General features: G+C 66.1%; 96 protein-coding genes and 1 riboswitch (1 of these 97 cut by a window edge). Of the genes, 45 read left to right on the forward strand and 51 right to left on the reverse strand.

The genetic code is table 11. The annotated features are described in order from the left end of the window. From AC4ELH_RS19530 to lipP1, 5 genes are all read left to right on the forward strand, one after another. Positions 1 to 463, forward strand: partial view of an acyl-CoA dehydrogenase family protein gene (locus AC4ELH_RS19530; protein ID WP_498886067.1) — the 3' end only. Its footprint begins 719 nt before the window's first position; only the last 463 of its 1,182 coding nucleotides appear in the window; its start codon lies beyond the left edge, outside the window; it ends in the stop codon at positions 461 to 463. Positions 464 to 476: 13 nt separating this feature from the next. Continuing rightward, entirely contained in the window at positions 477 to 1,385 is a 909-nt protein-coding gene (gene bphC, locus AC4ELH_RS19535) for a biphenyl-2,3-diol 1,2-dioxygenase (RefSeq protein ID WP_064878290.1), read from the forward strand. Then, positions 1,382 to 2,848, forward strand: a complete 1,467-nt coding sequence (locus tag AC4ELH_RS19540; protein WP_498886070.1) for an FAD-dependent oxidoreductase — start codon at positions 1,382 to 1,384, stop codon at positions 2,846 to 2,848. The genes bphC and AC4ELH_RS19540 overlap by 4 nt, the downstream gene beginning before the upstream one ends. Before the next feature lie 194 nt (positions 2,849 to 3,042). Then, positions 3,043 to 3,912 (forward strand): IclR family transcriptional regulator, encoded by an 870-nt coding sequence (locus tag AC4ELH_RS19545; protein WP_498886229.1) that lies wholly within the window; start codon positions 3,043 to 3,045, stop codon positions 3,910 to 3,912. Continuing rightward, positions 3,909 to 4,832, forward strand: coding sequence for a LipP1 family hormone-sensitive lipase (gene lipP1 / locus AC4ELH_RS19550; protein ID WP_448444007.1), 924 nt, complete (start codon positions 3,909 to 3,911; stop codon positions 4,830 to 4,832). Before AC4ELH_RS19545 ends, lipP1 begins: the two co-directional genes overlap by 4 nt. Here lipP1 and AC4ELH_RS19555 read toward each other — a convergent pair. Further along, positions 4,809 to 6,014: an NADH:flavin oxidoreductase gene (locus AC4ELH_RS19555; RefSeq protein WP_448444009.1), complete on the reverse strand. Its 1,206-nt coding sequence runs from the start codon at positions 6,012 to 6,014 to the stop codon at positions 4,809 to 4,811. The two genes, lipP1 and AC4ELH_RS19555, sit on opposite strands and share 24 nt — an antisense overlap. A gap of 100 nt (positions 6,015 to 6,114) precedes the next feature. On the opposite strand from AC4ELH_RS19555, the gene AC4ELH_RS19560 reads away from it, so the two are divergent. Beyond that, complete coding sequence (locus AC4ELH_RS19560; protein WP_448444011.1) at positions 6,115 to 7,095, forward strand: Dabb family protein; 981 nt, start codon at positions 6,115 to 6,117, stop codon at positions 7,093 to 7,095. Between the two features lie 9 nt (positions 7,096 to 7,104). Here AC4ELH_RS19560 and AC4ELH_RS19565 read toward each other — a convergent pair whose 3' ends face one another. Genes AC4ELH_RS19565 through AC4ELH_RS19575 form a run of 3 tightly spaced genes read right to left on the reverse strand, consistent with a single transcriptional unit; the run spans position 7,105 to position 11,221 of the window. After that, positions 7,105 to 8,367, reverse strand: a complete 1,263-nt coding sequence (locus AC4ELH_RS19565; protein WP_448444013.1) for an HNH endonuclease signature motif containing protein — start codon at positions 8,365 to 8,367, stop codon at positions 7,105 to 7,107. A 44-nt stretch (positions 8,368 to 8,411) separates the two neighbouring features. Continuing rightward, positions 8,412 to 9,299: an SDR family NAD(P)-dependent oxidoreductase gene (locus tag AC4ELH_RS19570; protein ID WP_473241973.1), complete on the reverse strand. Its 888-nt coding sequence runs from the start codon at positions 9,297 to 9,299 to the stop codon at positions 8,412 to 8,414. Beyond that, the gene (locus AC4ELH_RS19575; RefSeq protein ID WP_498886073.1) at positions 9,296 to 11,221 is read right to left on the reverse strand and encodes a flavin-containing monooxygenase; all 1,926 of its coding nucleotides are present in this window, start codon (positions 11,219 to 11,221) and stop codon (positions 9,296 to 9,298) included. Before AC4ELH_RS19575 ends, AC4ELH_RS19570 begins: the two co-directional genes overlap by 4 nt. Positions 11,222 to 11,324: 103 nt before the next feature. Here AC4ELH_RS19575 and AC4ELH_RS19580 point away from each other — a divergent pair, with 103 nt between their 5' ends. From AC4ELH_RS19580 to AC4ELH_RS19620, 9 genes are all read left to right on the forward strand, one after another. Next, positions 11,325 to 12,911 (forward strand): acyl-CoA synthetase, encoded by a 1,587-nt coding sequence (locus tag AC4ELH_RS19580; protein WP_498886075.1) that lies wholly within the window; start codon positions 11,325 to 11,327, stop codon positions 12,909 to 12,911. An 11-nt stretch (positions 12,912 to 12,922) separates the two neighbouring features. After that, positions 12,923 to 14,029 (forward strand): zinc-binding dehydrogenase, encoded by a 1,107-nt coding sequence (locus AC4ELH_RS19585; protein WP_498886076.1) that lies wholly within the window; start codon positions 12,923 to 12,925, stop codon positions 14,027 to 14,029. A 12-nt stretch (positions 14,030 to 14,041) separates the two neighbouring features. Then, the gene (locus AC4ELH_RS19590) at positions 14,042 to 15,472 is read left to right on the forward strand and encodes an aldehyde dehydrogenase family protein (protein ID WP_498886077.1); all 1,431 of its coding nucleotides are present in this window, start codon (positions 14,042 to 14,044) and stop codon (positions 15,470 to 15,472) included. Further along, complete coding sequence (locus AC4ELH_RS19595; RefSeq protein ID WP_498886079.1) at positions 15,469 to 16,245, forward strand: crotonase/enoyl-CoA hydratase family protein; 777 nt, start codon at positions 15,469 to 15,471, stop codon at positions 16,243 to 16,245. The genes AC4ELH_RS19590 and AC4ELH_RS19595 overlap by 4 nt, the downstream gene beginning before the upstream one ends. Beyond that, on the forward strand, positions 16,230 to 17,345 hold the full coding sequence (locus AC4ELH_RS19600; protein WP_498886081.1) for an acyl-CoA dehydrogenase family protein: 1,116 nt from the start codon (positions 16,230 to 16,232) through the stop codon (positions 17,343 to 17,345). The genes AC4ELH_RS19595 and AC4ELH_RS19600 overlap by 16 nt, the downstream gene beginning before the upstream one ends. Next, complete coding sequence (locus AC4ELH_RS19605; protein ID WP_498886083.1) at positions 17,342 to 18,403, forward strand: acyl-CoA dehydrogenase family protein; 1,062 nt, start codon at positions 17,342 to 17,344, stop codon at positions 18,401 to 18,403. Before AC4ELH_RS19600 ends, AC4ELH_RS19605 begins: the two co-directional genes overlap by 4 nt. Before the next feature lie 68 nt (positions 18,404 to 18,471). After that, positions 18,472 to 18,957: a polyketide cyclase gene (locus AC4ELH_RS19610; RefSeq protein ID WP_463794733.1), complete on the forward strand. Its 486-nt coding sequence runs from the start codon at positions 18,472 to 18,474 to the stop codon at positions 18,955 to 18,957. Beyond that, on the forward strand, positions 18,954 to 19,817 hold the full coding sequence (locus AC4ELH_RS19615; RefSeq protein ID WP_498886084.1) for an SDR family oxidoreductase: 864 nt from the start codon (positions 18,954 to 18,956) through the stop codon (positions 19,815 to 19,817). The genes AC4ELH_RS19610 and AC4ELH_RS19615 overlap by 4 nt, the downstream gene beginning before the upstream one ends. 1 nt (position 19,818) lies before the next feature. Continuing rightward, positions 19,819 to 20,757 (forward strand): alpha/beta hydrolase, encoded by a 939-nt coding sequence (locus tag AC4ELH_RS19620; RefSeq protein WP_498886086.1) that lies wholly within the window; start codon positions 19,819 to 19,821, stop codon positions 20,755 to 20,757. Positions 20,758 to 20,788: 31 nt separating this feature from the next. Here the strand turns inward: AC4ELH_RS19620 and AC4ELH_RS19625 are convergent, their stop codons facing one another. The 5 genes from AC4ELH_RS19625 to AC4ELH_RS19645 all read right to left on the reverse strand — a co-directional run bounded on the left by AC4ELH_RS19625 (position 20,789) and on the right by AC4ELH_RS19645 (position 26,307). After that, positions 20,789 to 21,937 (reverse strand): cytochrome P450, encoded by a 1,149-nt coding sequence (locus AC4ELH_RS19625; RefSeq protein ID WP_498886088.1) that lies wholly within the window; start codon positions 21,935 to 21,937, stop codon positions 20,789 to 20,791. Between the two features lie 64 nt (positions 21,938 to 22,001). Beyond that, positions 22,002 to 23,012: a zinc-dependent alcohol dehydrogenase gene (locus AC4ELH_RS19630; RefSeq protein ID WP_498886090.1), complete on the reverse strand. Its 1,011-nt coding sequence runs from the start codon at positions 23,010 to 23,012 to the stop codon at positions 22,002 to 22,004. 51 nt (positions 23,013 to 23,063) lie between these two features. Then, positions 23,064 to 23,813, reverse strand: a complete 750-nt coding sequence (locus AC4ELH_RS19635) for an SDR family NAD(P)-dependent oxidoreductase (RefSeq protein ID WP_448444040.1) — start codon at positions 23,811 to 23,813, stop codon at positions 23,064 to 23,066. Next, positions 23,810 to 25,060: an MBL fold metallo-hydrolase gene (locus tag AC4ELH_RS19640; RefSeq protein WP_498886092.1), complete on the reverse strand. Its 1,251-nt coding sequence runs from the start codon at positions 25,058 to 25,060 to the stop codon at positions 23,810 to 23,812. The genes AC4ELH_RS19635 and AC4ELH_RS19640 overlap by 4 nt, the downstream gene beginning before the upstream one ends. Further along, positions 25,060 to 26,307 carry a sulfotransferase family protein gene (locus AC4ELH_RS19645; RefSeq protein WP_448444044.1) on the reverse strand — a complete coding sequence of 416 codons (1,248 nt, stop codon included), beginning with the start codon at positions 26,305 to 26,307 and terminating at the stop codon, positions 25,060 to 25,062. The genes AC4ELH_RS19640 and AC4ELH_RS19645 overlap by 1 nt, the downstream gene beginning before the upstream one ends. Before the next feature lie 58 nt (positions 26,308 to 26,365). On the opposite strand from AC4ELH_RS19645, the gene AC4ELH_RS19650 reads away from it, so the two are divergent. From AC4ELH_RS19650 to AC4ELH_RS19660, 3 genes are read left to right on the forward strand one after another with little or no spacing between them, the layout of a single operon-like run. Further along, complete coding sequence (locus AC4ELH_RS19650) at positions 26,366 to 27,292, forward strand: helix-turn-helix domain-containing protein (protein ID WP_448444046.1); 927 nt, start codon at positions 26,366 to 26,368, stop codon at positions 27,290 to 27,292. A 9-nt stretch (positions 27,293 to 27,301) separates the two neighbouring features. Next, positions 27,302 to 27,688, forward strand: coding sequence for a nuclear transport factor 2 family protein (locus tag AC4ELH_RS19655; RefSeq protein WP_448444048.1), 387 nt, complete (start codon positions 27,302 to 27,304; stop codon positions 27,686 to 27,688). Beyond that, on the forward strand, positions 27,685 to 28,674 hold the full coding sequence (locus AC4ELH_RS19660; protein WP_448444050.1) for an LLM class flavin-dependent oxidoreductase: 990 nt from the start codon (positions 27,685 to 27,687) through the stop codon (positions 28,672 to 28,674). Before AC4ELH_RS19655 ends, AC4ELH_RS19660 begins: the two co-directional genes overlap by 4 nt. A 17-nt stretch (positions 28,675 to 28,691) precedes the next feature. On the opposite strand, the gene AC4ELH_RS19665 is transcribed toward AC4ELH_RS19660, so the two are convergent. Continuing rightward, complete coding sequence (locus AC4ELH_RS19665; protein WP_498886095.1) at positions 28,692 to 29,336, reverse strand: TetR-like C-terminal domain-containing protein; 645 nt, start codon at positions 29,334 to 29,336, stop codon at positions 28,692 to 28,694. A 43-nt stretch (positions 29,337 to 29,379) separates the two neighbouring features. Between AC4ELH_RS19665 and AC4ELH_RS19670 the strand changes: the two genes are divergently transcribed. The 3 genes from AC4ELH_RS19670 to AC4ELH_RS19680 are packed head-to-tail and all read left to right on the forward strand — an operon-like array spanning position 29,380 to position 33,863. Next, positions 29,380 to 30,507 carry an Rv3169 family protein gene (locus tag AC4ELH_RS19670; RefSeq protein ID WP_498886096.1) on the forward strand — a complete coding sequence of 376 codons (1,128 nt, stop codon included), beginning with the start codon at positions 29,380 to 29,382 and terminating at the stop codon, positions 30,505 to 30,507. After that, positions 30,504 to 31,481, forward strand: a complete 978-nt coding sequence (locus AC4ELH_RS19675; RefSeq protein WP_448444056.1) for a TIGR03617 family F420-dependent LLM class oxidoreductase — start codon at positions 30,504 to 30,506, stop codon at positions 31,479 to 31,481. Before AC4ELH_RS19670 ends, AC4ELH_RS19675 begins: the two co-directional genes overlap by 4 nt. 3 nt (positions 31,482 to 31,484) lie before the next feature. Beyond that, positions 31,485 to 33,863 carry a PEP/pyruvate-binding domain-containing protein gene (locus AC4ELH_RS19680; RefSeq protein ID WP_498886099.1) on the forward strand — a complete coding sequence of 793 codons (2,379 nt, stop codon included), beginning with the start codon at positions 31,485 to 31,487 and terminating at the stop codon, positions 33,861 to 33,863. Here the strand turns inward: AC4ELH_RS19680 and AC4ELH_RS19685 are convergent. The 5 genes from AC4ELH_RS19685 to AC4ELH_RS19705 all read right to left on the reverse strand — a co-directional run bounded on the left by AC4ELH_RS19685 (position 33,856) and on the right by AC4ELH_RS19705 (position 37,707). After that, on the reverse strand, positions 33,856 to 34,728 hold the full coding sequence (locus AC4ELH_RS19685; RefSeq protein WP_448444060.1) for a phytanoyl-CoA dioxygenase family protein: 873 nt from the start codon (positions 34,726 to 34,728) through the stop codon (positions 33,856 to 33,858). The two genes, AC4ELH_RS19680 and AC4ELH_RS19685, sit on opposite strands and share 8 nt — an antisense overlap. Positions 34,729 to 34,771: 43 nt before the next feature. Continuing rightward, positions 34,772 to 35,701: an LLM class flavin-dependent oxidoreductase gene (locus tag AC4ELH_RS19690; RefSeq protein WP_448444062.1), complete on the reverse strand. Its 930-nt coding sequence runs from the start codon at positions 35,699 to 35,701 to the stop codon at positions 34,772 to 34,774. Next, a complete protein-coding gene (locus AC4ELH_RS19695) occupies positions 35,698 to 36,573 on the reverse strand; it encodes a phytanoyl-CoA dioxygenase family protein (RefSeq protein ID WP_498886102.1) in 876 nt (291 codons plus the stop codon). Before AC4ELH_RS19695 ends, AC4ELH_RS19690 begins: the two co-directional genes overlap by 4 nt. A 101-nt stretch (positions 36,574 to 36,674) precedes the next feature. Then, entirely contained in the window at positions 36,675 to 37,187 is a 513-nt protein-coding gene (locus AC4ELH_RS19700) for a TetR/AcrR family transcriptional regulator (protein WP_498886103.1), read from the reverse strand. Between the two features lie 124 nt (positions 37,188 to 37,311). Continuing rightward, a complete protein-coding gene (locus AC4ELH_RS19705; RefSeq protein ID WP_448444068.1) occupies positions 37,312 to 37,707 on the reverse strand; it encodes a VOC family protein in 396 nt (131 codons plus the stop codon). A 203-nt stretch (positions 37,708 to 37,910) separates the two neighbouring features. Here AC4ELH_RS19705 and AC4ELH_RS19710 point away from each other — a divergent pair, with 203 nt between their 5' ends. The 4 genes from AC4ELH_RS19710 to AC4ELH_RS19725 all read left to right on the forward strand — a co-directional run bounded on the left by AC4ELH_RS19710 (position 37,911) and on the right by AC4ELH_RS19725 (position 40,999). Continuing rightward, on the forward strand, positions 37,911 to 38,528 hold the full coding sequence (locus AC4ELH_RS19710) for a TetR/AcrR family transcriptional regulator C-terminal ligand-binding domain-containing protein (protein WP_448444070.1): 618 nt from the start codon (positions 37,911 to 37,913) through the stop codon (positions 38,526 to 38,528). 131 nt (positions 38,529 to 38,659) lie between these two features. Then, positions 38,660 to 39,736 carry a hypothetical protein gene (locus AC4ELH_RS19715; RefSeq protein WP_448444072.1) on the forward strand — a complete coding sequence of 359 codons (1,077 nt, stop codon included), beginning with the start codon at positions 38,660 to 38,662 and terminating at the stop codon, positions 39,734 to 39,736. A 17-nt stretch (positions 39,737 to 39,753) separates the two neighbouring features. After that, on the forward strand, positions 39,754 to 40,536 hold the full coding sequence (locus AC4ELH_RS19720) for an SDR family NAD(P)-dependent oxidoreductase (protein ID WP_498886106.1): 783 nt from the start codon (positions 39,754 to 39,756) through the stop codon (positions 40,534 to 40,536). Positions 40,537 to 40,555: 19 nt separating this feature from the next. After that, positions 40,556 to 40,999: a nuclear transport factor 2 family protein gene (locus tag AC4ELH_RS19725; RefSeq protein ID WP_498886108.1), complete on the forward strand. Its 444-nt coding sequence runs from the start codon at positions 40,556 to 40,558 to the stop codon at positions 40,997 to 40,999. Between the two features lie 28 nt (positions 41,000 to 41,027). Here the strand turns inward: AC4ELH_RS19725 and AC4ELH_RS19730 are convergent, their stop codons facing one another. Further along, entirely contained in the window at positions 41,028 to 41,642 is a 615-nt protein-coding gene (locus AC4ELH_RS19730) for a TetR/AcrR family transcriptional regulator (RefSeq protein WP_448444078.1), read from the reverse strand. Between the two features lie 199 nt (positions 41,643 to 41,841). Between AC4ELH_RS19730 and AC4ELH_RS19735 the strand changes: the two genes are divergently transcribed. Both AC4ELH_RS19735 and AC4ELH_RS19740 read left to right on the forward strand, forming a co-directional pair. Next, the gene (locus AC4ELH_RS19735) at positions 41,842 to 42,771 is read left to right on the forward strand and encodes a hypothetical protein (protein ID WP_448444080.1); all 930 of its coding nucleotides are present in this window, start codon (positions 41,842 to 41,844) and stop codon (positions 42,769 to 42,771) included. Between the two features lie 147 nt (positions 42,772 to 42,918). Further along, positions 42,919 to 43,542, forward strand: a complete 624-nt coding sequence (locus tag AC4ELH_RS19740; RefSeq protein ID WP_498886111.1) for a TetR/AcrR family transcriptional regulator — start codon at positions 42,919 to 42,921, stop codon at positions 43,540 to 43,542. Between the two features lie 17 nt (positions 43,543 to 43,559). Here AC4ELH_RS19740 and AC4ELH_RS19745 read toward each other — a convergent pair whose 3' ends face one another. Both AC4ELH_RS19745 and AC4ELH_RS19750 read right to left on the reverse strand, forming a co-directional pair. Then, positions 43,560 to 43,838: a ferredoxin gene (locus AC4ELH_RS19745; protein ID WP_498886113.1), complete on the reverse strand. Its 279-nt coding sequence runs from the start codon at positions 43,836 to 43,838 to the stop codon at positions 43,560 to 43,562. Positions 43,839 to 43,840: 2 nt separating this feature from the next. Continuing rightward, positions 43,841 to 44,986 (reverse strand): 3-ketosteroid-9-alpha-monooxygenase, oxygenase component, encoded by a 1,146-nt coding sequence (locus AC4ELH_RS19750; RefSeq protein WP_498886115.1) that lies wholly within the window; start codon positions 44,984 to 44,986, stop codon positions 43,841 to 43,843. A 102-nt stretch (positions 44,987 to 45,088) separates the two neighbouring features. Here AC4ELH_RS19750 and AC4ELH_RS19755 point away from each other — a divergent pair, with 102 nt between their 5' ends. Beyond that, positions 45,089 to 46,792 carry a 3-ketosteroid-delta-1-dehydrogenase gene (locus AC4ELH_RS19755; protein WP_498886117.1) on the forward strand — a complete coding sequence of 568 codons (1,704 nt, stop codon included), beginning with the start codon at positions 45,089 to 45,091 and terminating at the stop codon, positions 46,790 to 46,792. Between the two features lie 27 nt (positions 46,793 to 46,819). Here AC4ELH_RS19755 and AC4ELH_RS19760 read toward each other — a convergent pair whose 3' ends face one another. Further along, positions 46,820 to 47,485 (reverse strand): PadR family transcriptional regulator, encoded by a 666-nt coding sequence (locus AC4ELH_RS19760; protein WP_064878240.1) that lies wholly within the window; start codon positions 47,483 to 47,485, stop codon positions 46,820 to 46,822. 125 nt (positions 47,486 to 47,610) lie between these two features. On the opposite strand from AC4ELH_RS19760, the gene AC4ELH_RS19765 reads away from it, so the two are divergent. Genes AC4ELH_RS19765 through AC4ELH_RS19775 form a run of 3 tightly spaced genes read left to right on the forward strand, consistent with a single transcriptional unit; the run spans position 47,611 to position 50,011 of the window. Continuing rightward, the gene (locus AC4ELH_RS19765; RefSeq protein WP_448444089.1) at positions 47,611 to 48,147 is read left to right on the forward strand and encodes a flavin reductase family protein; all 537 of its coding nucleotides are present in this window, start codon (positions 47,611 to 47,613) and stop codon (positions 48,145 to 48,147) included. Next, positions 48,116 to 48,754 carry a PaaI family thioesterase gene (locus AC4ELH_RS19770; RefSeq protein ID WP_498886120.1) on the forward strand — a complete coding sequence of 213 codons (639 nt, stop codon included), beginning with the start codon at positions 48,116 to 48,118 and terminating at the stop codon, positions 48,752 to 48,754. The genes AC4ELH_RS19765 and AC4ELH_RS19770 overlap by 32 nt, the downstream gene beginning before the upstream one ends. A 24-nt stretch (positions 48,755 to 48,778) precedes the next feature. Next, positions 48,779 to 50,011: an APC family permease gene (locus AC4ELH_RS19775; RefSeq protein ID WP_448444093.1), complete on the forward strand. Its 1,233-nt coding sequence runs from the start codon at positions 48,779 to 48,781 to the stop codon at positions 50,009 to 50,011. Between the two features lie 33 nt (positions 50,012 to 50,044). Here AC4ELH_RS19775 and AC4ELH_RS19780 read toward each other — a convergent pair whose 3' ends face one another. Further along, on the reverse strand, positions 50,045 to 50,224 hold the full coding sequence (locus AC4ELH_RS19780) for a hypothetical protein (protein ID WP_498886122.1): 180 nt from the start codon (positions 50,222 to 50,224) through the stop codon (positions 50,045 to 50,047). A gap of 18 nt (positions 50,225 to 50,242) precedes the next feature. Here AC4ELH_RS19780 and AC4ELH_RS19785 point away from each other — a divergent pair, with 18 nt between their 5' ends. Next, positions 50,243 to 51,517, forward strand: coding sequence for a uracil-xanthine permease family protein (locus AC4ELH_RS19785; protein WP_498886124.1), 1,275 nt, complete (start codon positions 50,243 to 50,245; stop codon positions 51,515 to 51,517). On the opposite strand, the gene AC4ELH_RS19790 is transcribed toward AC4ELH_RS19785, so the two are convergent. From AC4ELH_RS19790 to AC4ELH_RS19810, 5 genes are all read right to left on the reverse strand, one after another. After that, positions 51,498 to 52,514: an NAD(P)/FAD-dependent oxidoreductase gene (locus AC4ELH_RS19790; RefSeq protein ID WP_498886126.1), complete on the reverse strand. Its 1,017-nt coding sequence runs from the start codon at positions 52,512 to 52,514 to the stop codon at positions 51,498 to 51,500. The two genes, AC4ELH_RS19785 and AC4ELH_RS19790, sit on opposite strands and share 20 nt — an antisense overlap. Next, positions 52,511 to 53,020 carry an isoprenylcysteine carboxyl methyltransferase family protein gene (locus AC4ELH_RS19795; protein WP_498886128.1) on the reverse strand — a complete coding sequence of 170 codons (510 nt, stop codon included), beginning with the start codon at positions 53,018 to 53,020 and terminating at the stop codon, positions 52,511 to 52,513. The genes AC4ELH_RS19790 and AC4ELH_RS19795 overlap by 4 nt, the downstream gene beginning before the upstream one ends. Continuing rightward, complete coding sequence (locus AC4ELH_RS19800) at positions 53,020 to 54,087, reverse strand: type III polyketide synthase (protein ID WP_236734614.1); 1,068 nt, start codon at positions 54,085 to 54,087, stop codon at positions 53,020 to 53,022. Before AC4ELH_RS19800 ends, AC4ELH_RS19795 begins: the two co-directional genes overlap by 1 nt. An 84-nt stretch (positions 54,088 to 54,171) precedes the next feature. Then, positions 54,172 to 55,608: a M28 family metallopeptidase gene (locus AC4ELH_RS19805; RefSeq protein WP_064878227.1), complete on the reverse strand. Its 1,437-nt coding sequence runs from the start codon at positions 55,606 to 55,608 to the stop codon at positions 54,172 to 54,174. After that, positions 55,605 to 57,110, reverse strand: coding sequence for a M28 family metallopeptidase (locus AC4ELH_RS19810; RefSeq protein ID WP_498886131.1), 1,506 nt, complete (start codon positions 57,108 to 57,110; stop codon positions 55,605 to 55,607). Before AC4ELH_RS19810 ends, AC4ELH_RS19805 begins: the two co-directional genes overlap by 4 nt. Positions 57,111 to 57,449: 339 nt before the next feature. Between AC4ELH_RS19810 and AC4ELH_RS19815 the strand changes: the two genes are divergently transcribed. Then, positions 57,450 to 58,163 carry a slipin family protein gene (locus tag AC4ELH_RS19815; protein ID WP_498886133.1) on the forward strand — a complete coding sequence of 238 codons (714 nt, stop codon included), beginning with the start codon at positions 57,450 to 57,452 and terminating at the stop codon, positions 58,161 to 58,163. 7 nt (positions 58,164 to 58,170) lie between these two features. On the opposite strand, the gene AC4ELH_RS19820 is transcribed toward AC4ELH_RS19815, so the two are convergent. From AC4ELH_RS19820 to thiO, 8 genes are all read right to left on the reverse strand, one after another. Further along, entirely contained in the window at positions 58,171 to 58,929 is a 759-nt protein-coding gene (locus AC4ELH_RS19820; RefSeq protein WP_064961037.1) for an ABC transporter permease, read from the reverse strand. Further along, positions 58,926 to 59,870 (reverse strand): ABC transporter ATP-binding protein, encoded by a 945-nt coding sequence (locus tag AC4ELH_RS19825; RefSeq protein ID WP_064878313.1) that lies wholly within the window; start codon positions 59,868 to 59,870, stop codon positions 58,926 to 58,928. Before AC4ELH_RS19825 ends, AC4ELH_RS19820 begins: the two co-directional genes overlap by 4 nt. Positions 59,871 to 59,917: 47 nt before the next feature. Next, positions 59,918 to 60,208, reverse strand: a complete 291-nt coding sequence (locus AC4ELH_RS19830) for a WXG100 family type VII secretion target (RefSeq protein WP_064936845.1) — start codon at positions 60,206 to 60,208, stop codon at positions 59,918 to 59,920. A gap of 16 nt (positions 60,209 to 60,224) precedes the next feature. Continuing rightward, positions 60,225 to 60,524 carry a type VII secretion target gene (locus tag AC4ELH_RS19835; protein WP_064936858.1) on the reverse strand — a complete coding sequence of 100 codons (300 nt, stop codon included), beginning with the start codon at positions 60,522 to 60,524 and terminating at the stop codon, positions 60,225 to 60,227. A 97-nt stretch (positions 60,525 to 60,621) separates the two neighbouring features. After that, complete coding sequence (locus AC4ELH_RS19840; protein WP_448444109.1) at positions 60,622 to 61,392, reverse strand: SGNH/GDSL hydrolase family protein; 771 nt, start codon at positions 61,390 to 61,392, stop codon at positions 60,622 to 60,624. A gap of 80 nt (positions 61,393 to 61,472) precedes the next feature. Beyond that, positions 61,473 to 62,231: a thiazole synthase gene (locus AC4ELH_RS19845; protein ID WP_448444111.1), complete on the reverse strand. Its 759-nt coding sequence runs from the start codon at positions 62,229 to 62,231 to the stop codon at positions 61,473 to 61,475. After that, entirely contained in the window at positions 62,224 to 62,424 is a 201-nt protein-coding gene (gene thiS / locus AC4ELH_RS19850) for a sulfur carrier protein ThiS (RefSeq protein WP_055110632.1), read from the reverse strand. The genes AC4ELH_RS19845 and thiS overlap by 8 nt, the downstream gene beginning before the upstream one ends. Then, a complete protein-coding gene (gene thiO / locus AC4ELH_RS19855) occupies positions 62,421 to 63,437 on the reverse strand; it encodes a glycine oxidase ThiO (protein ID WP_448444114.1) in 1,017 nt (338 codons plus the stop codon). The genes thiS and thiO overlap by 4 nt, the downstream gene beginning before the upstream one ends. Continuing rightward, positions 63,428 to 63,542: riboswitch (TPP riboswitch) on the reverse strand. (Overlaps the previous gene by 10 nt.) Before the next feature lie 39 nt (positions 63,543 to 63,581). Between thiO and thiE the strand changes: the two genes are divergently transcribed. Beyond that, positions 63,582 to 64,253, forward strand: coding sequence for a thiamine phosphate synthase (gene thiE, locus AC4ELH_RS19860; protein ID WP_463794685.1), 672 nt, complete (start codon positions 63,582 to 63,584; stop codon positions 64,251 to 64,253). Here the strand turns inward: thiE and AC4ELH_RS19865 are convergent. Next, positions 64,237 to 64,743 (reverse strand): NUDIX hydrolase, encoded by a 507-nt coding sequence (locus AC4ELH_RS19865; RefSeq protein ID WP_448444118.1) that lies wholly within the window; start codon positions 64,741 to 64,743, stop codon positions 64,237 to 64,239. The two genes, thiE and AC4ELH_RS19865, sit on opposite strands and share 17 nt — an antisense overlap. Before the next feature lie 132 nt (positions 64,744 to 64,875). On the opposite strand from AC4ELH_RS19865, the gene glnX reads away from it, so the two are divergent. From glnX to AC4ELH_RS19880, 3 genes are all read left to right on the forward strand, one after another. Then, a complete protein-coding gene (glnX, locus tag AC4ELH_RS19870; RefSeq protein WP_064878210.1) occupies positions 64,876 to 66,195 on the forward strand; it encodes a protein kinase G-activating protein GlnX in 1,320 nt (439 codons plus the stop codon). 65 nt (positions 66,196 to 66,260) lie between these two features. Next, positions 66,261 to 67,229: a glutamate ABC transporter substrate-binding protein gene (locus AC4ELH_RS19875; protein ID WP_082963648.1), complete on the forward strand. Its 969-nt coding sequence runs from the start codon at positions 66,261 to 66,263 to the stop codon at positions 67,227 to 67,229. Continuing rightward, a complete protein-coding gene (locus tag AC4ELH_RS19880; protein WP_448444121.1) occupies positions 67,229 to 69,505 on the forward strand; it encodes a serine/threonine-protein kinase PknG in 2,277 nt (758 codons plus the stop codon). Before AC4ELH_RS19875 ends, AC4ELH_RS19880 begins: the two co-directional genes overlap by 1 nt. Before the next feature lies 1 nt (position 69,506). Here the strand turns inward: AC4ELH_RS19880 and AC4ELH_RS19885 are convergent, their stop codons facing one another. Genes AC4ELH_RS19885 through AC4ELH_RS19900 form a run of 4 tightly spaced genes read right to left on the reverse strand, consistent with a single transcriptional unit; the run spans position 69,507 to position 75,656 of the window. Next, entirely contained in the window at positions 69,507 to 70,637 is a 1,131-nt protein-coding gene (locus AC4ELH_RS19885) for an acetate kinase (protein ID WP_448444123.1), read from the reverse strand. Beyond that, complete coding sequence (gene pta, locus AC4ELH_RS19890) at positions 70,634 to 72,712, reverse strand: phosphate acetyltransferase (RefSeq protein ID WP_064887834.1); 2,079 nt, start codon at positions 72,710 to 72,712, stop codon at positions 70,634 to 70,636. The genes AC4ELH_RS19885 and pta overlap by 4 nt, the downstream gene beginning before the upstream one ends. A gap of 51 nt (positions 72,713 to 72,763) precedes the next feature. Continuing rightward, a complete protein-coding gene (locus AC4ELH_RS19895; protein WP_498886140.1) occupies positions 72,764 to 74,083 on the reverse strand; it encodes an aspartate aminotransferase family protein in 1,320 nt (439 codons plus the stop codon). A 16-nt stretch (positions 74,084 to 74,099) separates the two neighbouring features. Beyond that, positions 74,100 to 75,656 (reverse strand): APC family permease, encoded by a 1,557-nt coding sequence (locus AC4ELH_RS19900; RefSeq protein ID WP_064887840.1) that lies wholly within the window; start codon positions 75,654 to 75,656, stop codon positions 74,100 to 74,102. Positions 75,657 to 75,868: 212 nt separating this feature from the next. Between AC4ELH_RS19900 and AC4ELH_RS19905 the strand changes: the two genes are divergently transcribed. Further along, positions 75,869 to 76,630: a GntR family transcriptional regulator gene (locus AC4ELH_RS19905; protein WP_498886142.1), complete on the forward strand. Its 762-nt coding sequence runs from the start codon at positions 75,869 to 75,871 to the stop codon at positions 76,628 to 76,630. Between the two features lie 2 nt (positions 76,631 to 76,632). Here AC4ELH_RS19905 and AC4ELH_RS19910 read toward each other — a convergent pair whose 3' ends face one another. After that, positions 76,633 to 77,595, reverse strand: coding sequence for an endonuclease/exonuclease/phosphatase family protein (locus AC4ELH_RS19910; protein ID WP_064887844.1), 963 nt, complete (start codon positions 77,593 to 77,595; stop codon positions 76,633 to 76,635). Between the two features lies 1 nt (position 77,596). Then, positions 77,597 to 78,607: a glucose-6-phosphate dehydrogenase (coenzyme-F420) gene (gene fgd, locus AC4ELH_RS19915; protein ID WP_448444134.1), complete on the reverse strand. Its 1,011-nt coding sequence runs from the start codon at positions 78,605 to 78,607 to the stop codon at positions 77,597 to 77,599. A 35-nt stretch (positions 78,608 to 78,642) separates the two neighbouring features. Here fgd and AC4ELH_RS19920 point away from each other — a divergent pair, with 35 nt between their 5' ends. After that, a complete protein-coding gene (locus AC4ELH_RS19920) occupies positions 78,643 to 79,383 on the forward strand; it encodes an MBL fold metallo-hydrolase (protein ID WP_498886144.1) in 741 nt (246 codons plus the stop codon). Here AC4ELH_RS19920 and AC4ELH_RS19925 read toward each other — a convergent pair. The 4 genes from AC4ELH_RS19925 to AC4ELH_RS19940 form a co-directional block, all read right to left on the reverse strand. Further along, positions 79,380 to 79,682: a hypothetical protein gene (locus AC4ELH_RS19925; protein WP_064961028.1), complete on the reverse strand. Its 303-nt coding sequence runs from the start codon at positions 79,680 to 79,682 to the stop codon at positions 79,380 to 79,382. The two genes, AC4ELH_RS19920 and AC4ELH_RS19925, sit on opposite strands and share 4 nt — an antisense overlap. A gap of 18 nt (positions 79,683 to 79,700) precedes the next feature. Beyond that, positions 79,701 to 80,801: an LLM class flavin-dependent oxidoreductase gene (locus tag AC4ELH_RS19930; RefSeq protein ID WP_064961027.1), complete on the reverse strand. Its 1,101-nt coding sequence runs from the start codon at positions 80,799 to 80,801 to the stop codon at positions 79,701 to 79,703. Continuing rightward, entirely contained in the window at positions 80,798 to 81,301 is a 504-nt protein-coding gene (locus AC4ELH_RS19935) for a GNAT family N-acetyltransferase (RefSeq protein ID WP_498886147.1), read from the reverse strand. Before AC4ELH_RS19935 ends, AC4ELH_RS19930 begins: the two co-directional genes overlap by 4 nt. 87 nt (positions 81,302 to 81,388) lie before the next feature. Then, positions 81,389 to 82,468, reverse strand: a complete 1,080-nt coding sequence (locus AC4ELH_RS19940; RefSeq protein ID WP_498886231.1) for a class I SAM-dependent methyltransferase — start codon at positions 82,466 to 82,468, stop codon at positions 81,389 to 81,391. A 73-nt stretch (positions 82,469 to 82,541) separates the two neighbouring features. On the opposite strand from AC4ELH_RS19940, the gene AC4ELH_RS19945 reads away from it, so the two are divergent. Beyond that, complete coding sequence (locus tag AC4ELH_RS19945; protein ID WP_498886150.1) at positions 82,542 to 83,405, forward strand: SDR family oxidoreductase; 864 nt, start codon at positions 82,542 to 82,544, stop codon at positions 83,403 to 83,405. Here the strand turns inward: AC4ELH_RS19945 and AC4ELH_RS19950 are convergent. From AC4ELH_RS19950 to AC4ELH_RS19975, 6 genes are read right to left on the reverse strand one after another with little or no spacing between them, the layout of a single operon-like run. Continuing rightward, positions 83,402 to 83,815 (reverse strand): hypothetical protein, encoded by a 414-nt coding sequence (locus AC4ELH_RS19950; protein WP_463794672.1) that lies wholly within the window; start codon positions 83,813 to 83,815, stop codon positions 83,402 to 83,404. The genes AC4ELH_RS19945 and AC4ELH_RS19950 overlap by 4 nt on opposite strands. Positions 83,816 to 83,826: 11 nt before the next feature. Next, positions 83,827 to 85,041 carry an O-succinylhomoserine sulfhydrylase gene (locus AC4ELH_RS19955; RefSeq protein ID WP_448444146.1) on the reverse strand — a complete coding sequence of 405 codons (1,215 nt, stop codon included), beginning with the start codon at positions 85,039 to 85,041 and terminating at the stop codon, positions 83,827 to 83,829. 20 nt (positions 85,042 to 85,061) lie between these two features. After that, positions 85,062 to 85,475 (reverse strand): rhodanese-like domain-containing protein, encoded by a 414-nt coding sequence (locus AC4ELH_RS19960; protein WP_064887864.1) that lies wholly within the window; start codon positions 85,473 to 85,475, stop codon positions 85,062 to 85,064. Next, a complete protein-coding gene (locus tag AC4ELH_RS19965) occupies positions 85,472 to 85,927 on the reverse strand; it encodes an Rv0361 family membrane protein (RefSeq protein WP_064887866.1) in 456 nt (151 codons plus the stop codon). Before AC4ELH_RS19965 ends, AC4ELH_RS19960 begins: the two co-directional genes overlap by 4 nt. A gap of 7 nt (positions 85,928 to 85,934) precedes the next feature. Next, complete coding sequence (purT, locus tag AC4ELH_RS19970) at positions 85,935 to 87,218, reverse strand: formate-dependent phosphoribosylglycinamide formyltransferase (protein ID WP_064887883.1); 1,284 nt, start codon at positions 87,216 to 87,218, stop codon at positions 85,935 to 85,937. A gap of 24 nt (positions 87,219 to 87,242) precedes the next feature. Further along, positions 87,243 to 87,545: a UBP-type zinc finger domain-containing protein gene (locus AC4ELH_RS19975; RefSeq protein WP_082941935.1), complete on the reverse strand. Its 303-nt coding sequence runs from the start codon at positions 87,543 to 87,545 to the stop codon at positions 87,243 to 87,245. Between the two features lie 42 nt (positions 87,546 to 87,587). Here AC4ELH_RS19975 and AC4ELH_RS19980 point away from each other — a divergent pair, with 42 nt between their 5' ends. Genes AC4ELH_RS19980 through AC4ELH_RS20000 form a run of 5 tightly spaced genes read left to right on the forward strand, consistent with a single transcriptional unit; the run spans position 87,588 to position 93,411 of the window. Then, complete coding sequence (locus tag AC4ELH_RS19980) at positions 87,588 to 89,180, forward strand: Na+/H+ antiporter (protein WP_064887869.1); 1,593 nt, start codon at positions 87,588 to 87,590, stop codon at positions 89,178 to 89,180. 4 nt (positions 89,181 to 89,184) lie between these two features. Then, the gene (locus AC4ELH_RS19985) at positions 89,185 to 91,179 is read left to right on the forward strand and encodes an MMPL family transporter (RefSeq protein WP_498886233.1); all 1,995 of its coding nucleotides are present in this window, start codon (positions 89,185 to 89,187) and stop codon (positions 91,177 to 91,179) included. A gap of 10 nt (positions 91,180 to 91,189) precedes the next feature. Then, entirely contained in the window at positions 91,190 to 91,996 is an 807-nt protein-coding gene (locus AC4ELH_RS19990) for an alpha/beta fold hydrolase (RefSeq protein WP_498886154.1), read from the forward strand. Positions 91,997 to 92,005: 9 nt separating this feature from the next. Then, on the forward strand, positions 92,006 to 93,211 hold the full coding sequence (locus tag AC4ELH_RS19995) for a cytochrome P450 (protein ID WP_498886156.1): 1,206 nt from the start codon (positions 92,006 to 92,008) through the stop codon (positions 93,209 to 93,211). Between the two features lie 5 nt (positions 93,212 to 93,216). Further along, positions 93,217 to 93,411: a ferredoxin gene (locus tag AC4ELH_RS20000; protein WP_064961021.1), complete on the forward strand. Its 195-nt coding sequence runs from the start codon at positions 93,217 to 93,219 to the stop codon at positions 93,409 to 93,411. 11 nt (positions 93,412 to 93,422) lie between these two features. On the opposite strand, the gene AC4ELH_RS20005 is transcribed toward AC4ELH_RS20000, so the two are convergent. After that, positions 93,423 to 94,913, reverse strand: a complete 1,491-nt coding sequence (locus AC4ELH_RS20005; RefSeq protein WP_498886159.1) for an HNH endonuclease signature motif containing protein — start codon at positions 94,911 to 94,913, stop codon at positions 93,423 to 93,425. Positions 94,914 to 94,982 lie beyond the last annotated feature (69 nt).

Below are 94,982 nucleotides of genomic sequence, written 5' to 3' on the forward strand. Positions count from 1 at the left end.
CTCGGCGACCATCGGCATCGCCGAGGGCGCGCTGGCCGCTGCACTCGATTACCAGCGCGAGCGGGTCAACTCCAGTGGTGTGGCGATCAAGGACGATCCCTACGTCATGTACGCGATCGGCGAGGCGGCCGCGGACATCAACGCGGCTCGGCAGGAACTGCTGGCCAACGCCGACCGCATCTACGACATCGTCGACTCAGGTAAAGAGGTCTCCTTCGAAGACCGGGCCGCGGGCCGGCGCACCCAGGTTCGGGCGGTGTGGCGCGCGGTGTCGGCGGTCGACGAGATCTTCGCCCGCTGCGGCGGCAATGCCGCGCGGATGGATAAACCGCTGCAACGGTATTGGCGTGATGTGCATGTCGGCCAGGCCCACGCGATTCACGTTCCGAGCACGGTCTATCACGCGTCGGCCCTGAGTTCGTTGGGCGTGGACCCGCAGGGTCCCCTGCGAGCGATGATCTGAGAGGACAGCACATATGGGACTGATCAAGAGCCTCGGCTACGTCACCGTCGCCGCCTCCGATATCGAGCGCTGGCGGCACTTCGCCTTCAACGTGCTCGGCTTCGCCACCGGTGCCGGACCCGACGAGTCCGCGTTGTACCTGCGGATGGATGAGCGCGCCGCCCGCATCATCGTCGTGCCCAGAGACGTCGACAAGATCCTCACCGTCGGGTGGGAGGTGCGCGACCACGCCGATCTGGAGCGGGTGAAGGCAGCGCTCGATGCCGCCGGTGTGCCGTTCAAGCAGCTCTCACTCGAAGAGACAGATGCCCGGCGGGTCGAGGAGGCCATTGCGTTCGAGGATCCCGCCGGCACGGCGCTGGAGGTTTTTCACGGCCCGGTCCTCGACCACTCCCCGGTGATCACGCCGTTCGGCGCGAAGTTCGTCACCGGCGATCAGGGGCTCGGGCATGTGGTGTTGCCCGCGCTCGATGTCAACGGCTTGTTCGAGTTCTACACCGAGGTACTGGGTTTCAGGTCTCGTGGAGCGTTCCGCGTTCCGGTGCCGCCGGAGTTCGGACCGGTGCGAGTCCGATTCATGGGCGTCAACGAGCGCCATCACAGCCTGGCGATCTGTCCCGCGCAGACGCTGCGCGATCCGGGGCTGATCCACCTCATGGTCGAGGTCGACACCCTCGATGCCGTGGGCCAGGCTCTCGACCGGGTCAATGCCGAAGGTTTCCAGCTGTCGTCGACACTGGGTCGGCACACCAACGACAAGATGGTGTCGTTCTACGTGCGCGCTCCGGGCGACTGGGACATCGAATTCGGCACCGAGGGCATGCGGGTCGACGAAACCTACTACACGGCAGAGGAAATCACCGCCGACAGCTACTGGGGACACCAGTGGGTCACCGATCTACCGAAGGCCATGCAACCGTGACGCTCACCGACGACATCCTGCCGATCCCGGTCAACGCGGTCATCGAGTGGGCCGACGAGGCCGACGTGGTGATCGCCGGTTATGGCGTGGCCGGCGCCGCCGCAGCGGTCGAGGCGGCACGCGCGGGCGCGGACGTACTGGTACTCGAACGCACTGGCTCATGGGGCGGAGCCGCCTCGATGGCAGGTGGCTTCATCTACCTCGGCGGTGGGACCGAGATCCAAAAGGCCTGCGGGTTCGAAGATTCCGTCGACAACATGGCAGCATTCCTCAACGCGGCGATGGGGCCCGGCGCTGATGCCGCGCGCATCGCGGATTACTGCGAGGGCAGCGTCGCGCACTTCGACTGGCTCGTGGGCTGCGGGGTGCCGTTCAAAGCAGAGTTCTTCGGCGAGCCCGGTTGGGAGCCCATGGGCGACCAGGGGCTCATGTACAGCGGTGGGGAGAACTCGTATCCGTTCAACACCGTCGCAACGCCGGCCCCGCGCGGGCACGTCCCGCAGATGCAGAACAAGAAGCAGGGCGAGTCGAGCGCAGGTTTCATGCTGATGAAGGGCCTCGTCGACACTGCGACCGCAGTCGGGGCACGGTCGCTGTATGACGTGCGGGTGCAGTCGCTGATCGTCGAGTCCGACGGCCGCGTCGTCGGCATTCGGACCCGGCGCTACGGCACTGTGATGGACATCCGGGCACGGCGTGGAGTTGTGCTGGCCACCGGCAGTTTCGCCTACAACGACGCCATGGTCGCCAGGTATGCCCCGCGCATCGCCGGGCGCCCGGCCGCCTCGATTGAGCAGCACGACGGGCAGGCCATCCGGATGGCTCAGGCGCTCGGTGCCGATCTGGCGCACATGGACGCCACCGAGGTCGCCCTGTTCATCGATCCCCAGCAGTTGGTGCGCGGGATTCTGGTGAACGAACGTGGTCAGCGTTATGTCGCCGAGGACACCTATCCCGGTCGCGCCGGCCAGTTGACGCTGTATCACCAGAACAACACGGCCTATCTGATCATCGACGGCGATGCCCAGGAGGAGGCGATGGCCTCGCTCACTCCCCAGCTGATGATGCGGCCGCCGACTTGGGTGGCCGACACCGTCGCCGACCTGGAGGCTGAGATCGGGCTACCACCGAACTCGCTGCAAGCCACTGTGGATGCCTACAACGAGGGCGCGTCGCGCGGCGAGGATCCGCTGCTGCACAAGAAGCCGCAGTGGCTCAAGCCGATCAAGTCCCCGGTGGGCGCCATCGACCTCCGCGAGAGCACCGGCGGTTTCACCCTCGGTGGGCTGCACACCACCCTCGACGCCGAGGTGCTGCACGTCAGTGGCGACCCCATTCCCGGTCTGTTCGCTGCCGGGCGTTGCACCGCAGGTCTGGCCGCCTGGGGATATGCCAGCGGTGTGTCACTGGGCGACGGGAGTTTCTACGGTCGGCGCGCCGGCCGGGCCGCGGCAGAGGCATAGCCGCTGGTCATTGCCGCTTCTACAACTTGATATCGCCTTACCCCCGCCGCATCGCGGCGGGGGTTTTGGCATGACCCCGCTCGCATTCAGTCGTTCATGTGACAGCACCCACATCGATATGCTACAAACAGTCATATGACTAATAGTCATATGCCGTCCAGGCATGCGGCTCGATATGGGAGGTCCTCATGACAATGGCCGTCGAGAAGACATTGGCTGCTGAGAAGACATTGGCTGCCGAGAAGCCGGGTGAGACGCCCAGTGCTGTCATCGACCGGGTTTCCCTGGTTCTCGATGCCTTCGAGGGATCTGCCCGACTGACGTTGGCCGAGATCGTGCGCCGGACCGGCCTGCCACGATCGTCGGCCCACCGACTCCTCGAGCGCCTGGTTCACCTTCGTTGGCTCCGCCGTGATGGCCGCGACTATGAGTTGGGCATGCGACTCGTCGAACTGGGATCGCTGGCGCTGCACCAGGACCGCATCCACCGTGCCGCGATTCCATTGCTGCGCGATCTGCACCGGGCCACCGGACTGGTCGTCCACCTGGCGGTACTCGACGGATCCGACGTCGTATACCTGGAGAAGATCGGCGGTCAGATGGTGGCAGCCATTCCGACCCGTATCGGGGGGCGACAGCCCGCGCACTGTACGGCGGTGGGCAAGGCCATCCTGGCCGACAATTCATCGGTCGAGGTCAATCTGGCCTCGCGGTTGACGCGGTTTTCGATCAGCACGGATCGGCAACTGGAGGCCGAGTTGGCAAAGGTCCGCGCCCACGGCGTCGCATTCGAGCGGGAGGAATCGCTCACCGGATTCGGTTGTGTGGCAGCACCGATCGGTCCGGCCGGCGCCGCCGTCGCGGCGGTGTCGGTGTGTGGTCCGATGAGCCGGATGGCATTCGATCAGCGGCTGGCTGCTCCGGTGCGGATGACGGCCATGGGTATCTGGCGCAATGCCGAAGATGGGCCTCATCGAGTGGTCCCCACCTTGCAACCTGTCCGGCCGCTCCGCGTAGGTGGCCCCGTCGGGCCGCGGACCTCTGCCACGCTGGTCCCGGCATGACGCTCGATCCACAGATCGCGGAATTGATCGAGACACTGGATTCAGGCTTCCCGCCGGTACACACGATGACCGGCGCGCAGGCCCGCGCCGCGATCCGCAGCCGGTTCGTCGCCAACCCCCAGCCCGAGCATGTGGCTTCCGTTACCGACCACCAGGTACCTGTCGACAACGGTCGTATCGATGTGAGGGTCTACCGTCCCGAGGCCTCCGAACCGCTGCCCCTGCTGGTGTACGCGCATGGCGGCGGGTTCGTGTTCTGCGATCTCGACAGCCACGACGGGCTGTGCCGCAACCTTGCCAATCTCATTCCAGCTGTGGTGGTTTCGGTCGCCTACCGGCTGGCCCCCGAGCACCGCTGGCCGACCGCCGCCGAGGACCTCTACGCGGCCACCCGATGGGCAGTCGATCATGCAGCCGATTTCGGCACCGACCCGTCACGCGTCGTTGTGGGCGGCGACAGCGCCGGAGGCAACCTCGCCGCGGTGACCACCCTGATGGCCCGCGACCGTGGTGGGCCGGACCTGGCGGCACAACTCCTGCTGTACCCGGTGATCGCCGCAGATTTCGATACCGACTCCTACCGGCTGTTTGGCCAGGGCTTCTACAACCCGCGCCCGGCACTGCAGTGGTACTGGGATCAGTATGTTCCCCAGGTCGCCGATCGACGCCATCCGTACGCCTCACCGCTGGCCGGTGACCTCAGTGGTCTACCGCCGGCCGTCGTGGTTCTCGCCGGCCATGATCCCCTTCGGGACGAAGGCATCGCCTATGCCAACGCGTTGGAGGAGGCCGGGGTGCCAGTGACCCGGCGCCCCTTCGACGGGGGCATCCACGGTTTCATGACGATGCCGATGCTCGACATCGCCCACCGGGCCCGGCGAGAGGCCGGCCGGGCGCTAAGTGATCTGCTCGACCCCTAGCACCGCGCCGTAGCGTTGGTCAGGGTCGAGCACACAATGGGTGCGGCTGAACACCGTCACCATGCACTTGTTGTTGTGGTTGCAGCGGCTGCGTGAGTCGGGATCGGCGATCATCGTGTTGACCCGGTCCGGTTCACGCAGCAACGCCCGGCCCATGGCAAAGAAATCGAAACCTTCCCGCATGCCTGTCTCAAGGTGTTCGCGATCGTTGATGCCGCCCAGCAGAATCAGTTTGGTGTTGCGCATGAGCGGCACGAACTGCCGGGCGGCCTCCAACATGTAGAGGTCTCGATACGGATAGACACCCATCGTCTGCTTGCCCACCAGGCGGACCGCCGGCCGCAATGCCGGCGGCATCACCTTCGCGAACTCCTTGACCGGGACGTCGCCTCGGAACAGGTACATCGGCTTGTACACCGACGAACCCTGGGTCAGTTCGATCGCGTCGAGGGTGGCATCGGTGTCGAGAAGTTGCGCTGTCCGCAACGCCTCGTCGATCCAGATGCTGCCCGGGAGCCCGTCGTCCATGTCGAGTTTGGCGATCACCGCGATCCGATCACCGACCACCTCGCGTACCCGCGCCGCAATCTCGCGCACGAACCGCGATCGGTTGTCGATGTCACCCCCGTACTCGTCCTTACGCCGATTGATCAGCGGACTCAGAAACGAGCTGGGTAGATAGAGATGCCCGAAATGCAGTTCGACGGCATCGAATCCGGCGTCGACAGCCACCTGCGCGGCTTCGCCGAACTGGTCGATCACCTGAGCGATCTCGGCGCGGGTGATCTCACGGCAATAGGCGAAAGAGGTCGGGTTGATGAATCTACTCGGCGCCACGGCGGTGACACCGGTCAGCTTTTTCTGCGCCACCACCCCGGCATGGCCCAGCTGCGCCGAAATAGCCGCCCCCGCACCGTGGACCGCGTCGGCGAGCCGGCGCAGTCCCGGCAGAGCCTTGCTGTCCATGACGATCTGGCCGGGTGCGCTCGCACCCTGGGGAGACACGCAGCAGTAAGCCACGGTGGTCATTCCGACGCCGCCCTCGGCGAAGCTGCGATGGAATTCGATGAGGTCGTCGGTGACCAGCCCATTGGGTGAGCGTCCTTCCGACGTGGCGGCCTTGATCACTCGGTTGCGCAGCGTCACGGGCCCGAGCTGGGCCGGGCTGAACGGATCGGTCATCGCCACACCATCGCGCCGACACACCCTGTCGTCAACGGTGGTTTCCCGATGGCCGGGAACGCTGTGCCGCCGTCAAGGCGGTCGATCGTAATCTCGGTTCATGGCTGAGGTTTTCGTCGTCGATCGGGTAGTCACCAGGCCGGGCTGCGCCCAGAAGTTCATCGACGCCTACTTGGCCGGGTATGCCCCGGGTGCCCGCGATCGCGGCATGACGCTGCGCGACGTCGTGGTCAGCCCGCCCGTCTGGTTTGAAGACCGATCCAACGTGGTCACCGCTACCTGGACGCTGCCCAGCCCCCAGGCCTGGTGGCAGATGACCTGGCAGGGCCGGCCCGACCCTGCCGTTGCGCGGTGGTGGGACAGCATCACCGATCTGGTGGTGGAACGCAGCCGCGAAGTGGCATCCGCTGCCGATGCCATCACCGATGTCTCACCCGCCCTGCCCGTCACATCAGCCGGCGCTGCCACACTCGGGGTCACCCGCTTGCTCGACGTCGACGAGTCCGACCGCGACCGCATCCTGGGCGCCCTACGCGATGCAGCCGAACACAGCGGAGCGTCGAGAGCGTTGGTAGAGCCGACCCTGCCGGGTTCACGCAATGGTGGCGATATCCTGGTCCATCTCCGGTTTGCAAACGAAGATGACTGGCAGAAGAGCGATTTCGACGATTCACTGGCGGACCCGGCGATCACGCGCGTGAATGGAGTGACCTACCAGGGAGCACCGCTCCGCCGCGGCAGTGGCACCGTGTACCGCGCACTCCTACTGCGTGTACCCGCGGAGGTGGATGCCGAGACCGTCGCGGCTTTTGAGAGCGAACTGTTGATGATGCCGCGATATGTGCCGACCATCGCCGCATGGCAACTCAGCCGGGTCGAGCAGGCCATCGGCACCAGCGAATGGACCCACGTCTTCGAACAGGAATTCACCGACGTGGACGGCTTGATGGGCCCCTACCTCATGCATCCGATCCACTGGGCGGTGGTCGACCGCTGGTTCGATCCCGAGACCACCGACATCATCGTCCGTGATCGCGTCTGCCACAGCTTCTGCGAACTACCCAGCCCCGTGCTCTCCTGAGCCACTTGCCTAGTTCAGGGTGGGTGGCGGTTGCGGTTGGAAAGGTTGGTACCACCACCAGTCTGCGCGTTCCCCGGTCGGTCCGCGGTAGGGCGGGACGTCGGGTGGCCGCGAAGTTGGCGGGCGGGCCAGTGATCCGCCGCGCAGTGTGCGGCCGCGGTCATCGGTCACGACGAGCTTGTGAGCGGTACCGCTGATGGTGATGCCACCCCGGTGATGCAGGCGGTGATGATAAGGGCACACCAGCACCAGGTTGTCGAGCTCGGTGGGGCCGCCGTCTTCCCAGTGCCGGACGTGATGGGCATGTAATCCGCGGGTGGCCCCACAGCCGGGGACGACGCAGCAGCGATCGCGGTGCTCCAAAGCCCGACGCAGGCGTCGACTGATTGTCCGCGTCGTACGGCCCACGCCTATCGGCTGGCCATGGTGTTCTAACCACACCTCGCATGTTGCATCGCAGAGCAGGTATTGGCGCTCCTCATCGGTCAGCAGCGGACCCAGATGCAGTGAGGCGACTGGCTTGTCGGCATTCACATGCACGATGACGTTGGTGTGCTGCCCGTGCGGGCGGCGGGCCACGTCGGAGTCCCAGCCGGCCTCGACCAGGCTCATGAACGCGTCGACATTGTTCGGGAACGGCGGGGCCTGAACCGAGGTCGCCTCACCGGTGTCCTCGTCGATGTCGTGGTCATGTTTCCAGTCGGCGACCAGCGCATCACGGTGCGATGCATGGGCGGCGTCGAACTTCGCCGCCTCTACTCGTGGTAACACGATCTTGTAGGTGGTGTACCCGTCACCCTCGATTCGGGTAAACGACCGCTGCGGTTCGGGTTTCGGCTCGGGTTCGGGACGCGGTTCGAGCTTGACCGCGGTACGCAGTTGGCTGACCGTCGCGCTGGCCGCGAGTTCGGCGTAGTGCGTATCGGATCCGTCGGCGGCTTTCTCGGCGATGACCCCGACCTGATCCAGCGACAACCGGCCCTCGCGCATCCCTTGCGCGCAGCGGGGGAACTCCTCGAGCCGACGTGCGACGGCGACGATAGTCTCGGCGTTGCGCGGGGTCACCCCAGTTTTCCAGGCCACCACTGCCGGAATCGAGCGGGCGCCGGTGGCGCCGCACAGCTCGTCCCGTTCCAGTTCGGCGACAATCTCCACCAAGCGCGCATCGATCGCGTTGCGCTGACCGCACAGCTCGGCCACCTCGTCGAACAACGCCTCGAGGCGCTCACCGGGCGGCACCCGGACGTCGGAAGAGGTTGCTGCCGAGGACATGACACCATCATCGCACCGACCACCGACAAGAAATGAGGACCGACCTACACCCCCGCAGGCAGGATGTTCGGATTCGCTACCGCAGGTGGCTGCAGCGGAGGCAATACCGTGTTTCCGTCCAGCGAGTGCACCGGAAGTTGTTGCGACCACGGGTAGTGCAGGCTGAACGCCACCAGACCGGTCCGCTCCGCGGCGGGCAGGTGACACATCGCCAGTACCGTTTCGGCCAGGTATTCGACCGGTTCGGTCGGAAAGCTGTCCGGAATAAGCGACGCCGCACCAGGCGTACGCACGGCCGTCGACGGTCCGACGCAGTTCACTGCGATGTCGGCATCCAGCAGTTCGGCGGCCACCCCCTGGGTGAACCGATGCAGTGCGGCCTTGCAGGACGCATAGATCACGTCGCCCGCCGTCTTGTTATAGTCCCGGTACGGCCGCACCGGGGCCACCCCGGTCACCGAACCGATGTTGACGATCCACCCGGCACCCTGGGTACGCATGTGCGGCACAGCGGCTTTCGTCAACGCGAACGGTGTCTTCAGATAATGCTCCACGGTGCGGTCGAAGGTCTCGACCGGCATGTCCTCGATGACCGAATAATCGGCATAGCCCGCGTTGTTGACCAGGATGTCGAGCCTTCCGGTGCGCTCGACCACGGCCTGGATCAGGCCGTCGCGGGCAGCGCTGTCTTCGAGATCGGCAGCCAGGCCGAAAGCCGACCCGCCGGCCTGTTCGATGAGCGCCACGGTTTCCTCGATCGTTCCCGGGATCGCCTCGGTGACACCAGCCCGTGTCGACGGTGTCGGAATGTGGGAGCGCGCGGTCACTGCCACGGTCGCCCCTTCCGCCGCCAACCTCTGAGCGATGGCACGCCCGATGCCGCGACTACTGCCGGTCACCAACGCAGTTCTGCCGGAAAGTATCTGACTCATCGGAGGACGAAATCCTCTTCGATCGGCGCTCGGTGTTGCTGCCAGATATCCACCAGCCGGAACGGTGTGGCCACCACAACCCGGCCCGAACCCGATCGGTAGTAGGTGTGAGCGTTGGGCGTATGGCACCAGACCGTGCGCTGCATCGCCTCGTCTATCCCGGCGACGTACTCGTCGTATGCACGTTGGGTGACCTCCATCGTCGACGCCCCGCGCAAGGCCATCAGTTGCAGGCACTCCACGATGTAGTGCGCCAGCACTTCCATCGAGAAATTGGCGCCTGCACCATGGCCCGGGCTGTAGTTCGGCGCCGAGGTGATGAACAGATTCGGGAACCCCGCGACGGTACCTCCTCGATAGGCACGCGGGCTGTCGCCCCATTCCTCGACGAGAGTCTTGCCGTCGCGGCCGCGAATATCGATGGTGGACAGGAAATCTAGGTGGTAACCGGTGGCGTAGATGATGACGTCGAGGTCGATCTGACGGCCGTCGGCGGTGACGATGCCGCTTTCGTTGACCTGAGCGGGTTCACTGGCTTCGACGTCGACGTGGTCGCGGGTCAACGCGGCGTAGTAGCCCCCTGGGTCACGGATGATCCGCTTGCCGTACGGAGCGAAATCCGGCGTCACCTTACGCGCCAATTCGGTTCCGGCCCCGAACATCCGGTCGATGTACTCCTGACACATCTTGAGCAGCACATCGTTGGCCGGTGAGATCGACAGGTGCGTCTCGGACCACTCGGAGTCCCGCAGAATCACCGGATAGTTGTTGTCCGCCGTTCCCCAGTACGACTTGAGACGGTGCCACATCGCGTAGTAGGGCAGCGTCTTGCCCAGAAAGCGACGATGTTCGGGAACCTCGTCGGACAGGCGCCGGCGAGGGGCGACCCAGTGCGGCTGCCGCTGGAACACCGTCAGGTGTTCGACCTCCTCGACGCAGGCGTCGACGATCTGCACGGCTGTGCAACCGGCGCCGATGATGGCCACCTTCTTGCCTGCCAGCTCCAGCGAAGGGTCCCACTGCGCGGAGTGAATGCTGGTGCCGGCGAAGGTGTCTCGTCGCTCGATGTCGGGGAATCGCGGTCGGTTGAGATAGCCGGCCGCGGTGACGACGATAGTCGCGTAGTCGATGCTCCGGGTTCCGTCAGCGCGACGGGAGTGGATCTCCCACTGCTGACGCTGCTCGTCCCACCACAGTGCCTCCACCTCAGTGCCGAAGCGGATGTGGCGACGCAGATCGTGCTTGTCGGCCAACGAGACCAGGTAGGCCTGATATTCCGCGCCCTGCGGATAGTAATTCGACCAGTCCGGGTTCACCTCGCGTGACAGCGAGTAGTACGCCGAAGGCGTATCTACCCCGATGCCGGGATACCTTGTGGTCAGCCAGGTACCGCCCACCTCATCGTTGCGGTCGAAGATCTCGAAATGCACGCCCTCTTCGGCAGCGGCCAGCGCGACCGCGATACCGGCGATGCCGGCACCGATGATCGCCACCGTGGTGGACGAGGGAATCGGCGTGGTGCGCGGCAGCGTCGGGTGCGACGGCCGGAAACCGCCTTGTTCGAGCAGTAGGTCGACGTGCTCGTCGTCGACGGGACCGCCCAGCGCAACCGGGAGCAGACGAACGAAGAACTCGCGATCGTCTACCGGCGGCGCGCCAACGGGACGCGGCCGGCCGAGCGCGGCGACGATTTCGTCGGCCAGCAGCGCGGCGGTCTGGGTATCGGTTGTCCCGGCCCGCTCGGGCGGATCGGGAACGTGATCGATCTTGGATGCGTACCGATCGATGACCGCCGGATCACCCGTCATCTGCGCCAGCACCGCGACCAGGACACCAGGGTCCGCCTCCAGGAGATGGGCGCGCAGGACGTCAGAGTCTGGGGCGCGATCCGCGAGTGACGAGGATTCAGTGGTAGCGGTCATGGTTTCGAGTATCGAAGGGTCGACGCCCCCGCCGCGCCCTCCCTGTCTACTGAGCGGGAGACGAACCACCGCAGCCGCAGGCGGCCTGCCTACTCTGCCGACCATGCATTCCGACGACCTTGCCGCCGTCATCGCCCGGGCCCGTAGCCACAGCCTCGCAGATATCCCCCGCCGGTCGGCGCGTAAACAACCTGAGAAGACAGCCATCATCGACGGCGACGTCGCCCTGAGTTTTGCCGAGTTCGATCACCTGGTGGATCGCGCCGCCGCCGCATTGCACGAGAACGGGTTACTCCCCGGCGACCGACTCGCATTGCTGTCGCGCAACTGCTGGCAGTACGCGGTGCTGGCCTTCGCCACCGCCCGCGCCGGCGTGGTGCTGGTTCCGATCAATTTCATGCTGATGCCGGAGGAGATCTCGTACATCCTCGGCCACAGCCGGGCCGCCGGATTCATCGTCGAGGCCGACCTGATCCCGGTGGCCGAACAGGCCATGGCCGTGGGGACAGCAGTTCGCACGAAGGCAGCACTCGTCGCCTCCGGCCAGTCAGGTCCGGGCGACTGGCCTGATTTCGCCGAATGGCTCACCACCACCGCGAACGTTCCCGATTGCCGAATCGACGACGATCAGCTGCTGCGGGTCATGTACACCAGCGGCACCGAATCCCGACCCAAGGGCGTGATGCACAGTAGCCGCAGCTTGATGTGGCAGTACATCAGCACCATCGTGGCCGGCTCGATGTCCGGCGACGACGTCGAGATCCACTCCCTGCCTCTGTATCACTGCGCGCAGTTGGACAACTTCCTGGCTACCGACATCTACCTGGGTGCCACCAGCATCATCCTGCCTCGGCCGGATCCGGAGCTGGTACTGCGGACGATCGAGCGCCACGGCGTCACCAATTACTTTGCGCCACCGACGGTGTGGATCAGCATGCTGCGCTGTCCCGTGTTCGACGAGGTCGACCTGTCCAGCCTACGAAAGGGGTACTACGGCGCCTCACCGATGCCTACCGAGATCCTGCACGAGATGCGCAGGCGTCTACCCAATCTGCGTCTGTGGAACTTCTACGGCCAGACCGAGATGGCCCCACTGGCCTCAGCCCTGGGGCCAGCCGAGCAGGACGCCCACGCGGGGGCGGCCGGCCGGCCTGTCGTCAACGTCGAAACCGTGATCCTCGATGACAGCGACGCGCCGGTCACGCCCGGCACTGTCGGCGAAATCGCTCACCGCAGCCCGCATCTGATGCTGGGCTACCTCGACGACGAAGATAAGACAGCCCAGGCCTTCGCCGGCGGCTGGTTCCATTCCGGCGACCTGGGCTACTACGACGAGCACGGCCTGCTACACGTCGTCGACCGCAAGAAGGACATGATCAAAACCGGCGGCGAGAATGTCGCCAGCCGCGAGGTCGAAGAGATTCTCTACCGGCACAACGGCATCGAAGAGGTCGCGGTATTCGGCGTGGCACACCCGGTCTGGGTCGAAGCGGTCGTCGCGGCGGTGGTGACTCGTGTCGGCACCACCCTGACCGAAGAAGACATCCTGCGGCACTGCCGCGAGCATCTGGCCGGTTTCAAGACTCCCAAACAGGTGTTCTTCGTCGATTCTCTGCCGAAGAACCCCAGCGGCAAACTGCTCAAACGTGATCTGCGGCAGCGTTTCGGTCTCGAATTCACAAGCAACTGAAGGGATACACGATGTACAAGGGACGGATCGCGCGATTCGACGAGCCCGGCAAGCCATTCCAGATCGAAACCGTCACCCTGCCTGACGTCGGACCCGGGGAAATTCTGGTCCGGGTCCTGCGGACGAACATCTGCGGTTCAGATGTACATGCCTGGCATGGCACCTTCGCCACGCGCGGCTTGGGTGGACAGCTACCGACCGTGTTGGGTCACGAGATGGTGGGCGCCATCGAGGTGCTGGGTGACGGAGTAACCGCCGACTCCAATGGCAAATCCCTGGCCGAAGGCACGCGAGTGGTGTTCCCGTACTTCTACTGCTGCCACCAGTGCCGCAACTGTCTGGCGGGGCGCCGTAACGCCTGCCTGAACCTGAAAATGGCGATGTTGGGCCGCGCCGACGAACCGCCATACTTTGTCGGCGGATACGGCGACTACTACCTTTTGCCCGCCGGCGCAGTCGTTTACACGGTGCCCGACACCCTGAGCGACGACATCGCCGCGGGCGCGAACTGTGCGCTGTCACAGGTCATGTACGGACTTGAACGCGTCGACCTGCAGCTCGGTGAGCACGTCGTGGTTCAGGGAGCCGGCGCACTCGGTCTCTACGCGGTGGCCGTGGCCAAAGCACGCGGGGCAGCCAACGTCATCGCCATCGACGGAGTGCCCGAAAGATTGGAACTGGCAACGGCATTCGGAGCCGACTCGGTGATCGACCTCAACGAGGTCGCCACGCCCAAGGACCGCGCCAAAGCAGTACGCAAGTTGACCGACGGCCAGGGCGCCGACGTGGTGGTCGAGGTTGTCGGACATCCGTCGGCCATCGACGAAGGTCTCCAGATGCTCGCCCAGTTCGGCCGTTACGTGGAGATCGGCAACATCAACATCGGCAAGACGTTCGAATTCGACCCGTCACGGTTCGTCTTCACCAACAAGACCATGGTCGGGGTCTCCCTGTACGACCCGGCAGTCCTGTCCCGCGCATTGACCTTCCTGGACAGTCACCAGCATCAACTGCCGTTCGATCGGCTCGCCGCGGCGTCGTATTCACTCGATGACATCAACGAAGCGTTCAGCGCAGCTGACGGCAAGCGCGACGTCCGCGCCAGCATCGCACCATAAACCCAGGTAAGGATGACAGTGCCCACTTTCGAACACGACAGACTGTTTATCGACGGCAGCTGGATCACCCCCTCGGGGGACGGGTTCATCGACGTTGTCGACCCGGCGACCGAAGAAGTGATCGGCCACGTGCCCAACGGCGACGCCGCCGACGTCGACACCGCGGTGGCCGCGGCCCGTCAGGCGTTCGACCCGCTCATCACCGTTGACGAACGCCGGGACCGGGTGCAGCGGGTCATCGCTGCGATGGAGAAACGCCTAACCGACATCGCCGAACTCATCACCGCCGAGATGGGTGCCCCCATACGCATCGCGCAGACGGTGCAGACGCAGGTACCGCTGGCGGTGGCCAACGGCTTCGCCGATGTGCTGGAGACCTTCGAATTCGAAGAGCGCATCGGAAACTCGCTGGTCCTGAGGGAGCCCTACGGCGTCGTCGGGGCCATCACGCCGTGGAACTACCCGCTCTACCAGGTGGTCGCCAAGGTGCTGCCCGCCATCGCCGCGGGCTGTCCCGTCGTGCTCAAACCCAGTAACGAGGCCCCGCTTTCGGTGTTCGCCTTCGTCGGAGCCTGCGAAGAGGCCGGCCTGCCACCGGGGACCATCAACCTCGTCTCAGGCCCCGGTCGGGTGATCGGCGAACGCCTCGCCTCACATCCCGACGTCGACTTCGTCTCGTTCACCGGGTCCACCGGTGTGGGCGCACGCGTTGGAGAGCTGGCCGGCCAGTCGATCAAGAAGGTTGCCCTCGAGCTCGGCGGCAAGTCGGCCAACGTCATCCTCGACGGCGCTGATCTGGCGACCGCGGTCAAGGTCGGGGTGGGCAATGCCTTCCTCAACGGCGGTCAGACCTGCATGGCCTGGACCAGGATGCTGGTGCCGCAGAGTCGATATGGCGAGGCGCTGGACCTGATCGAATCCACAGTCGCCCGCTACACGGTGGGTGATCCGCGCGACCCGGCGACCCGGATCGGACCGTCGGCGTCGCGGTCGCAGTTCGACTCAGTGCGTGGCTTCATCGAGCGCGCCCAGCGCGACGGTGCTCGGCTCCTGATCGGTGGCGCAGAGCCGATCCGCGATGTCGGGTATTTCGTGGCACCAACGGTTTTCGCCGATGTGGATCCCGACTCCGAACTCGGTCAGGAAGAAGTGTTCGGCCCCGTGCTGGCCGTGACGCCCTTCACCGATACCGACGATGCACTGCGCATAGCCAATTGCACCCCCTATGGCCTGTCGGGCGCGGTCTGGGCCGCCACCGACGACGACGCCATCGCCTTCGCCCGTCAGGTGCAGACCGGCCAGCTCGACATCAACGGCGGCGCCTACAACCCCACCGCCCCGTTCGGCGGGTACAAGAAGTCCGGGATCGGCCGTGAACTGGGCCGATTTGGCTTCGAGGAGTACCTCCAGACCAAATCCCTTCAGCTCAAGGAGCGTGCGTGACCTCACCGCTTGACGTCCACACCGACGGACCGGTGCAAATCTGGACGATCACCCTGCCCGACGTCGGCAATGCCATCACCGGCAAGGACGTCATCGCCGCATTCGAGGACAATGTCGATGCGGTCAACGCCGACAACACCGTGGGTGCGGTCATCCTCACAGGTGCGGGCAAGATCTTCTCCGCAGGAGGCAACGTCAAGGAGATGGCCGATCGTCAGGGCATGTTCGGTCTCGATGCCATCGACCAGCGCCGGGCCTACATCGATGGGATCCAACGGATCCCACGCGCCCTGGGTCGGCTCGAAGTCCCGCTCATCGCTGCGGTCAACGGCGCCGCCATCGGTGCCGGTTGCGATCTGGCGATGATGTGCGACATCAGGATCGCCTCCGAGCGCGCGTCCTTCGCCGAGAGCTTCGTGCAGCTGGGCCTCATCCCGGGCGACGGTGGCACATGGTTCCTGCCGCGCGCCATCGGCTACGCCCGTGCCGCCGAGCTGACCTTTACCGGCGAACGGATCGACGCCGCAACGGCGTTGGAATGGGGACTCGTCAGCCGAGTGGTACCCCACGAAGACCTCCTGACTGAAGCGCGGGCACTGGCAGACCGGATCGCGGTCAACCCGCCGCACGCGCTGCGGATGGCCAAGCGCCTGTTGCAGGAATCGATCACCGGCTCCCTGGAATCGACGCTCTCCATGGCGGCGGCAATGCAGCCGCTGGCCCACCACGACGCCGAGCACCAACGGCGCATCGCGAAGTGGCGGACATCGTGACCGGCGCACACCTGGACGAGTTACGCCGGGAAGTCCGTGGCTTCCTGGCCGACCAGTTGGCCGCCGGCGCGTTCACGCCGTCGATCGATTCGTGGTTGTGCGGATGGGACGAAAGTTTCACCGCGTCCCTGGCGAAGCAGGGCTGGCTGGGCATGACGGTTCCCGTCCATTACGGCGGTCACGGCCGCTCGTTTCAGGAACGGTTCGTCGTGACCGAAGAACTGCTGGCTGCCGGGGCACCGGTGGCCGCACACTGGATCGCCGACCGCCAGATCGTGCCGTCGCTGCTGAAGTACGGGACCGAAGAGCAGAAGTCAGAGTTCCTACCTCGCATCGTGCGTGGTGAGTGTTTCTTCGGAATCGGGATGAGCGAACCGGATTCCGGCTCGGATCTGGCCAGCGTCCGCACCCGTGCGGTACGGGTCGATGGCGGGTGGTCGATCACCGGTACCAAGGTGTGGACCTCGGGGGCGCACCGCGCTCATGCCTTCATCGTGCTGGCCCGCACCGAACCGGTCGATCCGTCGCACCGGCATGCCGGGTTGAGCCAGTTCATCGTCGACCTGCGCGCCCCGGGCGTGCAGGTCCGCCCGATCATCTCGATGAACGGCGCGCATCACTTCAACGAGGTCGTGCTCGACGAGGTGTTCGTTCCCGATGCCATGGTCTTCGGCGAGATCGGCCACGGCTGGACCCAGGTCACCTCAGAACTGAGCTTCGAGCGCAGCGGGCCGGAACGATTCCTGTCGACCTTCCCGCTGCTGGCCTTCGCGCTCGAAAACACGTCAGATGATGCCGAATTGGGCCGTCTGGTCGCGCGCGTCGCCGGACTGCATCACATGTCAACCGCAGTGGCCGGCGCCCTGGAGCGCGGTGAGAATCCCGATGTCCCGGCAGCGGTCGTCAAGGTCCTCGGCACCACGGTCGAAGGCGACATCGCCGACTACGCAGACCGGCAGACCGGAGATGACGCCGCCACGGACGCCGAGTGGGCGCACCTGGTCGCCACAGCAGTGGACCAGCGCCCCGGCTTCACGTTACGCGGCGGAACCAACGAAGTACTGCGCGGTGTCATCGCGCGGGGATTGGGTATGCGATGAGCACCACCGAACTCGCCCTGGGCACGCTGACCGCGGTGGACCCCGACCTGGCGGCCATGATGGACGGTGTCTTCTCCGATTACCGCCAGACCGCGCCCACCGGGCGCCCGGGCGAACGCATCGAGTACGACCGCGCACTGTGGCAGCGGCTCGACTCCCTCGGTCTGGTCCGGCTGACCGGCGCCGAGGAATCCGGTGGCAGCGGCGCAGGTTGGCTCGAGGCAGCTGAGTTGCTCAGCGCCGCAGTCCGTCACGGTGTCCGCATCCCACTGGCCGAACACGACTTGCTGGCCTGTTGGCTGTTGGAGACCCTCGGCCGACCCGTAGATGACGCCGTGCGAACGGTGTATGTGGCGCCACGCAGCGGCGAATCCACCACACCTGTGCCGTGGGCCGCTGAGGCAGAACGGATCGTCGTGCTCTGGCCGGCCGGCGACGAGTACCGGCTCACCGAACTCGGCACGGCAGACCTGTCGATCACCCCGGGTACCAACCTGATCGGCGAACCGCGCGACACGATCACCGTCGGCACCACGTCAATGACCGGACACCCAGTCTCCACCGGACTGGTGGACGAGCTCGGCCGCAGATCGGCGATGGTACGGGCGATTCAGGTGTGCGCGGCGCTCGATCGTGCGGTGGCGCTGTCCATCGAGCACGTGGCGTCCCGGGTGCAGTTCGGACGCCCGCTGGCGAAGTTCCAGGCGGTTCAGAACCTGATCTCGGATGCGGCAGCGGAGTCGGCGCTGGCGCGGGCCGCCACCGAGGCTGCGCTGCACACTGCCGTCGGGACGGGCTGGCAGTCAGCTCAACTGGATTTCCAGATCGCGACCGCGCGATCGTGCGCCGGGCATGCCGCCTCGGTCGTGACCCGCAACGCGCACCAGGTGCACGGTGCGATCGGCACGACGCACGAGCATCGACTGCACGAGTTCACCCGCGCCGCCCTGGCCTGGCGCTCGGAATTTGGCTCTGTGCGCTTCTGGGACGATCAAGTTGCGGCGGCGGCCGTTGCGGCAGGCGGACAACAGCTCTGGGCGTTGATTGCCGGCACTTAGCTGTTTGACGTTCCGCTGACCGGTCACCGGTGCTGTTACCGGCGCCACATCCCAGGTTGACTGCAGGCATGAGCAACGAGATCACCCTGTCTGACGTCCAGGAATTCATCTCCGGCTTCTGGTTCCACTACGACCAGGGCCACTTCGAAGAATTGGGCCCCCGCATCGGGGACGAGATGGAGTACCTGAGCCGTTCCGACTCGGGGGCGTGCCCGTTCGAGGACCTGCTCGCCGCCGAGTTGCACGGCAAGGCCGAAACTTTGGCCTGGCTCATCGAGCACCGCAACGTGAATCCGTACCCGTGCCGCCATCACATCACCAACGTGTACCGCACGGGAACCGACGGCGAGGTCACCAATGTCCGGTTCTATCTGTTCGTCAACCAGATCACCAACAATGTTCCGTTCGCGGTGTCCAGTGGCGTCGTCGATGCCGGCATCCGGCGGTCGGAAGACGGTCTGGTCTTCACCTCGCTGAACGTCGTTCTCGACGCCGAGGACTCGGTGCCGCTCGCCGAGCACACCGCCAAGGCCGCGGCTGCGCAATCCGCGTGAGCGCCCGAGGAATCTTCGGTGGCGGCGTCGCCGTCATCACGGGAGCCGGCGCCGGAATCGGCGCCGGTCTGGCCCGGTATGCCAGCCAGTTGGGTATGACGGTGGTGTTGGTCGACGTCAACGCCGAGGCCATCGCGGGCCTCCGCGAAGAAATCGACGCCGCAGGCGGATCGGCGACCGACGTGGTCTGCGATGTGCGGGATGCGGACGCGGTGCAGGCGCTGGCCGATGACGTCTATCGCGACCTCGGGCCGGTACGCCTGTTGGTGAACAACGCCGGTATCGAACAGTTCGGGTATCTGTGGGACACCCCGGTCGACAACTGGCAACGCGTCGTCGACGTCAACATCAGCGGAGTGTTCCACGGCGTCAAGGCATTCCTGCCGAAGATGATGGCCACCGACGCACCTGCCTGGGTATGGAACCTGTCCTCGATCGGTGGTGTGGCCGTCGTCCCGTTGCAGGCGCCCTACATCATGAGCAAGCATGCCGTTCTGGCCCTGACCGAATGCCTGCACCTGGAAGTGCAATCCGCCGGCCATGACCACCATATGCACGTGCAGGCGGTGCTACCAGGCGCCGTGGTGTCCGACATCTTCGAATCGGCTGGCGGCGTCCAATCCGGCGATGCCGCTGCGGCCGAAGGACAACGCGCCGCCATGCTCGACATCAAGGCCGAGGCGATGGATCCGCTGGCCGCAGCCGAGGTGGTGTTCGAGCAGGCCGCCGAAGGCCGATTCTATCTGCTCACCCAACCCGATTACGTCGGCTCGGCGATGGCCGAGCGGGCGCGGGTCCTGAGCAACCAGGAGGCTCCCCGCCTACGGACCGAGCGCCGTTTCGACCCGGCACAGAGCTGAAATGACCTATCCACCACTGGATCCCGATGCCGCCGCCCGAGTGGCGTCGTTCGGCGAGATCGCTCCCATGCGAGCCCGCGGCCTGCAGGCCGTGCGGGCCGGCCTCGAATCGGCACCGCTACCCGAGATGCCGGCCATGGCGGGCATCGAAGACCTGACGGCCACGGGCCCGGGCGGTCCGATACCGCTACGCCTCTATCGGCCCAGCCCCGCGCCCGGACTACCGGTGCTGGTGTACCTGCACGGCGGCGGGCTGGTGATGGGCTCGAACCATTCGTTCGAGCCGCTCGCCCGCGAACTGGCGAAGGCCAGCGGCGCTGCTGTCGCGGCTGTCGACTACCGGCTGGCGCCGGAATCGCCGCCACCAGCGCAATTCGACGACGCCTACGCGGCCATCGAATGGGTTGCCGCTCATGCCGACGAACTGAACCTCGACGCCGGCCGACTGGCGGTTGTCGGCGACAGCGCCGGCGGATCGCTGGCTGCCGCAGTGGCTTTGGCCGCCCGCGACCACGGCGGTCCACGAATCTTCGCCCAGGTGTTGCTGTACCCCGGCCTGGATCGCGACATGGGTGCGGCATCCATCACCTCGATGCCTGACGCCCCACTGCTTCGGCATGAAGACATCGTCTACATGCACGAACTGGTCGATCGTGGCGGCTCACCGCGCGACGCGTATCAGGTCCCGGCGTATGCGACCGACCTTCGTGGCCTGCCGCCGGCGATCGTCGTGACCGGCGAGTGCGACCCGATCCGCGATTGGGGTGAGCGCTACGCCGGGCGCCTGCGCGATGCCGGCGTACAGACCACCGTCACGCGTTATCCCGGTATGTACCACGGCTTCCTGATGCGCTCCGACGCCACCGCGCGCGGGCGGTTGGCACTGGCCGAAGTAGGTGCCTTGCTGCAGGCCAAGTTCGCGCACCCACTTCGGTTTTGAGGGGTGACCCCGTCTGACCCCTCTCTGACTGTCAGCGGCCGCCCAGTCGTAGTGGCACCGAGTCATACGCGCGCGCCCAACTGGAGGTGATCCGTTCAGGGTCACCGGCCAGTTCACACTCGGGGAATCGGGCAAACCACTCGGTAAGAGCGAGGCGGGCCTCCATGCGGGCCAGTCCCGATCCCATACAGAAATGAACGCCGTGACCGAATGCAGCATGGCGCTGAGCACGCCGGGTCACATCGAAACGATCCGGTTCGGAGAACTCACGTTCATCGCGGTTGGCCGCGCCCCACACCAACATCACCCGTGAATCTGCCGGGATGTGGACCCCATGTAACTCAACGTCGCGGGTGGCAGTTCGGGGTAACGTCTGGGTGGGCGATTCGAAGCGCAACATCTCCTCGACTGCTGTTGGCCAATGCGACTCGTCATTCAACAGCAGATCCCGCTGCTCGGGATGGCGCAGCAGCAGGACGGCGCCGGAGCCGATCAGGCTGGCCGTCGTGTCATTGCCGCCCAGGACCAGTAACAGGCAGAAACCCAGCAGTTCCTCATCGCTCAGCCGCTGTCCGTCGATCTCAGCGTTGATGAGATCGGTCATCATGTCGTCTCGCGGACGGTGGCGGCGTTCGTCGAGAAGCTCTGCGAACGTGGTGTATATCCCCACTGCGGCTTCCAGCGCCTTGTTCGTGTCGGTCGTGTCGATGAACGCCTCTGTCCAGGTACGCACCGGGCCGATATGCTGCTCGTCGAGGCCGATCATTCCGCCGACCACTACACTCGGAATAACTGCGGCATAGTCATGCTGGAACTCGCAGGTGCCGTTCGCGGCGATTGTGTCGATGAGGCTCCGGATGTAGTTCCGGATATCGTCTTCCATACCGGCTACCCGTCGTGCGGTGAAGACCCGTGAAACCAGCTTGCGTAGTGCGGTCTGCCGCGGCGGGTCCATGTAGATCAGTTGTGGAAGCAGGTCATTTGCCTCTGCAACGCGACTGGAGAACGTTTCGTGATCGGCCGCGGCGGCCCACACATCCGCAAACCGGGTGAGTGCGTAGAACCCGCTGCCGGGGTCGTGGTAGACGGGGTACTTGTCTCGCATGGTGCGGTACACATTCCAGAGCTCGTTTTGAAACTCCGGCGTCGATGGATCGTAAAGGATCTGAGTATTCGGCATGTGTTACAACTTCTTTCATCCTCTGAGGGGAATGCCGTGAGATCTTGCGACGGGATTCCGACACTCAGTTGAAGGTGACAACGATCTTGTCGGCGGCGCCCGGAGTGGCAGCCAGGCCCAGCGCCTGGTCGACATCGTCGAATCCGAACGTGTGGCTGACGAGCACCGCGTACTTCTCCCAGTCCGCGACGATGTCGCGGGTGACCTCGAAGATCTCGGTCGGGTACCCCATCGAACCGACAATGGTTATCTCGTTGCTCATAACATTGATCAGGTCCACTGTTACCGGTTCCTTGTGTACCGCAACCACTCCCAGCTTGGAGCCACGCTTTGCCAGTGCCAAGGCGCTGTCGATCACGGCCGGAACACCCGCGGCGTCGAGGTACACATCGGTGGCGGCCTTACCCGGCCACACCGAGTCACCAGAACCATGAAGCTCGGTCAGCCTGGCCGCAAGATCGTCCTCAGCGGAGTTGACAACCGCGTCGGCACCGACTTTGAGGGCCTTCTCCAGACGGGCGGGGAGCACGTCGACCACGACGACATGGCCCACCCCGCGGGATTTCAACGCGATCGTCGCACCCAGCCCGATGGGGCCGGCACCGAAGACCACGACCTTGTCAGCCGGACCAGGCGCAACTTGGTTTACCGCATGCCGGGCGACGGCCATGGGTTCGTTGAGTGCAGCGACCTCGAACGGCACGTAGTCCGGGATGACTTCCAGGTTCTTGCCCCGGACGGCGTCGTGCACAAGCAGCAACTCTGCGAGAGCACCACGGGCGCCGCCATTTCCGATGATGTCGTCAGGCGACGCCATCGGATCGACAACGACGTGGTCACCGACCGCGAGGTCGGTCACCTCTCTGCCGACCGCGACGATCTCGCCCGCAGGCTCATGTCCCAGCGGCATGGCGCCCTGATGCGGTGGCAGTCCGCCGATCGAGATGTAGAACGCGTCGGTTCCACAGATCCCGCAGGCCCGTACCTTCACCAAGACGTCCCGAGGACCGACAGTCGGGTCCGGTCGTTCGACCACATCGGTGTGGCCTGGGCCGTCAACGATCGAAATCTTCATGTGCACTCCTGGTTTGGTGGTCAGTTGACGAATGGTCGAGGCTGCGCGCAGCTACTGCACGCTGTAGCCGCCGTCTACGACGAAGGCAGAACCCGTGCAGTACGACGCACTGCGCGTGCACAGAAACAAGATGACATCGGCGATCTCAACAGGAATTCCGAAGCGGCCCAGGGGAATGTGGTCGACCTGTGCCTGCTTCACCTCGGGGACAAAGTCCATCGGGGCGGTCATCGGTGTCTCGATCACCCCGGGCGCCACCGCGTTGACCCGGATTCCGTCCGGCGCCCACTGTGCTGCCAGGTTGCGGGTCAGTGACAGGACACCCGCCTTGGCCGCGCCATAACCGGGCACCATTGCCACGGCACGAATCGCCGCCATCGACGCCATCATCACCACGCTGGCACCGCCGGCAGCCGTTGAGCACTTGAGGGCGCCGCGCAGCGCTGTCGTCAGCCGAAACGGGGCCAGGAGATTGACGTTTACAGAGGCCTCGAAGCCCGTGGCCGTCGACTCGTCCAGGCCACCCGGGAAGTTGGCGCCGGCGTTGTTGACGAGGATGTCCAGAGTCGAGAATTCGGCTGCGAGCTCACCGGTTCCGTCCACATCCGTCACGTCGAGCTGCCGATAGGACAGGCCGTCGAGTTCTACCGAATAGTGGGAGGGATCGGGTTTGGTACCCGTGACGGTCACCGCTGCGCCGGCGTCGCGCAACCGCAGCGCCGTGACATGCCCGATCCCGCTCGTGCCACCGGTGATCAGCGCGGTGGCCCCGGTGAAGTCGAAGGTCAGGTCGTTCGTCATGACAGCTCCTTGATTCTTTCTCGCAACCAGGCGGATTCCCAGAAGTTGGTGCTCTCTTCGAGCAGGAGTTCGTGTGCGCCGCGCAGAACGCCGATTGCCCCGGCGTGGTCGTCCTGCACCGCGGTGACCATCTCGGCGAGCCGTATCGAGTTGACCGGGTCACCGTCCTCCAGCAGCGCCCTGGCCCGGTCAGCCAGCGCGTCGGCGCCGGCGAGTTCCACCAGATGTGCTGACACCGGTTCCACGGCATCGGGATAGAGCTCGGCGGTGGATTGGTGGTGGAACCAGCCGGCGTAGTTCTCCCAGATTGCGCGGACGTTCCAGCTCACCTTGCCGTAGCCCTGTCCGACTTCGAGCTCGGGCGGCAACTGCACTTCGCGCATCAGGGTGCGGACGTCCTTGCCCTGGTTCATGCCGGCCACGGTCTCGTCGTGGATGAAGGCCACAGCGTCACGAAGCCTGCCCAATTCCCAGTCGATCCGTTCCCGGCCTGTGATAGGGCCGAAGTGACCGGTCAGCAGAACCTCGGCTCCGAGTGCCCGGACACGCTCGATCGAATCGATGACCGTCAGCGCGTCGCGATAGCGGTCGCCGCGCAAGGTCACCAGGTTCGGAATATGACCGAAGAGCGCCCCGAAGACGTTGCCGCACAGGCACACCTTTTCGTCGGGCAGCCACACCACCAGGCTGTCCGTTGTCTCTCCGCCGGGAGTGGCGAGCAGTTCCAGGCGCCGATCGCCCAGCGTCAACTCGAGTCGGTCCTCGACGGTGATCGTCGGGGTGGGCACGCCTTGAGGAGGCGGTGGACCGCCGAAGCGCTCCGTCGAGTAGGCAATGGCAGACATCACCTTCTCGACCCACGCGAACGACGAGTTCGCGGCCCGGAAGGGTGCCAGCAGTTCGTTGTCCCGTCGCCACGTCACCCAGTCGGCATGCGCGATGACGTCCGTGCCTGGGTCGCTCAGTACGTCGATTCCGCCCACGTGGTCCACGTGCCCCTGGGTCAGGATGACGTAGCGGATCGGCGTCGAATCGACCGCGTCGTAATTCGACCGGTGCACTTGCGCTTCGAAGCCCATGCCGGTGTTGACGACGATCCGGCCCTCACTGGTCGGGATGAGGAAGGAGTTCGACAGTCCCGGAGACCACCAGACGCCGGGGACAACCTCCTGGGCTGCAGGAGCATTCGCACCGACAATCGAGTCGGCCCCTGGGCGGCTGCGGTAGATCGGCTCGAGATCGCTCATCATTGTTCCTTCCTGACGTCGAAACGCTCGAAGTAGAAGTCGAATCGGGAACGGATGTCCTCGGGTGAGCGGCCGAAGTGGCGTTCGAGTTCGTAGCGCATTCGGCCATGCTTTCCGCGCGGATTGCCGGCGAGATACGCACCGAATGCCGCCTTGGCCTCACCGGTCATGTCGGTGCCGTTGTGTCCATAGAGTTTTTCGAGGATGGTCAGCTCCTTTCCGTTGAGGTCGTGAAAGGCGATGTCGAGGCTCTGGTTCGCGGGGATGAGGTCGCGGTCGCGCACACAGGCGCGCAGCAGCGTCTCGACCCGGTCGGTCCAGTAGTCGACCAGAGACTCGGGATCCACGTCGTGGCGGCGGATGCGATCGCCGTAGGCCAGCATGGTCACCGCCGACTGGATGACCGCGACGGGATCTCGGTGGGTGAAGGCCACAGTGGCATCGGAAAAGGTGTTGATCAACGGGCCCAACTGCTCACAGTGTTGTGGCGACTTCAGCACCCAGGTGCGTGGTCCACGCAGGAAGGTCAGTGCCTTGAGGATTGTGCGCAGGTACGCGTAATGCTCGTTCTGATCCAAGCCGTAATAGAAGTCCCGCCACGAGGGGACCCGCGCGTGCCACTCCAGGACGTAGCTGGCGAAGTCCAGGTCCAACAGCTCGACTTCTTCTTCGATGGCCGCGGGAAACCGGTCGTGCATCGCCTGGAGCAAGGGGACCATGACCTGCGCCCCTTCGTGTTCCGCGGCGCAGCGGGCAAATCGAGGATCCGTCCCATCGACGCCGGGCCCTTCCCCCCTCAGCGGGAAAGGTTCCTGAGACTCCCAGTAGGGCAGCGCTCGCCGGCGGTGGTCCGCGGCGATGAGATTGACCAGGTGGGTCGTCCCCGAACGAGGAAGCCCCACGACGATGATGGGACGCTCGATCTCGATGTCGTGGATCTCGGGATGCCGGCGCAGCAGATCCGTCAGCAGCAGGCGCTGAGTCAGCAAGCGAACCATTCTTTGCCGCAGGTTGATTCGATTGAGGTTCGTGTTTCCTCCGTCTGCGTCGATCGCCGCCGCATACATGTCGAGGCGGGGCCGGAAGTCATCGGACCCGAAGTCGCTGACGCCCGCCCGCTCGATCGCCTCATCGATCAAGGCGCCGGGGGAAAGGTCAACGGATAGATCGACGACCTGCTCCAGAACTGCTTGCTGCGTTGCCGTCAGACGCGGCGAGACCAGATCGTCGACTGTGGTTTCCAGCATGGCCGATACGCCTCCATGTTGATCGATGTCGAATATTCGATATATGCTTTCCGAATATATGAACGGAAAGTTAGGCCCGTCTGCGCCCACGGGTCAAGACCTGTCACCCCCGACCACCCGGGTCGTGGACATCGTCGAGTTGCTGCTGCAGCGACCCACCGACCCGCTCACGTTGGCCGAAATATGCCGTGAGCTGGACGTGAGCCGGTCGACCGGCCACGCGATCATGCACACGTTGTGTGCTCGTCAGTGGGTGTCACGTGACCCACTGAGCGGGAGGTTCTCCTTGGGACCCACGCTGTCAGGACTCGGCGGACCCGACAACGTGGCGTCCCGTTCACTGCGTGAACCACTTCAGCGCCTGTGCGTCTCGCTCGGCATGCCGATGTGCATCTCCGCACTCGACGACCGCACCATCGTCGTCGTCGAGTCCGCTGCTGCGCCCGGCACCCGTATACCCGTGCCCGCCGGTGTGCGGCTTCCCTTCGTCGCCCCCTTCGGCCGCGAATTCGTCGCCTGGGCACCGGCGTCCGCACGCGCGGACTGGATCGCTGCAGCAGGCTCGGTCAACCCGGCCTTTCGCCGGCGAATCAGTCAGGTGCTAGAAGAGATTCGAGTCCGGGGCTACGGCATCGAGCGTCTAAGCGATCCGCTCCTGCAAGTGTTCACGGCGCTGAAGGCACTCGACAGCGGCTCACCGCCCGGGCCGTTGTCCACGCGTCTGGCCGCCGCCGTGGCCGATCTGACCGTGGTCGATCAGCTACCGACTGACGAACCGGATGCGACACCTCTTGCAACCATCTCAGCTCCGATCTTCGACGCCACCGACACGGTCGTCATGACCGTCTCGGCGCAGCCGTACCGGACGCTCAGCCGCCAGGAGCTCGAAGCGGTCGGCGCCGGCGTGGTCGAGTTCGCCCGCGAGGTCGAGACATTGTGCCGCTCAACGGAACATGAGTCTCCGGTACCCGTCATCCGCTCCTAACGTTCACCCATGACCGAAACCCCTGACCTGACCGCAACCATCACCGAGACGGTGCACCGGTACCTGCACCTGATAGCAACGGGCAGCGCCGATCAGATCCTCGAGCTCTTCGCCGACGGAGCCAGCGTCGAAGATCCGGTGGGCACAACACCCCGCGTGGGATCGACCGAGATCCGAGAGTTCTTTTCGGCTCTGGGCGCCCTTGAACGGACGACCACGCTTCAGTCGCTGCGCGTCTGCAGGCAAGAGGCCGCGTTTCAGTTTCGGATTGCCTTCGATGCCGGCGACGGACCGTTGCAACTCGAGCCGATCGACACCATGACCTTCGACGCCGACGGCAAGATCACCTCGGTCAGGTCTTTCTTCGCCGCATCGGACATCCAGGCAGCAGGATGACCGTACCGATTCTTCGTTTCAACTTCGCCTCACCCGGAGGTGATCCCACCTCTAGACGCGAGATCATCTCGGCGGCAATGGAACTGGCAGAGTGGGGCGACCAACGCGGCGTCGCTGCCGTCAGCATCGATGAACACCACGTCACTGGGCACGGCTGGAGCAGCAACCCGGTCATGGCGGCGGCTCTGTTCCTGCAGCGCACCCAGAACCTCTTCCTCAGCATCGACTGCGCACTGGGACCGCTCTGGAACCCTGTACGGCTGGCCGAAGACATCGCATTCGTCGACACCGTGAGCGGTGGAAGATTGCTCACCACCGTCGGACTGGGATATCGCGAAGTCGAATACGATGCGCTGGGTGCGGATTTCAGCCAACGTGCGCCGTTGATGGACCACCTGCTGCACACCATGTTGGCAGCGTGGTCCGGCAGCTCGATCGTGGAAGGCGATCCGACTGCGTGCCTGGCAACTGCCACGTGGACCAAGCCACATCCACCGCTCTATGTCGGCGGCGGGGTACGTGCAACCGCGCGCCGCGCCGTGCGGTTCGGGCTCGGGCTCAGCTTGCCGGCATATCAGCCAGACCTGGCTCGGTACTACGGGGAACTATGTGCGGAGGCTGATGTCGAGCCGCTGCTGATCATGCCCGCGGCCGTCAATCGCGGCATGGTTTACCTTTGCGAGGATCCGGACAAGGCCTGGCAGGAGTTCGGTGACCACATCCTGTGGGAGGCCGTGACCTACGGTGCGTGGTCGCGTGACAGGGCACTGTCATCGATGCACCTGCCCGGCGTTCAGAGCCTCGAGGAAGTGCGAGCTTCGGGCAGGTACCGCTTCCTGACACCGGACGAACTGGTTGCCGAAGTCCGCGATTGCCCTGATTACGGGGCGCTCGTCCTGCACCCCCTCGTCGGGGGTATGCCGATCGACGAAGCGTGGAAGTCGGTACAGCTGCTGACCGACGAAGTCCTGCCGCGATTGGACTGACGTTCGCTTCGCTACGCCTACCGAGAAGCCGAACCCCGCGACATCGAGGTCCAACCGTAGCTGATCAGGTTGGTCAGGTCGTCCACCCACGCCGCGTCCAGCGGGGCGTCATGCCGCACGATGATGCGGAAGATCGCGCTGCCGACAACGACTTCGGCGAGTAGCGGGAGTTCGCCTTCGTTGGTGGGCAAGTCGTCGCTGGGCAGTCCGGTCGTCTGGTCGAGTCTGGTGCGGAAGGTCGCGAGACTGCCGGCGAATCGAGAGATCATTCGGCTGTGCACATCCGGATCGGCGACAGTATCGGCGATCAACGCCGGTAGTGCGACCCGGACCTCGCGGCGGTCGAACATGGTGCGTGTCGCCTCAACCAGCGCCCTGATGTCCCCCGTGGCGTCCCCAGAAGCACTCGGCATGGCCATGGCCTCGTCCGGCAGTATCGCTTCGTGAACAAGCTGCGCCTTGCCCGACCAGCGCCGGTAGATGGCAGCGGTCGTGGTACCTGCGCGAGTCGCGATCGCAGACAACGACAGTGCCGAGTAGCCCGTCTCGAGCAGTAGATCGCGAGTCGCTTGGATGATCGCGGCATCGATCTTGGTGTCGCGCGGCCGACCAGCGGACGACCGGACTGCACCCTTGTCATCGCCGGGTCGATCTGTTCTCATAATTACAATATAACTCGCATCGTATCGATATTGGGAGTGCCGCGTGTTTCTGAGTCCGCTCGACGAGTACCCGATCCATCAGGCGCCGGTGCCCATCAGCGCCCCGGCCACCTCGGATCGCAACTTCTACGATCGCTCGTACTTCAATGTGCTCGATCGCGACGGACGTTTCATGGCGCTGACCGGGATCGGCTACTACCCCCGACTCGGCGTCAAGGACGCATACGTCGTCATCCGGCGAGGAGGCACCCAGACCGCCGTCCGCTTCAGCGACGCGATTGACGGCGACCGCCTCCATCAGAACGTCAACGGATACCGGCTCGACGTCGTCGAACCCCTGCAGGAACTACACCTGACGGTGACGAAAACCGAGGGTCTCGAGGTTGACCTCCGCTGGCGTGGCCTTTTCCCGGCCGCTCTGGAACACCCGCATCAGATGCACTCCGAGCGACGAGTGACGTTGCAGGCATGCCGTTTTGCACAACTCGGCACGTGGGACGGTTGGATCGACGTCGACGGCGACCGCCTGAATGTCGACTCGACCAAAACGGTGGGCAGCCGCGACAGGTCGTGGGGAATCCGACCCATCGGTGAGCCGGAGCCGTCGGGCCGACCGGACACCGCATTCGGCGGAATGTGGTGGCTCTATCTTCCGCTGGCATTCGACGACTATCAGATCTTCCTGATCATCCAGGAGGACCCGGATGGGCATCGCAGCCTGTACGACTGCACCCGGCGGTGGCCGGACGGCAGGGTCGAACAGCTCGACGGGGTGCGCGCGACCATCCACTACACGCCAGGCACCCGAATCCCCCACGGCGCGCACATCGAGATGATGACGCGGTCGGGAGATCGACTGCAACTCGACGTCGAGTCGAAGCTGTTCGCGCCCATCGCCTTCGGGTCCGGGTACGGCGGGGATTCGTCCTGGGCGCACGGGACGTGGAAGGGCGGGCCCTTCACCGAACGCGTCTCCTACGACATGACCGATCCCGACGTCCTCGCGCGCGCCCCCTTCAGCCTGATCGACCACGTCGGTCGGGCTGTCTTCACCGACGCGGACGGCAGCACGCACGTAGGCGCGGGACTGTTCGAACACGCCGTCATCGGCCCGCACCACCCGTCGGGGCTCCACGACTGGACCGATGTCGTGGCCGGGGCAGCACAGTGAAGGTTATGACAGCCCTGTTCGGTCCGACCGATGCGGCCGAACGGGCAGGACTCCTGCGGGAGGCCGGGGCCTCCGGCGTCTTCACCTTCGAAGGCCCGCGAGAGGTCTTCACCCCGCTGGTGCTGGCATCGGCGGGCAAGGGCCTCGATCTGATGACCAATGTGGCGATTGCGTTGCCCCGCAACCCGATCCAGCTGGCCCATCAGGCGAACGACCTCCAGGAGATCTCCGAGGGGCGTTTCATCCTCGGCCTCGGCACCCAGATTCGCGCGCAGATCGAGAAACGCTACGGCACCGAGTTCGACCACCCGGTGGCACGGATCAAGGAGATGGTCGGCGCGCTGCGCGCGATCTTCGCCGCCTGGAACGACGGCGAGCGACTCGACTTCCGCGGTGACTTCTTCCACCACACCCTGATGACACCGACGTTCAACCCCGGGCCGAACCCGTTCGGGCCGCCGCCGATCTATCTTGGAGCGCTGGGCCCGCGAATGACCCGGGCCACAGCCGAAGTGGCCGACGGCCTGCTCGTGATGCCGTTCGGATCGAAGCGCTTCCTGCACGAGAAGACCATGCCGGCCGTTCTGGAGGGGTTGACCGCCGCGGGCCGAGACACCGGCGACTTCGCGGTGGTACCGGAGATCATCGTGTCGGTGGGTGAGGATCACACGTCGACGCGGATGCTGCTGGCCTTCTACGGCTCCACACCCGCCTACCGGCCGGTGCTGGATGCGCACGGCTGGGGTGACCTGCAACCCGAGCTGAACGCCATGTCCAAGCAGGGGCGGTGGCAGGAGATGGCCACGTTGATCGATGACGAGGTGCTGCACACGATCGCCGCCTGCGGCACACCGTCCGAGGTGGCCGCGCACATCCGGGACCGCGTGGACGGCGTCTCGGACCGGATCTGTCTCTATCAACCCGGGCCCATCGCCGTGGAGGCGCTGGCCGAGATCATCGACGCGTTGGGCTGAGGAATGCACACCACAACAATTGAGTTCGACGACATCGTCGACGACCGGTTCGGCGGCAAGGCACTCGGGTTGGCCGAGCTGACACGTCTCGGACTATCCGTCCCAACGGGTTTCGTCATCGCCCAGGCTGCCCTGCATACCCTTCCGGATACTGTGACAGACCGGTTCAGCCGGATGCAGGACACAGGTGCGTCACCGGTGGCCGTCAGGTCCTCGGCCACCGGAGAGGACGGCGCCCAGCAGTCGTTCGCCGGGCAGTACGACACCGTGCTCGGCGTCGATTCGATCGAGGACTTCGTCGCGGCTGTCCGCCGGTGCGTTGCCTCCGTCGGGTCCGAACGAGCCTCGTCCTACGCCGGCCAAGACGCTGCGACGATGCACGTGGTCGTTCAACAGATGGTCGATGCCCGGGCGGCGGGAGTGGTCTTCACCGCGGACCCGGCGACCGGCCGTCGGGATCTCATGGTCATCGATGCCATCGCCGGCCTTGGCGAAGCGCTCGTCGACGGATCCGCCGTCTCTGACCATTTGGTGCTGACGTCAGACGGCACCCAGGTGGTGCGCGAGGTCGGAGAGGAGCCCGTCCTGTCCGACGAGGATGTCGCCGACATTCGCGCCGGTGCGTTGCGAGCGGCGCAGCACTGGGGCAGGCCAATGGATCTGGAGTGGGCGATCGACCAGGCCGGGCAGCTGCGCTGGCTTCAGGCACGGCCGATCACCACGCTGCCGGGGGACCTCAACGAGATGGACACCCCGGTGGCAGGCCCCACGCACGTCTACACACGATGCAATATCGGCGAGATGATGCCGGGGGCGTTCTGTCCGCTCACCGCATCGGTGTCCGGACATGCGATCGACTACGCGATGCAGATGACCCAGGTGGTGGCACGGGCGCAGGAACGCTACGACAGGCAATGGCTCCAAGTGGGTTACTTCTACGGACACATGTTCTTGAACATGACCGAGGGGACGGCACTGAGTTCGGGGATTCTCGGAAACTCGTTGGAGCAGTTCTCGATGTCGATCTGCGGGCGGGTCATCGACGAACTGGAGGCAAAACCACCAAAGCCGTTTGTCTCCAAGCTGATCAACACGGTTCGGCTCACGTCCCATGCGCTGTCCGCCGGGCCGGCGATCCGGCGGCTCGGTGATCAGATCGCCGGGTTTCCCATCCCCACCAGTCGCGACGCCAAAACGGTTCTCCAGCAGCTGGAGTCCGGTGTCGACCTGTACTGTCACGTCACGCTGGTCCACGTTCGATCCTCCTCCCGCGCTGCGGTGGGCGCGAACGTGCTGGAGAGCTATCTGGTGCGTAGTGCCGTCAAGAGCGGACGCGACGAGAACGAGGGTCAGGCCGAGGCCGTCCGGCTCATGGCGGGTGCCAGCGACGTCGAGAGTGCCGTGATGGTCGACGAACTGCACGCGGTGGTACGAGAGATCGCCGCCGACGACGTGACCGCGGAGCGGTTTCTCTCCGAGGCGCCGTCGGACGCTCTGACCCGACTACGGAACGGCGAGAGCCGCGGTGGTGCGGCGGTGCGGCAGTTCCTGATTCGACACGGTCACCGTGGATACCGCGAGCTGTGCATGCGAGACCCCGCGTGGGCCGAGGACGCTGAGGGGCTCGGCTCGATGATGCAGGTCATGGTGCAGGCTGCGCGTGATTCCGTCGGCGAGAGACCAATTCGCAAACGCGTGGAAACTCCGGGGTCGCGGACGGTCAGGCTGCTTGCGCGTCTGGCCCGGGGCGGTGCCCGCGGACGGGAGGAGACCAAGTCGAAGATGGCGCTGATGGCGCATCGACTCAAGCTCGGTTACCGCCACCTGGGTGAGGTGCTGGCCGACTCCGGGCGCCTTCCCGATGCCGATCTGGTCTTCTTCTTCGATCGCGCGGAGCTGCCCCTGGTGGTGGGCGACGGTGACATCGCAGACCTCGTGCAGCGTGCGCAGCAGCGCCGTGATGCGCTGGCCTTCCAGCAGTCCCTGGAGTTCGAGGACGTCTCGGTCGGACGGCCCGCACCCATCCTGGCCCGACCAGCCGGTGCCGTCACCGACGACCAGATCCCGGGACGGCCGGCAAGCCGCGGGATCGTGGAAGGCACTGTACGCGTGGCGAAATCGATCCAGGATGCACGCGAAGTGCAGCGTGGGGAGATCCTCGTTGCACCCGTCACCGACGTGGGCTGGACACCGTACTTCACCGTGATCGCGGCACTGGTCACCGACATCGGCAGCTCCGTATCACATGGCGCGGTCATCGCACGGGAGTATGGACTGCCATGCGTCGTCAACACCCTGGTGGCCACACAGGTGCTCAAAACCGGCGATCGCGTCAAGGTGGACGGCGACCGAGGCCTGATCACTCGACTCGCGTCTAGTTGAGCGGCCAACGTCCGAGAACTGCCTCGGGAAGGCTCGAAGCAGGTCTCTCCATCTTGGGATCCGTGCAGAATCCGAGAGCGAAGTTGCCCATCGTGTAACCCAGCAAGTCGGTGAGGTCGGGATCAAGGTCTTTCGCGATATCGGGCGGGCACGACAGGAACTGGTTCTCCTCTTGGCGCAGCCAAGCCAGTGAATACGTGACGTTCATGCCGATCCGCATCCCCCTCGACCGGTTCTCACCACCACCGTGAATGACCGATCCTGTGTAGAGGACGACCGATCCGCGAGACATCTCGGCCTGCACACATTCACCCGGCTCTGCGGCACGCTGCGCTTCCGAACCGTCGAATTCCCATCGATGGCTGCCGGGAACGACAGCGGTGGCACCGTTCTCGGCCGTGAAGTCGTTCAGAGCCCAGATCGCGTTGAACTGTGGCTCGATCGATCGCGGCAGACCTCCGCTGCCTTCGAAACCGGTTCCCCGCCCACCCCAAACGAACCGATCCCGGTGCAACGGCTGCGCCGGCTGGCCAGGAAGGATGGTGATGAGCTGCGTCAAGTTGAGTTGAATCCGCTCACAGTACGGCCCGAGCACTGCATTGGCCGCACTCAGCACGAGCGGGTGCATGACGACTGGACGGGATGCGGGGCACAGCGCAACCAGGCCCCCGGTGCGTTTCGTCTTAAGTCCGGCCCACTCGTCGCCGCTGGGCTCGGTCAGCTCGATCAGTGGCTTCACGTCGGCGTCGAGGCGCGCCAGTTCCTCCGATGAGAGGACGTCACGCACGATGCAGGCGCCATCCCGCTCGATCGCCGCGACGATATCTTCGACGGCGCAGTCAGGCCTCAAGGTTTCTAGATTCACTGAAATTCTCGCTTCTCGAAGGTATTCCGACCGTGCGGTCGGGCTAAATGCCGAGCACTTCTCGCGCTCGGTCGATCTCTTGGGGGTCGGCCGTCGTCGGGATGAGCCTGAGCTCGTCGAGACCTGCATCGCGCGCGGCATTCACCGCAGTGAGCAGGCCCTCAGCTCCGCAGTTCAACGTCCCGGCGGTCGGGGCTGTCAAGAACGAATCGGTTCCTTCGTCGCCGACGTCTCTGCCCCAGAAGTCCATGACGTGCTCTCTGAGCTGTTCTTGCGGATCCTTGCCGAGTGCGAACCAGATCGGAGCGGAGAAGTGTGGGCGTTCCGTTCTGCCCTCGGCTCGCCATGCCTGCTCCACACGCTCCCGCTGCGCGGCCAACTCCTCGGGGTCGAAGTGAAGTGAATGTGCCGGGTCGCTGACCCCGTCCGCCCACTTCGCCGCTCGTGCAAGCGCTTTCGGTCCGTACGCACCCGCGACCAGTGGAATACCGTAGTCCTGCGCAGGCACCGGCCCTACCGGATGGTGCCCTGGCACGGGAGGCTCTTGGGCCCAAACCCGGCGCATCGCCGCCACAGCCTCGTCCATGCGTTGACGCTTGCGGTGCAGCGGGCTACCGACTGCGAGGTAATCCTCATCCCACGCGCCGATCCCGACCCCGACAGTCAGACGTCCGCCCGACAGTACGTCGATGGTCGCCAGGTCCTTGGCGAACAGCACCGGCTCCCGCACCGGGAGCGCGACGACGTCGGTCCACAACCTCACCCGTTCCGTCATCGCTGCCGCAGCGGCGAGCTGCGGAACGACCGACCAACTGACCGGAGAAAGCACGCGATCCCACGTGGCGAGGCCGTCCCACGGCCCCTCGTCAATCTTGCGGTACCACGCCAGCTCCGTCTCACGTCCATGAGGAAAGTGGGTCGGCAGGCCCATTCCGATACGTAGACCGGGGACCGCCGTCGGTGCGGTGCTCAACGGTCCTCGCCGAAGAGCACCTTGTAGGGGTCGATCATGTCAAGGCGGTGCGAACAAATCCCCGCATCCACCCCGTACGGAAAATAGCCCGTGAAGCCACACAGCTCACGCATGCGCTTCGGAAGAACCCGCGCTCGTTCCAGGGATACCGCCAGGGTCTGGGCCTCCTCCGGCTTCATCCAGCCATGCGAGCAGGTCAGGGACATGCCGCGGCGGTAGTAGTCGGTGGTGCGGTTGGCGCCGCCACCGTGAATCAGCTTGCCCGTGAAGAAGAAAGCGCTACCGGCTTCCATCACCACCGGGATCGTGTCCCGGTCGACGTCGAGCGCAAACGGGTCGAGCTCGCAGTCGGGGCGGTGACTGCCGAGGACCACCCGGGTGGCGCCCGACTCCTCCGTGAAGTCCGTGAGCGCGAACATACAACTCGCCATGATGTCGTGCGGCCCACCAGCCAACTCCGGCCAGGTGAGGTCATCTCGGTGGAGAGTCTGGGCAGGCTCGCCCGGGCCGATCTCGATGACCTGCCCGGCACTGTACTGGTGGTCCGTCCCCCAGGTCAGAACCGAAGCGACCCACCCCTGGTACCGGTCATCGAGTATCGCCTCGACGACAGCGTCACTCTTCGCCACGAGACCCTCGAGCCGTTTTGTGTTCGGCATGAAGCCACCGCCCGGCATAGCACCGAAGTCCCGGACCGGATCCATCCCCACCAGGTAGGGGTCCACGTCCGCATTGATCCGTGCCAGCAAGTCCGCTGAAAGCACGTCCTTGACGATCACCCCGCCATCGCGGTCGGTGATCTCCTTGATCTGGGCCGCGGTGGCCGATGCCGGCAACGTCGTCAGCGTGGACAACTCGCTGGAAGCACTCATAGAGATCCCTTTCTTCGAGGATTTGGCGACCGAGATGGAAGGGGCGCCCGTCGGGGGCGAACGTATCACCGGCGTTCCGTTTAATTCAACACTTTGTTGCTTTAGTGTCCACTCAGCGGGAGGTTGGGGACAGTGGCCCGCAAGACCAGCGAGATCAACGACTCCAATCGCTGCGGCGATGTCTCCATACCGCCCAGCAATGCCATTGCGATAAAGGGCGTCATCATGAGGGTCAAGACGCCATATGGATCAACATCGGGGCGGACCTCGCCTCGCGCCACGGCGCGCTCGACCATCGCGAACCATTGCGGCAGCGACCTCCGCCACGCGTCCATGATGAGTTCGTTGAAGTCTGGGTGTTTCCCCGTGGCCACCGCCACCATGATTGCCCGTTCGACAGGCTCTCCCACCAGTTCAGAGACCTCGGTCATGACCCAGCGGACATCACCCTCCCAGGAGCCCATGTCCGGAGGCGCCATGCGGTAGTCCCAATGGAAGGCCACGGCATCGGTGAGCAAGTCTGTCGAGGTGGGCCACCACCGGTAAACCGTGCCGCGGTTCACTCCCGACCGCTCGGCAACCTGGGATACAGAAAGCTCGACAGCCCCTTCCACCAGCAGATCAAGACACGCGCACAGAACAGATTCACGGACCCGCTGACTCCGCCCGCCCGGTCGGATGCGCCCACGGGAAGGCCCCCTGGGCCGAACATCGCTCGTAGCCACCTGCGACTCAGCCCTACAGCAGTTGCAGCACTTCGAGGACGTTTCCCTCTACGTCCGTGGCAAAGGCCGCCCTCGCGCCGTGCTCGGGGATCTCGGTGATTCCCTGCGCGACCTGCCCGCCCGCGGCGGCGACACGCGCGCAGAAGGCCTCCAGATCGGAAGTCATGAAGCCCAGAAGAACGTCAGCGCTCTGCGGCGCAGGCGCGCCGTGGAACTTCACCAAGACAAACATCGGCCCGCCATCGGCGGCGGGCGCAAACATGATCTCGGAGCCGCTACGGCCGTTCATCGTCGCCTCGGCCCGCCCGAGTTCGACCATCCCGCAGACCTCGCGATAGAAGTCCGCGCAACGCTCAAGATCGGCGACGACGAGCTTGGTGTGACTGAAGTGCGCCTTGTCGATTTCCATTCGTTCTTCCTTGTCTTCGATAGCCGGAGGCGGCCATTATAGCAACATATTGTTGCTTTAATGCGAGCGCGGGACCAGCGATTTGACGACATCGCGGGCCCGCGCCATGCTCCATAGACCGAGGACAACGGCATTACTAGGCTGGTTTTGCCGACGCGCGCCAGGCGCCCGGCAGAGTCTGAGGATCTACGAGGTCGAGGAAAATGGGCACGCCAACGCGTCGCAACGCGACGGATTCGGCTGGCAAGTCACGGGTTCGGCCCGGCGGACGTAGCGAGCGGGTCCGTGAATCGGTGATGCGTGCATGTCTGGATCTGCTGACCGAGGGGAAGGTCGAGCTGCCGATCGCCGAGGTTGCCGAACGCTCAGGGGTGAACCGCGGCACCGTATACCGATGGTGGCCCACCTCTACAGAGCTGCTGAACGATGCCCTCGCATTCCATGCCCGTCACCGCACGGATGCCCCGGACACCGGTGCGTGGGAGAGCGATGTTCGTGCGCTTATCACCCAACTCGCCTCGCTCGCAGCCGATCCCGTCGAACGCGGGCTCATGGCCACGATGATTTCCGATCGATACCCGTCCCTGAACGACGCGATGATGGGCTGGTACCGGAATGATCTCCCCCATTGGTTCGCGATGATCGGACGCGCTATCGGCCGAGGCGAGGTGGACCCCGGCGTGGATCCGGCCATCGTGCTTCAGATGATGTTGGCACCGGCGGTGTCCATCTCCCTCTTCGAGGGTCGAGCTCTTACGCACGAGGAGATCGACTCCCTCGTGGCACTGGTCTGCCGCGCAACGGCACCTGCGCGCAGCTGAGCAAACGACCGCTACGTCCCTGGTGGCGTCTTGAATTCGTGTCCCGATCAGCGGTCACCTCCACGTTCGACATTTCGCAGTGCCTCCAGACTCGAGCGAGCGAGACCGCTGAAAGCCTTTAGGAGACAAGAATGCTGACCGACGAACGGCGCCTTGAGCTGTCCGACATCCTGCGTCCCGCCGCCCCACCGCGCGAGCTCACCGACATCTACACCGAAGACCAGAAGCGCAGACTGCTCGACGTCGCCCACACCCAAGGCCCATGGAAGCTGATCATCGCCCAGCACTTCGCCTCGGCCGACGAGTTGATGGCCACCATGAGCGGCGCCTTCCCCGAGGGTTTCACCCCGTCACTGGACCTGTTCCTCACCCCGACGTTCCGCGGTTACCTGGCCAGCTACGGCGCCGTTCTGTACCCCGAGCTGCACGACTGCTTCTACAACGCCGGCTTCATCGAGGAGGCCAAGGGTTACTGGAACGCCGAGTACGCCAAGCCGGAAATGATGCTGTTCAACATCAACGGACCGTGCGCCAACCGCGATCCCGGGCACCTGGACTCCCCCAGCTTCCGCGGGGTGCGCCACGAGAACGCCCCCACCTGGTTGTGCAGCGTGATGGGCAAGTCCGGCCTGTTCACCGACTACCTGATCAAGATGGCTCAGGTGATCACCTGGTTCTCCCTCGACGAAGGTTCGGGCTTCACCTACTGGCCCGAGGGTCCGCTCAAGCCGCCGGCCCGGGTACTGCCGCCGATCAACAACCGCGGCGTCGTCGTGCAGAACGAGATGATGGTGCACCGCGGAGAAGCCAACGGCCCATTGGAGCAACAGGTTCCGGCCGGCCTGGCGTTCGACACCGTGTTCACCGGCGACCCGGCAGACCGCGACCAGTGGCTGCTGAAGAACGGCGAAGATGTCATTGCCCGCCACCACACCGACGAGCTGAGGTTCCTCGTCCACTGGTCTGCCGAGGTGTTCTCCGACTACGAAGAACTCAAGAAGAACATGGACGGTTCGGACGACATCACGATCGAACGCGCCATCGGGATGATGGTCGACGATCTCAAGGTCAAGGGCATCAAGCTCGACGTACCCGGCGAGCCGTTGCATGACCCGGCGTTCATCGGAGCGCTCAACGCCGCCTACGACCTCGGTGGCCCCAGCAGCTACCCGGAAGAGGCTCCGATCTCCGCCTTTCAACTCTCCTGATGTCGAAGGGACATCCGATGGACCGTTTCTCAGATCGTCGTGTCATCGTCACCGGCGCGGGGTCGGGCATCGGCGCGGCCACGGTGGCCCGCCTGCTCGACGAAGGTGCGACGGTCGTCGCCTACGACATCTCCGCCGACGGCCTGGCCAAGACCACAGCAGCCGCCGAAGCTGCCGGCACCGCCAAGCGGCTCACCACGACCGTCCTCGACATCTCCCGCGAGGCGGACGTCATCGCCGCGGTGTCGGCGGCGGTGGCCGAGCTGGGCGGACTTGAGGTCCTGGTCAATGTGGCTGCGATGCAGACCTGTTCGCACACACACGAAACCACTCTGGAGGAGTGGAACCGCACCTTGGCGGTCAACCTCACCGGCACCTTCCTGATGACACGTCAGGCGCTCCCGGCGCTGCTGGAATCGGGACGGGGTGTCGTCGTGAACTTCACGTCCACCGCTGCGACGTTCGCGCACCCCTACATGGCGGCGTATGCAGCCAGTAAGGGCGGCATCCTCAGCTTCACCCACTCACTGGCACTGGAGTACTCGAAGCAGGGTCTGCGCGCGGTCAACATCCAGCCGGGTGGGGTGTCAACGGCCCTGGCCAACAGCACGCTGGACAAGATGCCGGAGGGATACGACCTGGGCCTCTGGGCCAAGCAGACCCCGCTGTTGCACGGCACCGAAAGCGAAATCCTCGGGGATCCAGGCGCAGTAGCATCGGTCATCGCCATGGTCGCCTCTGATGACGGTGCGTTCATCACCGGCACTGAGATTCGCGTCGACGGCGGCGCGCACGCCTGAGCAGTGGGAGGAATTTGGCATGGATTCAGTCGCCCTGAGGGTGCTGCGCGATGAGCGAGACGTCGAACGGGCGCTGAATCTGTTCGCCCGCGCCATGGACAACCGGGACTGGGCGGCGATGGCCGCGATCCTGGCCGACGATGTCGAAGGAGATTTCGGCACCGGACGCCTGGTGGGCGTTGCCGCGATTGTCGACATGATTCGCGGATTCCTCGACAATTGTGGCCCCACCCAACATCTGTTGGGAAACATCATCATCGATGTCGTCGACGACACCGCCACGAGCAAGGCCTACATCCGCGACGTTCACCTGAATGCGGCCGGCGACCCGTCGACCCGCTTCTACACGCTGGGCGACTACCACGACACCTGGCGGCGGGACAGCGATGGTCGTTGGCGTATCACCGAGCGCATCAAGGCCAACCGTGTGCATGTGGGTCCGCTGGAAATCTTTGGTGGCTAACCGATTTCCCCTCCGCATCAGCCGCGAGTCAGCCCTGTTTGGAGAGAATCGACAGGGCCTCGACAACCATCTGCATGCCAACCTGCAACGCGGCTCGGAGTCCGGCGAAGTCACCGTCCGCGACCCAGCGCACATATGCGTGTCTACACACCTGAATTGCCAACTGTGCTGGCAATTCTCGCGTGTTCGGATTATTGCCCAGGTCGAACCGGGCCGCCAAGAACTCGGTAATCGGGCCAATGAGGTCCTGCCCCCAGTCCAACCAGCGCAGCCGGTACTGGGGGTCGTTGATCACCAACGCCATGAAGGTGCGGTCAAACTCGACCGTTCCCCGTTTGGGGACTTCGGTGCTGAACGCCTCGACCAGCGCCTCGACAACATCGCCGTGCGGTTCAGCATGCGCAAGCATCTCGACACTCAGTGTTCCGAACCGGCGAAACAACGGCAGGACCACATCCTCCTTCACCGGAAAGTGCCGGTGAAATGTGCGCGGCGCAATGCCGGCAGCGGTACAGATCCGGTCCACAGTGACCGAGGTCGAATCTTCCGCGAGGAAGAGATCGCGTGCGGCCAGCGCGATGTCGAATCGAAGCTCTTCGGCGCGGCGCTCACTCAGTGTCGCCGGCTTACTGGCCTTCTCCATCTGCGATTCCTCCCTTCTGAACAGCGCATTCGATCATATCGGCGGTGAGCGCATGCCAGGCCTCACATCTCGACGCACCTCCCGGTGACCGGGAATCGACCGGCGCCCCTTGGACGTCCGCCATTAACTTCGCATTGTCAGATTCTGCCACATCGGCAGAATCTGCCACCGAATCGTGGCAGCCACCTAGGAGGAATCCATGACAACCGAAACCGACGAATACACCGCTGAGGGCGAGGAACTCAACTACGACGACTACACCCACGACTTCATGGGCAAGGTCGGAAACATCCAGGACTTCTCGCGCGACTTTCTTCTCGGCCTGGCCCGAGTGTTCGAAGATGTCTTGAACTTTGTCCCCCACGCCCACGTCAAGATCTATTCAGAGAAGGTCGGCATCAACGCCGCCATGGACGTTGCCGCCGACGTTTCCAGGGCAGGAATGCGACAGGTAATGCCAATGGGACGCTTCATCGCGCCTCCGGGATGGGACTGGAAGAACGCGCAGTACCAGGCCATCCCGTTCGATGTTCAGACCGAGGACCTGACGAAGCCGGCGTTGATCCGGTTGATCAAGACCTACTGGGACCAATACCTCAAGGGCCACAACTACTTCATCGACCAGTGGACGAAGATCATCCCAGAGGAGGAGGTCTGGCTCGGGTTACCTGACATGTACCAGCTCATCATCGACTACCAGTACCCGAAGCTTGCGAAGGTCTTCAAGATCGAGCCTGTGCACGTCGTCGACTTCCTCAAGCTGGCGGTACTGAGCATCGACGGAACCTTGGGCTACGGCGGCGAGTACATCGTCTACAACCCCGACCACGTCGTCCTGAACATGCGTCGGTGCGAGGTGCTCCAGAAATACACCGATGAGGGCCTCTACCCACCGGCGCGGGCATGGATGAACTGCACTTTCGAGCAACGCATCTCAGCTCCGTTCTTCCCAGGCTGCAAGCTCGCCATCAACCTGCCGCCCAAGGACTTCAAGTTCGCCGACGGCGAGCCCTTCTGTGTCTGGACCTACACCCGAGGAGACGAGAACCACGCGGCCGCAGCTGCCGCGCCAGACCCCCGCGCCAGCGCGATGAAGAAGATTCCGATCATGCCGGTGTCGTCTACGTAGGAACCCTGCGGCGCCCCAGTCGCCGTGCAATGCCTCGTCGACTGGGGCACTGTGCAACCCAACACAGGTAATGCAGTCCGATTTCGACTGCCCGGTCAGCGAGAGCACGGGTGCTCAAACAGCTGAGGCGAACCTAGTGTTGTCATCGTGAGGTCATCTGAGTTGAATGTGGAGACGACGTGCCTGATGACTCCCGAATCATACTCGGGGACAACAGAACTCACTGCGCGTCAGATGGCCCGTCGCGAGCGGATCGTCAATGCCGCGACGTCACTGGCTCTCCAGGGCTACGACGCATGCCAGATCCGTACAGTCGCCGCGACGGCGGGCATGTCGGCCAGCACTGTGTACCAATACTTCCCGTCGAAGGACGACCTGCTGCTCGCATGTTTTTACGAATGGCTGTGGGATTTCGAAACTGAGTATCGTTGCGGCACCAGCGACACGGATCCGTTTCGGCGTCTGCTGCAGGTCTCCCTGGCACTCACCGGCAGGCTCTGCTCGTCACCACAATTTGCCGAAGCCATGATTCGCCCGTACCTCTATGCCGACGGCGCTGCTGCGACCCAGGCCGACCTGGTGCGACGGCAGACCGTTCGGATCTTTGTTCGTGCCGTCGGAGGCGAAAATTCGGCAACGAGAGAGATCGGCGCTGCCGAAATCCTCTCCGACGTCTGGATGTCCAACGTCGCAGCATTCGCTCAGCAGCGCATCGCGGTGGCGGAACTGTCAGAACGGATCGCCCGTACCGTCGGCCTCCTGAAGGGGTAGCCGACGGTCTCCTGGCTTCACGACGTCTCGTCGACGACCCGCAACGCTCCCGAACTCACTGCGTCGACGATGGAAACACCCAACGCCGAGCAGGCGAGGAACAACCCGTTCCCACTGTTGCCGACCAATTGTGCCGCTGTGCAACGCTCCTCGCAGCGGGCCAGGGCATTACCGGTCCACTGAACGCTGGTCTGGTTCCAGCTGCTCTTGCGCACCTCGACGCCGGCGCCACAGCGCGCGCAGGTCACCGGCGTCATCGGCGCGTCGTCGAGACGATTGTCCGGGCGGACAGCCATCTTCACCCCACGGACCCGGAGGTAGCGGCGCGGGCAGCGAGATTGGCTTCGACTTCCCTCATCCAAGCCTCATACGGCCGGGTGGTGTCCAGCTCGAATTCGAAGCGGTCCACCATGTCCGGCGCGACGTCCGCCGCATCGACATAGAACTGCTCATACCAGCGCCGCAGCTGGTACACCGGCCCGTCCTCTTCCACGAGCAGCGGATTGTCGATCCGGGTCTTGTTGCGCCAGATCTCGACGTCCTGCTCAAATCCCATCTTGACGAAGTCGCCGAGTGCGATGGCGGTCTCCATGGCGAGTTCCTCCGGCATGGCAGCATTCTTTTCCACCACGATGCCGTACTGCAGCACAAAAGAATTGGCGTCGATCGGGTAGTGGCAGTTGATCAAGACCGTGCGCTGGTCGAACTCCTGGTAGTGATAGGTCAGATCATCGATCATGAACGACGGGCCATGGTAGGCGGCCAGCGAGGTGGTGCCGAGCAGCTTGGACCCCTCGGGATCGCCGATATCCGGCCGGCCCGCACTCTTCATGTACTGAGTCGCGACTTGGCCTTCGAAAATGTTCTTGAAATGCGTGGGAAGCGAACCGTGGATGTAGAAGAAATGCGCCATGTCGACGACGTTGTCGATGATCTCGCGGCAGTTTGTGTTGACGACCGTCGTGTACCAGTGCCATTCGGTCCACCCATCGCTGGTGGCCCCCTCGATGCGCGGAATAGTCACATCCGCCGGCGGCGGCTTGCGCTCGGGGTCATTCCAGACGAACAGCATGCCGTCCTGCTCCATCGTGGGCCAGGCCGCGGTTCTCGCCAATCGGGGGGTGCGCTTGCTGTAGGGCACCATCTTGCAGCGGCCGTCGCCGCCCCAGCGCCAATCGTGGAACGGGCAAGCGATCTCGTTGCCCTTCACCGTCCCCTGCGAGAGGTCCCCGCCCATATGCCGGCAGTACCCGTCGAGCGCGTTGATGGCGCCGTCCTCCCCCCGGAACACCACCAGCTTCTGCCCGAAGGCGTTGATCTGGTGAGGCTTTCCATCACCGAATTCGCGGACCAGCCCCAGGCAGTGCCAGCCGCGGGCGAATCTGGTGGGTACCGAACCGGCCTCGATCAACCGAATTTCGTCGGTATCTGCGTGCGTCGTCATGGCCCCATTGAACTGCGATGACGCACCGGCGGGAAGGTCAGTGTTCCGCTCAACAGGAGACCAGAATCAACTTTGCCGGTTGTCGCCCTATCGTCTTCGGTCGTGACCGCCACCACCCACAAGACCATTCCCGCCGGGCTGCCCGTTGCCGCCACCGACGTAGACCTTCTCGTCGTCGGATCCGGTACCGGCCTCGCCGCCGCCCTGGCAGCCCGCGAGCAGGGGTTGTCCGTTCTCGTCGTCGAGAAGTCGTCCTACGTCGGCGGCTCGACGGCCCGATCCGGTGGTGCGCTCTGGTTGCCGTCGAGCCCGGTGATCGAGGACTGCGGCGGCAACGACCCCGCGTCTCGGGCACACACGTACCTGGAATCGGTCGTCGGGGATTCCGCGCCACAGGAGCGTTCCGCCGCATACCTCGACAACCTGCCGGCAACGGTCGAAATGTTGCGCCGAACCACGCCCATGAAGCTGTTCTGGGCCAAGGAGTACTCCGACTATCACCCCGAGGCACCCGGTGGATCGGCGGCGGGGCGCACTTGTGAATGTCGCCCGTTCAACACGGCTGTGCTCGGCGAATACCTGGCCGACCTGCGGCCCGGTGTCATGGAAGTCAAGATTCCGATGCCGACCACAGGTGCCGACTACCGCTGGCTGAACCTGATGAGCCGGGTGCCACGAAAAGGGCTGCCCACCATCGCCAAACGACTTGCCCAGGGCATCGGCGGGCTCGCGCTCGGCAGGCGCTACGCCGCCGGCGGCCAGGCGCTGGCCGCGGGCCTGTTCGCCGGAGCAATTCGTGCCGGCATCCCGATCTGGCTCGACACCTCACTGACCGAGCTGGTCACCGACGGAGGCCGAGTCACCGGCGCCGTCGTCGAGCATGGCGACAAGACGTTCACCGTCACCGCGCGGCGCGGTGTCGTGCTCGCGGCCGGCGGCTTCGATCACCACATGGACATGCGCCACAAGTTCCAATCCGAGTCTCTGGGAAGCAATCTCAGCCTGGGTGCAGAATCCAACACCGGCGACGCCATCCGATTGGGCCAGGATGTCGGTGCCGACATCACTTTGATGGATCAATCCTGGTGGTTTCCCGCCGTCGCCCCACTGCCGGGCGCCGCCCCAGCGGTGATGCTCGCCGAACGATCGCTGCCCGGATCGTTCATCGTCGACCAGGACGGTCATCGGTTCGCCAACGAATCGGCCGACTACATGAGCTTCGGGCAACGCGTCCTGGAGCTCGAAAAAGCCGGTACGCCGGTCGAAGACATGTGGATCGTCTTCGACCAGCAGTACCGCAACAGCTACGTCTTTGCCGCCGAACTGTTTCCACGCATGCCGATCCCACAGACCTGGTACGACGCCGGAATCGCGGTCAAGGCAGACAATTTCACCGAGCTGGCAGCCAAGATGCGGGTGCCGCAGGACAGCTTCTCGGCCACCGTCAGGCGATTCAACGAGAACTCGTTCGCCGGTGAGGATCCCGACTTCGAACGCGGCCGCAGCGCCTACGACCGTTACTACGGCGACCCCACGGTCACACCGAACCCCAACCTGCGCCCGCTGGTCAAAGGCCCGTTCTACGCGGTAAAGATGGTGCTGAGCGACCTGGGTACGTGCGGCGGTCTGCGAGCCGACGCCCACGCCCACGTGCTTCGCGAGGACGGCACCGTCATCGACGGGCTCTACGCGATCGGCAACACCGCCGCCAACGCATTCGGCCACACCTATCCCGGTGCCGGGGCGACCATCGCGCAGGGATTGGTCTACGGCTACATCGCCGCACTCGACGCTGCCGGAAGATAACCGGCCCGAAATACCGAAGGACGGAGTTCAGTCGGCGTCTTCGGCGTCGGCTTTCCGTTCGATCTCATACCAGTAGGCGGGATCTGGCCACGGTATCTTCGCGCCTTCACCGACTTTCGGGAATTTGGCTTCGGCTTCGTCGAGATCTTTGATCAGCTGCAGGGTGAGTTCCCGCTCGGACGCGTAGTAGCGATCCGCCCAATCCAACGCGATCTTGGCATATGCCCACGCTGGGTCGGCTCCGGACCAACGGGCCTCCTTGGCGGCATCTCGTTGCATCCCATCCACGTAGGCAAGATGCTCCTGCAGCATCTGCTTCAGCGTGGCGGGGTCACTCAGGTGACCCATCGTCACCCGCATGAGCGCCGGGTGCTTCAACGACGGCGGATCCGGCGGTGTCTTCCTGGCCCACTGCGTGACGGCATCCAGACCGGATTCGGTGATCTTGTAGAGCCGGCGGTTTCGCGTGCCGGTCCCGTCCACCCGCGAGGTCAGGTAACCCATCTTTTCCAGCTTCTTCAGATCGGAGTAGATCTGGCTGTAAGCCGGACTGCCGTAGTAATAGCGCATGCTCCAGTGGAGCCATTTGCGGATGTCGTAGCCGGAGAGTTCTTGCTCATACGACAGCAACCCGAGCAGCGCCCAGCTGGTGGCGGCGAGCGCCGGCTTGGCTGCCTGCTCGGATTCTTCCATGGTGCAAGGGTAACAATCGAGGTCACGACACTTGTCCGTCCGAACCGCTGACCGGGAGACACCGTTGCCCGCGGTCCATGTCTCGACGAATCTGGTTGATGACAACAGATCAGGGAGACGCAGCGATGGGATTCGATAGCACTGCGACACTGGGCAGCCCACCCCAACGACCAGGTCCCCAGGACATGCGGGCGGTGCTCGGCCACTTCTGCACCGGCATCGCTGTCATCACCGGTCAGGACGGGCAGCGACCACTGGGTTTCACCTGTCAATCGGTGACATCAGTGTCGCTGGAGCCGCCCTATGTGTCGTTCTGCCCGTCGCGATCCTCCTCGACGTGGCCGCTGATCCGAGCTTCCGGCCGGATGTGTATCAACATCCTGGCCGACCATCAGCAAGCGGTATGCGCCCAGTTCGCACGTAGCAGCGCGGACAAGTTCGCCGGAGTCCGATGGAGCCCGGCCAACAATGGCGCCCCGCGCCTGCACGGCGCATTGGCCACCATCGAAGCCGACCTCGAGTACGAGCACGGCGCGGGCGACCACACCATCGTCGTCGCCCACGTCACCTCGTTGAGCGCCCACGACGGCCAGCCATTGTTGTTCTACCGCGGCGATTACGGTGGCCTCGATGACCGGCGACTCGATTCCGCGACGGAGTGAGGGATTGTCCATACACAGCGAAACCGATGTCCCAGAAGCGCTTTACGCGTCCATCACCGATTCCGTCCGCCGACTCGTCGATGCGACCATCCGAAGTGAAGCCGATCTCGACACCCTCCTGTCCGCCAAAGCGAAGATCGATGCGGCAGCAGGCGAACTCAGCCAGTCGCTGATCCCTGGTTCGTTCGGCGTCCAACAGGCAGTCGGCGGCCAGTCACTGGCGTGGGGGAACGCCGTCATCGGGCTCCGCAATGCCTTGGCTCCACCGTTGGTGGTCCACCATGAACCCGACGGCCGAGTGTGGGCGGAGGCGACGCTCGGCGCAGCCTACGAAGGGCCCGCCGGCCACGTGCACGGTGGGATCTGCGCGCTGCTGCTCGACCACGTCCTCGGCGCAACCGCGCACCAGCCGGGGCGGCCTGCGGTGACCGGCACACTCACCCTCCGCTACGAAGCCGGGACCCGGCTCGGACCTGTTCGCGCCGAGGCGCACATCGACCGGGTAGAGGGAGTCAAGACTTTTGCCGTCGGCCACCTCGCCACCTCGGACGGCATCACGGTCCGCGCTGAAGGTGTCTTCTTTCATCCACGCCGACCTGCCGGATAGCAGTCACGGCACTACTATCGCGGGGTGACCACGCCCGGCGGGCTGCAGCGCAGGCTCGGGACCACCGACGCTGTCGTGATCGGCCTGGGCTCCATGGTGGGTGCGGGCATTTTCGCCGCCCTGGCCCCGGCAGCAGCCGCGGCCGGCAGCGGACTGCTCATCGGCCTCGCCGTCGCCGCCGTCGTCGCCTACTGCAACGCGACGTCCTCGGCGAGGTTGGCCGCGCTCTACCCGCAGTCCGGCGGCACCTACGTCTACGGGCGCGAACGACTCGGCGAGTTCTGGGGTTACACGGCCGGGTGGAGTTTCATCGTCGGCAAGACCGCGTCGTGTGCGGCGATGGCTTTGACGGTCGGGCTCTACGTCTGGCCCCAATGGGCACATGCCGTGGCGGTGGCCGCCGTCGTGGCGTTGACGGTCGTGAACTACACCGGTATCCAGAAGTCGGCCTTGCTCACCCGGATCATCGTCGCGTGCGTGCTGGCGGTCCTGGCCGCGGTCGTGGTGATCATCGCGGGTTCCGGCAGCACCGACCTCTCCCGACTGGATATTGGTGACGATGTCGGCGCCCGCGGTGTACTCCAAGCCGCGGGCCTGTTGTTCTTCGCATTCGCCGGTTACGCCCGGATCGCCACGCTGGGTGAAGAAGTCCAGGACCCGGCGCGCACCATCCCGCGCGCGATTCCGATCGCACTCGGTATCGCGCTGGTGATCTACGCGGTGGTGGCCGTCGCGGCGCTATCGGTCCTGGGCAGTTCCGGCCTGGCATCCGCACCCGCACCGCTGGCCGATGCGGTGGCCGCGGCAGGCGCCCCGCAGTGGCAACCCGTGGTGCGGGCCGGAGCTGCGGTGGCGGCGCTGGGCTCGCTGCTGGCCCTGATCCTCGGGGTGTCGCGCACGACGCTGGCGATGGCTCGCGACCATCACCTGCCGCACGCATTGGCCGCCGTCCACCCGCGGTTCGCTGTGCCCCACCGGGCCGAGGTGCTGGTCGGCATTGTCGTGGCCATCATGGCCGCCGTGGTGGATCTGCGTGGGGCGATAGGGTTTTCGTCGTTCGCGGTGCTGCTGTACTACGCGATCGCGAATGTGTCGGCGTGGACGCTGGAGCCCGAAAACCGGTGGCGTCGCGTGATCCCGGCCGCCGGCCTCATCGGCTGTCTGGTGCTGGCCTTCTCGCTGCCCCTGGCCTCGGTGCTCGCCGGGCTTGCGGTGGTGGCGATCGGCGCGGTGATCTACGCCGTGCGCCGGCACTGACCGTCGCCGAGTGGCCAGTTAAGACACGGACTTTCACGAACAGCGTGATACAAGTGGCCGCTCGACGACGAACCGCAGCGCCTCGACGGCCATCGGCACCAGCGCCGCGACCGTCACCCCGGCCAGGACGCCACCACGCAGCCAGGACCGCTGGTAGTCGGTGAACTGCGCAAGTCCCGGGAGCCACGTTTGGGATGCGCAACGACCGCTCATGGTGTTCAGTCAACAATCGTGATTCCGCTGAGTTGGAAATACGTCGAGACCCGCACCGACGACGACTTCGTCGTCAACCCCGGGGAACGGCTCGATTGGGCCAGCACCATCGGTATCGGTGCCCAGCATGTGGTGGCCATGTTCGGTGCCACGTTTCTGGTGCCGGTGCTCACCGGCTTTCCGCCGGCCACCACCCTGCTGTTCTCCGGGGTCGGGACCATCCTGTTTCTGCTCATCACCGGCAACCGGTTGCCGAGCTATCTGGGGTCGAGTTTCTCTGTGATCGCCCCGGTGACCGCGGCGGTGGCCTCCCACGGGACCGGAAGTGCGCTGGGCGGTTTGATCGCCGTCGGGGTGCTTCTGATCCTCATCGGCGCGGTGGTGCACCTGATCGGAACCCGATGGATCGACCTGACCCTGCCGCCGGTGGTGACCGGGGCGATCGTCGCGCTGATCGGCTTCAACCTGGCCCCGGCGGCCAAGGCGAATTTCGAGAAGGGCCCGCTGGTCGGGTTGGTGACGTTGGTGTTGCTGGTCGCCACGCTGGCTTTCTTCAAAGGGCTGATCGGCCGGCTGGCGATCTTCGGCGCCGTCGTGATCGGGTACCTGCTGGCGCTGGTCCTCGGCGACGTGGACACCGCGGCGATCGCGGCGGCGCCGTGGATAGGGTTGCCCGAGTTCCACACGCCGGAGTTCAGCCTGGCGGTACTACCGCTGTTCCTGCCCGCGGTGATCGCATTGGTCGCCGAGAACATCGGGCACGTCAAATCGGTGGGCCAGATGACCGGCACCGACCTCGATCCGATGATCGGCCGTGCGCTGGCCGCCGACGGGGTGGCCACCGTACTGGCCGGCGCCGGCGGCGGTTCGGCCACCACCACCTACGCCGAGAACATCGGCGTGATGGCGGCCACCCGGGTCTACTCGACCGCCGCCTACTGGGTGGCTGCGGCGGTGGCGATCGCATTGTCGTTGTGTCCCAAGGTCGGAGCGGCGATCTCGGCCATCCCGCCGGGCGTGCTGGGCGGGGCGACGATCGTGCTCTACGGTCTGGTCGGCATCCTGGGTGTGCGGATCTGGCTGACCAATCACGTGGACTTCTCCAAACCGGTCAACCAGATGACCGCGGCGATCCCACTGATCATCGGGATCGCCGACTTCACTTGGCAACTCGGCTCACTGACCTTCACCGGGATCGCGCTGGGATCCATCGCCGCGCTGCTGGTGTTCCACGGCATGCGGCTGCTGGAGTACCTCGGCAACTTGGCACAACCTACTCACCGAGCGCGTTGACCACCCGGGCGAACACCGACGGCAGCGCCGCCGATGCCGGGGTGATGCAGGCCCGCACCGGACCGAAACCGCTGCCGTGCAGCAGGGCTGCGGTGAGCAGCCGGTAGCGGCGGGTCAGCACGCGCCACTGCCGGTCGTAGTCGCCGGGCCGATCGGCCCGCACACAACCCACCAGGAGTTCGGCGGCGCCGAAGGCCAGGCCCATCCCCTCCCCGGTCAGCGCGTCGACGTAGCCCGCCGCGTCCCCGACCAGCAACACCCGCCCCGCACTGCGGTTGCGAACCTTCTGCCGCAACGGCCCGGCGGCCCGATCCTGGCCGTGCTCAAGGCCGTTGATCCGCTCGACCAGCATCGGAAACGCCGCCAGGTGCTGCTCGAAGCCGCCGCGCTCGGACGTCAGGATCGCGATCCCGACGCAGTTCTCGCCGACGGGGGTCACATACGCCTCGGCGTCGGGTCCCCAGTACACCTCGACGCAATCCGACCACGGGGCAATCTGGACGTGACGCCGAATCCCCCAGCGCCGCCGCCTGCCTTCCCCACCGCAGAGCCCCAGCGAGCGGCGGATCGGCGAGTGCAGACCGTCAGCGGCAGCCAGGTAGCGGGCTCGAAAACCGGCTGCGCTCACCGAGTTCGAGTCCTGGGTGACCGCACCCACCTCACCGTGGACCACCCGGACCCCAGCTGCCGACGCCGCATCCGACAGTGCGGCGTGCAGCACCGTGCGACGCACGCCGTAGCCGGATCCGCCGCGGAACCTGGCCTCTGCGGTGCGCCGCCCGTCCAGGTAACGGATGCCCCGAAAGGCCCGTCCGTCTACCTCAGCGCCCAGGCGCTGCAACTGGCTGACCGAGTGCGGCATCAGTCCCTCACCGCAGGCCTTGTCGATCGGGCCCTGCCGGCGTTCCACCACCACGGTCTCCAGCCCGGCGCGCGCCGCGTGCACCGCGGTGGCCAGCCCGGCCGGGCCGCCACCTGCGACGAGCAGATCAATCACGTCAAGCCTTGCAACGCTTCGTTTTCCACCCGGATGCGGGTTCCCAACAGCGCAGCGTTGGCCACGGTGAACACCAGAGCGGTGAGCCACGCTCCGCCGGCCAACGGCAACGCGGCCCCTTCCGTGACCACCGCGACATAGTTCGGGTGCGGAATCAACCGGTACGGACCGTCGACGACGCGCGTGGCGCCGGGTACGACCACGACCCTGGTGTTCCACTGCCTGCCCAGCGTGGTGATACACCACCAGCGCAGCGCCTGAGCGGCGAGTACGACCCCCACCATGATCCGGCCGAATATGGGCGACGACCTACGCCTGCGGGCCTCCGCCACCGCGCCCACCAGCAGGGCGCTGTGCAGCGCCACCATCACCGGATAGTGCTCGGCCCCGAATTCCTTGCCACCCTGGGCGATACTCCACTTCAGGTTGCGTTTCGACACGACCAGCTCGAGTACCCGCTCGGCGGCGACGAGGACGATCAGCGCGGTGAATCTCTTGGCCGTCATCAGCGCCAGCGCAGCAGGACGAGTTCGGAGCAGAAACCCGGGCCCATGGCCATCATCACCCCGGGCGTATCCGACTCCGGCCGTTTGCGGATAGTGTCGCGCAGGACGTGCAGCACCGAGGACGACGACAGATTGCCGACGTCGGCGAGAGACTGCCAGGTGAGATCCAGTGCATCCTCAGGTAATCCGAGGGTTTCGATGATCGCCTCGATCACCTTCGGTCCACCCGGATGACTCACCCAAGCGGATACGTCGTCGACGGAAAGGCCGTGGTCCCCGAGGAACCCGGCGACATCGTCTCCGAGGTAACGGCCCACGAAGCTCGGCACCTCCGCACTGAGCACGATCTCGAAACCGTCCGAACCGATGTCCCAGCCCATGGCGTGCAACGAATCCGGGTAGAGATGGCTACGGGAATCCAGCACATCGGGCCCGGTCGGGTTCAGCTTCCTGGCCCGTTCCTCGCCGACCGCGACCACCGCGGCAGCACCGTCACCGAACAGCGCGCCGGCCACCAGCGTCGGCATGGAGGGATTGTGTTTGCGCGTCAGCGAACACAATTCCACCGACACCAGGACCGCCACCTTGTCGGGCGCACCGCGCAGATAGTCGTTGAGCCGGGCGATGCCTGCGGCGCCGGCCACACAACCCAGCCCGAAGATCGGGATGCGGCGCACATCCGGCCGCAGGCCGAGGCGCCCGGCGATCCTGGCGTCCAGTGAAGGGACCACGGCGCCGGTGACAGTGGTGGTGACGATCAGGTCGACATCCTGCGGGCGCAAACCCGCATCGTCGAGCGCGCCGGAGAGTGCGGCGCAGCCCAGTTCGGTTGCGTGTTCGATGAACAGGCTGTTGCTCTCACCGAAGTCATCGAGCCGGGCGTATTCCTCGAGCGGGAGCACCAGATACCTGCTGTTCACTTTCGCGCTCTTGTGCAGCGCGCGCACCACGTCCTCGGATTCGGCATATCCGGGAATGTCCAGCAGTGCGCTGGTGACCTCGTCCTGGGTATATCGGTGCGGGGGCAGTACAGCGTGGACACCGGCAATGGTGCTGTGGCTGGGCATTCTCGCGACGTTAATTCCCATACCCGTACAACGGGGGTCTACCCTCTGCGGTTCAAACGACCTGCCTGTGAATCAGCTCACGGATCAACCGCGATGACGCTTGTCACGCGCGGGCACACCGTTGGGGCCCTCGATGGACCGGGCGTACGTGCCGACGGTGAATGCGATCGCCGATCCCATGATCCCCAGCGCGCGTGCATCGACGTTGTCGATGGTGTCTCGGCGCGTGTGATAGTTCGGATCGAAGGCCACCCCGGCCCGCCCACCCCACAACCGGGCCTGCACCTCGGTCTTGCGCTGCGACGATCCGGTCGTCGTGCCACCGATCGGCACCCCGGCCTGCAGCAGCGGATGGTAGTCGGAGTTGATGCCGATCGGCATGTCCGCGGGCCGCACCCCGGCAAGGTTGAGATATCCCGCCATGGTCCGTTCGATCCCGGCCGAGCCCTCGGGAATCGGCTTGGGATCGGTGGCCTGGCCGGACTGGTCGCCGTCGTAGGTGAAGAACCCCGCGTTGGGCGAGCCGACCATGTCGAAGTTCAGGTACAGCGCGAGGTCGTCAAGTTGGTCCAGCGGCAGGTTGCGCACGTACTGCGTCGACCCTTCCAGCCCCATCTCCTCGGCACCCCAGAACGCGAACCGCACCGCATTGGTCGCCGCCGGCGAACTACCCAGCTGCAGCGCGGTTTCCAGCACGGCTGCCACGCCGGACCCGTTGTCGTTGATACCGGGGCCGCCACCCACACTGTCCAGGTGTGCGCCGACGAGCACCACGTCCGACGCCGAACCGGTCTTCGTCTGCGCGGTCACGTTGCGAGACTTGACCATGTCGGCTTTGCCGTCGAGGGTCAGTCGAACCGGGGCGCTGGTGCCCAGCAGTGCCGCATCTGCGGTTTCGTCGATGACGCCGACCGGCACGGTGAGGTGCCGGTAGTAGCCGGTGCTGAACAACCCACCCGGAGCGGGCTGGCGCCCACGGTTGACCACCAGCAATCCCACCGCACCCTTGTCCAACGCGGTGTTCTGTTTGACCACAACAGAACAGCCGGTGTCGTCCACAACCGCAATGGCGCCCTTGATGTTGACCGAGCCGTAGTCGGCTGCCGTACATCCCGAGGGTTTGACCGGGTGCAACGTAGGCGCAGTGAGCCCGCCCGGTTCCGTCATCACCAGCATCGACGCCTGGTCCACCGGGTAGCTGCGCCCGGACACGCTCAGCTCCGGCTTACCCCCGCGCATCGAACCCATCCGCTCGAACTCGGGTGTCTGCACGTCGAAACCCTTGTCCCGCAGCAGCTGTGCCACGTAGTCGACGCTCGCGTCGTATCCGGAGCTGCCGACCGCCCGGTTGCCGTCATGACTGTCGGCGATCTCCTGCAACTTGCGCAGATGGGTGAACATGGCGTCGACGGTGATCTTGCCCGCCAGGTCCTGGGGCTCGACCGGTGTCGGCACCGACTGGGCCGAGCAACCCGCGAGCGCGGCACCGAGCAGTAGAGCAGCGAGTCGACGCGCCCTCACTGCGCGTTGATCTGGTGGCGCGTGCGGTCTGCGCGGACCGGTAAACCGTTGCGGCCCCGCTGATCTTGGGCATACAGCCCGACAGCAAATGCGACTCCCTCACCATGTATCTGCAGAGCATCCCGGTTCACGTGGTCAAGGGTATCGGTGCTCTTGTGATAGTTCGGGTCGAACGGTTTATCCGCCTCACCGGCCCACAGTTTCGCCTCCTCGGCGTTCATCTTGTCCTCGGCACCCGAGAACAACCCACCTGCAGGAACCCCGGCCATGGTGAACCCGTCGTAGTCCGACCGGCCGTCAAAACTGGTGTCGCGCGGCGTCTTTCCCGCCTCTTTCAGATAAGTCGACAGCGTGCGCTCGATACCCGCCGAGCCCTCGGGAACACGCGGACGGCCCTGCTCGTCCAGCGGTGCGGACTGGTCACCGTCGTAGGTGAAGTAGCCCGCGTTGGGCGAGCCGAGCATGTCGAAGTTCAGGTACATGGCAATGTCCTTGAGCGCTTCGGTGTCGAGGGACTGGACGTAGTTGGTCGAGCCGAGCAAACCTTCCTCCTCGGCTCCCCAGAAGCCGAACCGCACGGCATTGGCCACCTCGGGCGAATCGCCCAACTGCAAAGCGGTTTCCAGTACGGCAGCCACACCGGAACCGTTGTCGTTGATCCCGGGGCCCTCCGGCACGCTGTCGAGGTGCGCCCCGACCATGACCACGTCGGAGGTCGATCCGGTCTTGGTCTGGGCGATGATGTTGCGGGTGTGCTCGACGCGCACCCCGGCGACGAGCTTGATCGTGGTGGGGCCGGGCGCGTTGCGCAACCGGGTGCCTTCGTCCTTCGTCACGCTGACCACCGGGATCTTCACGTCGGTGTTGCGGCCCAGCGTGCCGCCCATCTTCTCGTCGTTGTTGGTGTTGACGACGATCATCGCGACGGCGCCGCGCTCGGCGGCCGCGGCCTGCTTGTCGGCGAACGGGCACGAGCCACGGTCGACCAGCACGACGGCACCGGCAACGGGTAGACCGTCGTAGTCAGCGGCCTCGCATCCCGGCGTGTCCTCCACCTTGGCAGGCACCAGCGGTGCGGACACCCCTTCCTGGGCCGTGCCGATGGTGAACTCGAGCGGCTTGGCGGTGACAGGCTGGCCACCGACGGTCACCTGGGGGTCCTCGGCGAACGGGAGCTTCACCTCGAACTCCGGGGTTTCCACGTCAAATCCCTTGTCGCGCAGCGCACCGGCGACGTAGTCCACGCTCGCGTCGTACCCCGGGGTGCCCAGCGCACGGTTGCCGTCGTGTGCGTTGGCAATCTCCTGGAGCTTGCCCAGATGCCCCATCATCGCGTCGGTCGACACCTGCGCACGCAACTGGTCGGCGAACACCACCGCCGACGATGACGACTCCCGGGACGCCTGCCCGTCGGTCTGCAGTTCGGTCTTTGCATCACAGCCGGCGAGCCCCATGGTCAGCGCCAGCGCGCCCAGAACTGCCCCCGTCGAAGTACGTCGCATTGCACCCACGGTAGCTGCTGTCCCGAACTGCCAGACCGATAAATCGGTTGCCTGGCGATTTGCTGTGGTGGCATCGTGTTCCCCGACGCCGACAGGGAAGCAGGCCGAGCGGAGTACCGCAACGTTTCTGTGTGTTGCCGGCGGCGTCATGGCACAGGTAAAGGGCCTGAGGTTCGAATCCTCTCTTACAAATCCCCGATACCGCCGCCGGGTCCCACGCGATCAGCGACCTTGTGGCCCGCACCCGCCGGTACGGGGGTGTGACGCCCCGTCACGGATCACGTCCGGCGGCGGTATCCCTTTGCCGCGCAGACACATACACCGGAAGGAGGACACGACATGGGCATCTTCACGTTCAACCGAATCACCGTTTCCGCAGGCCAGTGCGCACTGGAGTACCGCGACGGCACGCTGGGTCGTGTCCTGCCACCGGGGCGCCACCGCATTGATGTGGCGGCCTCGGTGGTGCGTGTCGAGATGCGTGAGCAGGTGCTCACGCTGGCTCCGCAGGAGGTGCTGACCTCGGATGCGGTGACGCTGCGGATCACCGTCGCCCTGCAGTTCAAGGTGAGCGACGCCGTGGCCTACGTGGAGGCCACAGCCGATCCGATGGCTGCGGTGTACCTGGCCGCGCAGATCGCCCTGCGCGATCTCGTCGCCGCGGTGACCGCCGACGAGGTGATGCAGCGCGGCAACCGCATCGACGCCGGGGCGATCGCTGCGGCGGCGCGGGCGGCCGGTGCCCGCACCGGGGTCGAGGTGATCGAGGCGTTCGTCAAGGACGTGATCATCCCGGCCGAGATCCGTGCCGCGGCGATGCAGCTGGTGACGGCCAAGGCCAACGGCGCGGCGAAGCTGGAAGCGGCCCGTGCCGAGACCGCAGCGCTGCGCGCGCTGGCCAACGCCGGCAAGCTGCTGGACGCTCACCCGGCCCTGGCTCAGCTGCAGCTGGTCCAGCGGGTGCCGTACGGGTCGAAGGTAGTGCTGGCCCTCGGTAGCGACACGGGAAGCACCGACGCGGTCACCCGCGGTGAGGCGTCTGCCCCGGAGTAATTCCGGGTCAGGCGTCCCGCCTGTTCAGTACCACCGCCGCGGCGACAAACGCCACCGCCACCCACACCATGAAGTAGAACAGCGAGCCCAGCTCGCCCCACGTCGTGAAGTACGTCGGGAACAGCCACTCCACGTGCAGGAACGAAAACATGTTGGCGAACGGCAGCCACGGCCCGATTTTGGGGCCGGTGTTGGGCATGTTGCCGAGCAGGGGCTCGGCCACCAACGGCCACAGCAGCAGGACCGCCACCGCACCGGCCGCGAATCGCACCAGCGCCCCGACGGCCACCCCGAGTACCGCGGCAAGCGCGGCGTACAACGCGAACCCGCCGGCCACCCGCCAGGTCGCCGGATTGGCCATGGACAGCTGCGTACCCACCACCGGGTCGGCGACCATCCGGGCCACCAGTACCGAGGCCAGCACCATGATCACCGCACACACCGAGGAGAACGCCGCGCACACCACCGCTTTCGCGGTGAGCACCTGCGTGCGGTTCGGGGTGGCCAGCAACGTGGTGCGGATCAGTCCGCTGCGGTACTCCCCGGTCATCGTCATCGAGGACAGCACCATCAGGACCGGAACCCCGAACACCGCGACACCCAGTGCGGCCTTGGACGGGGGCAGCCCGGTGTAGTGGTTCACCGTCATGCCCTGCATGGCGGCCAACCCCAGACTGAGCACCGCGACACCGACCACCGACCACAGTGGGGAGCGGGTCGTGGACAGCTTGATGCGCTCGGCGTCGAGCGCGGCCAGCGCACTCATCGTGCTTCTCGGTTCTTCGCGCGAGCGCTCATCACAACACCAGCCCGGTAGTCGACGGCATCATCGGTCAGTTTCAGATACGCCTCCTCCAGCGAGGCCTGCCGCTGGCTCAGCTCGTGCAGGGCGATCGCGTTGCGCGCGGCCAGGTCGCCGATCACCTCGATGGCCGCGCCGTGCACTGCCAGCGCATCACCGTCGGCGGCGGCCTCCACCTCGAACCCGGCGCCGGTGAGAACCTCGCGCAGCATTTCCAGCTGGGGGCTGCGAACCCGCACGGTGTCGGCGGATGTGCCGCTGACGAACTCGCTCACGGTGGTCGAGGCGATCAACTTGCCCTGGCCGATCACCACCAAGCGGTCTGCGGTGTTGGACATCTCGGCCAGCAGGTGGCTGGACACGAACACGGTGCGCCCCTCGGCGGCCAGCTCGCGCATCAGGGTGCGCACCCAGTGGATGCCCTCAGGATCCAGGCCGTTGACCGGTTCGTCGAACAGCAGCACCGGCGGGTCGCCCAGCAGCGCGGCGGCGATCCCCAACCGCTGGCTCATGCCCAACGACAGCGCCCCGGCGTTGCGGTCTCCTGCCGCCGTCAGCCCGACCGTCTCGAGCACCTCGTCCACCCGGGTCGCCGGAATCCGGTTGGCCGCGGCGATCCAGCGCAGGTGGTTGCGGGCCGTGCGGTTCGGATGGGCCTGGCGCGCGTCGAGCAGGGCGCCGACCGTGCGCAGCGGGTCACGCAGTTCCCGGTAGTGCTTGCCATCGATGGTCGCGGTCCCGGCACTGGGATGGTCCAGCCCGAGAATCAGCCGCATCGTGGTGGTCTTGCCCGCGCCGTTGGGCCCGAGGAAGCCGGTGACGACGCCTGGTTCGACGGTGCACGTCAGATCGTCGACAGCGCGGTGGGTGCCGTAGAGCTTTGTCAGCCCGGTCAGTTCGATCATCACCGCCATCATTGCAGGCGGTGTCGTTCTGACTGCTCAGGTTCAGATCAGGTGAACATTCCCGCCACATCGGACTCGGTGGTGTTGAGGGTGTCGATACCCGCGTGAACCGCGGCACACAGCTGGTCCAGCGCCTGCGCCTCTTCGTCGGCTTCCTTGTTCCACTCGCGATACTGCTGATTGAACTGTTCCGACGCCGTGCCGCTCCACATCCCCCCGATGTCGGCCATCAGCGCGGTCTCTTCTTCCAGGATCTGCTTGACCTTGGCGGCCTCGGCATCCAGCTCGGCGGCCAGTTGCCGCGTGCGCTCGAACTGGACGGTGATATCGGTGCTCATCCGCAAACCTTCTGTCTCAAATGTTCATGGACTGGGCCAGCGAGCCGGCAGCATCACTGTCGGTCCCCTCATATGCCGCAATCGCTTCGCTGAGGAGGTGCGACATGTCGACCTCTTCCCGGCGGACATCGGACGCCTGCGTGAGGTAGTTCGAGAGTGCGGTCTGGACAGCCGACCCCGACGTTCCCGTCCAGGTCCCGGTGAGCTCACCTGCAATCTCAGCCACCCGGCGCTCGTGCTGGGCGCGATCGGCTGCGAATTTCGACAGCTGGGCAGACTTCTTCCGAAGCTCGTCACCATTCAACCCGAGGGCCATGGCACCTCCCTCTATCCAAGCCAGAAGCGGCGGTCATCTCCATTGAGAAGCGTCGAGAAGATTGTTACACGCCGCCAACAGCCCCGAAGGCACGAATTCAGGCGTCGATTCCGGCCTGAGCGACCACCAGATCGGCAACCGCGCGCATGCCTGCCGCGTTCGGGTGCAGCGGCGCGGGCCGGCATGGCCAGGGCAGCCCCGGCCGGGTGGTCCAGGGCTGGGCCGACCAGGCATGGTGCGTCAGGCTCGCCTGCGCGGCGCGCACCCACCCGCAGCCCGTCTCGGCGGCAGCCTCTCCGGTGAGCCGTTCCAGCGTGGCCGCGACGTGCCGCCCCAGCGCCGCATCGGTCAGCGACAACGGCGGCGCAGCGACACCTTCCGGCGGCAGCATGGTCAGGTAGTCCACGAACAACACCTGCGCCTGCGGCGCTCGCCGGCGTACCTCACGCCCCAACGTCACGAGAGAATCGGCCACATCGGTCAACGCGGTTTCCCGCGCGTCGGGGTCGAGCAGGCCGTGAAGCTGCGGCCCCACCAGAGGCAGGGACCGGGTGAAACGCGGCAACGCAGCGGCCATCAGCTGGGGCACGTAGCCGGCGTCGTTGCCCCCGATGGTGATCGTGACCAGCGCCTCGGATCCGTCGAGTGCCTCGATCTGCGGCGGCGCACCGTTCTGCCGATCGCGCAGCACATGCGCGGTGGTGGCGCCCGAATAGGTCACGTCCACCAGGTCGAGCCCGAGTTCGGCCGCCACCAGGTGCGGGTAATTGCGTGCCGAGCGGCCCGCCTGCCACGGCGCGCCTTCTGCCGATGGCTTGATCCCCGGCCCGGCAGCCATCGAACTGCCCAGGGCCACATAGCGGCTCACAGCGATCCCTCCTGTTGACTCTGCGTCCACGGCGCAAAAGTGCGAGTAGACAATGCCATCACCGCAGAGTCAACGCCGAGTTACAACGCGGGGCTCGACGCCTGCGCCCAGAAACGCTTCGGGATACGGCCCGCCTGACGCGCCAGATATCCGGCGGTGACGGCGGCCGACATCGCCGCGGCCATGGTCGGCGGATCGGAAGCCCGGGTGACGGCCGTGGCCAACAGCACGGCGTCACAACCCAATTCCATCGCCAGCGCCGCATCCGATGCCGTGCCGATGCCCGCGTCCAGCACCACCGGCACCCCCGCCTGCTCGACGATCATCTCGATGTTGTGCGGGTTGGAGATGCCCAGGCCGGTGCCGATCGGCGAGCCGAGCGGCATCACCGCGGCACACCCGGTGTCCTCCAGCCGGCGGGCCAGCACCGGGTCGTCGTTGGTGTAGGGCAGGACGATGAACCCGTCGTCTACCAATTGTTCTGCGGCCTTGACCAATTCGATGGCGTCGGGAAGCAGTGTGCGTTCGTCGGCGATGACTTCGAGTTTGACCAGGTCGGTGCCAAGCGCCTCACGGGCCAACTGCGCCGTGAGCACCGCCTCGGCCGCGCCGCGACAACCCGCGGTGTTGGGCAGCGCCGCGATGCCCAGCCGGTTGAGCAGGTCCAGCACACCGGTTCCCCCCGCGGCGTCCACCCGTCGCATGGCCACGGTCGTCAACTCTGTCCCCGAGGCGACCAGGGCCTCTTCCAGCACAGCCAGATTCGGCGCGCCGCCAGTACCCATGATCAGCCGGGAGCCGAACTCCCGGCCGCCGATGACGAGTGATGAGTCAGCCACCCTGCACCGCCGTCACAACCTCCACCCGGGCGCCGTCGGCCAGTGTCCGGTCCCATTCCGCCCGCGGCAAAACCGTCCAGTCGAGCGCGACAGCTATGCCCTTGTCCGGGAAGCCCCGGGTTTCCAGCAACCCTTCGATGGTGGTCTGCTCGTCCACCTCAAGGGTCTCGTTGTTGACCGTGATGGTGATCATTTCGCTTCCACACTCATCTCGAGTTCAGCCGCGATCCGCTCAGCGGTCCACGGCGCCAACAGAAATCCGTTCCGGCCGTGCCCGACGGCCACCAGCGTGCGCTCGTCGACCCGTTCGACGATCGGCAACCCGTCCGGTGTCATCGGCCGCAGCCCCGCCGCGGTCTCGGCCAGCTCGTACTCGCCGAGCGCGGGCACCACCGCGCAGGCGTCCTCGAGAAGGTCGCGCACGCCGCTGACCACCGGCGCGGTGTCGCGACCATGCTCGTACTGGGTCGCACCGACCACCACGCCGTCGGGGCGCGGCACCAGGTACACGGGCCGGCCGTGCACGCGAGCCCGGATCACCCGCTGCGGCACCGGCATACAGCCCTTGCGCCACCGCAGCCGCAGCACCTCCCCCTTCACCGGCCGCACCGGCAGCCCGGGCAGGAGCTTCGGGGAGTCGATCCCATTGGCGATCACCCGGACGTCCCCCTCGACGTCGTCCAGGTTCTCGACGGGCCCGGCCCACCGCACCGCCAGCCGCTCGCAGTGTGCGGCCAGCGCGTCGACGACGGCCCGATTGTCCACCGCAAGTTCGGTTGTAGCCCGGAACCCGTGCCGGATGCCCTGCGCCAGTAGCGGTTCCACGTCCCGCGCGGCCGTCGTCACCTCGACCGGCTGCCCCTGGGCCGACAACCATTCGGCCACGGTGTGCAGATCGGACACGTCGGCCCGGTCGACCGCGACCACCAGCGACTCCCGCGCGGTGACCACCTCGGGCGCCAGCCCGTCGAGGAATCCCGAGTGCCACAGCTTCAGCGATTCCAGACCGATCTGCAGCATCTGCTCTTCACCCGGCCAGCCTTCGCTGTGCGGGGCGAGCATGCCGCCGGCCACCCACGAGGCCCCGCGCTCGGTGCTGCAGTGCAGCCGGACGGTCCAACCGTCGAGTGCAGCCCGGCGTGCGACCGACAGACCGATCACACCGCCGCCGATGACGGCGAGTGTCCTGGCTCCTCCTGCTGCCATACTCCGCTCCCTACGCCGGCATGACCCGGATCAGGTGTGACGGTCAGGGCCGGTCCGTGTGCCCACTCTCAGCCCCGCGTCCCCGGGACTCCCGTATTGATTGCCAGTCCAGGGTACTCGGGCGGTACCGGCTACCGTCGCGGTGTGGAATCACCGGTCGACCGTCTGCAACGCGCCACCCTCTACCTGTGCACCGACGCCCGCCGGGAGCGCGGTGACCTGGCCGAATTCGCCGATGCGGCGCTGGCCGGCGGGGTGGACCTGATCCAGCTGCGCGACAAGGGTTCGGCCGGCGAGAAACAGTTCGGCCCGCTGGAGGCCCGCCACGAACTCGAGGCGCTGGAGATCCTGGCCGACGCGGCGCGCCGCCACGGCGCACTGCTGGCGGTCAACGACCGCGCCGATATCGCGCTGGCGGCCGGGGCCGACGTGCTGCACCTGGGCCAGGACGATCTGCCGCTGGACGTCGCGCGCGGCATCATCGGGCACCGTCCGGTGATCGGCCGCTCCACCCATGACGCCGCGCAAGCCGCGGCCGCCATCGATGAGCAGGTGGACTACTTCTGCGTCGGCCCGTGCTGGCCGACTCCCACCAAGCCGGGCCGGACCGCGCCGGGACTGGACCTGGTGCGCTCGACGGCGGCTCTCAATCCGGCCAAGCCATGGTTCGCGATCGGCGGGATCGATCAGCAGCGGCTGCCCGAAGTGCTGGCGGCCGGGGCCCGGCGCATCGTGGTGGTCCGCGCGATCACCGCCGCCGAGGATCCGCGCGCCGCTGCCGCCGAACTCAAGACCGCAATCAGCGCGGCGGGTTGACCTCGAGCGGTAACGAGGCCGTCACCGTCCGCAGCTGCTCCCAGCTGGCGGCGAACCCGGGATGCAGCGGCAGTGCCGCGACTTCGTCCTCGGCCACCCAACGCAATTCCGAGCTCTCCCGATTAGGGATGGTCTCCAGCGGTTCGGGCACGTCGGCGATCACGGTGGTGTAGCTCCACTGCGTGCCACCGATACCGGCCACCTCGGCCGTCACCACTGTGGTCCGCACGGTGAGCTGCTCGGCCGTCACGCCGGCTTCCTCGTTGGCTTCCCGCACCGCGGCCTGCTCGGCGGTCTCGTGACTGTCACGGGCACCTCCGGGCAAGGCCCAGGTTCCGCCCTGATGACTCCACGGTGCGCGGTGTTGCAGCAGCACAGCGGCAGATCCACCCGGCCACGGCGCGCGCAGGAGTAACCCGGCGGCACCGTGACGCCCCCAATACCGGGCGCCGTTGTCGGAGAACACCCAGCCGTCACCGTCGCCACGCACGCGTACAGCTTAGGGAACGTCGTGTGTTTCGGTGGACCTCAATTTCTCCGCGAGCCTAAGTGGGCGCTCTTAGAATTTTTTTATAGTGTGGGAACAGCCGTAAGCACCGAAATAAATGAGGTCCGTGCGCAGGTGACTGTGGAGTTGGCACATCCCTCGACCGAACCGCTCGCGTCCCGGTCGCCGACCACGCCTGCCCATCCGCGGTGGTGGTTTCTGTGGACCACTCCGGGCCGCATCCTGACCATCGGGCTGGTGTTGTCGGCACTTGTGATCGCCAGTGCGTTCGCCACCTCCACCACGATCAACGACCGCCAGCAGGCGCTGACCACCGTGCTCGATCACACCGAGCCCCTGGCGTTCGCGGCGGGCCAGCTCTACACCACACTGTCGGTCGCCGACGCCGCCGCGGCCACGGCCTTCATCGCCGGCGCCGAGCCCCGCGACGTCCGGCAGCGCTACGAGCAAGCCATCACCGATGCGTCCGTGGCGGTCACCCGTGCGTCGAGCGGGCTGACCGACGAATCGCTGGTGCAATTGCTCGGCCGGATCAACGCCCGGCTGGCGGTCTACACCGGCCTGGTGGAGACCGCGCGGACCAACAACCGGGCCGGCAACCCGGTGGGTTCGTCGTACCTGTCGGAAGCGTCGGCGCTGATGCAGTCGCAGATCCTGCCCGACGCGCAACGCCTTTACGAGGAGACCTCGGCCCGGGTGGACGCCGAGACCACCGCCTCCACCCGAATCCCGGCCGCGGTGATGTTGGTGGTGCTGGCGACGTTGATGTTCGGCGCGTTCGCCAACCGCTGGCTGGCGCGACGCACCCGGCGCCGGGTCAACATCGGTTTCGTGGCCGGCGGGATGGCCGTGCTGATCATGCTGATCTGGGTCACGACGGCGCTGGTGATCTCCACGTCGGACAGCCGCAGCGCCAAGGACACGGCCGCCGAATCCCTCAAGACCGTGACCAACCTGGCCATCACCGCCCAGCAGGCCCGGGCCGACGAGACACTGGCGCTGATCCGGCGTGGCGACGAAAACCTGCGTAAGCAGTCCTACTACCAACGCATCGAGGCAATGCAGCAGCAGCTCGCCCAATATCTGGCCCGTGACACCCGCATCGACAAGAGCGATCTGACGGGTGCCGAAGATCTGCTCACCAAATGGCGCACGGCCGATGACCGGATCAACGCATACATCGCGGTAGGCAACTACCAGGCGGCGACGCAGGTGGCGCTGGGCACCGGCGAGGACGATTCCACGTCGGCCTTCGACAAGCTCGACGACGTGTTGTCCAAGGGCATCGAACAGAGCCGCAGCCAGTTGCGCAATGACATCGCCAATGCCCGCCGGGTGCTGTCCGGTGCGACGGTGGGCGCCGCGCTGCTCAGTGTGGCCGCGGCGCTGGCGGTGGCGTTGGGACTGTGGCCCCGGCTGAGTGAGTACCGCTGATGAGCGCTTGCGCGAAGAAGAGACAGCCGCTGATGAGCGCTTGCGCGAAGAAGAGACAGCCGCTGATGAGGAAGATGAAGAAGGCGTTGGCCGTCCTGACCGCGGCCCTGGCGGTAGCCGGGTGCAGCCAGAGCGCACCGCCCTTGACGCTGCCGACCATGACGCTGGCGCCGCCCAGCCCGGCCGGCATGCAGGAACTCGCCCCGCAGCCGGTGCGGGTTCCGGAGCCCGAGACCGACGAGTGCAACCGCACCGCGAGCCTGCGGCCGTTCAGCGACAAGGCCGATACCGACGCCGCGGTGGCCAAGATCCGCGACCGCGGACGCCTGGTGGTCGGCCTGGATATCGGCAGCAATCTGTTCTCGTTCCGGGATCCGATCACCGGCCAGATCAACGGGTTCGACGTCGACATCGCCGGGGAGGTCGCGCGCGACATCTTCGGCACGCCGTCACAGGTCGAGTACCGCATCCTGTCCTCGGCCGACCGCATCACCGCACTGCAGAACAATCAGGTCGACATCGTGGTCAAGACCATGACGATCACCTGCGAGCGCCGCAAGGAGATCAACTTCTCCACGGTGTATTTCATGGCCCACCAACGCATCCTGGCCGCCCGGGACTCCAACATCTCGCAGGCCTCCGACCTCTCGGGCAAGCGGGTGTGCGTGGTGGACGGGACCACGTCGCTCAAGCGGATCCAGCAGATCAGCCCGTCACCGATCATCGTCTCGGTGGTGACCTGGGCCGATTGCCTGGTGGCGCTGCAGCAGCGTCAGGCCGATGCGGTCAGTACCGACGATTCGATCCTGGCCGGGCTGGTGGCCCAGGATCCGTATCTGCACATCGTCGGCCCCAGCCTCAACGAGGAGCCCTACGGCATCGGGCTGAACCTGGACAACACGCCGCTGGTCCGGGTCGTCAACGCGACGCTGGAACGCATCCGCCGCGACGGCACCTGGAACACGTTGTACCGCAAGTGGTTGACGGTCCTGGGGCCGGCACCGTCGCCCCCTGCCGCGAGGTATGTCGACTGATGAAAAAGCCCGACGACGCCGACCTGCCGGACACCCCCGACACCGAGGGCGGCCCCGGGACGCAGCCGGCGAGCCTCGACGACCTCGAGTTGGATTCGCAGTCGACCCTGCGGCCCATGGCGACGCAAGCGGTGTTCCGTCCCGAGTTCGACGATTCCGATGATCCGACGTTCGGCGGCGGCGACACCGAACCGCAGAACCTTGCCACGATCGCCACCCGGATGCTCTCGCCGATCCGCAGACTGGGTGGCGGGCTGGTCGAGATCGCGCGGGTACCCGAACGGGATCCGTTGACGGCGTTGATGACCAATCCGGTCGTGGCCGAACAGAAGCGGTTCTGCTGGAACTGCGGCAAGCCGGTCGGCAGGTCCTCATCCGACGGGCATGCCCTGTCGGAAGGCTGGTGCCCCCACTGCGGCAGCGCCTACTCGTTCCTGCCGCAGCTGTCCCCGGGTGAGATCGTCGCCGACCAGTACGAGATCAAGGGCTGTATCGCCCACGGTGGGCTGGGCTGGGTGTACCTGGCGTTCGACCACAACGTGAACGAACGCCCCGTCGTTCTCAAGGGACTGGTGCATTCCGGTGACGCCGAGGCGCAGGTGATCGCCATGGCCGAACGTCAGTTCCTGGCCGAGGTGACTCACCCGGGAATCGTGAAGATCTACAACTTCGTCGAACACGACGACAAGCACGGCAACCCGGTCGGCTACATCGTGATGGAGTACGTCGGCGGAACTTCGCTCAAACAGGCCAGGGGAACCCGGCTTCCGGTGGCCGAGGCCATCGGCTACATGCTCGAGATCCTGCCCGCGCTCGGCTATCTGCATTCGATCGGGCTGGCCTACAACGACCTCAAGCCCGAGAACATCATGATCACCGAGGAGCAGCTCAAGCTGATCGACCTCGGTGCGGTGTCGAAGCTCAACTCCTACGGATACCTGTACGGCACACCGGGTTTCCAGGCACCCGAGATCGTGCGCACCGGACCTACGGTGGCCACCGACATCTACACCGTGGGCCGCACGCTGGCCGCGCTGACCTTGAACCTGCGGACCCGGCGAGGTCGCTACGTCGACGGACTGCCGTCCGAGGACCCGGTGCTCGACACCTACGATTCCTTCGGCCGGTTCCTGCGCCGCGCCATCGACCCGGATCCGCGACGCCGGTTCCGCAGCGCCGAGGAGATGTCGTCCCAGCTGCTCGGGGTGCTGCGCGAGGTCGTGGCGGCCGACACCGGAAGCCCCCGCCCCGGCCTGTCGACCGTGTTCAGCCCGTCTCGATCCACATTCGGAGTGGATCTGCTGGTTGCGCACACCGACGTCTACGTTGACGGGCAAGTGCATTCGGAGAAACTGACCGCGCAGGAGATCGTGCGGGCACTGCCGGTACCACTGGTGGACCGCACCGATGTCGGCGCCCCGATGCTGGTGGCCAGTGTGCTCAGCCAGCCTGTGCACACCCTCGACCAGTTGCGGGCCGCTCGGCACGGCGCGATCGATGCCGAAGGCGTGGACCTCTCGGAATCGGTGGAGCTTCCGCTTATGGAGGCGCGTGCGCTACTCGATCTGGGCGACGTCGCCAAGGCCACCCGCAAGCTCGACGACCTGGCGACCTGGGCCGGCTGGCGCTGGCAGCTGGTCTGGTTCCGCGCGGTGGCCGAGATGCTCTCGGCTGATTACGACTCGGCGACAAAGCATTTCACCGAGGTGCTGGACACCCTACCCGGGGAACTGGCCCCCAAGCTGGCGCTGGCCGCGACGGCCGAGCTGGCCGGCACCGCCGACGAGCTGAAGTTCTACAACACCGTGTGGAGCACCGACAACGGCGTGATCTCCGCCGGTTTCGGGTTGGCCCGCGCCCAGTCGGTGGCCGGGTCACGGGACGAGGCGGTCCAGACCCTGGACCAGGTTCCGCCCACCTCAAGGCATTTCACCACCGCCCGGCTGACCAGCGCGGTCACCCTGCTGTCCGGTCGGTCCACCGGTGAGATCACCGAGCAGAACATCCGCGATGCGGCGCGACGGGTGGAGGCCCTGCCCGACTCCGAGCCGCGCGTGCTGCAGATCCGGGCACTGGTACTGGGCACCGCGATGGACTGGCTGGCCGACAACACGGCAAGCAGCAATCACATCCTCGGATTCCCGTTCACCGAGCACGGTCTCAAGCTCGGTGTGGAAGCCTCACTACGGGCGTTGGCCCGGGTCGCCCCCACCCAGTCGCACCGCTATGCCCTGATCGACCTGGCCAACAGCGTGCGGCCGATGAGCACGTTCTGATTCAGGCCAACGCGGCGCAGGCCGTCGCGATCGCCAATTCCTCGTTGGTGGGCACCACCAACACGGTCACAGGTGACTCGGGTGTCGAGATCCGCCGGGCTGCACGCGACGGTGACGCGTTGAGTTCCTCGTCGATCTGGATTCCCAGCGCGGACAGCCCGGCCAGGGCGTCGCGGCGCACCGCGGCGTCGTTCTCCCCGACGCCCGCGGTGAAGCTGATGACGTCGGTGCTGCCCAGCACCGCCAGATAGGCGCCGATGTACTTGCGGAGCCGGTGGATGTAGACGTCATACGCCAATTGCGCGTTCTCGTCACCGGATTCGATGCGCTTGCGCAACGTGCGGAAGTCGTTCTCGCCACCGAGGCCGAGCACACCCGACTGGCGGTTGAGCATCGTGTCGATGTCCTCTACGTCCATACCCGCCGCCCGGCGCAGGAACAAGATGATGCCGGGGTCGATGTCGCCGCTGCGGGTGCCCATCACCAGGCCCTCCATCGGCGTCATCCCCATCGAGGTGTCTACCGGCCTGCCACCGGCGATCGCCGACGCCGACGCGCCATTACCCAGGTGCAGCACAATCTGATTCAGCGACTCGTAGGGCCGGTCCAGGAAGGCGGCGGCCTGCTGGCTGACGTACTGGTGCGAGGTGCCGTGGAAGCCGTAGCGGCGGATGTCCCAGCGCTCGGCCACCTCGCGATCGATGGCGTAGGTGGCCGCCGCTGCGGGCAGGTTGTGGAAGAACGCGGTGTCGAACACCGCCACGTGCGGCAGGTCTGGCAGCAGCTTGCGGGCCACCTCGATGCCCAGGATCGCCGGCGGATTGTGCAGCGGAGCCAGCGGAGACAGCTCTTCGAGCTTGCCGATCAGCTCACTGTCGATCAGCGTGGGGCAGTAGAAAGCCTTGCCGCCGTGCACCACCCGGTGGCCGACTGCCACCAGTCCGAGGGTGTCCAGGTGCAGACCCTGACCCGCCAGTTCGTCGAACGCTGCCCGCAACGCGGCATCGTGATCGGGAACCTGCGCCGAGCCGATCTGCTCGATGATGCCGTCGGCCAGGAATTCTCCCGAAGCCGGTTTCACCACTGCGTATTTCAGCGATGAGGATCCCGAGTTGATCACCAGAACCGTCATGACTGCCCCTGTGCCTGGATCGCGGTGATGGCCACGGTGTTGACGATGTCCTCCACCAGGGCTCCCCGGGACAGATCGTTCACCGGCTTGTTCAAGCCCTGCAGCACCGGGCCGATCGCGATGGCGCCGGCGCTGCGCTGCACAGCCTTGTACGTGTTGTTACCGGTGTTGAGATCGGGGAAGATCAACACGGTGGCGCGCCCCGCCACCGGCGAGTCGGGCATCTTCGTCGCCGCCACCGACGGCTCCACCGCCGCGTCGTACTGAATCGGCCCTTCCACCAACAGATCCGGTTCACGTTGCCGCACCAGCTCGGTTGCCGCCCGTACCTTGTCGACGTCGGCCCCGGTACCCGAGGTTCCCGTCGAGTACGACAACATGGCGACCCGCGGATCGATGCCGAACTGCGCGGCGGTGCGCGCCGAGGAGATCGCGATGTCGGCGAGTTGTTCCGAGGTCGGATCGGGCACGATCGCGCAGTCGCCATAGGCCAGCACCCGATCGGCCAGGCACATCAGGAAGATGCTCGACACCGTCGAGATTCCCGGCGCCGTGCGGATGATCTCGAAGGCCGGCCGTACGGTGTGCGCGGTGGTGTGCGCGGCACCCGAGACCATGCCGTCCACCATCTCGTTGTGCACCAGCATGGTGCCGAAATACGAGACGTCGTGAATGATCTCGCGGGCCTGTTCGACGGTCACGCCCTTCTTGCGGCGCAGCTCGGCGTATTGCTCGGCGAACTGGTCGCACAGCTCACTGGTGAGCGGATCCAGAACGACGGCTGCATCCAGGTTGACCCCGAGTTCAGCTGCCCGGGAACGGATCTGGCTCTCCTCGCCGAGGATGGTCAGCTCGGCCACCTCGTGCTGGAGCAGCCGGCCCGCGGCCTTGAGGATGCGGTCGTCGGTGCCCTCGGGCAGCACGATGCGCCTGCGGTCGGAGCGGGCCTGGTCGAGCAGTTGGTAGGTGAACATCTGCGGCGTGGTGACCGCGGGGATCGGAATGCTCAGCTGCGCGATCAGGTCGTTGACGTCGACGTGCTTGTCCATCAACGCCAGCGCGGTGTCGATCTTCCGCTGCGATGTCGACGTGACCCGGCCGCGGGCACCGGCGACCCGGCTGGCGGTCTCGAAGGTGCCGTACTTGGTGGCCACGATCGGCAGCCGCAGCCCGAGCCCTTCCACCAGCGATGCGATGGCCGGGTGCAGATCGAGGCCGCCGTTGAGGATGATGCAGGACAGTGACGGAAAGCCTTCTGCCGCATGAGCACTCACCAAGGCCAGCACCACGTCGGACCGGTCCCCCGGAGTGACCACCGCGACGCCCTCGGTCAGCCGCTCCAGGCAGTGCTCGGCGGTCATACCGGCGACCATCACGCCCATCGCCTCGCGCGACAGCAGCTCGGGGTCCCCGGCGATCATCGTGCCGTCGACCGCCACCTGCAGTTCGGCGACCGACGGGGCGACCAGCAACGGCTCCTCGGGAAGCACATACGCGGGCGGGCCGAGCGGTTTGAGGGCCTGGGCCACCGCGTCCAGCTGGGCCGGGTCGCACCGGTTGGCGACGACCGCCGCGGCATGTGCGTGCTGGTGGTTCAGCTCGGCCAGACACACCTCGACCACATGGGCCACCTCGGTAGGTGTCCGGTCGGCGGCCTTGACCGCGAGCACGACAGGCGCGCCGAGGTTGACCGCGATGCGGGCGTTCATGCTCAGCTCGCTGGGGGTGGCGATGTCGGTGTAGTCACTGCCGACGATCAGCACGGCGTCGCACTTCTCGGCCACGCGGTGGAACCGGTCGACGATCTCGGCGATCGCGACGTCGGGGTCTTCGTGTACCTGCTGGTAGCTGACCCCGACGCATTCGTCGTAACTCAGCCCGGCCGTGGCACTGGCCAGCAACAGTTCGAGGATGTAGTCGCGGTCCTCGCCCAGACGGGTGATCGGGCGGAACACCCCCACCCTCGGCACGGTCGCGGCAAGTCGGTGAAGAATGCCGAGCGCAATGGTCGACTTTCCGGTGTCACCTTCGGGCGACGCAATATAGATCGCGGTAGCGACGACTGCCTCTGGCACTGATACAGCTTCCCTCATCAGGGTTTGGACGGCCAGATGCTCTGCTTTTGCTCAGCGCAGCTCACGCAGCGCATCGGCGAATTCGGTGCAGAACCAGTCCACATCCGACAGAGAGAATACCAGGGGCGGTCTCACCTTCAGCACACTGCCCTGCGCCCCGCAAACCGAGATCAGCACCTTGCGGTCCCGCATCGCGTTGACCAGATCGTGCGCCGCGGCCCGGTCAGGGCCCGCCCCGGCGCGGTCGGTCACCATCTCGACACCGACATAGAGTCCGGCACCGCGAACATCGCCGACGCGTGGATCGTCGGCGGCCAGCCGGGTCAGTTCGTTACGCAGGGTCGTGCCGACCCGCGCCGCGTTGGCCATCAACTCCTCGCCTTCGATGACGTCGAGCACCGCGGCCGCGGCCGCCATCGACACCGGATTGCCTCCGAAGGTGTTGAAGTACGGCACCTCCCGGGCGAAGGCCTCCAGCACCTCGCTGCGAGCGGCCATCGCCGCCACCGGCAACCCGTTGGCCATCGGCTTGCCCATTGTGACGAGATCGGGCACGACACCGTGGCGGGTGAAGCCCCACATCGTCTCCCCCGTACGGCCGAACCCAGGCTGCACCTCGTCGGCGATGAACACCCCGCCGGCCGCCCGCACCGCGGCCACCGCAGGCGCCAGCACCGAGGGATCGGGATAGATGCCGTCGGAGGAGAAGAAGGTGTCCACGATCAGAGCACTCAGACCGAACCCGGCGGCCTCGAGGTCGGCGATCGCGGCTTCCACATCGACCAGGAAGCGCTCTGCCACTTCGGCACCCGAGCGGTAACTGTCCGGCGCGGCCACCGAGCGCACATGGGATCCGATGGTGGTGGCACCGCCGAGCGACGGTGAAATCGCCGTCACCGCTTCGGTATTGCCGTGGTAGGCGTCGCGGGTGACGATCACACCGCGCGCCCCGGTATACCTCTGTGCCACCCGCAAAGCCAGATCGTTGGCCTCCGAACCGGTGCAGGCATACATCACCTGGTCGAGTTCCGCCGGAAAGGTGGCGAGCAACCGCTGCGAGTACTCCACGATGCCCTCGTGCAGGTAGCGGGTGTGAGTGTTGAGCGTCTCGGCCTGGCGGGTGAGTGCGGCGACCACGTGCGGGTGGCAGTGCCCGACGCTGACGACGTTGTTGTACGCGTCGAGGTAACGCGTGCCGTCCGCGTCGAACATGTGGCTGCCGCTGCCGCGGACCAGGTGTACCGGCCGCTCGTAGAACAGCCGGTACGCCGGGCCCAGCAGGTGGGTGCGGGCCTCGATCAGCTTTTCGGTGTCGGGATCGGCCGACTGACCGGTGTAGCTGTTGGAGTCCATGATGTTCGAGAAACTCATCCCGTGCACCCCCTGCTCAGCGTTCGTGCGCCTCCTCCAACACGGTCCGACCCAGGTCGGAATACCGTTCCGGATCCCTGAATTTCAGGAACAGCGCCCACAGCACACCACCGATTCCGGCGATGCCGACAACATACGGGATTGCTGTGAAGATCCAGTCAGAAGCGGCTGAACCCGCAGCAAACGACGCGTTCTGGGCGAGCAGGTAGATGACGTAGAGCATGCCGACCCCGCCGAGCAGCGGAGCCAGGAAAGTGGTGAACCAGTTCGCCGTTTCGGGATGGCGCTTCTGGACATGGAAGTACGAGATCACCGAGAACGCCGCCAGCGCCTGGACGATCATGATGGCCGTCGTACCCAGCAATGCCATCAGGCCGTACAACCCGGTGTACGGGTCGCGTCCGGTGATGTCGAAGAACATCACCACCGCGGTCGCGAAGCCGGTCTGCACGAATCCCGCGATGTGTGGCGAGCCGTGCACCGGGTGGGTGGCACCGATGGTCTGGCGCATGCCGGGGATGACGTTCTCGCGGCCGAGTGCGTAAAGGTAACGCGCAGCGCAGTTGTGGAACGCCATACCGCAGGCGAAGGAGCCCGACATCAGCAGGATCTTGAACAGATCGACGGCCCACTGTCCGAGGTGCTCGTGCACCGGAGTGAAGAAGATGTCACCCGCGGTGGCCGAATCCTGTGCCAGTGCAACGGCGTTCTGCGGTCCGGTGCCGACGATGGCCAACCACGAGACCAGGACGTAGAAGGTGCCGATGCCGACCACCGAGCTGATCACCGCGATCGGGATGATCTTCTTGGGATTGCGTGACTCCTCGCCGTACATCGCGCTGGACTCGAAGCCCACCCACGACCAGAACGCGAAGAACAGGCCGACGCCGGCGGAACCGGCGACCGTGATCATGCTGCCGTCGGCACCGGCGACCTCACCGGACAGACTCTGAAAACCGTTGAGCGGGTTGAGCGATCCCAGAGACCAGCCCTGCGGACCGCCGCCGGTGAAGACCACCGACAGCGCCATCATGGCCAGCATGATGATCTCGGTGATCAGGAACACGGCGAGCACCTTGGCGGCCAGGTTGATGTCGAAGTAGGTCAGCACCGCGTTCACGGCGAGCATCACCACCGCGAAGAGAATCCAGGGCACGTCGACGCCGAAGAACGACTTGAACAGATCGTTCCCGAAGAACGAGAAGATGCCGATCAGCGACGCCTCGAACACCATGTAGGCCAGCGCCGTCAGGAATCCCGCGCCGAGACCGACGACGCGGCCCAACCCGTGCGATATGTACCCGTAGAAGGCACCGGTGGCAGTGATGTGCCTGCTCATCGCGGCGTAGCCGATGGCGAACAGGGTCAGCACGATGGTCGCGACGAAGTATCCGGCCGGCGCGTTGACGCCGTTGCCGAAGCCCACCGAGATCGGCACGTTGCCGACCATGGCCGTGATGGGGGCGGCGGTGGCGACCGCCATGAACAGCACACCGACCAACCCGACGGCGTTGGGTTTGAGGCGTTGGACGGAGGCGCCGGACGGGGCCGGTGGATCGATGATCTCACTCATTGCGGGTCCTAACTGAGGACGGTTTTCGGACCACTATTTGGTCTGATTTCCTGTCGTCGCCGACGGCATTGTGATGCGACGCAGCACATTGTCATCCCGCCCAGACCGTCGGGCAACTCGAAACTCGTTGCGGGTCAATCGCTTTGTTGCGGTCATGTAAACCGTTCGGTTTCGGTCTGCTCTGCGGCGTCTATTTGGTTCACACTCGGGGCATGTCCCTGACACCGGGCGGCCCCGTCGCCGAGGACGTGCGCCGACGCATCCTGTCCATGTTGGCCCTGGGTACCCTTCGCCCCGGCTCACGGCTGGGCACCGAACGGGAGATGGCGGCGAATTTCGCGGTGTCGCGCTCCACACTGCGCAGCGCGCTGCTGCCGCTGAGTCAGGCGGGCGTACTGGAGCGCCGCACCGGGCGCAACGGCGGCACGTTCGTGCGCGCCGACGTCGTCGAACGCAATGCCGCCGAACTGGCGGGGTTGCCGGATCGGTTGCGCACCGGTGGTCACACCAGCGCCACCCGCGTACTGACGACAGACCGCAGGCCGGCCACCCCGGTGGAGGCGCATGCCCTCGAAATCGCCGATGGTGCAGAGATATTCACGATCCGAAGGTTGCGGTTCGCCGACGGTGTGCCGCTCTCGGTGGATCTGGCCTGCTTCGTGGCCGCCCACGTGGAAGATCTGCTGGAACAGCCGCTCGGCGGTTCGCTGTATGAGTTGGTGCGGGTGCGGTACGGCCTCACCCCGGCCGCCACCACCGAGACCATCGAAGTGGTCAGCGCCAGTCCCCGCGAAGCGCAGTGGCTCGACATCGCCCACCGCAGGCCGCTCCTGGCCGTCACGCGGGTCACCCGCGACAGCAGTGGCCGCCCGTTCGAGTACGCCTACGACTTGTTCCGGGCCGACCGGGTCCGGCTCACCGCCACCAGTCAGGGCGGTGTCGGTGCAGTGCAACGCTCGGTGTGCAGCGCCTGAGATCAGGCCCCGTGTGGGACAACGATGTCGGCGATGAGGGCCATGTGGTCGGCCTCCGGCACGAGCTCCGTTCGTACCGCGGTCGCGTCGGCATTGCGTAACAGCACATGATCGATTCCGACGGCAGGCACCCTTCGGGGACCGACCGGGAAGGTGCGGACCAGGCCCCCGCCGGCCTGCTCTGCGGCGTCGCGATAGCCGGTGGCCAGCAGTTCCCGGAACGGCAGCATGTCGTGGGTGGCATTGAAGTCCCCCGCCACGATCACCGCACCCGGACCGGCCTCGTCGGCCAACTCGCGCAGCATTGTCGGGAACTTCGCCATGTCGTTGCGCCACGACTCGATCGGCTGCGGCCACGGCGCGGCGAAATGGACCCCCACCAAGATCGGGGGAACCGCGACGTCCGGCACATGGACCCGGGACCGCAGCATCACCATCGAGTAGCCCGGGACATGTGCACTGTCGGTCAACGGGAACCGGCTCCAGATTCCGAGGCCGCCGGCCATCGGCTCGGGGTCGAAGATCCGGTGGCCGAAGGTGTTCTCCAGCCCGGCCGCGATCAACCCGTCGGCGGCCTCCTGCGTGAGCTCCTGTATTACGACGACATCGGCCGTCCGTTCGGCAGCGGCCACCACAGCGGCCGGATCCCCGCGCCCCATACCGAGATTCGAGGTGAACACCCGCACCGGTGCCGACTGCGCCGTCACCGCCTCGGGACCGAGGTACTGCGGCACCTGGATCACGGCGATCGCCAGCGTCAGCACCACGGCCAGCGCCGTCAGCACCCACCGCCGACCGAGCACCAGCAGCAACACCGCCACCGGGGCGGCCAAGGTCAGGTAGGGGGATGCCGTCGCCAACAGCACCGTGCCGTGGCGGCCCAGCGGTACGTAGCGCACCGCCAGACCCACCACGGCCACACCCGCCGCGACCACCCCGGAGAGGGTCGCGAGAATTCGGATCAACTCAGCCGAGCTTGCGCAGGCGCGGTTCCAGATCGTTCTTGAACAGGTCGAGGAACCGACGCTGATCGTGACCGGGGGCGTGGAACACCAGGTGGTTCAGGCCCCACTTGACGTACTGGCCGACCTTCTCGACCGCCTCATCGGGATCCGAGGCGACGATCCAACGCTTGGCGACCTGCTCGATGGGCAGCGCGTCGGCGGCCTTCTCCATCTCGATCGGGTCATCGATGGAGTGCTTCTGCTCCGGCGTCAGCGACAGCGGCGCCCAGAACCGGGTGTTCTCCAGCGCAGCCTCGGGATCCGGATCGTAGGAGATCTTGATCTCGATCATCCGATCGATGTCCTCGGCGTTGCGGCCGGCAGCCTCCGCACCCTCCTTCACGGCCGGGATCAGCTTGTCCTTGTAGAGCTCCTCACCCTTGCCCGAGGTGCAGATGAACCCGTCACCCGCGCGACCCGCGTACTTGGCCACCACCGGACCACCGGCAGCGATGTAGACCGGCACACCGCCCTCGGGCACGTCGTAGATCGAGGCGCCCTTGAGCTTGTAGTACTCACCCTCGAAATCGACGCGGTCGCCCAGCCACAGCTCACGCATGAGCTTGACCGACTCCCGCAGCCGGGCGAAACGCTCCTTGAACTCCGGCCACTGCCCGCTGTAGCCGGTGGCGATCTCGTTGAGCGCCTCGCCGGTACCCACCCCGAGGAAGATGCGGTCCGGGTACAGACACGCCATCGTCGCGAACGCCTGCGCGATCACCGCCGGGTTGTACCGGAACGTCGGCGTCAGCACCGAGGTGCCCAGCACGAGCCGCTCGGTACGCTCACCCACCGCCGTCATCCAGGCCAGCGAGAACGGCGCATGCCCACCCTCGTGCCGCCACGGCTGGAAATGGTCGCTGACCGTCGCGCTGTCCATCCCGGCCGCTTCGGCCAGCACCGCCAGCTCGACCAGTTCCCGAGGCGCGAACTGCTCCGCCGATGCCTTGTATCCCAGTTTCAGTTCAGCCACGGCTTCGTTTCTACTCCTATGCTTAAACTCGCGACATGGCAGCAGCCCTGACCGCGATCACCGAGCACGTGCACTTCGCACAGACCGACTTGGTCAACTGGACGCTGGTGACCGACGGGGACCGGGTCATGCTGATCGACGCCGGGTTCCCGGGCCAGCGCCAGGACGTCATCGGCTCGGTGAACCAAATCGGCTACTCCATCGACGACATCGCCGCGGTCCTGCTCACCCACGCTCACATCGACCACTTCGGCACCGCGATCTGGCTCGCGAAAACCCATGGCGTACCGGTGTTCTGCCACGCAACCGAGCTCGGTCACGCCAAACGCGAATACCTGGAGCAGGCCGCACCCGCCGATGTGGTGCGCAACATCTGGCAGCCCCGCTGGCTGAAGTGGGCGGCCACCATCACCGTCAAAGGCGGGATGAACCATGCCGGTATCCCCACCGCGCAGGCGCTGACCCCCGAGATCGCCGCCGGGCTGCCCGGGGCGCCCGTCGCCGTGCCGACGCCGGGTCACACCGGCGGACACTGCTCGTTCATCGTCGGCGGCGCCCTAGTCAGCGGCGACGCACTGGTGACGGGGCACCCGCTGCTGCGGCGCACCGGTCCGTCACTGCTTCCGGCGTTGTTCAACCACGACGAAGACGGCTGTCTGCGCAGCCTCGAGACGCTCGGTGTGCTGGGTACCGACATCATGCTTCCCGGCCACGGGCCGATGTGGCGCGGATCGATCGCCGACGCCGCCGCCACCGCCGCGGCCGTCCACGCTTAGTGCTGCAGGATCCGGTATCCCAGCAGGAAGAACCCGGTCAGGCACAAACCGCAGGCCAGCACGATCGTGGGCATCAGGACCATCTGGTCGAGTTCGTCGGGGTCGAACACCTCGTCGTCGTACACCGAACCGAACAGCACCCGGGCAAACCTGGTCCGGCGGAATGCGTGCATCCGCCGTCGTGACTCCGCCGAGTCCGCCCGGCGACCGATGAACAGCCGCAAAGCCACGCCGCTCGCAAACACCACCGCAGCCGCTACCAGTAGCAGCGTTCCCACGATTACCTGCAGACTCGGCATCGCAGGCCAGCCTAGCCGCTAACGACCCCACCGCTCGGCAAGCAGCTGGTGGGAGCGCAGCCGGTCGGCGTGCCGGTGCGTCACCGAGGTGATGACGAGTTCGTCCGCACCGCTGAGGCGTTGCAACGCTTCCAGCCGGGTGGCCACCTGATCGGGATCACCGACGAATTGCGTTGCGATACGGTCCCGGACCACGTCCAACTGCTCGTCGGACAGCGGCCCACAGTCGTCCGGGTCCGGATAGGGCATGGCGCCACCGCCGGCCCGGACCGAATGCACCCAGTGCCCGTAACTGGACGCCAGATGCCGTGCGGTGGCTTCGTCGTCGGCGACGACCACGTCGGCCGACACCGCCACGTACGGCTCGGCCAGGAACTCCGACGGGGTGAATCCGTTGCGGTACACCTCGATTGCCTCCAGCGCAGTGGCGGGCGTGATGTGATAGCTCGCCACGAACGGCAACCCGCGCGCGGCCGCGACGCGTGCACTCTGCCCCTTGCTGCTGCCGAACACCCACGGTGTCAGGTCGGCGCCCGCACCGGGAACGGCCGTGCCCACCTCGTAACGGCCGGCGAGCATGGCCAGGATGTCGTCCACCTGTTCGGCGAAATCCGGTGTGAGCGCTTCGGGTTGCTGCAACACGGCCATCCGTGACCGCAACTGCGGGTCCCGCATCAGCGCACTGACGTCGTAGGGCGTCGGGATCACCACACCGTCGATCTCGTGCCACCGGCGCGGCGGCCTCGGCTCGCGCGGCTTGTCCCGCACCGCCTCGGCGCGTTTCTGACCCGAGCGGCCCACCCCGAGATCGATCCGGTCGGGGTAGAACGCTGCCAGGGTGCCGAAGCTCTCGACCACGGCGACCGCCGTGGTGTGGCCGAGTTGCACGGCAGCGGTGCCGACCCTGATCCGTTCCGTGGCCGCCGCGATCTGCCCCACCAGAACCGCGGGCGACGAACTGGCCACCGATACAAAGTGATGCTCGGCGACCCAATACCGTTGGTAGCCCCACTGTTCGGCGTGCCGGGCCAGGTCGACGGTGTTCCGCAGCGCGGTCTGCGCGTCGCTGCCCGCGCTGATCGGCGCCAGATCGAGGATCGAGAGCGGAGTGGTGGTCACGTCAGCTCCTTCTCGAAGGCGATCGGGAAGACCGTCCCCTCCCCCTCGGGCGGCAAAGGTGCGGTGAGCCGGGTGTAACCCGCGGAGTCGTAGAGCGCCTCGGCCTCCGGCTGCAGGTGACCCGTCGTCAGATAGACCCTCCGGTACCCGCGGGCGGCGATCTCACATTCGAGGTGGGCCAGCAGCACCCTGCCGTAGCCACGCTTGCGATAACGACTGTCGGTCCAGATGCGTTTGAGTTCGGCGGTGTCGGCGTCGAATCGGGTGAATGCGCCGCCCGTCACCGGCATACCGTCGAGCACGCCGATGTACAGGCCGCCGCCGGGCGGGGCGAACTCGTCGGCCGACTTCCCACGCAGCCAACCCATCATCTGCTCCGGCGTTCCGCCGTAGCGCCCCGAGTACTCCACGGACAGCTCGGCCAGCAGCGGGGCAGCCAGTGGATCATCCAGATCGACCGCGACGAACCGCACACCACTCACGGGGGCTGACTTAACCACCGTTCCGATACTCACGGCTGCTTCAACGCGCAACCACGGCCGCGATATGCCCACAGGCTCAGCCTGATCAAAACCCTGCCGAACCGCTCATTTCCTGGCCAGGTAGTAGTAGTTCGACGGGTCCTGCTCGATCTCGGTGACCTCCACGTCGGCGAATCCCGCGTCGGTCAGCATCGACACCGCCAACTGTCTGCCCCACATCGTCCCCAGCCCGGCTCCGCCCAGACCGAGCGAGACCGACATGCAATGGGTCAGAGACACCGCGTAGCGGTACGTGCTCATCACCGCGCCGATGTTGTCCTCCAGCCGGCTGGAAGCCTTGATGTCGGCCATCACCAGCACTCCACCCGGCCGCAGCGCACGGTAGATGTTCTCCAGCACCCGGGCGGGCTGGGCCTGGTCGTGGATCGCATCGAACGCGGTGATGAGGTCGTACGCCCCGGTCAGGTCGAGGTTCGCCAAGTCGGCGGAAAGGTACGAGACATTGGTCAAACCACGTTGCGCAGCCGACGCAGCCCCGGTGGCGACCGCCTCTTCCGAGAAGTCGATTCCGGTGAATCGACTGGCCGGATAGGCCGCGGCCATCAGGCCGATCGCGTACCCGCTGCCGCAACCGAAATCGGCGACGTCGATGCCACTCTCGAGCCGTTGCGGCAGGTCGTCGACCAACGGCAGCACGGCACTGACCAGGGCGGCGTCGAACACCTCGCCACTGCGCTCGGCCATCACGGTGTGGAAGCGCGGATAGTCGTCGTAGCTCAGACCACCGCCGTCCCGGAAGCAGCCGAGGATCTTCTGTTCGACCTCGCACATCAGCGGCACGTACTGGGCCAGACGCGCCAGGTTGCCCAGACCGGACTCGCGCGTCAGCGCAGCGGCGCGGTGTTCGGGCAACCGGTATGTAGAGGCTTCCGCGTCGTAGTCGACCACGTGTCCCGCGGCGAGCCCGCCGAGCCATTCGCGGACGTAGCGTTCATCGAGGCCCGCGGCCGCGGCGATCTCGGTGCTGGTTGCCGACGGCAGCTTGGCCATCACGTCGAACAGCCCGGTCTGGTGGCCGATGCTCAACAGCAGGGTCAACCCCGCACTGTCGATCGCCGCGGTCATCCGTTCGGAGAAATCCTCTGCGGTTTCGGTAATTGCCTGCTGATCGGTGCCATTCGCCATCACGCCCGCCCAGACTACGCCGCCTCGGCCACCCCCTTCCGCGCAAAACTTGACACGTGTAAAGTTCGCCGCCATGGACAACATCAGGGGCAAGACCATCGCGATCACCGGCGCCGCCCGCGGCATCGGTTACGCCACCGCCAAGGCCCTGCTGGCCAAAGGCGCCCGGGTCGTCATCGGTGACCGTGACGTGGCCCTTCAGGAGTCGGCCGTCGTCGAGCTGACCAAGCTCGGCCAGGTCTCCGGCTACCCGCTCGACGTCACGGACCGGGAATCGTTCGCGACATTCCTGGACAAGGCCCGCACCGACGGCGGCGGCCACATCGACGTGCTGATCAACAACGCCGGTGTGATGCCGGTCGGGCCGTTCCTGGAGCAGAGCGAGCAGTCGATCCGGTCGAACATCGAGGTCAACGTCTACGGCGTGCTCACCGGCTGCCAGCTGGCACTGCCGGACATGGTCAAGCGTCGCCGCGGCCACGTCATCAACATCGCGTCGCTGTCGGGCCTGATCCCGCTGCCCGGCCAGGTGGTCTACGTCGGCGCGAAGTACGCCGTCGTCGGGCTCACCACCGCGCTGGCCGACGAGATGGCACCGCACGGGGTCGACGTTTCGGTGATCATGCCGCCGTTCACCAACACCGACCTCATCTCGGGCACCAAGTCCGGCGGGGCCATCAAGCCCGTCGAACCCGAAGACATCGCCGCCGCGATCATCAAAACGCTCAACAAGCCCAAGACGCACGTGTCGGTGCCGCCGCCGCTGCGCTTCACCGCGCAGGCGGCGCAGATGCTGCCGCCCAAGGGCCGTCGCTGGATGAACAAGAAGCTGGGCCTGGACAACGTGTTCCTGGAGTTCGACACCGCCAAGCGCAAGGCCTACGAGGACCGGGCCCAGGCCGCTCAGGGCGTCATCGACTCCGACGGCAAGAGCTAGCCGAAGGTCGGCAGCTCGGCTCCGTGACGGTAGCCCTCGATCACGTCGAGGGCACCGTCGAGCAGTTCCTCGTGGGTGAACTCGTAGCGCTCGACGCTGCCGACGAACACCACCCGGACGATCTCGCCGTCCTCGGCCGCGTCCAGCCACAGTGAGGTCACCGGCAGGCCGTCGTCGACCTGGGCGCCGGACGGCTCGTAAAACCACACCGCGTAGTCGTCGTTGGACTGTTCCTCGTCAAAAGTCCAGCCGCGCGCGGTGATTCGATCGTCGAACTCGGCCAGATCGGCGACGACGGCATCCGGGATGTCGGCCAACTCATCGACCATCTCGTGGGGCACCAACCGCGTGTCACGAGCGGCCTGCCGCTTGCGGCGGCGGGCCTTCTTGGCGTCGGAGCCCTTGGACACGCCTGGCCCGCCTAGCTCAGCGCCTGGTCGAGATCGGCGATCAGATCCTCGGTGCCCTCCAGGCCGATCGAGATGCGCACGACACCGTCGCCCAGTCCGATCGCGGCGCGCCCCTCCGGGCCCATGGCCCGGTGCGTCGTCGTTGCCGGGTGGGTGATCAGTGTCTTGGAGTCACCGAGGTTGTTCGAGATGTCCACGACGCGCAGCTTGTCGAGCACCTCGAAGGCGCGCGCCTTGCCGTCATTGGCATTCAGCTCGAAGGTGACGACGGTGCCGCCACCACGCATCTGCCGCTGCGCCAGGTCGTACTGCGGGTGCGACTTCAGGAACGGGTACTTCACCCATCTCACCGACGGATGGCCTTCCAGGAACTCGGCGATCCGCTGGGCCGAGCGGTTCGAATAGTCCACCCGGACCGCAAGCGTCTCAAGGCCTTTCAGCAGCGTCCAGGCGTTGAACGCGCTGATCGCCGGGCCGGTGTGGCGCATGAGCTTCTGCACCGGGCCGTCGATGTACTCCTTGTCACCGAGGATCGCCCCGCCGAGCACGCGGCCCTGCCCGTCGATGTGCTTGGTGCCCGAATACACCACCACGTCCGCGCCGAGCGGCATGCCCTGCTGCAGTAGCGGCGTGGCGAAGACGTTGTCCAGCACGACCTTTGCGCCGGCGGCATGGGCCAGCTCGGACACCGCGGCGATGTCGACCAGGGACTGCATCGGGTTGGACGGCGTCTCGAAGAACACCGCGGTCGTCGGAACGGACAGTGCCTCTTCCCACTGCGCGAGGTCCTCGCCGTCGACGAACACGGTCTCCACACCCCAGCGGGGCAGGATCTCGTTGCACACCACGAAGCAGGATCCGAAGAGGCTGCGGGCGGCCACGAGGCGGTCACCGGCACCCAGCAAGGCACCGAGGGCGGTGAAGACGGCCGCCATGCCGGTGGCAGTCGCGAACGCAGCCGGAGCGTCCTCGATTAGCCGCAACCGCTCCTCGAACATCGAGATGGTCGGGTTGCCATAGCGGGAGTAGACGAAACGGTCGATCTCGCCGGTGAACGCCTTCTCGGCCGCGGATGCGGATTCGTAGACGTACCCCGAGGTCAGATACATCGCCTCGGCGGTTTCCTCGAACTCCGAGCGCAGCAGACCGCCGCGCACGCCGATGGTGGCCTGGCTGACGCCCTCGGGCAGAGCAGCCGGTATCCGGACAGATGGGATGTCAGTCATGTTGTTTTCGACTCTGCTACTCAACTCTGTGTCCAAGGCAGACCGACGGCTTTCCAACCGGTACCGCCACGGTGGCGGAACTCGTCGAGATTGCCCTCGAATCCGTCGAGGATGTTGTAGGACGGCGCGATGCCGGCCGCAGTGGCGGCCTCGGCCGCACCGATCGAACGGTTGCCGGAACGACACAGGAAGACCACCGGACGCTCACCCGGCGTTACTCCTGACGCCTTGAGATCGTCGACGAAGGCGTCGTTGTGCCCGCCGTCCGTGCGGTTCCATTCCACGTACACCACGTCACGCTCGAGGGTGGACAGATCCGGCACGCCGACGAAGCGCCACTCGGCGTCGGTACGACAGTCCACCAGCACGGCCTCGGAATTCTCGCTCAGAAGCTTCCAGGCCTCCTCAGGCGTGATGTCACCTGCATAGCTCACGGGCGTGAGTCTCCCATACTCGAGCAGACGCGCCATTGGCCGTCCTCACGCACGAACGCCGTCTCGCTGTTCACCTTGGCGTCGGGGGTGTTGCCGAAGTGGTAGACCACCGTTGCGGTGGCCCGATCACCCTCGACGTGCACCCCGGTCACGTCGTCCACATACCTGGCACCCTGCTTGGCCACCGAGTCACGCTGCCGGGCAATGAAATCGGCTTCGGTGCCACGTTGCGCGACGCAGGTGTGATCGGAGAACTCGCCGAAGCTCTCCCGCTGCAGAGCGTCGTTCTGGCCGACTGCGGCGAGGCTCACCTTCTGCTCCTCGCTGCGCCCGTCGCTGCCGAACGTGTTGAGCAGAACAACAACGATCACCACGAGCACAATGATGGCCAGCGCGCCGAGGAACGGCGCCATCGTGGGCCGGTCCCCCGTTTCCTCCGTGTCCTCAGCCATCAACGGTTCACCACAGCTTGCGCAGCGCGGAGCCGACCCGGCGGGCACGGTCCCGGGCAATGATCACATCGGGCGCGGTGGCCAGGGCCACCCCGAGCCGCCGTGGGGCGTCGGATTCACCCGGTCGGCCGAACAACCGCACATCGCTTTCCGACGTGGCCAGCGCGTCGGCCAACACACCGCTGATGTCGCCCGACAGTTCACCGGTGTCGGCTCCGCCGTAACTGACCTCGGCAGCCGCCGGGGAGATCATGATGGTGTCGACCGCCAGGCCCAGGATCGCCCTGGCGTGCAGCTCGAACTCCGACAGCCGCTGCGACCGCAGTGTCACCAGCCCACTGTCGTGCGGCCGGATCCGGACATCGGAGAAGTACACGTCGTCGCCCTGCACCAGCAGCTCGACCCCGAACACCCCACGCCCGCCCAACGAGTTGACGATCCGGGCGGAGATCGACTTCGCGGCGTCCAGCGCAGCCGGTGACAGGGGCTGAGGCTGCCAGGACTCCAGCACATCGGTACCGACCTGACGGTGCCCGATCGGCTCGCAGAACTGCACGCCGGGACCGGACGGTCCGGCGGTGCGCACGGTCAGCATCGTGATCTCGTAATCGACCTCGACGACGGACTCGGCCAGCACGCGGTTCTGCGCGATGTGTCCGGCGGTGGTCGCCCGCTGCCAGGCCGGTTCGACGTCGTCGGACCGCAGCATCACCGACTCCCCGTCGCGCTGCGCGCCCACCACCGGCTTGACCACCAGCGGGAAACCGGCATGCTCGGCCACCGCGGTCAGCTCGTCGACCGACCCGGCGAACCAGAACGGCACCGTGGGCAGGCCCAGCTCGTCCGACGCCAGGCGGCGCAGACCCTCGCGGTCCTGACTGAGCCGAATGCTGCGCGGTGTGGGCAGAACCTCGATGCCGCCCCGCTCCGCCACCGCGACGAGCGCGTCAGCGGCGATGACACCGGACTCGGCCACCACGTAGCGCGGCTGCTCCCGCTCGATCAGCGCAGCGAGTTCCTCGGCGTCATTCATCTTGATCACCGCAGAGCGGTCCGCGACGCCGTGCGCGGGGGCGTAGTAGCGGTCCGCGGCGACCACGACTCCGCCCAGCCGCTGAAAGGCCAGCGCGAGCTCCCGGCTCAACTCACCCGAACCCAGCAGCAGCACCGTCGCCGCCGGATCGGTGGGCTTGGGGGACTCCGTGGGCTTGGGGGACGGAGCCTCTTCGGCACCGTCGACCTGATCATCCGTCAGGTCATCAGTCTGCGCGTCCTCAATCGATTCACTCATCGCACGCACCAGCCTGCCAGATCGTCACCCGACCCGGTGGTCGATATAGCACCAACGCCAGCTCTCCCCGGGTTCTGCCGAGCGCATCACCGGATGGCCACTCTGGTGAAAGTGCTTGGTGGCATGCTGATGCGGACTTGAGTCACAGCAACCGACGTGACCGCACGTCATGCACATCCGCAGATGCGCCCAGTTGTCCTCGCCGTCTTCCTCACATTCCTGGCATCGACCAGGGGTCACGGGATGCGGCTCGGCAACCTCCGCGTTCAGATGCTCACAGGTGCGAGGCGCCGGGTTGTGCTCGCGCCGCCGTGATCTCCTCAACATGTTGACCAAGGATAAGCAAGCACACGAAGGAGGGCTGACAGCGTGGGTGCCTCACTCTTGGCGGCCTTGGTGGCCGCAATCTTGCTGGCCGCCGTAGCGCGCCGCTTCGACGTCTCCGCGCCGCTGGCCCTGGTGGTGGCCGGCCTGGCAGGCAGCGCGTTACCCGGCTTCCACGACGTACACCTGGACCCCGACCTGGTGCTCTTCGTGATCCTGCCGCCGCTGCTGTGGTCGGCGGGACTGGAGAGCAGCTACGTGGCGCTGCGCCGCAACATCCGCCCCATCGGGTTCCTGGCCGTCGGGCTTCCGCTGGCCACCACATTCGTCGTCGGCATCGTCGCCTTCCACATCGTGCCCGAACTCACCATCGCCGCGGCCCTGACCCTCGGCGCGATCGTGGCCCCGCCAGACGCCGTGTCGGCAACCGCCGTCGGCCGCCGGCTCGGGCTGCCGCGGCGCACCATGACGCTGTTGGGCGGGGAGAGCCTGCTCAACGACGCCACCGCGCTGACCGCCTACAAGGTCGCTCTCGGCGCGGCCATCGGCACCGCTGCCACCTGGCGAGGCGGGCTGAGCACGTTCGCCCTGGCCGCGGTCGGCGGCGTGGTGGTGGGCTGGGTGATCGGGATGGTGGTGAACTTCATCCGCACCCGGCTCGACGATCCGCTGGTCGAGAGCGCCATCGGCCTGGTGGCGCCGTTCTTCACCTACCTGCTGGCGGAGGAGATCCACGGCTCGGGCGTGATCGCCGTGGTGGTGGCCGCTCTGCTGCTGGGCCAGCGTGAGTCCCAGGCCAGCTATGCCACCCGGCTGCAGGACAAGGCGGTGTGGAAGGCGCTGCAGCTCATCCTGGAATCATTCGCGTTCCTCTTGATCGGCCTGCAGCTGCCGAAGGTGATCAGCGAGCTGGCCGGAATCTCGGCGGCCACGCTCGCCATCTCGTCGGCCGCCGTGCTCGTCACGGTGATCGGGGTGCGAATGGTGTGGGTTTACGCGACCACCTATCTGCCCCGCCTGCTGTCCAAGCGGATCCGCGACCACGAACCCGAACCGCCGCGAGCCCAGGTGTTCGTTGTGGCCTGGGCGGGTATGCGTGGCGTCGTGTCCCTGGCCGCAGCGTTCGGTGTCCCAGCCACCACGCTGTCCGGCGATCCGTTCCCGGGCCGCCCGCAGTTGGTGTTCCTGACCTTTGTGGTCGTGGTCGGGACCCTGTTGCTGCACGGCCTGACGCTGCCGTGGTTCATCCGGGTCCTCGGCGCCCAGGGCGACGAGGCACACAGCGATGCGATCGCCACCGCCGCCGCGCAGGACAAGGCCGCCCGCGCCGCGGCCGAGCGACTCGATGAGTTGCTTGCCGAGCAGTCGGCGACCGCAGACGTGCCCCAGCGCGCCGCCGACGTGTTGCGGGCCTGGAACACCCGCCGCCGCAACGCCGCCTGGGAGCGTCTGGGCCGCGACGACGCCGACATCGGTGAGAGCCCGACATCGGCATTCCGTCGGCTGCGCCTGGAAATGCTTGCCGCCGAACGGGACACGTTCATCGCCGAGCGCGATGCCGGCCACATCGACGACGAGGTCCTGCGTACTGTGCTCCATGGGCTCGACTTGGAAGAGGCGACACTGAACCGTGATTAGGTGTCTGGCGTGGCTGGCTGTGTTGGTTGTGATCGTCTCCGGCGCGCTCCTGGGCCTGCTCAGCGGCGGCGACGCCGCCTCGCAGTCACCGGTCGCTGTCCCGGCTGATGCCGAGTCGGCGCGGGCCGACGCGCTGCGGGCCGACTTTCCCGGTGGAGATCAGGTTCCGGCGATCCTGGTGGTGACCCGCGCCGACGGCGCCGAACTCACCATGGGCGACGTCGACGCCACCGCCGATGCGCGCCACCGGATGACCGACGCACCCGGGCCGCCGTTGACCGTCTCCGACGACGGCAAGGCCGCGGTGGTCACCGTGCCACTGAAGGCCGACCTGTCCGGCTTCGGACTGAACGACGCCGTCAAGAATTTGCGCACCACCGCGAACGACGGCCTGCCTGCCGAGCTTCGGGCCCAGATCACCGGCGGCCCGGCGTTCGGCGCCGACATCGCCAATTCATTTGCCGGAGCGAACATCACACTGCTCGCGGTGACCGCGGCCGTGGTGGCCCTGCTGCTGATCGTCACCTACCGCTCACCGGTTCTGTGGCTGGTGCCGCTGCTGGTGATCGCCTTTGCCGACCGCGTCGGCGCCGTCGTCGGCACCGCGGTGGCCTCCGGACTCGGGCTCAGCCCGGACGGTTCCACCTCGGGAATCACCAGCGTGCTGGTGTTCGGTGCGGGCACCAACTATGCGTTGCTGCTCATCTCGCGGTACCGGGAGGAACTGGGGCGCACCGAGCAGCACCGCGAAGCTCTGGTGGTCGCGGTACGGGCCGCCGCCCCGGCGATCGTTGCCAGTAACGCGACCGTCGTGCTGGCCCTGCTGACCTTGCTGTTCGCCTCGGCGCCCAGCAACCGCAGTCTCGGTGTGCAGGCCGCGTCGGGTCTGGTGGTCGCCGCGATCTTCGTCCTGGTCGTGCTGCCACCGCTGCTGGCCCTGTGCGGCAAACGACTGTTCTGGCCGTTCATTCCCCAGGTCGGCGCCACACCGCTGACCGAAACCGGTATCTGGCACCGAATTGCGGACTCGGTGGCCCGCAAACCCGCCCGGGTGGCTCTGGTCTCGCTGGCCGGCCTGGCCGTCCTGTGCACTGCCCTGTTGTCCACCCCGATCGGGCTGACGCAGACCGAGCAGTTCCGGGTACAGGCCGAATCGGTGACCGGCTATCAGACATTGGCCGCGCATTTCCCGAGCGGCCTGACCGATCCCACCCGCGTCATCGCCTCCACCGCCAAGGGCGGTGCGGTGCAGCGGGCGATCACCGATACTCCCGGCGTCGTCTCCGCCTCACCTGCCGGTCAGTCCCCCTCCGGCCTGAGCCAGTGGTCGGTGGTCCTCAAGGGCGAACCCGCCTCCGATGAGGCCTTCGAAACCATTGATGCCCTTCGTGATTCGGTGCACGCGGCGGACCCCAGCGCGCTCGTGGGCGGGTCCGATGCCCAGGCCAGGGACACCGCCGCGGCCGCCCAGCGCGACCGCCTCGTGGTGATCCCGGCGATCCTCGCGGTGGTGCTGGCGGTGCTCTACCTCCTGCTGCGGTCCGTGTTCGCGCCGCTGGTGCTGGTCGGGGTGACGGTGCTCAGTGCACTGGCCGCGCTCGGACTGGGCGGCTGGGCCAGCGTCCACCTGTTCGGATTCCCCGCCCTGGACAACAGCACCCCGCTGTTCGCCTTCCTGTTCCTGGTGGCCCTCGGCGTGGACTACACGATCTTCCTGGTGACCCGGGCCCGTGAGGAGACCCCAGAGTTCGGAACCCGGCAGGGCATCGTGCGGGCGGTGTCGGCTACCGGAGCGGTGATCACCAGTGCCGGCGTGGTGCTGGCGGCGGTGTTCTGCGTGCTGGGCGTCCTGCCGCTCATCGTGCTGACGCAGCTGGGCATCATCGTCGGGCTCGGCATCCTGCTGGACACCTTCGTGGTCCGCACAGTGATCATCCCCGCGCTGTTCACCTTGATCGGCCCCCGCATCTGGTGGCCGGGTCTGCACGCCGAGCGCTAACTTGGCAGATGTGCAGGAGCTGCGAGTCCCGACGAAACTCGGCCGTCTCCGCGTCCAGGTCCGCGGCGACGGCGACGCGGTCCTGTTCTGGCCCAGCCTGCTGATGACCGGGGACATGTGGGCCGGCCAGATGCGGGAGTTCGAACCCGACCACCGGGTCATCGTCGTCGACCCACCCGGCCACGGCGGCAGCGAAAAGCTGACGGCCCCATTCAGTTTCACCGACTGCGCAGCCACCGTCGCCGACATCCTCGACAGTGTCGGCGTCGAACGCACCCACTTCGTCGGCAACTCCTGGGGCGGGATGATCGGTGGGACGTTCGCGGCGTTGCACCCGGACCGCATCGGGTGCGCCGTGTTGATGAACTGCACGGCGTCGCCCGCCGGGCGCGGGCAAAAGCTCGAGTACGGCCTGCTGCTGCGGATGGCCAAAGCGCTCAGGGGAATCCGCGGTCCACTCACCCGCCCGGTCCTCGCGGCCTTCCTGGGCCCGACGACATTTGACACACGTCCCGAAGTGGTCGCCTTCGTGCGGGATGCCGTGCACCGCGTCGACGTCGATTCCGCTGCCTGGGCGGTGACGAGCGTGGTGCCGCGCCGGCCGGATCAGCGGGCTCTGTTCTCTCGCGTGAAAGCACCCGTCCTCGTGGTCGCCGGTGCCGAAGATCCCACGTTCCCGCTTACGGAGACCATCGCGATGGCCGACGCCATTCCGGGCGCGGACGTGACGGTGCTCGACGGCGTCGCACACCTGGCCGCGCTGGAGAATCCCCGCCTCGTCAACACGTTGATCAGGGATTTCCTGGCACGCGGGTAGCGTCGGGGCATGACTGGGCCGATCACGCTGCCGCCAGTGCACATGCGGCGCAATGCCTTCGACCCGACGCCAGACCTGCGCGAGATCCGTGAGACCGACGGGGTACGCAAGGTCGTCAGCGCGCTCGGCAATCCCGTGTACCTGATCACCCGCCACGAGGACGTCAAGGCGGTGTTGAGTGACCACGAGCGGTTCTCCAACAGCAGACCACCCGGTTTCGCCCTGCCCGGGGCGCCCCAGATGTCCGAGGAAGAACTGGCCAGCGCCCGGGCCGGCAACCTGTTGGGACTTGACCCGCCTGACCACCAGCGGCTGCGCCGCATGCTCACCGCGGAGTTCACCATCCGCCGGATGAAGCGTCTCGAACCTCGGATCGTCGAGATCGTCGACTCCCGACTCGATGCGATGGCAGCGGCCGGCCCACCCTCGGATCTGGTGGCCGACTTTGCGCTGCCCATCCCGTCGCTGGTGATCTGCGAGCTGCTCGGGGTGCCCTACGAGGACCGCGACGACTTTCAGGACCGCTCCACGCACCAGCTCGACCTGTCCCTGTCCATCGCGGAACGTCTTGCGCTGCAACAGCAGAGCCGCGACTACATGCGTGGCCTCGTCCTGCGGGCCCGCCAGGATCCGGGCGAAGACATTCTCGGCATGCTGGTCCGCGACCATGGTGGCGAGCTGTCCGACGACGAGCTCGTCGGCATCGCTGGGCTGCTGTTGCTCGCCGGACATGAGACCACGTCGAACATGCTGGGCCTGGGTGTTCTGGCATTGCTGCGCCATCCCGATCAACTGGCGGCCGTGCGCGACGACCCGGATGCCGTCGGCCCCGCCGTCGAGGAACTGCTGCGCTGGCTGTCCATCGTCCAGAACGCCATCCCGCGCTTCACGACCACCGAGGTCGACGTTGCCGGCGTGCGGATACCGGCCGGCGAGTTGGTCTTCGCCTCCCTACCCGCGGGCAACCGGGACCCCGATTTCATCGACACCCCCGACCTGCTCGACATCCGCCGCGGTGCGCCCGGGCATCTGGCTTTCGGCCACGGCGTGCACCACTGCCTCGGTGCTCCGCTCGCCCGCATGGAGATGCGGATCGCCTTCCCGGCCCTGCTGCAACGGTTCCCGAACCTCGCGCTGGCAGAGCCGTTCGAGGACGTCGCCTACCGGTCTTTCCACTTCATCTACGGGCTCAAATCGTTGGCGGTAACGTGGTGAGCGCCATGAAAGTAGAAGCAGATCGGGATGCCTGCATCGCATCGGGCAACTGTGTGATGGTCTCCGACGTCGTCTTCGATCAGGACGATGACGGCGTCGTCGATGTCCTCGTCGATGAGGTGCCCGACGATGAGATCGCGCATGCGCGCGAGGCCGTCAAGCTGTGCCCGGCAAGCGCATTGAAGCTGACCGGGGACTGACGCCCAGCCGCTCAGAAGGGTGGTGGTGGTCCGTTTTCTTCGGCGAGCCAGGCTTGGTAGTCGCGTTCGTAGGCGAGGTCGTTGTTGAGTTCGGCGCGCAGGCGTCGTTCTTCGGCGATGCGGTCACGTTGGTCTTGTTCGCGGGTGCGTGAGCGTTTGGGCATCTTGGCGGCCCGGTTCAGGTTCGGGTCCAGGCTGGGCGCGCCAGGTTCGGGATCGGGGAGGTTGAGGTCCCCGGTCGTTTGAGCCAAAGTGGGGAACAGACCGGCGCCGTGGGGTTCGGTCACATGGGTGTGTCCGGTGGGGGTGGTGAACTCGATGGTGCCGTCGGGTCGTTGACGGTCAGTCCAGCCGGGGCAGAACGTTTTCACCAAATGGTGTGCCCGGCAAAATAGTTTGGTGTTCGACGGGTGCGTCGGCCCGGCGGGCCAGGGTGCGGTGTGGTCGATGTCGCAGCGTTCGGCCGGGGCATCACAGCCGGGGAACCGACAGGTCAGATCGCGCCACCGAATGAACTCCGACAACGCCACCGACGGGCGGTACCGCGGCTCGCCGACCGCAGCGGACTCAGCGCCGGCGTCGGCGGCCGTTCTCTCCGGCTCAGCCCCAGCGGGCATGCGCACCGGTTTGACCGTGCCGGTGGCGGCCAGATCCCGCACGGACTCGGCGGGCAGGATGCCATGGCCGACCAGATACCCCGGATCATCACAAGTGCCGTCCACGGTGGATTGGTCGGCCAGCACATGCACCACCGCCGCATCGGCGGCCGCGTGTTGCTGTGCGGCGGGGCAGTCCTCGCGCCGACACAGGCACGGCAGGTGGGATTCGAGTCGGGCCACCGGCCCCACCGCGTCGGCGCGGCGCTGCTCGCGGGTACGCGGATCGTCCTTGCACACCGTGTCAGCCACCGCATCCAGGCGTTGACTCAACGCGACCCCGTCAGCGGCGTGCACATTGGCCCACACCGAGGCCATGCCGGGGCTGCTCGCCTCGACCTGAACAAACCGCCCGTCATCGATCGGGGGTGGAACCCGCACCCCGTTGGGGTCGAGTTTGGCGATCCACTGATCCACCCGATCCCGCAACTGCCGCTCAGACAACCGCATCCACCGATGCGCCCGGGCCGCGAGTTCCTCATCCAGGCCGGCCCAGACTGCGGGGTCGACGATGCCGGTGCGGGCGATGAGCGTCCGCACGATCCGGTAGTCGATGTCGCCAACAGCGAACCGGGCCGCCACCAACGGCAGTTTGTCGCGTAACACCCGGGCGTGATGAATCTGGGTGCCGGCCCGGCCCCGACTGATCCGCAACGCCGCTGATACTTCTGCAGAGACCTCCTCGAACGGGTCGGTGGTCCAAAAGATCGACTCGGCCAACTCCTGTTCCCGCAGACTGTCCAACGCCCCTATCGCGGCCAGCCGCCCCGCGATCGCCGCCGACTCCGCCCGCGCCGCGGCACTGATCTTGTCGATCAGAGCAACATCGGAATCAACGTCGAACAAGTGTGGCGCTCCTAGTGTTCTAGTGGGCGCTTTTCTGCTGTTCAGCGGTGTTTTCGATTGAAGCTCAAG

It is taken from the genome of Mycobacterium shunyiense (genome assembly GCF_058270075.1).

Bases quoted from the DNA above. Each gene is read 5' to 3' on its own strand.
- bphC (WP_064878290.1), top strand. From the start codon at position 477: ATGGGACTGATCAAGAGCCTCGGCTACGTCACCGTCGCCGCCTCCGAT.
- AC4ELH_RS19545 (WP_498886229.1), top strand. From the start codon at position 3,043: ATGGCCGTCGAGAAGACATTGGCTGCTGAGAAGACATTGGCTGCCGAG.
- lipP1 (WP_448444007.1), top strand. From the start codon at position 3,909: ATGACGCTCGATCCACAGATCGCGGAATTGATCGAGACACTGGATTCA.
- AC4ELH_RS19555 (WP_448444009.1), bottom strand. From the start codon at position 6,014: ATGACCGATCCGTTCAGCCCGGCCCAGCTCGGGCCCGTGACGCTGCGC.
- AC4ELH_RS19560 (WP_448444011.1), top strand. From the start codon at position 6,115: ATGGCTGAGGTTTTCGTCGTCGATCGGGTAGTCACCAGGCCGGGCTGC.
- AC4ELH_RS19565 (WP_448444013.1), bottom strand. From the start codon at position 8,367: ATGTCCTCGGCAGCAACCTCTTCCGACGTCCGGGTGCCGCCCGGTGAG.
- AC4ELH_RS19570 (WP_473241973.1), bottom strand. From the start codon at position 9,299: ATGAGTCAGATACTTTCCGGCAGAACTGCGTTGGTGACCGGCAGTAGT.
- AC4ELH_RS19575 (WP_498886073.1), bottom strand. From the start codon at position 11,221: ATGACCGCTACCACTGAATCCTCGTCACTCGCGGATCGCGCCCCAGAC.
- AC4ELH_RS19580 (WP_498886075.1), top strand. From the start codon at position 11,325: ATGCATTCCGACGACCTTGCCGCCGTCATCGCCCGGGCCCGTAGCCAC.
- AC4ELH_RS19585 (WP_498886076.1), top strand. From the start codon at position 12,923: ATGTACAAGGGACGGATCGCGCGATTCGACGAGCCCGGCAAGCCATTC.
- AC4ELH_RS19590 (WP_498886077.1), top strand. From the start codon at position 14,042: ATGACAGTGCCCACTTTCGAACACGACAGACTGTTTATCGACGGCAGC.
- AC4ELH_RS19605 (WP_498886083.1), top strand. From the start codon at position 17,342: ATGAGCACCACCGAACTCGCCCTGGGCACGCTGACCGCGGTGGACCCC.
- AC4ELH_RS19610 (WP_463794733.1), top strand. From the start codon at position 18,472: ATGAGCAACGAGATCACCCTGTCTGACGTCCAGGAATTCATCTCCGGC.
- AC4ELH_RS19620 (WP_498886086.1), top strand. From the start codon at position 19,819: ATGACCTATCCACCACTGGATCCCGATGCCGCCGCCCGAGTGGCGTCG.
- AC4ELH_RS19625 (WP_498886088.1), bottom strand. From the start codon at position 21,937: ATGCCGAATACTCAGATCCTTTACGATCCATCGACGCCGGAGTTTCAA.
- AC4ELH_RS19630 (WP_498886090.1), bottom strand. From the start codon at position 23,012: ATGAAGATTTCGATCGTTGACGGCCCAGGCCACACCGATGTGGTCGAA.
- AC4ELH_RS19635 (WP_448444040.1), bottom strand. From the start codon at position 23,813: ATGACGAACGACCTGACCTTCGACTTCACCGGGGCCACCGCGCTGATC.
- AC4ELH_RS19640 (WP_498886092.1), bottom strand. From the start codon at position 25,060: ATGAGCGATCTCGAGCCGATCTACCGCAGCCGCCCAGGGGCCGACTCG.
- AC4ELH_RS19645 (WP_448444044.1), bottom strand. From the start codon at position 26,307: ATGCTGGAAACCACAGTCGACGATCTGGTCTCGCCGCGTCTGACGGCA.
- AC4ELH_RS19650 (WP_448444046.1), top strand. From the start codon at position 26,366: ATGAACGGAAAGTTAGGCCCGTCTGCGCCCACGGGTCAAGACCTGTCA.
- AC4ELH_RS19655 (WP_448444048.1), top strand. From the start codon at position 27,302: ATGACCGAAACCCCTGACCTGACCGCAACCATCACCGAGACGGTGCAC.
- AC4ELH_RS19660 (WP_448444050.1), top strand. From the start codon at position 27,685: ATGACCGTACCGATTCTTCGTTTCAACTTCGCCTCACCCGGAGGTGAT.
- AC4ELH_RS19665 (WP_498886095.1), bottom strand. From the start codon at position 29,336: ATGAGAACAGATCGACCCGGCGATGACAAGGGTGCAGTCCGGTCGTCC.
- AC4ELH_RS19680 (WP_498886099.1), top strand. From the start codon at position 31,485: ATGCACACCACAACAATTGAGTTCGACGACATCGTCGACGACCGGTTC.
- AC4ELH_RS19695 (WP_498886102.1), bottom strand. From the start codon at position 36,573: ATGAGTGCTTCCAGCGAGTTGTCCACGCTGACGACGTTGCCGGCATCG.
- AC4ELH_RS19705 (WP_448444068.1), bottom strand. From the start codon at position 37,707: ATGGAAATCGACAAGGCGCACTTCAGTCACACCAAGCTCGTCGTCGCC.
- AC4ELH_RS19710 (WP_448444070.1), top strand. From the start codon at position 37,911: ATGGGCACGCCAACGCGTCGCAACGCGACGGATTCGGCTGGCAAGTCA.
- AC4ELH_RS19715 (WP_448444072.1), top strand. From the start codon at position 38,660: ATGCTGACCGACGAACGGCGCCTTGAGCTGTCCGACATCCTGCGTCCC.
- AC4ELH_RS19720 (WP_498886106.1), top strand. From the start codon at position 39,754: ATGGACCGTTTCTCAGATCGTCGTGTCATCGTCACCGGCGCGGGGTCG.
- AC4ELH_RS19725 (WP_498886108.1), top strand. From the start codon at position 40,556: ATGGATTCAGTCGCCCTGAGGGTGCTGCGCGATGAGCGAGACGTCGAA.
- AC4ELH_RS19730 (WP_448444078.1), bottom strand. From the start codon at position 41,642: ATGGAGAAGGCCAGTAAGCCGGCGACACTGAGTGAGCGCCGCGCCGAA.
- AC4ELH_RS19735 (WP_448444080.1), top strand. From the start codon at position 41,842: ATGACAACCGAAACCGACGAATACACCGCTGAGGGCGAGGAACTCAAC.
- AC4ELH_RS19745 (WP_498886113.1), bottom strand. From the start codon at position 43,838: ATGGCTGTCCGCCCGGACAATCGTCTCGACGACGCGCCGATGACGCCG.
- AC4ELH_RS19750 (WP_498886115.1), bottom strand. From the start codon at position 44,986: ATGACGACGCACGCAGATACCGACGAAATTCGGTTGATCGAGGCCGGT.
- AC4ELH_RS19760 (WP_064878240.1), bottom strand. From the start codon at position 47,485: ATGGAAGAATCCGAGCAGGCAGCCAAGCCGGCGCTCGCCGCCACCAGC.
- AC4ELH_RS19765 (WP_448444089.1), top strand. From the start codon at position 47,611: ATGGGATTCGATAGCACTGCGACACTGGGCAGCCCACCCCAACGACCA.
- AC4ELH_RS19770 (WP_498886120.1), top strand. From the start codon at position 48,116: ATGACCGGCGACTCGATTCCGCGACGGAGTGAGGGATTGTCCATACAC.
- AC4ELH_RS19780 (WP_498886122.1), bottom strand. From the start codon at position 50,224: ATGAGCGGTCGTTGCGCATCCCAAACGTGGCTCCCGGGACTTGCGCAG.
- AC4ELH_RS19795 (WP_498886128.1), bottom strand. From the start codon at position 53,020: ATGACGGCCAAGAGATTCACCGCGCTGATCGTCCTCGTCGCCGCCGAG.
- AC4ELH_RS19800 (WP_236734614.1), bottom strand. From the start codon at position 54,087: ATGCCCAGCCACAGCACCATTGCCGGTGTCCACGCTGTACTGCCCCCG.
- AC4ELH_RS19810 (WP_498886131.1), bottom strand. From the start codon at position 57,110: ATGCGACGTACTTCGACGGGGGCAGTTCTGGGCGCGCTGGCGCTGACC.
- AC4ELH_RS19815 (WP_498886133.1), top strand. From the start codon at position 57,450: ATGGGCATCTTCACGTTCAACCGAATCACCGTTTCCGCAGGCCAGTGC.
- AC4ELH_RS19820 (WP_064961037.1), bottom strand. From the start codon at position 58,929: ATGAGTGCGCTGGCCGCGCTCGACGCCGAGCGCATCAAGCTGTCCACG.
- AC4ELH_RS19825 (WP_064878313.1), bottom strand. From the start codon at position 59,870: ATGATCGAACTGACCGGGCTGACAAAGCTCTACGGCACCCACCGCGCT.
- AC4ELH_RS19830 (WP_064936845.1), bottom strand. From the start codon at position 60,208: ATGAGCACCGATATCACCGTCCAGTTCGAGCGCACGCGGCAACTGGCC.
- AC4ELH_RS19835 (WP_064936858.1), bottom strand. From the start codon at position 60,524: ATGGCCCTCGGGTTGAATGGTGACGAGCTTCGGAAGAAGTCTGCCCAG.
- thiS (WP_055110632.1), bottom strand. From the start codon at position 62,424: ATGATCACCATCACGGTCAACAACGAGACCCTTGAGGTGGACGAGCAG.
- thiO (WP_448444114.1), bottom strand. From the start codon at position 63,437: ATGGCAGCAGGAGGAGCCAGGACACTCGCCGTCATCGGCGGCGGTGTG.
- AC4ELH_RS19875 (WP_082963648.1), top strand. From the start codon at position 66,261: ATGAGGAAGATGAAGAAGGCGTTGGCCGTCCTGACCGCGGCCCTGGCG.
- AC4ELH_RS19880 (WP_448444121.1), top strand. From the start codon at position 67,229: ATGAAAAAGCCCGACGACGCCGACCTGCCGGACACCCCCGACACCGAG.
- AC4ELH_RS19885 (WP_448444123.1), bottom strand. From the start codon at position 70,637: ATGACGGTTCTGGTGATCAACTCGGGATCCTCATCGCTGAAATACGCA.
- AC4ELH_RS19895 (WP_498886140.1), bottom strand. From the start codon at position 74,083: ATGAGTTTCTCGAACATCATGGACTCCAACAGCTACACCGGTCAGTCG.
- AC4ELH_RS19900 (WP_064887840.1), bottom strand. From the start codon at position 75,656: ATGAGTGAGATCATCGATCCACCGGCCCCGTCCGGCGCCTCCGTCCAA.
- AC4ELH_RS19905 (WP_498886142.1), top strand. From the start codon at position 75,869: ATGTCCCTGACACCGGGCGGCCCCGTCGCCGAGGACGTGCGCCGACGC.
- AC4ELH_RS19920 (WP_498886144.1), top strand. From the start codon at position 78,643: ATGGCAGCAGCCCTGACCGCGATCACCGAGCACGTGCACTTCGCACAG.
- AC4ELH_RS19925 (WP_064961028.1), bottom strand. From the start codon at position 79,682: ATGCCGAGTCTGCAGGTAATCGTGGGAACGCTGCTACTGGTAGCGGCT.
- AC4ELH_RS19940 (WP_498886231.1), bottom strand. From the start codon at position 82,468: ATGGCGAATGGCACCGATCAGCAGGCAATTACCGAAACCGCAGAGGAT.
- AC4ELH_RS19945 (WP_498886150.1), top strand. From the start codon at position 82,542: ATGGACAACATCAGGGGCAAGACCATCGCGATCACCGGCGCCGCCCGC.
- AC4ELH_RS19955 (WP_448444146.1), bottom strand. From the start codon at position 85,041: ATGACTGACATCCCATCTGTCCGGATACCGGCTGCTCTGCCCGAGGGC.
- AC4ELH_RS19965 (WP_064887866.1), bottom strand. From the start codon at position 85,927: ATGGCTGAGGACACGGAGGAAACGGGGGACCGGCCCACGATGGCGCCG.
- purT (WP_064887883.1), bottom strand. From the start codon at position 87,218: ATGAGTGAATCGATTGAGGACGCGCAGACTGATGACCTGACGGATGAT.
- AC4ELH_RS19975 (WP_082941935.1), bottom strand. From the start codon at position 87,545: ATGTTGAGGAGATCACGGCGGCGCGAGCACAACCCGGCGCCTCGCACC.
- AC4ELH_RS19995 (WP_498886156.1), top strand. From the start codon at position 92,006: ATGACTGGGCCGATCACGCTGCCGCCAGTGCACATGCGGCGCAATGCC.
- AC4ELH_RS20000 (WP_064961021.1), top strand. From the start codon at position 93,217: ATGAAAGTAGAAGCAGATCGGGATGCCTGCATCGCATCGGGCAACTGT.